At 71.5% G+C, this 97,286-nt stretch carries 82 protein-coding genes, 1 tRNA gene, 2 rRNA genes and 1 pseudogene; 63 read left to right on the top strand and 23 right to left on the bottom strand.

Annotation, left to right across the window (positions count from 1 at the left end; genetic code table 11):
* The first annotated feature begins 79 nt into the window (after positions 1-79).
* Together ACIA3K_RS17850 and rrf are read left to right on the top strand one after the other, a co-directional pair.
* Positions 80-3,191: ribosomal RNA gene (locus ACIA3K_RS17850) — 23S ribosomal RNA — on the top strand.
* Positions 3,192-3,268: 77 nt separating this feature from the next.
* Positions 3,269-3,385, top strand: a 5S ribosomal RNA gene (gene rrf, locus ACIA3K_RS17845).
* A gap of 90 nt (positions 3,386-3,475) precedes the next feature.
* Here rrf and ACIA3K_RS17840 read toward each other — a convergent pair.
* A complete protein-coding gene (locus ACIA3K_RS17840; protein WP_396802267.1) occupies positions 3,476-5,215 on the bottom strand; it encodes a hypothetical protein in 1,740 nt (579 codons plus the stop codon).
* On the opposite strand from ACIA3K_RS17840, the gene ACIA3K_RS17835 reads away from it, so the two are divergent.
* Both ACIA3K_RS17835 and ACIA3K_RS17830 read left to right on the top strand, forming a co-directional pair.
* A complete protein-coding gene (locus ACIA3K_RS17835; protein ID WP_396802265.1) occupies positions 5,204-6,163 on the top strand; it encodes a tetratricopeptide repeat protein in 960 nt (319 codons plus the stop codon). The two genes, ACIA3K_RS17840 and ACIA3K_RS17835, sit on opposite strands and share 12 nt — an antisense overlap.
* On the top strand, positions 6,160-7,185 hold the full coding sequence (locus tag ACIA3K_RS17830; RefSeq protein WP_396802264.1) for an HAD-IIA family hydrolase: 1,026 nt from the start codon (positions 6,160-6,162) through the stop codon (positions 7,183-7,185). Before ACIA3K_RS17835 ends, ACIA3K_RS17830 begins: the two co-directional genes overlap by 4 nt.
* Positions 7,186-7,274: 89 nt before the next feature.
* Here ACIA3K_RS17830 and ACIA3K_RS17825 read toward each other — a convergent pair whose 3' ends face one another.
* The gene (locus tag ACIA3K_RS17825) at positions 7,275-7,613 is read right to left on the bottom strand and encodes an SCP2 sterol-binding domain-containing protein (RefSeq protein WP_355050207.1); all 339 of its coding nucleotides are present in this window, start codon (positions 7,611-7,613) and stop codon (positions 7,275-7,277) included.
* 111 nt (positions 7,614-7,724) lie between these two features.
* Here ACIA3K_RS17825 and ACIA3K_RS17820 point away from each other — a divergent pair, with 111 nt between their 5' ends.
* The 5 genes from ACIA3K_RS17820 (at position 7,725) to ACIA3K_RS17800 (ending at position 14,404) form a co-directional block, all read left to right on the top strand.
* Positions 7,725-8,378 carry a hypothetical protein gene (locus ACIA3K_RS17820; RefSeq protein WP_396802263.1) on the top strand — a complete coding sequence of 218 codons (654 nt, stop codon included), beginning with the start codon at positions 7,725-7,727 and terminating at the stop codon, positions 8,376-8,378.
* Positions 8,375-8,656: a hypothetical protein gene (locus ACIA3K_RS17815; RefSeq protein WP_396802262.1), complete on the top strand. Its 282-nt coding sequence runs from the start codon at positions 8,375-8,377 to the stop codon at positions 8,654-8,656. Before ACIA3K_RS17820 ends, ACIA3K_RS17815 begins: the two co-directional genes overlap by 4 nt.
* Before the next feature lie 42 nt (positions 8,657-8,698).
* Positions 8,699-9,553, top strand: coding sequence for a TlyA family RNA methyltransferase (locus ACIA3K_RS17810; protein WP_396802260.1), 855 nt, complete (start codon positions 8,699-8,701; stop codon positions 9,551-9,553).
* Positions 9,554-9,641: 88 nt separating this feature from the next.
* Positions 9,642-10,526, top strand: coding sequence for an NAD kinase (locus ACIA3K_RS17805; protein WP_396802258.1), 885 nt, complete (start codon positions 9,642-9,644; stop codon positions 10,524-10,526).
* A gap of 158 nt (positions 10,527-10,684) precedes the next feature.
* The gene (locus ACIA3K_RS17800; RefSeq protein WP_396802257.1) at positions 10,685-14,404 is read left to right on the top strand and encodes a S8 family serine peptidase; all 3,720 of its coding nucleotides are present in this window, start codon (positions 10,685-10,687) and stop codon (positions 14,402-14,404) included.
* A gap of 53 nt (positions 14,405-14,457) precedes the next feature.
* On the opposite strand, the gene ACIA3K_RS17795 is transcribed toward ACIA3K_RS17800, so the two are convergent.
* Complete coding sequence (locus ACIA3K_RS17795; RefSeq protein WP_396802255.1) at positions 14,458-15,477, bottom strand: helix-turn-helix domain-containing protein; 1,020 nt, start codon at positions 15,475-15,477, stop codon at positions 14,458-14,460.
* A gap of 102 nt (positions 15,478-15,579) precedes the next feature.
* Here ACIA3K_RS17795 and recN point away from each other — a divergent pair, with 102 nt between their 5' ends.
* The 9 genes from recN to ACIA3K_RS17750 all read left to right on the top strand — a co-directional run bounded on the left by recN (position 15,580) and on the right by ACIA3K_RS17750 (position 28,309).
* Positions 15,580-17,337, top strand: a complete 1,758-nt coding sequence (gene recN, locus ACIA3K_RS17790) for a DNA repair protein RecN (RefSeq protein WP_396802254.1) — start codon at positions 15,580-15,582, stop codon at positions 17,335-17,337.
* A 119-nt stretch (positions 17,338-17,456) separates the two neighbouring features.
* On the top strand, positions 17,457-18,635 hold the full coding sequence (steA, locus tag ACIA3K_RS17785) for a putative cytokinetic ring protein SteA (protein WP_234591007.1): 1,179 nt from the start codon (positions 17,457-17,459) through the stop codon (positions 18,633-18,635).
* A gap of 27 nt (positions 18,636-18,662) precedes the next feature.
* Positions 18,663-19,604, top strand: coding sequence for a copper transporter (locus ACIA3K_RS17780; RefSeq protein ID WP_355050198.1), 942 nt, complete (start codon positions 18,663-18,665; stop codon positions 19,602-19,604).
* Positions 19,605-19,647: 43 nt separating this feature from the next.
* Entirely contained in the window at positions 19,648-20,514 is an 867-nt protein-coding gene (locus tag ACIA3K_RS17775; RefSeq protein ID WP_396802252.1) for a hypothetical protein, read from the top strand.
* A gap of 1 nt (position 20,515) precedes the next feature.
* A complete protein-coding gene (gene murJ / locus ACIA3K_RS17770; protein ID WP_396802250.1) occupies positions 20,516-22,198 on the top strand; it encodes a murein biosynthesis integral membrane protein MurJ in 1,683 nt (560 codons plus the stop codon).
* A 31-nt stretch (positions 22,199-22,229) separates the two neighbouring features.
* On the top strand, positions 22,230-23,378 hold the full coding sequence (locus ACIA3K_RS17765; RefSeq protein WP_396802248.1) for a glycosyltransferase family 4 protein: 1,149 nt from the start codon (positions 22,230-22,232) through the stop codon (positions 23,376-23,378).
* Entirely contained in the window at positions 23,378-25,804 is a 2,427-nt protein-coding gene (locus ACIA3K_RS17760) for a hypothetical protein (RefSeq protein ID WP_396802247.1), read from the top strand. Before ACIA3K_RS17765 ends, ACIA3K_RS17760 begins: the two co-directional genes overlap by 1 nt.
* 163 nt (positions 25,805-25,967) lie before the next feature.
* Positions 25,968-27,713, top strand: a complete 1,746-nt coding sequence (locus ACIA3K_RS17755) for a CTP synthase (protein ID WP_396802246.1) — start codon at positions 25,968-25,970, stop codon at positions 27,711-27,713.
* Positions 27,710-28,309 carry an NUDIX domain-containing protein gene (locus ACIA3K_RS17750; protein ID WP_396802245.1) on the top strand — a complete coding sequence of 200 codons (600 nt, stop codon included), beginning with the start codon at positions 27,710-27,712 and terminating at the stop codon, positions 28,307-28,309. Before ACIA3K_RS17755 ends, ACIA3K_RS17750 begins: the two co-directional genes overlap by 4 nt.
* A gap of 87 nt (positions 28,310-28,396) precedes the next feature.
* On the opposite strand, the gene ACIA3K_RS17745 is transcribed toward ACIA3K_RS17750, so the two are convergent.
* The gene (locus ACIA3K_RS17745; RefSeq protein WP_396802244.1) at positions 28,397-28,654 is read right to left on the bottom strand and encodes a TM2 domain-containing protein; all 258 of its coding nucleotides are present in this window, start codon (positions 28,652-28,654) and stop codon (positions 28,397-28,399) included.
* A 294-nt stretch (positions 28,655-28,948) separates the two neighbouring features.
* Between ACIA3K_RS17745 and ald the strand changes: the two genes are divergently transcribed.
* From ald to ACIA3K_RS17700, 9 genes are all read left to right on the top strand, one after another.
* Positions 28,949-30,064, top strand: a complete 1,116-nt coding sequence (ald, locus tag ACIA3K_RS17740) for an alanine dehydrogenase (protein ID WP_396802243.1) — start codon at positions 28,949-28,951, stop codon at positions 30,062-30,064.
* Between the two features lie 8 nt (positions 30,065-30,072).
* Positions 30,073-31,056 (top strand): site-specific tyrosine recombinase XerD, encoded by a 984-nt coding sequence (locus ACIA3K_RS17735; RefSeq protein ID WP_396802242.1) that lies wholly within the window; start codon positions 30,073-30,075, stop codon positions 31,054-31,056.
* 182 nt (positions 31,057-31,238) lie between these two features.
* A complete protein-coding gene (locus ACIA3K_RS17730) occupies positions 31,239-32,162 on the top strand; it encodes a ParA family protein (protein ID WP_357120878.1) in 924 nt (307 codons plus the stop codon).
* Positions 32,163-32,185: 23 nt separating this feature from the next.
* Positions 32,186-33,148 carry a segregation and condensation protein A gene (locus ACIA3K_RS17725; RefSeq protein ID WP_396802241.1) on the top strand — a complete coding sequence of 321 codons (963 nt, stop codon included), beginning with the start codon at positions 32,186-32,188 and terminating at the stop codon, positions 33,146-33,148.
* On the top strand, positions 33,141-34,007 hold the full coding sequence (gene scpB, locus ACIA3K_RS17720; RefSeq protein WP_396802240.1) for an SMC-Scp complex subunit ScpB: 867 nt from the start codon (positions 33,141-33,143) through the stop codon (positions 34,005-34,007). The genes ACIA3K_RS17725 and scpB overlap by 8 nt, the downstream gene beginning before the upstream one ends.
* A complete protein-coding gene (locus ACIA3K_RS17715; protein ID WP_396802239.1) occupies positions 33,994-34,764 on the top strand; it encodes a pseudouridine synthase in 771 nt (256 codons plus the stop codon). The genes scpB and ACIA3K_RS17715 overlap by 14 nt, the downstream gene beginning before the upstream one ends.
* A 195-nt stretch (positions 34,765-34,959) precedes the next feature.
* The gene (gene cmk, locus ACIA3K_RS17710) at positions 34,960-35,640 is read left to right on the top strand and encodes a (d)CMP kinase (protein ID WP_396802514.1); all 681 of its coding nucleotides are present in this window, start codon (positions 34,960-34,962) and stop codon (positions 35,638-35,640) included.
* Positions 35,637-37,043: a ribosome biogenesis GTPase Der gene (gene der, locus ACIA3K_RS17705; protein WP_396802237.1), complete on the top strand. Its 1,407-nt coding sequence runs from the start codon at positions 35,637-35,639 to the stop codon at positions 37,041-37,043. Before cmk ends, der begins: the two co-directional genes overlap by 4 nt.
* A 172-nt stretch (positions 37,044-37,215) precedes the next feature.
* Positions 37,216-37,289: transfer RNA gene (locus tag ACIA3K_RS17700), tRNA-Pro, on the top strand.
* 113 nt (positions 37,290-37,402) lie between these two features.
* On the opposite strand, the gene ACIA3K_RS17695 is transcribed toward ACIA3K_RS17700, so the two are convergent.
* From ACIA3K_RS17695 to ACIA3K_RS17680, 4 genes are all read right to left on the bottom strand, one after another.
* Positions 37,403-37,795 (bottom strand): tyrosine-type recombinase/integrase, encoded by a 393-nt coding sequence (locus ACIA3K_RS17695; RefSeq protein WP_396802236.1) that lies wholly within the window; start codon positions 37,793-37,795, stop codon positions 37,403-37,405.
* Between the two features lie 20 nt (positions 37,796-37,815).
* The gene (locus ACIA3K_RS17690) at positions 37,816-39,144 is read right to left on the bottom strand and encodes a toll/interleukin-1 receptor domain-containing protein (protein WP_396802234.1); all 1,329 of its coding nucleotides are present in this window, start codon (positions 39,142-39,144) and stop codon (positions 37,816-37,818) included.
* A 564-nt stretch (positions 39,145-39,708) separates the two neighbouring features.
* On the bottom strand, positions 39,709-39,969 hold the full coding sequence (locus tag ACIA3K_RS17685; RefSeq protein ID WP_396802233.1) for a hypothetical protein: 261 nt from the start codon (positions 39,967-39,969) through the stop codon (positions 39,709-39,711).
* Positions 39,970-40,006: 37 nt separating this feature from the next.
* Entirely contained in the window at positions 40,007-42,619 is a 2,613-nt protein-coding gene (locus tag ACIA3K_RS17680; protein WP_396802232.1) for a CHAT domain-containing protein, read from the bottom strand.
* 186 nt (positions 42,620-42,805) lie between these two features.
* Between ACIA3K_RS17680 and ACIA3K_RS17675 the strand changes: the two genes are divergently transcribed.
* Genes ACIA3K_RS17675 through ACIA3K_RS17665 form a run of 3 tightly spaced genes read left to right on the top strand, consistent with a single transcriptional unit; the run spans position 42,806 to position 45,228 of the window.
* The gene (locus tag ACIA3K_RS17675) at positions 42,806-44,119 is read left to right on the top strand and encodes a S8 family peptidase (RefSeq protein ID WP_396802230.1); all 1,314 of its coding nucleotides are present in this window, start codon (positions 42,806-42,808) and stop codon (positions 44,117-44,119) included.
* Positions 44,120-44,147: 28 nt separating this feature from the next.
* Positions 44,148-44,789, top strand: a complete 642-nt coding sequence (locus ACIA3K_RS17670; RefSeq protein WP_396802228.1) for an RNA polymerase sigma factor — start codon at positions 44,148-44,150, stop codon at positions 44,787-44,789.
* Complete coding sequence (locus tag ACIA3K_RS17665; protein WP_396802227.1) at positions 44,764-45,228, top strand: hypothetical protein; 465 nt, start codon at positions 44,764-44,766, stop codon at positions 45,226-45,228. Before ACIA3K_RS17670 ends, ACIA3K_RS17665 begins: the two co-directional genes overlap by 26 nt.
* 132 nt (positions 45,229-45,360) lie before the next feature.
* Here the strand turns inward: ACIA3K_RS17665 and ACIA3K_RS17660 are convergent, their stop codons facing one another.
* The 5 genes from ACIA3K_RS17660 to ACIA3K_RS17640 all read right to left on the bottom strand — a co-directional run bounded on the left by ACIA3K_RS17660 (position 45,361) and on the right by ACIA3K_RS17640 (position 50,133).
* Complete coding sequence (locus tag ACIA3K_RS17660) at positions 45,361-46,389, bottom strand: hypothetical protein (protein ID WP_396802226.1); 1,029 nt, start codon at positions 46,387-46,389, stop codon at positions 45,361-45,363.
* A gap of 383 nt (positions 46,390-46,772) precedes the next feature.
* Positions 46,773-47,573, bottom strand: a complete 801-nt coding sequence (locus ACIA3K_RS17655) for an ABC transporter ATP-binding protein (protein WP_396802224.1) — start codon at positions 47,571-47,573, stop codon at positions 46,773-46,775.
* Positions 47,566-48,381 (bottom strand): ABC transporter permease, encoded by an 816-nt coding sequence (locus ACIA3K_RS17650; RefSeq protein WP_396802222.1) that lies wholly within the window; start codon positions 48,379-48,381, stop codon positions 47,566-47,568. Before ACIA3K_RS17650 ends, ACIA3K_RS17655 begins: the two co-directional genes overlap by 8 nt.
* Positions 48,378-49,148, bottom strand: a complete 771-nt coding sequence (locus ACIA3K_RS17645) for an ABC transporter permease (protein ID WP_396802220.1) — start codon at positions 49,146-49,148, stop codon at positions 48,378-48,380. Before ACIA3K_RS17645 ends, ACIA3K_RS17650 begins: the two co-directional genes overlap by 4 nt.
* A 7-nt stretch (positions 49,149-49,155) precedes the next feature.
* Complete coding sequence (locus ACIA3K_RS17640; RefSeq protein ID WP_396802218.1) at positions 49,156-50,133, bottom strand: ABC transporter substrate-binding protein; 978 nt, start codon at positions 50,131-50,133, stop codon at positions 49,156-49,158.
* A 238-nt stretch (positions 50,134-50,371) separates the two neighbouring features.
* Between ACIA3K_RS17640 and ACIA3K_RS17635 the strand changes: the two genes are divergently transcribed.
* Genes ACIA3K_RS17635 through ACIA3K_RS17625 form a run of 3 tightly spaced genes read left to right on the top strand, consistent with a single transcriptional unit; the run spans position 50,372 to position 52,568 of the window.
* A complete protein-coding gene (locus ACIA3K_RS17635; protein ID WP_396802216.1) occupies positions 50,372-51,610 on the top strand; it encodes a flavin-dependent oxidoreductase in 1,239 nt (412 codons plus the stop codon).
* Positions 51,607-52,074, top strand: coding sequence for a MarR family winged helix-turn-helix transcriptional regulator (locus ACIA3K_RS17630; protein ID WP_396802215.1), 468 nt, complete (start codon positions 51,607-51,609; stop codon positions 52,072-52,074). Before ACIA3K_RS17635 ends, ACIA3K_RS17630 begins: the two co-directional genes overlap by 4 nt.
* Entirely contained in the window at positions 52,071-52,568 is a 498-nt protein-coding gene (locus tag ACIA3K_RS17625; protein ID WP_396802213.1) for a DUF3237 domain-containing protein, read from the top strand. The genes ACIA3K_RS17630 and ACIA3K_RS17625 overlap by 4 nt, the downstream gene beginning before the upstream one ends.
* Positions 52,569-52,716: 148 nt before the next feature.
* Here the strand turns inward: ACIA3K_RS17625 and ACIA3K_RS17620 are convergent, their stop codons facing one another.
* Entirely contained in the window at positions 52,717-53,703 is a 987-nt protein-coding gene (locus ACIA3K_RS17620) for a LacI family DNA-binding transcriptional regulator (RefSeq protein WP_396802212.1), read from the bottom strand.
* A gap of 222 nt (positions 53,704-53,925) precedes the next feature.
* Here ACIA3K_RS17620 and ACIA3K_RS17615 point away from each other — a divergent pair, with 222 nt between their 5' ends.
* The 7 genes from ACIA3K_RS17615 to ACIA3K_RS17585 are packed head-to-tail and all read left to right on the top strand — an operon-like array spanning position 53,926 to position 60,566.
* Positions 53,926-55,248 (top strand): ABC transporter substrate-binding protein, encoded by a 1,323-nt coding sequence (locus ACIA3K_RS17615; protein WP_396802211.1) that lies wholly within the window; start codon positions 53,926-53,928, stop codon positions 55,246-55,248.
* A complete protein-coding gene (locus tag ACIA3K_RS17610; protein WP_396802209.1) occupies positions 55,249-56,226 on the top strand; it encodes a carbohydrate ABC transporter permease in 978 nt (325 codons plus the stop codon).
* Positions 56,223-57,077, top strand: coding sequence for a carbohydrate ABC transporter permease (locus tag ACIA3K_RS17605; RefSeq protein ID WP_396802208.1), 855 nt, complete (start codon positions 56,223-56,225; stop codon positions 57,075-57,077). The genes ACIA3K_RS17610 and ACIA3K_RS17605 overlap by 4 nt, the downstream gene beginning before the upstream one ends.
* On the top strand, positions 57,074-57,907 hold the full coding sequence (locus tag ACIA3K_RS17600) for a sugar phosphate isomerase/epimerase family protein (protein ID WP_396802207.1): 834 nt from the start codon (positions 57,074-57,076) through the stop codon (positions 57,905-57,907). The genes ACIA3K_RS17605 and ACIA3K_RS17600 overlap by 4 nt, the downstream gene beginning before the upstream one ends.
* Positions 57,904-59,082, top strand: coding sequence for a Gfo/Idh/MocA family protein (locus ACIA3K_RS17595; protein ID WP_396802206.1), 1,179 nt, complete (start codon positions 57,904-57,906; stop codon positions 59,080-59,082). The genes ACIA3K_RS17600 and ACIA3K_RS17595 overlap by 4 nt, the downstream gene beginning before the upstream one ends.
* Entirely contained in the window at positions 59,079-59,972 is an 894-nt protein-coding gene (locus tag ACIA3K_RS17590; RefSeq protein ID WP_396802205.1) for a sugar phosphate isomerase/epimerase family protein, read from the top strand. The genes ACIA3K_RS17595 and ACIA3K_RS17590 overlap by 4 nt, the downstream gene beginning before the upstream one ends.
* A gap of 36 nt (positions 59,973-60,008) precedes the next feature.
* Complete coding sequence (locus ACIA3K_RS17585; protein WP_396802203.1) at positions 60,009-60,566, top strand: hypothetical protein; 558 nt, start codon at positions 60,009-60,011, stop codon at positions 60,564-60,566.
* Positions 60,567-60,589: 23 nt separating this feature from the next.
* Here ACIA3K_RS17585 and ACIA3K_RS17580 read toward each other — a convergent pair whose 3' ends face one another.
* The 3 genes from ACIA3K_RS17580 to ACIA3K_RS17570 are packed head-to-tail and all read right to left on the bottom strand — an operon-like array spanning position 60,590 to position 63,650.
* Complete coding sequence (locus ACIA3K_RS17580; protein ID WP_396802201.1) at positions 60,590-61,804, bottom strand: ABC transporter permease; 1,215 nt, start codon at positions 61,802-61,804, stop codon at positions 60,590-60,592.
* Positions 61,801-62,472 carry an ABC transporter ATP-binding protein gene (locus ACIA3K_RS17575; protein ID WP_396802200.1) on the bottom strand — a complete coding sequence of 224 codons (672 nt, stop codon included), beginning with the start codon at positions 62,470-62,472 and terminating at the stop codon, positions 61,801-61,803. The genes ACIA3K_RS17580 and ACIA3K_RS17575 overlap by 4 nt, the downstream gene beginning before the upstream one ends.
* The gene (locus ACIA3K_RS17570; RefSeq protein ID WP_396802199.1) at positions 62,469-63,650 is read right to left on the bottom strand and encodes an efflux RND transporter periplasmic adaptor subunit; all 1,182 of its coding nucleotides are present in this window, start codon (positions 63,648-63,650) and stop codon (positions 62,469-62,471) included. The genes ACIA3K_RS17575 and ACIA3K_RS17570 overlap by 4 nt, the downstream gene beginning before the upstream one ends.
* A gap of 97 nt (positions 63,651-63,747) precedes the next feature.
* On the opposite strand from ACIA3K_RS17570, the gene ACIA3K_RS17565 reads away from it, so the two are divergent.
* From ACIA3K_RS17565 to ACIA3K_RS17555, 3 genes are all read left to right on the top strand, one after another.
* Positions 63,748-64,437 (top strand): response regulator, encoded by a 690-nt coding sequence (locus ACIA3K_RS17565; protein WP_396802198.1) that lies wholly within the window; start codon positions 63,748-63,750, stop codon positions 64,435-64,437.
* Entirely contained in the window at positions 64,437-66,233 is a 1,797-nt protein-coding gene (locus ACIA3K_RS17560; RefSeq protein WP_396802197.1) for an ATP-binding protein, read from the top strand. The genes ACIA3K_RS17565 and ACIA3K_RS17560 overlap by 1 nt, the downstream gene beginning before the upstream one ends.
* 145 nt (positions 66,234-66,378) lie before the next feature.
* Positions 66,379-68,094 (top strand): hypothetical protein, encoded by a 1,716-nt coding sequence (locus tag ACIA3K_RS17555; RefSeq protein ID WP_396802195.1) that lies wholly within the window; start codon positions 66,379-66,381, stop codon positions 68,092-68,094.
* On the opposite strand, the gene ACIA3K_RS17550 is transcribed toward ACIA3K_RS17555, so the two are convergent.
* Entirely contained in the window at positions 68,073-70,043 is a 1,971-nt protein-coding gene (locus ACIA3K_RS17550; protein WP_396802194.1) for a hypothetical protein, read from the bottom strand. The two genes, ACIA3K_RS17555 and ACIA3K_RS17550, sit on opposite strands and share 22 nt — an antisense overlap.
* 214 nt (positions 70,044-70,257) lie before the next feature.
* Here ACIA3K_RS17550 and ACIA3K_RS17545 point away from each other — a divergent pair, with 214 nt between their 5' ends.
* On the top strand, positions 70,258-71,742 hold the full coding sequence (locus tag ACIA3K_RS17545) for a S8 family serine peptidase (protein ID WP_396802193.1): 1,485 nt from the start codon (positions 70,258-70,260) through the stop codon (positions 71,740-71,742).
* A 67-nt stretch (positions 71,743-71,809) separates the two neighbouring features.
* Here ACIA3K_RS17545 and ACIA3K_RS17540 read toward each other — a convergent pair whose 3' ends face one another.
* Positions 71,810-73,384 (bottom strand): ricin-type beta-trefoil lectin domain protein, encoded by a 1,575-nt coding sequence (locus tag ACIA3K_RS17540; RefSeq protein ID WP_396802192.1) that lies wholly within the window; start codon positions 73,382-73,384, stop codon positions 71,810-71,812.
* Positions 73,385-73,616: 232 nt separating this feature from the next.
* Here ACIA3K_RS17540 and ACIA3K_RS17535 point away from each other — a divergent pair, with 232 nt between their 5' ends.
* From ACIA3K_RS17535 to ACIA3K_RS17520, 4 genes are all read left to right on the top strand, one after another.
* A complete protein-coding gene (locus ACIA3K_RS17535; protein WP_396802191.1) occupies positions 73,617-75,251 on the top strand; it encodes a beta-1,3-glucanase family protein in 1,635 nt (544 codons plus the stop codon).
* A gap of 176 nt (positions 75,252-75,427) precedes the next feature.
* Positions 75,428-75,994 (top strand): sigma-70 family RNA polymerase sigma factor, encoded by a 567-nt coding sequence (locus ACIA3K_RS17530; protein ID WP_396802190.1) that lies wholly within the window; start codon positions 75,428-75,430, stop codon positions 75,992-75,994.
* 100 nt (positions 75,995-76,094) lie between these two features.
* Positions 76,095-77,054: a zf-HC2 domain-containing protein gene (locus ACIA3K_RS17525; protein ID WP_396802189.1), complete on the top strand. Its 960-nt coding sequence runs from the start codon at positions 76,095-76,097 to the stop codon at positions 77,052-77,054.
* A gap of 148 nt (positions 77,055-77,202) precedes the next feature.
* Positions 77,203-77,895 carry a hypothetical protein gene (locus tag ACIA3K_RS17520; RefSeq protein ID WP_396802188.1) on the top strand — a complete coding sequence of 231 codons (693 nt, stop codon included), beginning with the start codon at positions 77,203-77,205 and terminating at the stop codon, positions 77,893-77,895.
* 20 nt (positions 77,896-77,915) lie between these two features.
* Here ACIA3K_RS17520 and ACIA3K_RS17515 read toward each other — a convergent pair whose 3' ends face one another.
* On the bottom strand, positions 77,916-78,692 hold the full coding sequence (locus ACIA3K_RS17515; RefSeq protein WP_396802187.1) for a lytic transglycosylase domain-containing protein: 777 nt from the start codon (positions 78,690-78,692) through the stop codon (positions 77,916-77,918).
* Between the two features lie 205 nt (positions 78,693-78,897).
* Here ACIA3K_RS17515 and ACIA3K_RS17510 point away from each other — a divergent pair, with 205 nt between their 5' ends.
* From ACIA3K_RS17510 to ACIA3K_RS17465, 10 genes are all read left to right on the top strand, one after another.
* Positions 78,898-79,431 carry a hypothetical protein gene (locus ACIA3K_RS17510; RefSeq protein WP_396802186.1) on the top strand — a complete coding sequence of 178 codons (534 nt, stop codon included), beginning with the start codon at positions 78,898-78,900 and terminating at the stop codon, positions 79,429-79,431.
* Positions 79,428-79,754: a hypothetical protein gene (locus ACIA3K_RS17505; RefSeq protein ID WP_396802185.1), complete on the top strand. Its 327-nt coding sequence runs from the start codon at positions 79,428-79,430 to the stop codon at positions 79,752-79,754. The genes ACIA3K_RS17510 and ACIA3K_RS17505 overlap by 4 nt, the downstream gene beginning before the upstream one ends.
* Before the next feature lie 80 nt (positions 79,755-79,834).
* Positions 79,835-80,155, top strand: a complete 321-nt coding sequence (locus ACIA3K_RS17500; RefSeq protein WP_396802184.1) for a hypothetical protein — start codon at positions 79,835-79,837, stop codon at positions 80,153-80,155.
* A 32-nt stretch (positions 80,156-80,187) separates the two neighbouring features.
* Positions 80,188-80,898 (top strand): hypothetical protein, encoded by a 711-nt coding sequence (locus tag ACIA3K_RS17495; RefSeq protein WP_396802183.1) that lies wholly within the window; start codon positions 80,188-80,190, stop codon positions 80,896-80,898.
* Positions 80,899-80,910: 12 nt separating this feature from the next.
* Entirely contained in the window at positions 80,911-82,104 is a 1,194-nt protein-coding gene (locus tag ACIA3K_RS17490) for a hypothetical protein (protein WP_396802182.1), read from the top strand.
* 68 nt (positions 82,105-82,172) lie between these two features.
* Positions 82,173-83,669 carry an SCO6880 family protein gene (locus tag ACIA3K_RS17485; RefSeq protein WP_396802180.1) on the top strand — a complete coding sequence of 499 codons (1,497 nt, stop codon included), beginning with the start codon at positions 82,173-82,175 and terminating at the stop codon, positions 83,667-83,669.
* Positions 83,666-85,393 (top strand): ATP/GTP-binding protein, encoded by a 1,728-nt coding sequence (locus ACIA3K_RS17480; protein ID WP_396802178.1) that lies wholly within the window; start codon positions 83,666-83,668, stop codon positions 85,391-85,393. The genes ACIA3K_RS17485 and ACIA3K_RS17480 overlap by 4 nt, the downstream gene beginning before the upstream one ends.
* Positions 85,390-87,198 carry a type IV secretory system conjugative DNA transfer family protein gene (locus tag ACIA3K_RS17475; RefSeq protein WP_396802177.1) on the top strand — a complete coding sequence of 603 codons (1,809 nt, stop codon included), beginning with the start codon at positions 85,390-85,392 and terminating at the stop codon, positions 87,196-87,198. The genes ACIA3K_RS17480 and ACIA3K_RS17475 overlap by 4 nt, the downstream gene beginning before the upstream one ends.
* A gap of 98 nt (positions 87,199-87,296) precedes the next feature.
* Positions 87,297-88,640, top strand: a complete 1,344-nt coding sequence (locus ACIA3K_RS17470) for a hypothetical protein (protein WP_396802176.1) — start codon at positions 87,297-87,299, stop codon at positions 88,638-88,640.
* Positions 88,641-88,682: 42 nt separating this feature from the next.
* Positions 88,683-89,144 carry a DUF4913 domain-containing protein gene (locus tag ACIA3K_RS17465; protein WP_396802174.1) on the top strand — a complete coding sequence of 154 codons (462 nt, stop codon included), beginning with the start codon at positions 88,683-88,685 and terminating at the stop codon, positions 89,142-89,144.
* Between the two features lie 126 nt (positions 89,145-89,270).
* Here the strand turns inward: ACIA3K_RS17465 and ACIA3K_RS17460 are convergent, their stop codons facing one another.
* Complete coding sequence (locus ACIA3K_RS17460) at positions 89,271-89,855, bottom strand: hypothetical protein (protein ID WP_396802173.1); 585 nt, start codon at positions 89,853-89,855, stop codon at positions 89,271-89,273.
* Between the two features lie 164 nt (positions 89,856-90,019).
* Here ACIA3K_RS17460 and ACIA3K_RS17455 point away from each other — a divergent pair, with 164 nt between their 5' ends.
* The 3 genes from ACIA3K_RS17455 (at position 90,020) to ACIA3K_RS17445 (ending at position 91,862) form a co-directional block, all read left to right on the top strand.
* The gene (locus tag ACIA3K_RS17455) at positions 90,020-90,727 is read left to right on the top strand and encodes a hypothetical protein (protein ID WP_396802171.1); all 708 of its coding nucleotides are present in this window, start codon (positions 90,020-90,022) and stop codon (positions 90,725-90,727) included.
* A gap of 119 nt (positions 90,728-90,846) precedes the next feature.
* Entirely contained in the window at positions 90,847-91,365 is a 519-nt protein-coding gene (locus ACIA3K_RS17450) for a SigE family RNA polymerase sigma factor (protein ID WP_396802169.1), read from the top strand.
* Positions 91,365-91,862: a hypothetical protein gene (locus ACIA3K_RS17445; RefSeq protein ID WP_396802167.1), complete on the top strand. Its 498-nt coding sequence runs from the start codon at positions 91,365-91,367 to the stop codon at positions 91,860-91,862. The genes ACIA3K_RS17450 and ACIA3K_RS17445 overlap by 1 nt, the downstream gene beginning before the upstream one ends.
* A gap of 56 nt (positions 91,863-91,918) precedes the next feature.
* Here the strand turns inward: ACIA3K_RS17445 and ACIA3K_RS17440 are convergent.
* Both ACIA3K_RS17440 and ACIA3K_RS17435 read right to left on the bottom strand, forming a co-directional pair.
* A pseudogene (locus ACIA3K_RS17440) lies at positions 91,919-92,088 on the bottom strand (MerR family transcriptional regulator); the annotation flags it as partial.
* Positions 92,089-92,147: 59 nt separating this feature from the next.
* Positions 92,148-93,314 carry a MarP family serine protease gene (locus ACIA3K_RS17435; RefSeq protein ID WP_396802166.1) on the bottom strand — a complete coding sequence of 389 codons (1,167 nt, stop codon included), beginning with the start codon at positions 93,312-93,314 and terminating at the stop codon, positions 92,148-92,150.
* A gap of 239 nt (positions 93,315-93,553) precedes the next feature.
* Between ACIA3K_RS17435 and ACIA3K_RS17430 the strand changes: the two genes are divergently transcribed.
* Both ACIA3K_RS17430 and ACIA3K_RS17425 read left to right on the top strand, forming a co-directional pair.
* Entirely contained in the window at positions 93,554-94,864 is a 1,311-nt protein-coding gene (locus ACIA3K_RS17430) for a condensation domain-containing protein (protein WP_396802165.1), read from the top strand.
* Positions 94,848-97,169 (top strand): amino acid adenylation domain-containing protein, encoded by a 2,322-nt coding sequence (locus ACIA3K_RS17425; protein ID WP_396802163.1) that lies wholly within the window; start codon positions 94,848-94,850, stop codon positions 97,167-97,169. The genes ACIA3K_RS17430 and ACIA3K_RS17425 overlap by 17 nt, the downstream gene beginning before the upstream one ends.
* The last annotated feature ends 117 nt before the right edge of the window (positions 97,170-97,286 follow it).

Genomic DNA, 97,286 nt, shown 5'->3' with positions numbered 1-97,286 from the left:
GTCGGGTTTGGTGTGGGGCTTTTCGGGTTGTGGGTTGGTTGTTTGTTGAGAATTGCACAGTGGACGCGAGCATCTTTGTGGTCAAGTTGTCAAGGGCGAACGGTGAATGCCTTGGCACCAGGAGCCGATGAAGGACGTGGGAGGCCGCGATAGGCCTGGGGGAGCTGTCAACCAAGCTGTGATCCCAGGGTGTCCGAATGGGGAAACCTGGCACCAGTCATGTGGTGTCACCCACACCTGAACACATAGGGTGTGTGGAGGGAACGCGGGGAAGTGAAACATCTCAGTACCCGTAGGAAGAGAAAACAAATTTAGTGATTCCGTGAGTAGTGGCGAGCGAAAGCGGATTGAGGCTAAACCGGCTGCGTGTGATACCTGTCAGGGGTTGCGTGGTCGGGGTTGTGGGACCCTGCTGAGTGTACTGACATGCGCTCAAGGAGTTACAAAGTTGATGGCTAGTCGAACAGTCTGGAATGGCTGACCGTAGACGGTGAGAGTCCGGTAGGTGAAAGCTGTTGACCTTCTGTGGGTGTTCCCGAGTAGCGGCGGACCCCTGAAATCTGCCGTGAATCTGCCAGGACCACCTGGTAAGCCTAAATACTTCCTGGTGACCGATAGCGGACGAGTACCGTGAGGGAATGGTGAAAAGTACCCCGGGAGGGGAGTGAAATAGTACCTGAAACCGTTCGCCTACAATCCGTCGGAGCCTTGCGGGGTGACGGCGTGCCTTTTGAAGAATGAGCCTGCGAGTTAGTGGCATGTGGCGAGGTTAACCCGTGTGGGGGAGCCGTAGCGAAAGCGAGTCTGAATAGGGCGTTTTAGTCGCATGCTCTAGACCCGAAGCGGAGTGATCTAGCCATGGGCAGGCTGAAGCGCGGGTAAGACCGCGTGGAGGGCCGAACCCACCAACGTTGAAAAGTTGGGGGATGACCTGTGGTTAGGGGTGAAAGGCCAATCAAACTCCGTGATAGCTGGTTCTCCCCGAAATGCATTTAGGTGCAGCGTCGCGTGTTTCTTGCCGGAGGTAGAGCACTGGATGGTCTAGGGGGCCCACAAGCTTACCGAAATCAGCCAAACTCCGAATGCCGGTAAGTGAGAGCGCGGCAGTGAGACTGCGGGGGATAAGCTTCGTAGTCGAGAGGGAAACAGCCCAGATCACCAGCTAAGGCCCCTAAGCGTGTGCTAAGTGGAAAAGGATGTGGGGTCGCATAGACAACCAGGAGGTTGGCTTAGAAGCAGCCACCCTTTAAAGAGTGCGTAATAGCTCACTGGTCAAGTGGTTCCGCGCCGACAATGTAGCGGGGCTCAAGCACACCGCCGAAGCTGTGGCATTCACATTTTAACCTCGCTTGGACGTGATTCCTTGTGCAGGTGTGTGGATGGGTAGGGGAGCGTCGTGCCGGGGGTGAAGCAGCGGGGTGACCCAGTTGTGGACGCGGCACGAGTGAGAATGCAGGCATGAGTAGCGAAAGAAGGGTGAGAAACCCTTCCGCCGGATGACCAAGGGTTCCAGGGCCAGGCTAATCCGCCCTGGGTGAGTCGGGACCTAAGGCGAGGCCGAGAGGCGTAGTCGATGGACAACGGGTTGATATTCCCGTACCCGCGAAAGAGCGTCCCTGATGAACCTCGTTGTGCTAACCACCCAAACTGGCTGCGACCTTCGGGTCAAGGTTGGGGAGCGTGGGAACCTGGCGGGTAGTAGTCAAGCGATGGGGTGACGCAGGAAGGTAGCTGAGCCCGGCCGGTGGTTGTGCCGGGGTAAGCGTGTAGGCCGTGTCGTAGGCAAATCCGCGACGCATATGGGCTGAGACGTGATGCCGAGCCGATTCAGGTGAAGTCAGTGATCCTATGCTGCCGAGAAAAGCCTCTAGCGAGTTCTTAGCGGCCCGTACCCCAAACCGACACAGGTGGTCAGGTAGAGAATACCGAGGCGATCGGGCGAACTGTGGTTAAGGAACTCGGCAAATTGCCCCCGTAACTTAGGGAGAAGGGGGGCCGGAGACGTGAAGCCCCGCGCGGGTGGAGCGTTGTATGGCCGCAGAGAGCAGGGGGAAGCGACTGTTTACTAAAAACACAGGTCCATGCGAAGAAGTAATTCGATGTATATGGACTGACGCCTGCCCGGTGCTGGAACGTTAAGGGGACCTGTTAGCTCTTCGGGGCGAAGCGGAGAACTTAAGCGCCAGTAAACGGCGGTGGTAACTATAACCATCCTAAGGTAGCGAAATTCCTTGTCGGGTAAGTTCCGACCTGCACGAATGGCGTAACGACTTCCCCACTGTCTCAACCACAGGCCCGGCGAAATTGCAGTACGAGTAAAGATGCTCGTTACGCGCGGCAGGACGGAAAGACCCCGGGACCTTTACTATAGCTTGACATTGGTACTTGAGTTAGCTTGTGTAGGATAGGTGGGAGCCGGTGAAGTCCATACGCCAGTATGGGTGGAGGCAATCTTGAAATACCACTCTGGTTGATTTGGGTATCTAACTTCGGACCGTTATCCGGTTCAGGGACAGTGTCTGGTGGGTAGTTTAACTGGGGCGGTTGCCTCCTAAAGGGTAACGGAGGCGCCCAAAGGTTCCCTCAGCCTGGTTGGCAATCAGGTGTTGAGTGCAAGTACACAAGGGAGCTTGACTGTGAGACTGACAGGTCGAGCAGGGACGAAAGTCGGGACTAGTGATCCGGCACTTGCGAGTGGAAGCGGTGTCGCTCAACGGATAAAAGGTACCCCGGGGATAACAGGCTGATCTTCCCCAAGAGTCCATATCGACGGGATGGTTTGGCACCTCGATGTCGGCTCGTCGCATCCTGGGGCTGTAGCAGGTCCCAAGGGTTGGGCTGTTCGCCCATTAAAGCGGTACGCGAGCTGGGTTTAGAACGTCGTGAGACAGTTCGGTCCCTATCCGCCGTGCGCGTAGGATACTTGAGAAGGGCTGTCCCTAGTACGAGAGGACCGGGACGGACGAACCTCTGGTGTGCCAGTTGTCCTGCCAAGGGCACGGCTGGTTAGCTACGTTCGGAAGGGATAACCGCTGAAAGCATCTAAGCGGGAAGCCTGCTTCAAGATGAGGTATCCCACCCCACTTTGTGGGGGTAAGGCCCCCAGCTAGACGACTGGGTTGATAGGCCGGAAATGTAAGCCCGGTAACGGGTTCAGTTGACCGGTACTAATAGGCCGAGGACTTGACTACTAAGCTGCTACGCGTCCACTGTGCAACTCTGAACAAACACCCACCCGTGTTGGTGATGGTTGATATGTTCATAGAGTTACGGCGGTCATGGCGGAGGGGAAACGCCCGGTCACATTCCGAACCCGGAAGCTAAGCCCTCCAGCGCCGATGGTACTGCACTCGTGAGGGTGTGGGAGAGTAGGACACCGCCGGACAATCTTTCAGTCGAGGGCCGCCCCATCAGGGTCGGCCCTCGACTGCGTGGCGCCATTGGTGGCGCAATCAGGAAGGATGTACCTGTGAGTTCAGGACCGCAGGGCGGAGACCGTCCCCGTCGTAACGAGGACCGCACCGACGGCCCAGGTGGCCGCGACCGTGGAGCGCGCCGCGACGACCGGCCCCCGTACCGGGGAGACCGTGACAACGCCGGCGGCGCCCGTGGCGGCAACACCGGCGGCCGCGATGGCGGTGCCCGCAGTGGCGAGCGTCGTGAGGGCGGCTTCCGTGGCGGCGACCGTGACGGTGGCTTCCGTGGCGGTGACCGTGGTCGTTCCGGTCCGTCCCGTGAGGGTGGCTTCCGGGGTGGCGACCGCGATGGCGGTTTCCGTGGTGGCGACCGCCGTGAGGGTGGCTTCCGTGGTGGCGACCGCGATGGTGGTTTCCGTGGTGGGGACCGTCGTGAGGGCGGTTTCCGTGGTGGCGACCGTGACGGTGGTTTCCGTGGTGGCGACCGTCGTGAGGGTGGCTACCAGGGTGGTGGTGACCGTGGTCGTTCCGGTCCGCCCCGTGAGGGTGGCTTCCGGGGCGGTGACCGCGATGGTGGTTTCCGTGGTGGGGACCGTCGTGAGGGTGGCTACCAGGGTGGCGGTGACCGTGGTCGTTCCGGTCCGCCCCGTGAGGGTGGCTTCCGGGGCGGCGACCGCGACGGTGGTTTCCGTGGTGGAGAGCGTCGTGAGGGTGGCTTCCGTGGCGGTGACCGCGATGGTGGTTTCCGTGGTGGGGACCGTCGTGAGGGTGGCTACCAGGGCGGTGGTGACCGTGGTCGTTCCGGTCCGTCCCGTGAGGGTGGCTTCCGTGGCGGTGACCGCGAAGGCGGCTTCCGTGGTGGAGACCGCGAAGGCGGCTTCCGTGGTGGAGAGCGTCGCGAGGGTGGCTTCCGGGGCGGTGACCGCGATGGTGGTTTCCGTGGTGGGGACCGTCGTGAGGGCGGCTACCAGGGTGGCGGTGACCGTGGTCGTTCCGGTCCGCCCCGTGAGGGTGGCTTCCGCGGCGGCGACCGCGAAGGCGGCTTCCGTGGTGGAGAGCGTCGCGAGGGTGGCTTCCGTGGCGGCGACCGTGAGGGCGGCTTCCGTAGTGGCGAGCGTCGTGAGGGCGGCTACCAGGGTGGCGGTGACCGTGGTCGTTCCGGTCCGCCCCGTGAGGGTGGCTTCCGCGGCGGCGACCGCGACGGTGGTTTCCGTGGTGGCGACCGTCGCGAGGGTGGCTTCCGAGGCGGCGACCGTGAGGGCGGCTTCCGAGGCGGTGACCGCCGTGAGGGTGGTTCCCGCGACGCGACGCGCTCCGGCGGGCCGCGCGAGGGTGGCTTCCGAGGCGGTGACCGTGAGGGCGGTTTCCGTGGTGGCGACCGTCGTGAGGGTGGCTACCAGGGTGGCGGTGACCGTGGTCGTTCCGGTCCGTCCCGTGAGGGTGGCTTCCGGGGCGGTGAGCGCGGCGCCTCGCGTCCGGGCGAGTCGCGCGAGGGTGGCTTCCGGGGCGGCGACCGCGATGGCGGTTTCCGAGGTGGCGACCGCCGGCAGGGTGGCGCTCCCCGTGAGGGTGGTTACCGCGGTGGCGACCGTGACGGCGGCTTCCGGGCCGACGACCGGCCGCGTCGCGAGGACGACCACCGCCGCGACGAGCGTGGGACGGGCCCGGAGGCGTCCGAGGGTGGGCGCGGCGCGGCCCCGGCACTGCCGGACGACATCGTCGCGACCGACCTCGACAAGGACGTCCGTGCCGAGCTGCTCTCGCTGAACAAGCCGGTCGCCGAGACCGTGGCCCGACACCTGGTCGCCACCGGTCAGCTGATCGACGAGGACCCGGCCGAGGCGTTGGCCCACGCGCTGGCCGCTCGGCGGCTGGCGTCGCGGATCTCCGCTGTCCGCGAGGCGGTCGGCCTGGCCGCGTACCACGCGGGGGAGTGGCAGAGCGCGATCGCCGAGCTGCGGACGTACCACCGGATGACCGGTTTGCAGAGTCACCTCGCCGTGCTCGCCGACTGCGAGCGCGCGCTCGGCCGGCCGGAGCGGGCGATCGACCTGTACCGGGGCGCCGACCAGGAGAAGCTGGACCAGGCCGTCGCGATCGAGCTGCTGATCGTCGCCGCCGGAGCGCGGGGTGATCTCGGCCAGAAGGACGCCGCGGTCGCCATGCTCCAGGTGCCCGACCTGACCAGCGAGACGGCGGCGCCGTGGACGGCGCGACTCCGGTACGCGTACGCCGACGCGTTGCTCGCGGTGGGCCGTCGTGAGGAGGCCCGCGAGTGGTTCTCCCGCGCCGCCGACGTGGACACCGAGGGCGAGACCGACGCCGCGGAGCGGTTGCTCGAACTCGACGGCGTCGTCATCGAGGGCGACGAGGAGGACGAGACCGAGGAGATCGCCGCCGGACCGGGCACTCCGGGTGCCGTACCGGCTGAACCGGACACGGACCTGACCGCCGGTGACGACGACGACGAGGACGACCCCGACGACGACGAGGACTTCGAGGACGAGGACTTCGACGACGACGAGGAGGACGGCGTCACCGGCCGCCTGGCGCAGGACGCCGACCGGGTGGACGCCGAGGACGTCGACGGCGACGACGAGGACGTCGACGCTGACGACGTGCTCGCTCCGGAGAAGGACGACGCCTCCCCGGCCCTGACCACGCCCACCGACGACACTGGCCGTGTCGTGAGCGGCGACGCGACCGCCCCCGTCCGGGGCGACGAGTCGGAGTCGACGCAGCGGTGAGCGCGGACGCCGGGAAGCGGCTGATCGATGGGTACAGCCTGGTCGTCTTCGACCTGGACGGTGTGATCTACCTGATCGACCGGCCGATTCCCGGTGCCGTCGAGGCGGTGGCCCAACTGCACGCCGAGGGGCGGTCGGTGGCGTACGCCACCAACAACGCCTCACGTCGCTCCAGCGACGTCGCCGACCTGCTGACCGGGATGGGTGTGCCGGCGCGGCCGGAGGAGGTCCTCACCTCCGCCGCGGCGGCGGCCGAACTGCTCCGCGACCGGCTGCCGGCCGGCGCTCGGGTGCTGGTGGTCGGCGCGGAGGCGCTGCGCGCCGAGCTACGGGCGGTCGGACTGACCCCGGTCGGTCGCGCCGACGAGAAGCCGGCCGCGGTGGTGCAGGGCTACGGCCCGCAGGTCGGCTGGGCCGAGTTGGCCGAGGCGTCGCTCGCGGTCCGGGCCGGCGCGATCTGGGTCGCCACCAACACCGACCGCACGCTGCCCAGTGCCCGGGGCCCGCTGCCGGGCAACGGGTCACTGGTCGCGGTGCTGCGCACCGCGTTGGAGCGGGATCCGGACCTGGTGGTCGGTAAGCCGGAGTCGGCCCTGTTCGACACCGCCGCCCGGCGCGGCGACGGCGGGAAGGCACTTGTCGTCGGAGACCGGCTGGACACCGACATCGAGGGCGCCCGCCGCGCGGGGCTGGACAGTCTGCTCGTCCTCACCGGTGTCAGCGACGTACCCGAGCTGCTCGCGGCCGAGCCACGACGGCGGCCCACGTACGTCGCGCGGGACCTGGCAGGGCTCTTCGACCCGGCGGCGGCGGTGCGGGTCCCGGGCCCGACGGACGCTGGCGGCTGGTCTGTCACGGACCGCGACGGAACGTTGGAGCTGGCGGGGAACGGCCGGGCGCTGGACGCGCTGGCGGCCCTGTGCGCGGCGGCGTGGGCGGCCCCGACGCCGCCGGCGATCCGCCCGGCGGGCCCGGACGCGGCTGCGGCGCTGAAGAGCTTCGCGCTGCCCACCGACGCGTGAGGCCGACCACCGCGTGCGGCGGCCCGTTCGGTGTGGGACCGGCTGACGGCTGAGGCCAGCCCTCGCCACACCCGGGGGAGCGCGAACCTCTAGAGCAGCTTGCGCAGCTTCATCAGGTCGAACGGGTTGGCCTTGATCGACACCCGGCGGGAGGTGACCGCCTTGGTGACGTCCAGGTCGCCGCGGACCAGGGCGAGCAGGTCGTCGCTGGACGTGCTCAGCGCGATCTTGGCCTTCGGGTCGTCGCCGTCGGCCAGCTCGACCAGCCGGCCACCGCTGATCCGTCCGTGAAAAGCCGTGTCCAGGTCGGTGATGCGGCAGGCCAGCGTGCGTTCGAGGTCGATACGCTCGCGGACCGTCTCGGCGTTGCGGTCCAACCGGGCGGCCAGCTCCTGCAACGCCTGCCGGCACTCGTCCACGCTGGCCACATGTCCCCCTCGCCGATCGCCACGCCGTCCCCGGCACCGTACCGCACGGGACAGTCCGGGGTCCCCGGTAGCGTGACACCTGCAGACCCCGCCCGATGGAAGGACCATGGCATGCAGGACGCGTGGCGCGCCTACCTCGAACTGGCCCTGGGCCTGGCGGAGGCGCCCCGAAAGAAGGCGCAGGACGCGGTGCGTCGTGTGGTCGGCACGGGCGGGGCGACCGCCGCCCAGCTGCAGGCGCTCGGCGAGGAGTTGGTCAGCACCAGCGCCGCCAACCGGGAGGCGTTGACCAAGCTGGTCCGCTTCGAGGTCGACCGGGCCCTCGGCGCGGTCGGTCTGGCGACGGCCGACGAGGTGGCCGAGCTGACCCGACGGGTACGGGATCTGGAGCGGCAACTGCGCGAGGCGCGGGCCAACGAGTCACCAGCGACGACAGCCGGCGGTCCGTCCGCCGCCGAGCCCGCGCCGCAGCCCGATCCGACCCGCGCGGCGCCGCCCGGTGACGGCCTGGTGCCGTCGGACGGCCCCGCCGGAGCGCCCGTCGCCCAGCAGACCACCGCGCCCGTCGAGAAGGCCGCCGCGCCCGTCGCCAAGAAGGCGATCGCGAAGAAGGCCGTCGCGAAGAAGGCCATCGCCCGTAAGCCTCCCGCGACGATCAGCCGGACCGGCGACGATCAGTCCGCCGACCAGGACGACACCCCGACTCCGGCGGACATGCCGGCGAAGAAGGCCGTCCGTAAGCGCCGCCCGGATGGTGGGTCGTGACCGACGGCGCTCGTCCCGGCCCACCCGGGGGTTTCCGGCCCGGCCCGCCGCCGGCCGGCTCGTTCGCGGCCCGCCCGGGCCCGCCGGCCGGCGCCCGCCCGGGCCCGCCGCCCGACCTGGCGACCGGTGCCGACGACGCGGCGAGCCACCCGGCGGTCGAGGCGGCCGTGCGGGCCATGGACAACGCGGCGGCGCTCGCCCCGGCCGACCAGATCGCGCAGTACGAGGCGGCCTACGAGACGCTGCGCGAAACCCTCGCCACCATCGACCAGACCTGACCTGAGCAGGGCGAATCCGCCCGACAGACCGGAGAAACACCCATGGCACGTCGCAACCGGCTGGACGCCGAACTCGTCCGTCGCGGGCTGGCCCGCTCGCGTGAGCAGGCCGCCGCGCTGGTCGAGGCCGGCCGGGTCCACCTGCGCGGAGTGACCGCGCGCAAGGCCGCCGCGATGGTCGACCCCGCCGACCCGCTGCTGGTCACCGGCGAGGACCCGACCGAGGAGTACGTCTCCCGGGGCGGGCACAAGCTCGCCGGGGCCCTCGCCGCGTTCGGCGGGCTGCGCGTCGCCGGGCGGCGCTGCCTGGACGCGGGAGCCTCGACCGGGGGCTTCACCGACGTGCTGCTGCGCGCCGACGCCGCCGAGGTGGTGGCCGTGGACGTCGGCTACGGGCAGCTCGCCTGGTCCCTGCGGACCGACGAGCGCGTCCGGGTCCTGGAACGCACGAACGTCCGTACCCTCGTCGCGGACACGATCGGTGGGCCGGTCGACCTGACGGTGGCCGACCTGTCGTTCATCTCGTTGCGGCTGGTGCTGCCCGCGTTGGCCGGCTGCACCCGGGACGACGGCGACCTGGCCCTGATGGTGAAGCCGCAGTTCGAGGTGGGCAAGGAACGGGTCGGGGCCGGCGGCGTGGTCCGCGACCCGGCGTTGCGCGCCGAGGCGGTGCTCGACGTGGCCGCCGCGGCGGCCCAGCTCGGTCTCGGGCTGGCGGACGTGGCGGCCAGCCCGCTGCCGGGTCCCAGCGGCAACGTCGAGTTCTTCGTATGGTTGCGCCGGGGCGCGCCGGCGGCCGACCCGCAGCGGGTCCGGGCCGTGGTGGACGCCGGGCCGGACGGCACGACGACGGCCGGCGACGTGCCGGGCGTGGCGGCGGAGGAGGTCGCGGGGTGAAGGCTTACAGCGAGCGGCACACGACGGCGCGCGGGCGTGCCGGGGCGTGGCCGTCGGGCCGTGCGGTCGCGGACGGGCGGCCGGTCCGATGAGCCGCACGGCACTGCTGGTGACCCACACCGGTCGTCGGCGCAGCACCGAGCACGCCCGGTCGGTCGCCGCCGACCTCATCGCGGCGGGATTCGAGGTGCGGGTCGTCGCCGACGAGGCGGATGACCTCGACCTGCCCGGCGTCGTTCCGGTCGCGGGTCCGGAGGCCGCCGAGGGCGCCGAGATCGTCTTCGCGCTGGGCGGGGACGGCACCTTCCTGCGCGCGGCCGAGTTGGCCCGTCCGGCGAAGGCGCCACTGCTCGGCATCAACCTCGGCAAGGTGGGCTTCCTCGCCGAGGCGGAGATCAACGATCTCGACCACGCGGTCCGGGACGTCGTCGAGCGCAACTACACCGTGCACGAGCGGCTCACGCTCGACGTCACGGCCGAGTTCGACGGTGGCCCGACCATCGAGTCGTGGGCGCTCAACGAGATCAGCGTCGAGAAGGGCGAACGGGCGCAGATGCTCGAACTCCTCGTCGACGTGGACGGCCGTCCGCTGTCCCGCTACGGCTGCGACGGCGTGGTCTGCGCCACCCCCACCGGCTCCACCGCGTACGCGTTCTCCGGCGGCGGTCCGGTGGTCTGGCCGGAGGTGGAGGCCCTGCTGCTGGTGCCGATCAGCGCGCACGCGTTGTTCAGCCGGCCCCTGGTCACCGCCCCCACCTCGACGTTCGTCATCACCGTCGACCCGTTCACGACCCTCGCCGTGCTCGCCTGCGACGGCCGCCGGGTCTACGACCTGCCGCCCGGTGCCCGGGTGACGGTGCGTCGAGGCACCCTGCCGGTGCGCATCGTGCGGCTGCGTGCCCGTCCGTTCACCGACCGGCTGGTCGCCAAGTTCGGCCTGCCGGTGCACGGCTGGCGGGGCAGCCGCCGGTGACGGTGGCACACACCCTCGGTGTCCGGCGGTTGTCCACCTGACGACATGTCGCCGCTGCGGCGGCGAGAGGCTAGTGACCTGGTTGTGCGCTGCGTCGCAGACTCCCATCGGTCCTCATCCACGGATGTCGGGCCCGAAGGAGTGAAGGAGCGCATCGCATGCACTGGTCCCCTCGCTGGCTCAGCGCCGGCGCGGTCGGCGCGTTGGTGGTCGGCCTCGCCGCGCCGGCATCCGCCGAGCCGTCCGTCCGGCCCACCGGCCCGAGCCGGGGCGCGTCCGCCCCGGTCGTCGCGCCCGTCCGCATCACCCTCATCACCGGCGACCAGGTCGAACTGTCGCCGGCCGCGCCGGGTCGGGTCGCCGCCACCGTACGCCCGGGGCCCGGGCGGGAGCGGATCATCTTCCAGACCCTGGAGGTCGACGGCGGGCTGCGGGTCCTGCCCAGCGACGTCGCGCCCTACATCTCCAGTGGCGTCCTCGACGCCAACCTGTTCGACGTGCAGGAGTTGGCCGCCGACGGCTACGGCGACGCGGCGCAGGGCGCGCTGCCGCTGATCGTGCGCTACCAGCAGCCGTCCGCCGGCCGGGTCCGGCCGCTCGGCGGCGTCACCGACGCCCGGCCCCTGCCGAGCATCAACGGGGCCGCGCTGCGGGTCGGCAAGGCTGACCTGGGTGGCTTGTGGACCACGCTCGCCGGCTCGCCGACGGCCCGGACCACGACCGCCGCGCCCCGGCTGGGCGGCGGCGTCGCCCACGTCTGGTTGGACGGTCGGGTGCGCCCGACGTTGGAGCACAGCGTCCCGCAGATCGGCGCTCCGGCGGCCTGGGCGGCCGGCCGCGACGGCAGTGGCGTGAAGGTGGCGGTGCTCGACACCGGTGTCGACGCCACCCACCCCGACCTGGCCGGCCGGATCGCCGAGGAGCGGGACTTCTCCGGCAGCGGCAGCGCCCGGGACGGTCACGGCCACGGCACCCACGTCGCCGCCACCATCGCGGGCAGCGGTGCGGCGTCGGCCGGGCTGCGCAAGGGTGTCGCCCCGGGCGCGCGGCTGCTGGTCGGCAAGGTGCTCGACGACAGCGGCGCCGGCTACGACTCGGCCATCATCGCCGGCATGGAGTGGGCCGCCCACTCCGGGGCGAAGGTCGTCAGCATGAGCCTCGGCGGCGGCCCGACCGACGGCACCGACCCGATGAGCCAGGCGGTGAACGACCTGACCGCCGAGACGGGCGCGCTGTTCGTGATCGCCGCCGGCAACTCGGGCCAGGCGCGGAGCGTCAACGCGCCCGGCGCGGCCACGGCGGCGCTCACCGTCGGCGCGGTCGACCGCGACGACAACCTGGCGGACTTCTCCAGCCGGGGACCGCGGGTGGGCGACAACGGCATCAAGCCCGAGATCACCGCGCCGGGCGTGGGCATCGTCGCCGCGCGGGCCGCCGGCACCACAATGGGTACGCCGGTAGACGAGGCCTACACGGCGGCGTCCGGGACCTCGATGGCCACGCCGCACGTGGCGGGCGCGGCGGCGATCCTCGCCCAGGACCACCCGGACTGGAACGCCGGCGCGCTCAAGGACGCGCTGGTCAGCACCACGAAGGCGAACCCGGAGCTGACCGTCTTCGAGCAGGGCGGTGGTCGGGTCGACGTGGCGCGGGCGCTCACGCAACGGGTGTACGCGTCGGCCACCGCCGACTTCGGCCGGGTCACCACCGGCGGACCGGTGGCCGAGCGCAGTGTGACGTACACCAATGGCACCTCCGTGGCGCGGACCCTGCGCCTGGCCCTGGAGCTGCGCAACCTGGACACCGGTGCGGCCGAGACCGACGGCGTCGCCGTCGGCGCGGGCGAGGTGACCGTGCCGGCGGGCGGCAGCGTGGCGGTGCCGCTGCGGGCGGACCCGGCGAAGCTGGCCCGGGGCCCGCACGGGGGCGCTCTGGTGGCGACCGGCGCGGACGGCGTCGCCGTGCGTACCCCGGTGGGCCTCAGCGTCAGCGGGCCGCAGCACGACGTCACGATCAAGGTGCTGGGCCGGCAGGGTCAGCCGACCCTCTCGCCCGCCCTGACCCTCTTCGGTGAGCAGCCCGAGTCGGACTACTGGGGCTGGTGGCCGGAGGAGGGCACCCTGCGGGTCGAGGAGGGCACCTATCTGCTGACCGCGCTCATCGAGCACGGCGCTCCCCTGGACGAGCAGTTGACCCAGGCCGTCGAACCCGAGCTGAACGTCGACCGGGACCTGACGGTCGTGCTCGACGCCCGCAGGGGCACGCCGGTACGCGTCGAGACGCCGAAGCCCAGCGAGCAGCGGGCCACCCTCAGCTTCTACGTGCACCGGGTGCTGGGCAACGGACGGCAGATCGACCACGGCGTCATGGCGTACAGCGCCGTCCAGCAGGTCAACGTCACGCCGACGCGTCCCGTGCGCCAGGGTGAGTTCGAGTTCGCCTCCCGCTGGCAGCTCGTCGCGCCCATGGTGGACGCCCGGGTCACCGGTGTGTCCGCGCCGTCGGACATCAACCTGCTGGGCTCGTCCCCGGCGCCGACCGGGCGACGGAAGCTGCCACTGGTCTGGGCGGGCACCGGCACGCCCGGCGAGCTGGCCCGGGTGCGGGGCGCGGCGGTGTTGCTCACCACCGATGAGAACCGCAGCGAGGAGGAGCAGGTGGCCGGCGCGGCGGCGGCCGGCGCGGCGGCGGTGCTGATCGTCCGCCCCGAGGACCAGAGCGCGTGGACGGTCTGGCGTCCCGAGGGGGAGCGGCTCGGTGTCCCGGCGATGGTCGTGGCGTACGACGACGGGCAGCGACTCGTCGCGGCGGCGCGCACTCGTCGCGCGACGCTGGACCTCACGCTGACCGTGGACAGCCCCTACCTGTACGACGTGTGGCAGGTGTCGAAGGGGCGGGTGCCGGAGCGCATCGTGCACACGGTGACCGCGAAGAACACCGCCGAGGTGACCGCGCGCTACGGCGACACGGGCGCGGGTTGGGCCACCGAGGAGCGGTTCGGCTGGCGTCCGTGGCAGGAGTACGCCTGGAACGACGACCAGCGCCTGGTCCACAACGGCACCACCCGGCAGGAGTTCGTCAGCGCCGGTGACAACTGGTGGCAGCACCGGGTGCTGCACAAGCAGATGTTCATGCAGTGGGGGCAGTTGACCGGCGGGCTCACCCAGGAGCCCCGGCGGTACGCCGCCGACGACCGCGAGACCGAGTCCTGGCACGCTCCGGTGGTCCGTCCGGCCGTGCCGGCGACCGGCGTGCCGGTGCCGACCCGCGAGGGCGACGTCCTCGACGTGCGGGTGCCCGAGTTCGTCGACGCCGACGGGCACTACAGCGTGGCGGGCGACAGCGAGGAGTCGGACGACGTCGAGGCCCGTCTCAGCCGGGACGGGCGGCAGATCGCCGACCTGTCCGACGGCTGGGCGCCGGTGCCGACCACGGCGGGTGCGGCCCGTTACCGCCTCGACGTGACGACGCGGCGGGCCTCGGACGGGTGGCGCTACGGCACCCGGACGGACACGGCCTGGCAGTTCACCTCGGCCCGCCCGGCGGGTGGGGCGGCGACGCCGCTGTCGCTGCTGCAGGTGGACTACCGGGTGCCGGCCGACCTGTCCGGCGCCGTGCCCGGCAACCGCCCGCACCAGGTGGGGCTGACCCTGCGCCAGCCCGCCGGAGTGTCCGCTCCGAAGGGCGCCAGCGTGACCGTGCAGGTCTCCTTCGACGAGGGTGTCACCTGGCGGTCCGTACCGACCCACGGGTCGGGTGTCCGCTACACGGCGACGGTGCCGGCCGGACGCGGAACGGTGTCGCTGCGGGTGCACGCCGCCGACCGGGCCGGGAACACCGTCGACCAGACGGTGCTGCGGGCGTACGGGCTGCGCTGATCGCCGAACCGGCCGGGCCCACCGTCGTGTCGATGGTCGGCCCGGCCGCGTCGTCAGAGCCAGCCGCGCCGGGCGACCTGGAACGCCAGCCCGGGACGCGTGTCGACACCGGCGGCGTCCATCAGGTCGGCGAGGCGGCGCTGCACCGTCCGGCGACTCACCCCGAGTTGGGAGGCGATGGACTTGTCCGGTACGCCGGCCACGAACAGCGAGAGCAGCCGGGCCTCGTCGGCGTCGGGCCGGTAGCCGTCGGCCGGACGGGCGTCGCCGGTGTCGCGGCGGTGCTCGGTCGTCGCGCCGGCCAGCGGATCGTCGAGTCGCAGCCGGGTGGCGACCCGCCAGTGACTCTCGAAGAGGGCGAGCAGCGCGTCGAGCAGTTGGCTGCGGCCGATCACCGCGGCGCTCGGCTCGCCGCCGGCCCGGTCGGGCACCAGCGGGCAGATGGCGGTACGCGCGTCCACGATGGCCAGTCGGACCGGCAGGCGGTCCAGCACGCGGGCCTGCTCACCGGCGGCGACCCCCTTGGCCAGGTCGGCCAGCGCGCCCGGTTCCAGCAGCAGGTCCCGCTCGTAGATGGCGCGGTAGCTCACCCCGCGGGCGAGGGCGTCGAACTCCTCGACGTTCTCCGGGCCGGCCATCGCGAGGGGGTTGGCGCGGCAGAACCACAGCACCTCCTCGCGGGCCGAGTTCTGCAGGTCGCGCAGTCGGTCGCGGAGCGTCCGTCCGCCGCGGATCACCTCGACCAGGTGGTCGACGTGGTGGCGGCGCAGGCCGGCGCGGTACTCCTCGGCGAGTTGGGTGACCCGGTGGCGGGCGGCCTCCAGGTCCTCCTGGCGGCGCAGCAGCGTGGCGCCGAGGGCGACGTCCGGCGCGGTCGGACGCAGCGGGCCGTCCGGGTCGTTCTCGGTGGGCTGCACGAGACCCTTGGCCCGTAACGCCTCGATCTGCTCGACGACCTGCGCCCGGGGCCGTCCCAGCCGGCCGGCCAGCTCGTCGACGCGAGCCGTGGTGAGCTGGAGCAGGCAGCGGTACAGCTCCTCCTCGGCGGGGGTCAGGCCGATCACGTCCAACACGGGGCAAGACTGTACGTCGGGGAGGTCACGGCCGCAGCGCGGCCCGGTCGTGGGGCCCGTCGGCTGGTCAACTGTCGGCCCTCGCGTCTACTGTCGGGTGCTGTGCTGGAAGAGCTGCGCATCACCGGACTCGGCGTCATCGAGGACACCACGCTGCCGTTGACCGGCGGCATGAACGTCATCACCGGGGAGACCGGTGCCGGCAAGACGATGGTGGTCACCGGCCTCGGCCTGCTCTTCGGCGGCCGGGCCGACGCCGGGCGGGTGCGTGCCCAGCCGGGCCGGGCCGTGGTCGAGGGGCGGCTGCGCCTCGCCGGTCGCGTCGCCGACGCGGTGCACGCCCGGATCGGCGACGCCGGTGGCGAGCCCGACGAGGACGGCTCGCTGCTGCTGAGTCGTACGGTGACCGTGGAGGGCCGCTCGCGGGCCCACCTGGGTGGCCGCAGCATGCCCGTGTCGATGCTCGGCGAGGTCGGCGAGCAGGCGGTGGCCGTGCACGGTCAGTCCGACCAGCTGCGCCTGCTGCGCCCGGCCGAGCAGCGGGCCGCGCTGGACCGGTTCGCCGGGCCGGCGCACGAGAAGCTGCTCGACGCGCTGCGCGAGGCGTACACCGGTTGGCGGCGGATTGTCGACGACCTGGCCGACCGGCGGCGCAACGCCCGCGAGCGCAGCCAGGAGGCCGACCTGTTGCGGCTCGGCCTCGACGAGATCACCCGCGTCGACCCGCAGCCCGGCGAGGACGACGAGCTCAAGACCGAGGCGCAGCGGCTGGAGCACGCCGAGGGTCTGCGTACGGCCGCTCAGCTGGCCCAGCTGTGCGTGGCGGGTGGCGCGGAGGCGGCCGACGAGACGCCGGACGCGGCGTCGCTGCTCGGCACGGCCCGGCGCACCCTGGAGGCGCAGGCCGGCACCGACCCCGCGCTGGGTGAGCTGGCGGCCCGTCTGGAGGAGGCGGCCACCCTGGTCACCGACGTGTCGGCGGAGCTGTCGGCGTACCTGGCGACGCTGGACGCCGACCCGGCCCGGTTGCAGCACGTCTACGAGCGGCGGGCCGCGTTGCGCGCGTTGACCCGTAAGTACGCCGACGACGTCGACGGGGTTATCGCGTGGGCCGAGCGGGCCCGCACCCGACTGTCCGACCTGGACACGTCCGACGACCTGCTCGACGAACTGGACCGGGAGGGGCAGCGACTGGCCGCGGAGGTGGCCGACCTGGCCGCCCGGGTGTCGGTGTCCCGGCAGGAGGCGGCGGTCCGCTTCGCCGACCAGGTCACCGTCGAGTTGGCCGGTCTGGCGATGCCGCACGCGCGGATCGAGGTGGCGGTGCTGCCCCGACCGGCGGGCCGGGCCGAGCCGTCGTTGACGGTCAACGGCGTCGAGGTGGGTGTCGCGGCCGACGGGGGCGACGAGGTGGAGCTACGGCTGCTGGCCCACCCGGGCGCGCCGTCGTTGCCGTTGCAGCGCGGCGCATCCGGCGGTGAGCTGTCCCGGGTGATGCTCGCCATCGAGGTGGTCTTCGCCGGCTCCGGCGGCCCGCCCACGCTCGTCTTCGACGAGGTCGACGCGGGTGTCGGCGGTCAGGCCGCGGTGGAGATCGGCCGGCGGCTGGCCCGACTGGCCCGCAGTCACCAGGTGTTGGTCGTCACACACCTGCCGCAGGTGGCCGCGTTCGCCGACCGGCATCTCGTGGTCGCGAAGGACACCGGCGGCGCGGTGACGACCAGCGGCGTACGGGTCGTGGAGGACACCGAACGCGCCCGGGAACTGGCCCGGATGCTGGCCGGTTTGCCCGATTCAGATCTGGGTATCGCTCACGCCGAGGAGCTTCTGGCCGTCGCGGCGAAGGAAAGGCGGTTGTGACGCCGCGTATTGTGGGCGCAAGCACACCGGCTCGCGTCGGCGTGTGCTTCCCTGGGTAGGCGGCCCTGCTCAGGCATGTCGCGACAGAAAAGCCTGCCTCACATGCCAGGATGGTCACGATGCGTCTACCCACGTTGCGCCGGAACCGGAATGCCGAACCGGGCAGAGTCCTCGGCACCGCGCGCCTTGATCGCCGGACAAAACGCCTGGTCGGTCGGCTGCGCCCCGGTGACATCGCGGTCATCGACCACGTCGACCTGGACCGGGTGGCGGCCGACTCGTTGGTCGCTGTCGGTGTCGCCGCGGTCCTCAACGCCAAGCCGTCGGTCTCCGGCCGCTATCCCAACCTCGGCCCGGAGGTGTTGATCGCCGCCGGCATCCCGCTGCTGGACGATCTCGGCGAGGGCGTCTTCGAGCGCATCCGCGAGGGTGACCAGGTACGCATCGAGGGCAACACCGTGTTCGCGGGCGAGGAGCCGGTGGCGCACGGCACACTGCAGGACGCCGAGTCGGTGGCCAAGGCGATGTCCGACGCCCGGGAGGGGCTGTCGGTGCAGTTGGAGGCGTTCGCCGCCAACACGATGGACTACCTGCGCCAGGAACGCGACCTGCTGCTCGACGGCGTGGGCGTACCGGACATCCAGACCCAGATCCAGGGCCGACACTGCCTGATCGTGGTGCGCGGCTACGACTACAAGGCCGACCTGGACGTGCTGCGCCCGTACATCCGGGAGTTCAAGCCGGTGTTGATCGGCGTGGACGGCGGCGCGGACGCGCTGGTCGAGGCCGGGTACACCCCTGACATGATCATCGGGGACATGGATTCGGTCACCGACGACGTGCTGCGCTGCGGCGCCGAGGTGATCGTGCACGCCTACCCGGACGGCCGGGCGCCCGGTCTGCCCCGGGTCAACGGACTCGGCGTCCCGGCCATCACGTTCCCGGCCGCCGCGACCAGCGAGGACCTGGCCATGTTGCTGGCCGACGAGAAGGGCGCCTCCCTGCTGGTCGCGGTCGGCACCCACGCCACGCTCGTCGAGTTCCTCGACAAGGGGCGTGGCGGGATGGCCTCGACGTTCCTGACCCGGCTGAAGGTCGGTGGCAAGCTGGTCGACGCCAAGGGCGTGAGCCGGCTCTACCGGCAGAGCATCTCGGGTTCGTCGTTGCTGCTGCTGGTGCTCTCGGCGATCGCGGCGATGGCCTCCGCGGTGGCGGTCTCCACCGTCGGTAAGGCGTACCTGGGTGTGGTCGCCGAGTGGTGGGACAATTTCGTGTTCCAGCTGTACCGGCTCTTCTAGTTCCCGAGCGATCAAGAGGCTGCAAGCGTGATCAATTTCCGCTACCACGTGGTGTCCCTCACCGCGGTCTTCCTGGCTCTGGCGATCGGCCTGGTGGTCGGCACCGCCGCCCTCAACGGCCCGGTCGCCGACTCGCTCAAGCAGCAGGTCACCGGGCTGCGCAAGGACAACCAGCAGTGGCGTCAGCAGGTCGCCAACATGGAGAAGCAGCTCGGTCTGGAGGAGGAGTTCGCCGAGGAGATGTCCCAGGTCGTCCTGCCGGGCACCCTCACCGGACGCCGGGTGGTGGTGCTCAGCCTGCCGAACGGGCGTGACCACACCGAGGGTGTGCTCAAGAAGCTGCAGCAGGCCGGCGCCACCATCACCGGTCGGGTCGACCTGCAGGACAAGTTCATCAACCCGGACAACAACTCCAACCTGCTGGAGTTGGCCGTCACCGCCGCCCGGCCCACCGCGCAGACCACCGGCCTGCCCGGCAACGGGCACGGCGTGGAGACCTCCAGCGCGCTGCTGGCCAGCGTCCTGCTGGACCGCGCCCAGGGCACCGCGCCGGTCAGCGACGCCGACCGGCGGGCGGTGCTCGCCGCGTACAACAACGCCGGCTACCTGACCACCGACAACAACAAGGTCACCGGCCCGGCGGAGGCGGTCGTCGTGGTGAGCGGCCAGCCGTACGTCGACAAGGACTCCGAGAAGCGGGACGAGTCGGTCGTCAAGATCGCCGAACAGTTCGACCGGACCGGGGCGATCGTGGTGGGCGGTAACGGCTCCGCCGGCGGCAACGTGGTCTCCGTGGTCCGTGGCGACCCGGTGCTGTCGCAGACCATCTCGACCGTCGACAACGCCAACACCGTCCAGGGGCAACTGGTCACCAGCCTGGCGTTGGTGCAGCAGCTCACCGAGAAGAAGGCGGGCCAGTACGGCGTCGGCGACAATGCCGCGTCCCTGCTGCCTAGACTGCCCCAGTGAGCGAACGACGTACCGCCGTGTCCGTAATCGACGAGGTGCCGGCATGAGCACACTGGGACGGCTGCTGGTCGCCGCCGCCGGAGCGGCCGCCGCCCGGTACGCGCTGCGCGAGGTGCGGACCGCCCCGGTGGGGCCGGCGCTGGAACGCACCAACTTCCGTGGCCGTACGGTGACCCTCGCCGCCGGTCCGGCGCTCGCGGCCGGCGCGACCGCCGCGGGCGCGTTCGGCGCGACGAGCGCCGCCTCCGGTGGCGCCGCCCTGGTCGCCGGCCTCGGCGCGGGTGGTGTGGGGCTCTACGACGACGTGGTCGGGGCACGACCGGAGCAGAAGGCGGCCAAGGGCTTCGCCGGGCACCTCGCCGCGTTGCGCGAGGGGCGGGTCACCGCCGGGCTCGTCAAGGTGGTCGGGGTGGGCGCGGCCGGGCTGGGCGCCGCCGCGCTGCTCGCCGCCGACCCCCGCGTCGCCGCGCACCCGCGCCGGCAGCGCCACGGCGCGTTCGGCCGGGGTGTCGACGTGCTGCTCGGCGCTGGCGTGATCGCCGGCACCGCCAACCTGCTCAACCTGCTCGACCTGCGACCCGGCCGGGCCATCAAGTCCGGGCTGCTGCTGGGCGCGCCGCTGACCGGCGGCCCGCACGGCGGGATCGCCGCCGGCGCGGCCGGCGCCGCCGCCGGACTGCTCGGCGACGACCTGTCCGAGAACGTCATGGTCGGCGACAGTGGCGCGAACGCGCTCGGCGCGCTGCTCGGTGTGGCGCTCGCCGCCCGCACCGGCCCGCTCGGTCGCGCCGGCCTGCTCGCCGTGCTGGCCGGGCTCACGGCCGCCAGCGAGAAGGTCAGCTTCACGGCGGTGATCCAGCGGACCCCGGGCCTGCGGGAGCTCGACGCACTGGGCCGGCGCACCGACTGACGTGACCAGACCGGCCCCCCTCGCCGGCGCCGGCCGGCTGGCCGGGGCAGCCGCGCTCATCGCCGTCCTCACCGTGCTCAGCCGGCTCGCCGGCTTCGGCCGGACCGCCCTGTTCACCTGGAGCCTCGGGAACACCGACCTCGGCGGCACCTACGTGGTGGCCAACGCGGTGCCGAACTTCATCTTCGAGATCGTCGCCGGTGGCGCGTTGGCGAGCCTCGTCGTACCGCTGCTCGCCGGCGCGGTCGAGGCCGGTGACCGTACGACGGTCGCCCGGACCACCGGCGCGCTGCTGACCTGGACGCTGGCCCTGCTGGTGCCGCTCGCGCTGCTCGTGGCGTTGTTCGCCGGCCCGGTGGTCGAGTCGCTGGGGCACCACCTCACCGACGCCCAGCAGCACAGCGGCGTACGGATGCTGCGGGTCTTCGCGCCGCAGCTACCGCTGTACGGGATCGGCATCGTGCTCACCGGCGTGCTCCAGGCGCACCGCCGTTTCGCCTGGCCGGTGCTCGCCCCGCTGCTGTCCAGCCTCACCGTGATCGTCGTCTATCTGGGATTCACCGCCACCCAGGGCCGCTATGCCACGGTCGCCGGGGTGAGCCCCGGCGGTGAGGTGCTGCTCTCCGCCGGCACGACCCTCGGCGTGGTGGTGCTGTCGCTGTCGCTGCTCATCCCGGTCCGCCGGCTGCGACTGGGGGTACGGCCCGGGTTCGGGTTCCCCGCCGACGCGCGGGCCCGGGTCGGCGCGCTGGCGGTGGCGGGCGCGGTCACCGTCACGACGCAGCAGATCGCCCTGATCGTCAGCCTGAACCAGGTGACGGCGGGCGCGCGCAGCAACCCCGGCGTCTACAACCTGGCGCAGACCGTCTACCTGCTGCCGTGGGCTGTGCTGGCGGTGCCCCTGGCCGTGGCGGCCTACCCGACCCTCGCCGCCGCGCGGTCGGCCGGCGACGAGGACGCCTACCGGGCGACCCTCGCGCCGGCCGTGCGCGGGGTGCTGCTGTTCAGTTGCCTCGGCGCGGCCGCGCTGATCGGGACCGCGGGGCCGATCGGGCACTTCTTCTTTCCCGCGTCCACCGCGCCCACGGCCGCCGCCGCGATCATCGGGTACGCCCCGGGCCTGGTCGGCTACGGCCTGTTCGCGATCCTCACCCGGGCGCTCTACGCGCGGGGGCAGACCCGGGCGGCGACGGTGGCGACCGCCGTCGGCTTCCTCGTGGTGCCGGTCGCGGTGCTGGCGCTCGGCCGGATCCTGCCGTTGACCGACCGGGTGCTCGCCGTGACGTCGGCGAACTCGGTCGGCATGGTGGTGCTGGGCGCGCTGCTGGTCGTCGCGGTGACGCGGGCCGCCGGTGCGCCCGCGCTGGCCGGGTCGGCGCGCGCTGGGTCGGCCGGCCTCCTCGCCGGCGTCCTCGCCGCGTTCGCCGGGCTGGGCCTGAGCCGTTGGCTCGACAGGCTGGACGGCGGCCCCCCGACGGCGGCCGTGGCGCTCGGTCAGGGCATGCTGTCCGGGGTTCTGGTCGGTGTCGTGTTCCTCGTCGTGGTCTGGTTCGTCGACCGGCGGGACGTACAGCCGCTACTGACCGGGGTGGCGCGCCGCCTCCGGCGGGGCCCGGCCGGCACGTCCACGCCGGGCGCGGTGCCCCCGGAGCGGGGCGACGGGAAGGAGACGGCGGTTCGGTGAGCGTTGTCAACACCAACCGGCGGTGGCCGGCATGACGGAGACCAACGGCTGGTCGGGCGCCGTGGCGCTGGTGCTGGCGTCCAGCACCGGTGGGGTCGGCCAGCACGTCCGTTCGGTGGCACGGGGGCTCGTCGCGTCCGGCGCGACGGTGCTGGTCTGCGGGCCGGCGGCGACGCAGGAGCAGTTCGACTTCACCGGCGTCGGCGCGCGTTTCGAACCGGTGGAGATCCCGGCCAGCCCGACCCCGGCCGACGCGCGGGCGGTGCTGGCCCTGCGGCGGGTGCTCGCTACGGCCCGGGTCGACGTGGTGCACGCGCACGGCCTGCGCGCCGGTCTCGTCGCCGTACTGGCCCGGCCGCCCGCCCCGCTCGTGGTGACCTGGCACAACGCGGTCCTCGCGGGCGGGTTGCGCGGCGGGGTGTCCCGGCTCGTCGAGCGGGTGGTCGCCCGGGGGGCCCGGGTGGCGCTCGGGGCGTCCGCCGACCTGGTCGGGCGGGCCGCCGCGCTGGGCGCCGCCGACGCGCGGCTCGCCCCGGTCGCCGCCCCTACGCTGGCCGCGCCGCGTCGGCGTCGCGCCGCCGTCCGCGCCGAGTTCGGCGTGGGACCGGAGCAGCCGCTGATCCTCTCGGTGGGGCGGCTGCACCCGCAGAAGCGCTACGACGTGCTGGTCGACGCGGCGGCCCGCTGGCGGACGCGTACCCCACCGCCGGTCGTGGTGATCGCCGGGAGCGGCCCGGCGTACCTGTCGTTGGCCGCGCGGATCTCGGCGGCCCGCGCTCCGGTGACCCTCTTGGGACACCGCACCGATGTGGCCGACCTGCTCGCCGGCGCCGACCTCGCGGTGGTCACCAGCGACTGGGAGGCGCGGCAGTTGTTCGCCCAGGAGGCGATGCGGGCCGGCGTGCCGTTGGTGACGACGGCGGTGGGCGGTCTGCCGGAGCTGGTCGGTGACGCCGCCGCGCTGGTCCCCTCGGTCGACGTGGACGCGGTCGACGCGGCGGTGCGCGCGCTGCTGGACGACCCGGCGGCCCGGGCCGACCTGGGTCGGCGCGGGGCCGAACGGGCGGCGACGTGGCCCACCGAGGCGGACACGGTCGCCGTGCTGGCGTCCCTCTACGCCGAACTGGCCGCCCGCCCGGCGGCACCCGGCTCCGACGCGCCCCTGACGGGACACCGCTGATGGTGCGTCGACTGGCCCCGGCCCTGTTGACCGTGCTCGTGGTGGCGTTGGGCGTCGCCGCGCTGGCCGTCCGACCGCCGCAGGGCACGCCGCAGCGCACCGCCGACTTCGTGGTGCTCGCCGGTGTCGCGGGGCTGCGCTGGGAGGACGTCGACCAGCAGCGCACGCCGACGCTGTGGCGGATGGCCCAGGAGGGTTCGATCGGCTCGCTGTCGGTGCGGTCCGCGCACCGGCCCACCTGCCCGGTGGACGGCTGGTTGACGCTCGGCGCGGGCAGTTTCGCCGGCTGGAACGGCGCCCGCCCCGACGGCGGCTGCCCGCCGGCCTCGGTGGCCGTGGAGCAGCCGGACGGCATCGGCGCGAACCTGCCCGACCAGGAGAGCGTGGTCCAGTACAACCAGCAGCGGCTGCCGTGGGGCACGATGCCCGGGTCGCTGTCGGAGTCGGTGCGCTGCACGGTCGCCGTGGGGCCGGGCGCCGCCGTGGCCGCCGCGCGACCGTTCGGCCGGGTCGACAGGTACGCCGCGGGGCTGCCGGCCGATCCGCGTCGGCTGCTCGGCTCGTGCGTCCTGAGCATCGTCGACCTCGGCACGATCGAGGGGACCGACCCGGCGGCGCGCGCCGAGGAGGCGCGGGTCGCCGACGCCCAACTGGCCCGGGTCCTGGCCGCCCGCCCGCCGCGGTCGCTGGTGCTGGTCGCCGGCATCTCCGACACCGAGCGGCCGTCGCGGCTGCACGTGGCGATCGCCGACGGGCCGGGTTGGGAGCGGGGCTGGCTCACCTCGGCCAGCACTGGCCGGGACGGTTACCTCCAGCTCGTCGACCTCGCGCCGACGGCGTTGGCCGCGCTGGGCCGGCCGATGCCGGAGCGGCTGTTCCTCGGCCGGCCGGCGGTCAGCACCGGCGGTCGGCCGGCGGACCTGACGGAGGCGATCAACGCCCCGGCGGACGCCGACCGGGAGGCGGCCGCCCAGCGGACCGTCTCCGGCGGGTTCTTCGCCCTGCTCGCCGGGGCGCAGGTGCTGCTGGCCCTGGCCGTGCTGCCGTTGCTGCGCCGCGCGCGGCCACACGCGGGCCCGACCGGCCCGACCCCGATCCCGGCCCGGGTCCTGGCGGTGGTCGAGCTGTTGCTGGTCGCGGCGGCGTTGACCGTCCCGGCCGCGTTGCTGGCCGACGCCGTCCCCTGGTGGCGCGGCGGGCACCCCGGGTGGATCTTCGCCGGGGTCACCGCGCTGCTGGTCGCGGGGGGCACAGCCGCGGTCCGCTTCGCCCCCGGGTACGCGAAGACCCTCGGCCCGGTCGGCGCGGTGGCCGGCCTGACGACCCTGGTCGTCGGCGTGGACGTGCTGACCGGGGCCCGCCTCCAGCTCAACGGCGTGGTCGGCTACTCGGCGTTGCAGGGTGGCCGCTACGCCGGGCTGAGCACGGTCGCGCTGGGGGTGTTCCTCGCCGGCGCGCTGGTGACCGGCGGGTGGCTCGCCCAGCGGGTGCACCGTCGCTGGCGGCCCGCCGTGATGGTCGCCGTGGGTGGCCTCGCCGTGGTGGTGGCCGGCAGCCCCTACCTGGGCGCCGACCCGGTCGGCGCGATCGCGCTCACCGCCGGCCTGAGCGTGGCGGCGGCGATCAGCGCCGGTGGCTGGCTGACCATCAGTCGACTGGCATGGGCCACCATGGCCGCCCTGGCGGTGGGTATCGGCTTCGCCGTGGTGGACCTGCGCCGGCCGCCGGCCGAGCGGGGGAGCCTCGGCCGGTTCCTGTCCGCGGTCGGCGACGGCACCGGCGGTTTCACCGTGCACCGGTCCAGCACGGCGAACTTCGAGACGTTGGTGAACAGCCCGTTGACCGTGCTGGCGCTCGCCGGCGGGCTGCTCGTGTGGTTCGCCCTGCTGCAGCCGTGGGGTGGGCTGATGCGGCTGTTCGGCATCTACCCGGCGGTGCGGGCGGCGTTCGCCGGCACGGCGGTCGCGGCGGTGCTGGGCGGTGTGCTCGACGGCGCGGCACTGGACGTGGCCGGCGCGGCGGCCGCCCTGGTGGTGCCGCTGGCAGCGCTGGCGTCGCTGCGGGTCCTCGGGCACGCCGCCGACCGGACCCGCCCCGCCACGGCCCGCGCGCGGGAGAACGAGGCCGACGACGATCCGGGTTCCGGGGGCGACGGGCCAGCCGGCGGGGGGAACGGCCCGACCGGTGGCGGTGGTCCGCTCGGAGCGGGGCACCCCCGGCCGGTCGGTGGTTCGCCCGCCGCGCCACCCCGTACGGTCGTCCTGGGGCCGGACCTGGGCTCGCCGGCGGCCGACGACGCCGGACGCTCGGAGGCCGACGAAGCCGGCCGGTCGGAGGGTCCGACGGGGGGCGCCGCGGCCACCGCTCCGGCGCAGCGGCGTCCGGCTGACACGCCAGCGCCATCGAGCGAGGTTGCCGCCTCCTGACCGCCGGGTGTCGCCGGGGTGGCCCGTTCCGGCGTCAGCCGGGGTGCGGCCTGCGAGTACCCGTCGCGGAGGTGTTACCGTGGAATCCCGTGGATCGCGTGATCACTTTGCTGATCGAGCACGGCGGTCTGCATGACCGCGACAGACGACACGGGAGCAGGCCTTGGCCCCATCAGCACGGACGACCAGGCACATTTTCGTCACCGGGGGCGTCGCCTCCTCGCTGGGTAAGGGCCTCACCGCCTCCAGCCTCGGCAACCTGCTGACCGCGCGCGGCCTCCGCGTCGTGATGCAGAAGCTCGACCCCTACCTGAACGTCGACCCGGGGACGATGAACCCGTTCCAGCACGGCGAGGTCTTCGTCACCGAGGACGGCGCCGAGACCGACCTCGACGTCGGCCACTACGAGCGTTTCCTCGACCGGGCGCTGTCCGGCAAGGCGAACGTCACCACCGGGCAGATCTACTCCGACGTGATCGCCAAGGAGCGGCGCGGCGAGTACCTGGGCGACACCGTCCAGGTCATCCCGCACATCACCAACGAGATCAAGTCGCGGATCCTGGCGATGGCGGACCCGGACGAGGACGGTGTCCTGCCCGACGTGGTCATCACCGAGGTCGGCGGCACGGTGGGCGACATCGAGTCGCTGCCGTTCCTGGAGGCGATCCGTCAGGTCCGCCACGACCTGGGCCGGGACAACTGCTTCTACCTGCACGTCTCGCTGGTGCCGTACCTGGCGCCGTCGGGCGAGCTGAAGACCAAGCCGACCCAGCACTCCGTGGCCCAGCTGCGCAACATCGGTATCCAGCCGGACGCCATCGTGCTGCGCTGCGACCGGGAGATCCCGGAGAAGCTCAAGGAGAAGCTGTCGCTCTACTGCGACGTCGACCGCGAGGCGGTCGTCGCCGCCCCGGACGCCCCGAGCATCTACGACATCCCGAAGGTGCTGCACCGCGAGGGGCTCGACGCGTACGTGGTGCGCCGGCTCGGGCTCTCGTTCCGGGACGTGGACTGGGCGAGCTGGGACGACCTGCTGGAGCGGGTGCACCGACCCCGGCACACGGTGACCGTCGCCGTGGTCGGCAAGTACGTCGACCTGCCCGACGCGTACCTGTCGGTGAGCGAGGCGATCCGGGCGGCCGGTTTCGGTAACCGGTCCCGGGTGCAGCTCAAGTGGGTGCCCAGCGACGAGTGCGTCACCCCGGCCGGCGCGGCGGCGGCCCTGGCCGGCGTGGATGGCATCCTCATCCCGGGCGGGTTCGGCGTCCGCGGCATCGAGGGCAAGATCGGCACGGCCCGGTACGCCCGGGAGAACGGCATCCCCCTGCTCGGCCTCTGTCTCGGCCTGCAGTGCATGACGATCGACGTGGCCCGGCACCTGGCCGGCCTGGACGGCGCCAACTCGTTGGAGTTCGACGAGCAGGCCGCGCACCCGGTCATCGCCACGATGGCCGACCAGGAGGACATCGTCGCCGGCAAGGGCGACCTGGGCGGCACCATGCGGCTCGGGGCGTACCCGGCGACGTTGACCGAGGGCTCGATCGTCGCCGAGTCGTACGGCAGCACCGAGATCAGCGAGCGGCACCGGCACCGCTACGAGGTCAACAACGCCTACCGGGACGCGCTGACCAAGGCGGGCCTGCACATCTCCGGCACCTCGCCGGACGGCCGGCTGGTCGAGTTCATCGAGCTGGACCGCGACCTGCACCCGTTCTTCGTGGCCACGCAGGCGCACCCGGAGCTCAAGAGCCGCCCGACCCGTCCGCACCCGCTGTTCGCGTCGTTCGTCAAGGCCGCGGTGGCGTACTCGCAGGCCGACCAGTTGCCGGTCGACCTCGAGCCCGCCGCGGAGGCCCCGTCGGCGCGCAAGGCGGCCCGCAACGGCGCCGCGACGAAGGCGTCGGCGTGACCGAGCACCGCTACGAGGTCCGTTCCCGCGAGGAGCGGTACCGCGGGCGGATCTTCGACGTGGTCACCGAGGAGGTGACCATGCCGGGTGGCGGCACCGCGCTGCGTGACCTCGTGCGGCACGTCGGGGCGGTGGCCGTGGTGGCCCTGGACGACGCCGGTCAGGTGGTGCTGATCCGCCAGTATCGGCACCCGGTGGGCCGGCACCTCTGGGAGCTGCCGGCCGGGCTGATGGACGTCTCCGGCGAGGAGTTGCCGGCCGCCGCGCTGCGGGAGCTGGCCGAGGAGGCCGACCTGACCGCCGGGCGCATCGACGTGCTGGTCGACCTGCACAGTTCGCCCGGGTTCACCAACGAGATCGTCCGGGTCTTCCTGGCCCGGGACCTCGCGGACGTGCCGGCCGACGAGCGGCACGAGCGCCACGACGAGGAGGCCGACCTCCAGGTCGTCCGGGTCGACCTCGACGAGGCGGTCGGCATGGTCCTCGCCGGCGAGATCACCAACGCGTCCGCGGTGGCCGGTCTGCTCGCGGCGGCGCGCGGCCGGGACACCGGCTTCGCGGCGCTGCGCCGGGCGGAGGCGCTGCTGCCGCGCTGAGCGCCGCGGTCGGTCCAGCCGATCATCGAGTACGCGCCAAAGGGGCCCCGCCATCGGCGGGGCCCCGTTGTATGTCCAAGCGGAATGTCAGTCCCGCAGCGGGCGACCCTGCGCGTCCGTGCCCCCGTTGACGAGGATGAGGATGCCGTCGATGAGGCCCCAGAGGCCGCCGGCGCCACAGGTCACCAGGCTCACGACGAGCTGGAGCACGGCGATCTTGGTGTGTCCGGTGTAGAACCGACCGGCGCCGAAGGTGCCGAGCAGGATGCCGAGGATGCCCGCGACGACCTTGCTCTTGTCGGAGTAACCCGGGGCGTACCCGGGCTGGTATTCAGGAGTGGTCATGGGCGGACACAATAGTGATCCACTCGCCCGCTGTCCGTACCGGCGCCCGGCAGATGGGACGATAATGGGCGAACACTGTCCTGACGGCTGAGGCGACGCCCCACCGCCGACCCGATTCCGAGCCCCTGACACACCGTCAGGTCACCCCGGCTTCGGATGCCACTGTGCTGGCTCACGGCGGGGCCGGACGCGCCTAGACTGCCGCCGGCGGGACCGGTGGACCGCGGCGGCAATGGGGCCGTCGTGGCGCCGAGCGGTCGGGGGAACTCAACCCCGAAGAGAGGTGTCTGCATCGTGAAGGTCGGAATCCCACGCGAGGTCAAGAACCACGAGTACCGCGTGGCGATCACGCCGGCGGGCGTCAACGAGTTCACCCGCAGCGGCCACCAGGTCTTCGTCGAGTCCGGCGCGGGCGTCGGCTCCAGCATCACCGACGAGGAGTTCGCCGCCGCCGGCGCGAAGATCCTGGCCACCGCCGACGAGGTGTGGGACACCGCCGAGCTGGTGCTCAAGGTCAAGGAGCCGATCGCCGAGGAGTACCACCGGATGCGCGAGGGGCAGGTCCTCTTCACCTACCTGCACCTGGCCGCCTCCAAGGAGTGCACGGACGCGCTGGTCGACCGCAAGGTCACCGGCATCGCGTACGAGACCGTCGAGCTGCCCGACAGGTCGCTGCCGCTGCTCGCGCCGATGTCCGAGGTGGCGGGCCGGCTCGCCCCGCAGGTGGGCGCGTTCTACATGATGCGCACCGGCGGTGGTCGGGGTGTGCTGCCCGGCGGCGTCTCCGGCGTGTACGCGGCGAAGACCGTCGTCATCGGTGCCGGCGTCTCCGGCATGAACGCCGCCGCCATCGCCCTGGGCCTGCAGTCCGAGGTGCTGCTGCTGGACAAGAACGTGGCCCGCCTGCGCCAGGCCGACGCCATCTACCGGGGGCACCTGCAGACCGTCGCCTCCAACGCGTACGAGATCGAGCGGGCCGTCCTCGACGCCGACCTGGTCATCGGCGCGGTGCTGGTGCCCGGCGCGAAGGCCCCGACGCTCATCTCCAACGAGCTGGTCTCCCGGATGAAGCCGGGCAGCGTGCTCGTCGACATCGCCATCGACCAGGGTGGCTGCTTCGAGGACTCGCGCCCCACCACGCACGCCGACCCGGTCTACAAGGTGCACGAGTCGATCTTCTACTGCGTGGCGAACATGCCCGGCGCGGTGCCGAACACCAGCACCTACGCGCTGACGAACGTCACCCTGCCGTACGCCCTCGAACTGGCCAACCAGGGCTGGCGCGACGCCCTGCGCGGCGACCCGGCGCTGGCGCTGGGCCTGAACACCCACGACGGCCAGGTCACCTACGGCCCGGTCGCCGAGGCGCACGGCATGCCGGTGCTCCCGCTGGCCGAGGTGCTGGGCTGACCGATTCCGTGGTCGAACGGGCCGGTGCGGGCGTCGAACCCGCGCCGGCCCTGCGCCGTGCCGTCCGCGGGTACCTCGATCACCTCACCGTCGAGCGCGGCCTGTCCGCGAACACCCTCGCCTCGTACCGCCGGGATCTGGAGCGTTACCTCACGACCCTGGCCGAGGCCGGCGTCGCCGACCTCGCGTCGGTCGCCCCCGGCGTCGTCGAGTCGCACCTGGCCCGACTGCGCGCGGGCGACGACGACCACCCGCCGCTGGCCGTGTCGTCGGCCGCCCGCGCGGCCAGCGCGGTCCGTGGCCTGCACCGATTCGCCGTGCGGGAGGGGCTGGCCGGCGCCGACCCGAGCCGCGACGTCCGCCCGCCCACCCCGCCGCGCCGGCTGCCCCGCGCGCTGGGAGTAGACGAGGTGGTCCGGCTGCTGGAAACCGCCGGGCCGGTCACCGCGACCGGTGACGGCGCGTCGCTCGCGCTGCGCGACCGGGCGCTGCTGGAGTTCCTGTACGGCACCGGCGCGCGCATCTCCGAGGCGGTCGGCGCGGCCGTCGACGACCTGGACGTCGACGAGGGCACCGTGCTGCTGCGCGGCAAGGGCGGCCGGATGCGCCTCGTCCCGATCGGCGGGTACGCCGTCGACGCGGTCCGCGCCTACCTGGTCCGGGCCCGTCCGGCGCTGGCCGCCGCCGGCCGGGGCACCCCGGCGGTGTTCCTCAACGCCCGGGGCGGCGCGCTGTCGCGCCAGGGCGCCTGGATGATCCTGCGGCACGCGGCCGCCCGCGCCGGCCTGCCGGTCGAGGGACCGTCGGCGGTGTCCCCGCACACCCTGCGCCACTCGTACGCGACCCATCTGCTCGACGGTGGCGCCGACGTGCGGGTCGTCCAGGAACTGCTCGGTCACGCCTCGGTGACCACCACCCAGGTCTACACCCTCGTCACCGTCGAACGGCTGCGCGAGGTGTACGCCACCGCCCACCCGCGCGCCCGCGACTGACGGCCACCGCGGGCATCGGCCCCGACACGCCGGGCCGGTGCCGAACGCCCTGCTGGTCGGTGGCGTACAGTCGGCATCGGCGCGGACCTCCTGGGGCGACAGACCGGGGTGCGCAGCGGCGCCGCGAAGGACGTCGGACGGCTCCGACGCCGGGTGGGTCGTCGGGAGGGGGCAACGAGCACATGGCTGGCAACGGTGACCGTGCCGAGACGTGGACGTCGGAGCTCCGCGAGCAGCAGGCCGCGCTCGGCAACGATCTGGGTCCGGCCGACCCGGCCGCCTACACGATGCGCAAGCCCATCCCCGAGCCGATGCCCACCGATCGGCACGGTCCGGCGCGCATCATCGCGATGGCCAACCAGAAGGGTGGCGTCGGCAAGACGACCACCACCATCAACCTGGGCGCGGCCCTCGCGGAGTACGGCCGCAAGGTGCTGCTGGTCGACTTCGACCCGCAGGGCGCGCTCTCGGTGGGCCTGGGGGTCAACCCGCACAACCTCGACCTGTCCGTCTACAACCTGCTCATGCAGGACGACGTGACCGCCGAGGACGTCCTCATCAAGACCGACGTCGCGGGCCTGCACCTGCTGCCGGCCAACATCGACCTCTCCGCCGCCGAGATCCAGCTCGTCAACGAGGTGGCCCGCGAGATGGCCCTGGCCCGGGTCCTGCGCTCGGTCCGCAAGGAGTACGACTACATCCTGATCGACTGCCAGCCGTCCCTCGGCCTGCTGGCGATCAACGCGCTGACCGTCGCGCACGGCGTGCTCATTCCGCTCGAGTGCGAGTTCTTCAGCCTGCGCGGTGTCGCCCTGCTGCTGGACACCATCGACAAGGTGCGCGAGCGGCTCAACTTCGACCTGGAGCTCGAAGGCATCCTCGCCACCATGTACGACAGCCGCACCACCCACTGCCGCCAGGTGCTCCAGCGGGTGGTCGAGGCGTTCGGCGACAAGGTCTACCAGACGGTCATCACCAAGACGGTGAAGTTCCCCGAGTCCACCGTGGCCGGTGCCCCCATCACGACGATGGACCCGGCCTCCTCCGGGGCGCGTAACTACCGTCAGCTGGCCCGCGAGGTGATCGCCGCCCAGTCGGAGCGGTAGCCGGAAGTCCCGGTGCCCGTCTCGTGGACTACGGTCGTGCGGTGACCGCACCACCCCTCGACCCGCCCGACACCGCCGATCCGGCCGTGGTCGACGGTGCGCAGCCCGCCGGGTTCACGGTGCGACTGGCCAACTTCACCGGCCCCTTCGACCTGCTGCTGCAACTCATCGGCAAACACAAGCTCGACGTCACCGAGGTGGCCCTGCACACGGTCACCGACGAGTTCATCGCCTACATCCGCGCCATGGGCGACGGCTGGGACCTGGACGAGGCCAGCGAGTTCCTGCTCATCGCCGCGACCCTGCTCGACCTGAAGGCCGCCCGGCTGCTGCCCGCCGCCGACGTCGAGGACGAGGAGGACCTCGCCCTGCTGGAGGCCCGGGACCTGCTCTTCGCCCGGCTGCTGCAGTACAAGGCGTACAAGGAGGCGGCGGCACACATCGCCGAGCTGGAAGCGGTCGGCGGCCGCCGCTATCCCCGGGCGGTGAGTCTGGAGCCCCGCTACGCCGAGGCGCTGCCCGACCTGGTGCTCGGCATCGGCCCGCAGCGGCTGCTGAAACTGGCCGTCAAGGCGATGACCCCGAAGGTCTCGCCGGAGGTGTCCATCGCCCACGTGCACATGGTGCGGGTCAGTGTGCGCGAGCACGCGGCGATCCTCACCGCCCGGCTCCGCCGGGCCGGCACGGCCACGTTCTCGCTGCTCTGCGCCGACTGCGAGGCCACCCTGGAGGTGGTGGCCCGGTTCCTGGCGCTGCTGGAGCTGTACCGGGAGGGGCTGGTGGCCTTCGTGCAGGAGCAGGCCCTGGAGGAGCTGACCGTGCGCTGGACCGGGCCCACCGACGGCGAGACCGAACTGCACGTCGACGAGTACGCCGGCACACCCGCCGACGCCGACCCGCCTCCCGGGCCGGAGCCGGTGGTGGCGGGGGAGGAGGCCGGCGGACCGGTCGGAACGGAAGCGACGGAGGGTGCGCGGGATGAGTGACGAGGAGCGCCGGGACTCCCTGGCCGACCAGGCCGCCGCCTGGGTTCCCCCGTGGGAACGCCCACGCCCACCGGCCCCCACCACCGCACCTGCCGAGGCCGAGGCTGAGTCCTCCGACGCAGCCGCCGGTGAACCGGCCGAGCCGGTCGAGGCCGACGAGCCGGGCGTGCCCGCTGCGGCGGTTGCGTCCGAGGCCGGCGTGCCCGCTGCGGCTGGGGAGCCTGCTGCGGCGGGTGCGGCTCGGGGCGTACCCCGGCGGGAGCCCGTCGGCCGGCGGCGGCCGGCGGTCGTGCCGGAGCCCGCGCCGGAGCTGGCCGACGCTGAGCTGCGCGGCGCGCTGGAGGCGATCCTCCTGGTGGTGGACGAACCGGTCAGCGAGCTGGTTCTGGCCCAGGTGCTGGAGCAGCCGGCCGAGCGGATCGGGCCGGTGCTCGACGAGATCGCCGCCGGCTACACCGCCGCCGGGAACGGGTTCGAGCTGCGCCGGGCCGCCGGCGGTTGGCGGTTGTACACCCGGCCGGAATACGCTACGTACGTCGAGCGGTTCGTCCTGGACGGGCAGTCCGTGCGGCTGACCCAGGCGGCTCTGGAAACTCTGGCCGTGGTCGCGTACAAGCAGCCGGTGACCCGGTCGCGGATCTCGGCCATCCGGGGTGTCAACTGCGACGGCGTCATCCGTACGCTGGTCACTCGCGGTCTCGTCGAGGAGTGCGGCACCGAATCGGACAGCGGGGCGTTCCTGTACCGGACCACCACGCTGTTCCTGGAGAAGCTCGGGCTGAACACCGTCGACGAATTGCCACCTCTCGCACCCTTCCTGCCCGACGACGTAGAAGAGCTTGCCGATGCGACCCGATAACCGTTCCCCGAAGTCCGACGCCCCCGTCTACGAGGGCGCGGAACGCCTGCAGAAGGTGCTGGCCGCCGCCGGCGTGGGTTCCCGCCGCGCCTGCGAGGACCTGATCTTCCGGCGCCGGGTCACCGTGGACGGGCGGGTCGCCAAGCTCGGCGACAAGGTCGACCCGGCCCAGGCCGTGATCCACGTGGACGGCGAACGCCTCCAGGTCGACGTCCGCCTGGTCTACGTGGCGATGAACAAGCCGCGCGGTGTGGTCACCACCATGGCGGACGACAAGGGGCGCACCGAGCTGGCCGAGTTCATCGGCAGGCGGTTGGACCAGCGGGTCTACCACGTCGGGCGGCTCGACGCGGACAGCGAGGGCCTGCTGCTGCTCACCAACGACGGCAACCTCGCGCACAAGCTCATGCACCCCTCGTACGAGGTGCTGAAGACCTACCTGGCCGAGGTGGTCGGGCCGATCCCGCGCAACCTGAGCAAGCGGCTCCTCGCGGGCGTCGAGCTGGAAGACGGGCCGGTCAAGGTCGACTCGTTCAAGGTGGTGGGCACCCTGGGCAAGAGCGCCCAGGTGGAGCTGAGCCTGCACGAAGGGCGCAAGCACATCGTCCGGCGGTTGATGGACGAGGTCGGGCACCCGGTCACCCGTCTGGTGCGTACCTCCATCGGTCCGATCCGGTTGGGCGACCTGCGCACCGGGCGTCTGCGGCGCCTGACCAACGCGGAGGTCGCCGCCCTGTTCCGCGCGGTGGGTGACTGACCCCCGGGCTTCGGGGTACGGCTGCCGGTAGGCTCCGCAGCGGCCGGGAAGCGGCCGTCGGAGGGTGGCGTGGGTCGCCTCGGGCGGCGGCGCGCGTGGGTGCGCCACGGACCCCGGGCATGATGGATGACGATGGACAACCGCTTGCGGCGCCAGCACCGGGCGATCCGCGAGGTACGGGCTGAGGAGGACACGGTGGAGGAAAACGTACGGGCCGAGCGATGTGTGGTCGCTGTGGACGGGCCGTCCGGTTCGGGTAAGTCCACCGTGTCGCGGCGGCTCGCCGTCGGCATCGGTGCGCGCTACCTGGACACCGGGGCGATGTACCGGGCGATCACGTGGGCCGTGCTGCGCTCCGGCGTGGATCTCACGGACGCCGCGTCGGTGGCCAAGGTCGCCGGCGAGGCCGACCTGCGCATCGGCACCGACCCCCAGGGGTACGGCGTGACCGTCGACGGCGTGAGCGTGGACGCGGAGATCCGTGGGCCCGAGGTGACCCGGGCGGTCTCCGCCGTCGCCGCCGTGCCGGCCGTCCGTGAGCTGCTGGTCGCCCGGCAGCGCGAGATGATCGTCAACGCGGGCCGGATCGTGGTCGAGGGCCGGGACATCGCTTCGGTCGTGGCGCCGGACGCCGAACTGAAGGTCTTCCTGACGGCCTCCGAGGCGGCCCGCGCGGCCCGGCGCAGCGCCGAGGACGCCTCCGATGTGGCGGCCACCGCCGCCGACCTGGCCCGCCGCGACCGGCTCGACTCGACCCGCAAGGTCAACCCGCTGGCCCAGGCCTCGGACGCCGTCGTGCTGGACACCACCGAGCTGGGCATCGACGAGGTCGTGGCCCGGCTGCGTGACCTGCTCACCGAGCGGGGAGTGGCATGAGCGCCGATTCGGCCGGGTGGGTCGAGCTGCGCGAGCCGGACCTCGTCGTCGAGGAGCCGACCGGTCCGCAGCCGGTGGTCGCGGTCGTCGGCCGCCCCAACGTGGGCAAGTCGACCCTCGTCAACCGGATCATCGGCCGCCGGCAGGCGGTCGTCGAGGACATTCCCGGCGTGACCCGGGACCGCGTGCCGTACGACGCGCAGTGGAACGGCCGGTCGTTCACCGTGGTGGACACCGGCGGTTGGGAACCCGACGCGAAGGACCGCGCGGCGGCCATCGCCGCGCAGGCCGAGACGGCGGTGCTCACCGCCGACGTGGTCCTCTTCGTGGTCGACGCGATGGTCGGCTCCACCGACGTGGACGAGGCCGCGGTGAAGATGCTGCGTCGCAGCGCCAAGCCGGTCATCCTGGTGGCCAACAAGGCCGACAACAACTCCATCGAGATGGAGGCCGTGTCGCTGTGGTCGCTCGGCCTCGGCGAGCCGTTCCCGGTGTCCGCGCTGCACGGGCGCGGCTCCGGTGACCTGCTGGACGCCATCCTCGCCGCGCTGCCCGAAGCCCCCGCGATCGTCGAGAACCGGCCGCGCGGGCCGCGCCGGGTGGCGCTGGTCGGCCGGCCGAACGTGGGCAAGTCCAGTCTGCTCAACCGGTTCTCCGGCGAGGACCGGGCCGTCGTCGACTCGGTCGCCGGCACCACAGTGGACCCGGTCGACAGCCTGGTCGAGATCGGCGGCCAGACCTGGCAGCTCGTGGACACCGCGGGTCTGCGCAAGCGGGTCGGCAAGGCCAGCGGCACCGAGTACTACGCCAGCCTGCGCACCGCCGGCGCGATCGAGGCCGCCGAGGTGGCCGTCGTGCTCCTGGACGCCAGCGAGCCGATCAGCGAGCAGGACCAGCGGATCCTCACGATGGTGACCGAGGCCGGCCGGGCGCTGGTCATCGCGTTCAACAAGTGGGACCTGGTCGACGCCGACCGCCGGTACTACCTGGACAAGGAGATCGACCGGGAGCTGCGCCGCATCCCCTGGGCGATCCGGCTGAACCTGTCGGCCATGACCGGCCGCGCGGTCGACAAGCTGGCCCCGGCCCTCAACAAGGCCCTGGCGAGCTGGGAACTGCGCGTACCGACCGCGCACCTCAACCAGTGGCTCACCGCGCTCGTGCAGGCCACCCCGCACCCGGTGCGCGGTGGACGGGCGCCCCGCATCCTGTTCGCCACGCAGGCCGGGGTGGCGCCGCCGCGGTTCGTGCTCTTCACCACGGGCCCGCTCGACGCCGGATACCAGCGGTTCGTCGAGCGCAAGCTCCGCGAGGAGTTCGGGTACGAGGGCAGCCCCATCGAGATCTCCGTACGCCCCCGCAAGAAGCTCGGCCCCGGTGGCCGGGGCAAGGCGCACGGGTAATTCGCTTCTCTTCGAGGGTGGGTCAGGCGTTCTCGCCTGACCCACCCTCCTAGGACGCTCTAGGGGTTGTGGGGTGGTTCGCCGCTCCTGCGGCGCGGGTGGGGCCTGTGCGGACGGGGCAGGAGTGCTGCGCTAAGCTGTACCGGCTGTCGCAGGGGGAACTCTGCGGGGGCGGGACGTGGCGCAGCTTGGTAGCGCACTTGACTGGGGGTCAAGGGGTCGTCGGTTCGAATCCGGCCGTCCCGACAGAGTTTAAGCAGGTCAGAGGCCTTGATTCACTTCGGTGAGTCGAGGCCTTTTGCCGTCTCGTCTCACAATTTCTCACGTACGCCCGTACTGCTGAATTTCGGGCCCTCAAGTCATCCGAACAGGCCTGATTGGAGATGCTCGGCAGCCACCTTGAGGTGACTGCTGTCGGGGTGGACGTAGACCCGCTTGGCCAGCGTGCCGCCGTCGGCGTGGCCGGCCCAGGCGGCGAGGACGACGTCGGGCACGCTCGCGCCGACGAGGTAGGTCAGGCAGGCATGGCGGGCGTCATACGGCCGGACCTTGCGGATCCCGGCCTTGGTCATCAGCTCGTACACCCGGCGGCGGAGCCAGTCGGTGCGCTGCGGCTGGCCGAGTTCGATGACCAGGATGTAACCGGCACCCATGCTGTGTGAGTTCCCGCCCGATTTCCTCGGCGGCGCGGGCGCCACCGCCACGTCACGCAGCGGTGGATCGTAGGAACGCCTTGTCGCCACGCTGCCCACTACAGCCACCGTTGGCAAGCTCATGCCACCTCCCGGGCGATGCCGGCAACGATCTCGGTCGGAGACATCCGCGTGGCGCGACGGTATTCCAGTTGGCTGAACAGGTCCACGCCCGAGTCCGCAAGCAGCACCGGAAACACCCGCATTCGGCCACTGAGAGCGGCATCCATCATCCGTCGCCCTTCTTCCATGCAGTAGGAGCTCGCGACATAGTTCGGCGACAGCAGGGGCACTCCGATCGCGGCCGTCGCCAAGCTGGCCAGCATGTGGTCGAGCCACCGTGCGCCGTGTGGTATCGCGGCCGGCTTCCTGTAGTCGAAGACCTCTTGGAAAGCGCTGCTGAGCTCGGCGCCGATTCGATCGGCGTACTCGTGATCTTCTTTCGCGTAGCTGAGGAACACGAGGTGGTTCAGCTTGGCGGCCGACTGGAAATAGCCCTGGGCGTCGACCCGGTTGTCGATAAGACCTGGCTCACTGAGGATCTGCCCGATCCGTTCCTCAAGGGCGACTTGTAGGCGCTCCGGGTCACTCCAACGGATGAGGTCCTTTGTATAGTGTGGGGCAAGTTCGCCGTAGATCAGTTCTTCTGTTGCGACGTCCGGTGGTCCATCCACCGGCCCAATCCGCAGGACAGGTATCCCATGGCCCCGCAGGAACGCCACTGCGGCCACGGCCGACGGTTGGCTCAGGTCGGCTAGCACCCAGTCGCACCTCTGTAGCTGCGCGATGAAGCCCCCGTCGATGGCGATGGGCGAGGGCAGGACTTCCACCGCATAGTTGAACGCCTCGACGGCGGCCGCGGTAGCGCCTCGCGCCTCGCCCTTTGTCGGTACAAGCAACCCGACTGCGGTGGTGTCGCGCGCTGACCGCTTCTGAGGGTGGTTGGCGACCGATCGGCAGAACGTGGCGAACTCGTCGCGAAGATGCCGTCGTGTCGTCTCCATGCCTTGGCTGAGGATCTCCTGGGCCGAGTAGCGGAGGCTGACGGAGCCCGGCGGCCCATGCAGACTGCTCCCGAACCGGCGGTCGATGAACAGGATCGACGGCTTGCGGTAGCGCATCGCCATGTCGAGCTCGAGCTTGAAGTACCGGGTGGCCCGCACCAGATCTGCGGCCGGCAGACGCTCAAACGGATCGTCGCTCAACGAGTAGATGCCAGCGAAGATCTCGACGTCGCGGATCATGCGTTCTAAGCGGGTCGTGCTCGTTGCCTTTAGCCCCCAGTCGACCTCGAACTGGACATCGGCAACCTGGTCAATCAGGTCGAAGAACTTCAGGTTTATCGCAGGCGACCGGTAGCGGTGGCTGAGGAAGACCTTGACGTTAAGCCGGTCACTGGGTGCGGTCACTCGGTGACAATTGCAAGCACCCTGCGCGGCCGTCAAGAACCAGAGGTACCGACCCGGGTCGGCTTCCTGTACTGGCTGGACCTTTCCCGGCAGCGGTATGGCACGCGGCTGGGTGCGGTGTACGCGGAGCAGGTCCGGCAGCGGGTGCGCGCGATGGTGCTCGACGGTGGGTTCGACTTCACCATGGGCACGGTCGAGCGCCGTTCCGCGGCGTATGGTCCAGCGCGCCTGCGAGTTCGGCGCTGCCGTGCGCGCGATGCCGAAGGCCGACCTCGATCCGCCTGTGTCGCCTGTACTTGTCCCAGGTCTTCGTCGCCAGTAGCCACCAGTGATGAGCGCCTTGCGGTGTCTCTGCAGCTCAGCGGCCACTTCCCGCAAGCAACGACAAGCCTGATTCGGTGATTGTCGGTAACAATGGGTCGTCGCTTCGAATCCGGCCGTCCGATCGGTATTCACCAGCGGATGTAGAAATCATTTGTGATCTTGCGGTAACGCTGGCGGTAACGGAGATCGCTCAATGTGGGTTGTTGCATCCCTCGATCCCGTTACTGCGGAGGTGCAGCCTCATGGCTGTCTACAACTACCGCCTCGCCGACGGCCATCCCCGCTGGCCACCTTGTTGCTGTTCGCGATGGGCAGATTGATGTTGTTCAGGACCAGGGGCGCACCGTTGTCGTACCGGACGTCGATGCGCCGCAGCTCGATCTTGCCGCGCAGCTCGCCCGGCTGGCGGGCCTCCGGTCGGGTCGCCTCGCAGCGGGTGGCGTTACCGAGTTGGCGGCGATTCGGATAGCGATCTCGAGCGCGTCCTGCGTACCAGCCCATAGGCCGGGGCGGACCGATGCGGCGCAGGGGCGCGGCGTCAACCGGCGCCGAGGCAGACGAACGCCGCCGCCGTGGCCCCGGCGGTGCCGTCGCCGGGGCTGACGAAGGCCTGCTGTGCGTCGGCGAGAGCCTGGGCGGGGCGGACGCCGGCCCGCATCCGTCGGTGCAGGTCGAGCATGAGAGCGGTGGTGGGGTCGGCCGGCACCGGCAGCACGGTGGCGATCAGGCACCGTGCGCCCAGGGCGAGCAGCACGGCGGTGAAGCCCATGACCTCGTCGCCGGGACGCACCCCGGTCAGCCCAGAGTCGCAGGCGGAGAGCACCACGCAGCCGGGCGGCCGGGAGACCCGTTCCCACTCGTACGCGAACAGCGGCCCGTCGGCCAGCTCCAGGGTGGAGAACTGGGGGTTGTCGGCGCGGAAGGTGCCGTGGGCGGCGATGTGGACCAGGGCGGCCCCGTCCAGCGCTGCGGTCAACGCGTCGGCGGTGGCGTCCGTACCGGTGAGCAGGGTGGCCCCAGGCAGCACCTGCGCGAGTCGGCGTACCTCGGTCCGGCCGGCCGGCAGGCGCGGCCCGCAGGCCAGGACCGAGGGCCCGGCCGATGGTTGCCGGCCGTCCGCCCTGAGCCAGGCGGTGGCCGACGGGGCAACCGTCACGGGACGTCCGGCACAGGTCGGCAACCCTGACCACGGCAAGGCGTGCAGGGCTCCGACCGGCACGATCACCAGGGGGCGGTCGCCGAGGTGCCGCCGCAACGGATCGAAGAGCTGGCGGTCCAGGGTGGCGGCGGCGTGCCCGGCCCCGGCCCGCGCGGTGGGCGTGTCGCCGGTGGTGACCAGCCGGCGCAGGGCGAACCGGTGCCATCGGACCAGGTGCACCGCCTCGGCGAGCGGGCCGAGGTCGTGCAGGCTTGCGCGGCCGTCGCGGATCAGCACCGCCCGGAGCCGGTCGCCGTGGGCGATCAGTTCGACAAGCACGCGGGAGCCGAGCCGTCCGGCGAGCATGCCCACGCCGGGCGGGGTCACGACGCCGCTTTCGCCGGGCACCCGGCGGGCCAGGTCCTGGATGCGCCGTTCCAGCCGGGCCTGCCGGGTGCGCAGGGCGTGGGCCGGCCGGCCGGCCAGCACGGTGTCCTCCAGCAGGCTACTGACGAGCCGGAGTTCGGTGAGCGCCGCGAACAGGTCCGGGTCGTCGGGGGGCAGCGCCGGCCGCATCCGCAGGGTGTTTGCCCGCCAGCGTTCGGCCCAGGTCAGGGTCCGGGCCGGGGAGCCGGCGCGGACCGCGATGTCAAGGCCCTCGACGGCCAGCTCTTGCCCGTACGTCCCGCTGTGCGCCCGTAACTCCGTAGCACCGAGCGACGTGCGGTGCCGGTCGAGGACGGCCAGCCCTCGGCGCAGGGCCCGGGCCGCACCGGAGTCGTCCCCGGTGAGCCGGCGCGACCGGGCCAAGGCGTACCAACCCTGGGCGCGGCGGGGGGCGGTGCCGCTTCGGCGGGCCTGGGCGGCCACGTCGAGCAGGGCCACGGCCCGGTCGACGCGACCCGAGGCGGCGGCCAGCAGGCCGGCTTCGATGCGGGTGGTCAGCGCCGGGCCCGACCACCCGGTGGCGTCGAGCTGGCCGGCGGTCCGCACCATCGCGGCGAGCAGGGCTGCTGTCCGGCTGCCCCGGCGGAACTCCGCGCGCAGTTCGACGTGCCGGGCGAAGGCGGCCCAGGTGCGGCGGCCCTGACGCCGGAACCTGACCCGGGCCTGGGCGGCAGCCGCGGTCGCGGTGTCCAGGTCGTCGGCGAGCAGTGCGGCCCGGGCCTGGGCGAGCAGCGCCTCGGCGAGGTCCGAGGCCATTCCTCTGCGTTGCAGCTCCCGTACCGCGGCGGCGGCGACCTCGACCGCCTCGTCGAGCAGCGGCACCGACAGTAGCAACTCGAACCGGTCCAGCAGCAGCGCCGGACGGGGGACGGCGAGCCGCCGGTACTCCTCGTCGACGTCGGCGAAGCAGCGTAGCGCCACGGCGATCTCGCCCCGTTGCCCGGCGGCGATGCCACCGTTCCAGCGGGCGTCTGCCGCTGCGAGGTCGAGTCCGAACCGGCGGAAGACCGCCGCCGCCCGGGAGAGGTCGTCGTCGGTGCTGCCGGGGGAGCCCCGGTGCGCGTTGAGTAACCCACGATTGTTGCGGGCGCGGGCCTCCAGTATTGGATCGCCTTCGCGTTGGGCTATGTCGATGGCGATGCCGTAGTCGCGCACCGCCTCGGCATAGCGGCCGCGGTAGTGCAGCACCACCCCCCGCTGCATCCGGGCCCGGCCGGCGTCGGCGCCGGTGAGCTGGGGCAGCGCGGCGGTCACGGCCCGCAGCGCGGCAGCGGTACGACCGGCATTGGCCAGCACGTACCCGAGGCTCATCCGGGCCAGCGCCTGGGTGCGGGGTGTGCCGGCGGCCCGGACCGCCCGGCGTAGGTGGCGCAGTGCGCCGGTCAGGTCGTTGAGCTCACGCAGGGCCAGGCCGATGGCCCGCTCGGCGGTGGAGCGCTCGTCGTCGTCGACGGTCTGACCGGCGAGCACCTGGTGGGCGATCCTGATCGCCTCGGGTGGGTGTCGCTGGACGGCGTCGAGTGCCGCCTGGGCCGCCGAGGCACCGGAACCGGTGCTGTCGGGCATGCACTAGAGAGTCCACGACGGACAGCCGCGAGTCAACGTCGGAAATCCGTCGCGGGAATGTCTGCAATGGATGTACTGCTTGGTTGCGTAATTGACAAGTGCCGATTGTTCGGAATAATTGACGGTCCGGGAATTCGCTGCGCTCACCATCAGTGGGCGCGCTTCTCTCACGAGCATGGAGGTTCCGTGCCGCCGTCCCACCACCCCACCGTGCCAGGCCCGGCCGGCCGGCTGTCCCGACGGCGGGTCCTGGCGCTGTCCGCGCTGGCCGTGGCGGCACCGTTCGGCGTCGTACCACGCCCCGCCCCGGCGGTCGCTGGCGATGCGGACGCCAACGCCTACCAGAAGGCGTTCGAAGCGGCGCTGGCAGCCGACCAGAACGTGCGCCGGTATACCGCTCCGGGGCGGGAGATCCTCTATCGGCCCCGGCAACTGCTCGCCGCCGACGCCGACGTCAAACGGGTCGCCACCTGGTTGCGCACCCACGATTATCCGGTGACCGTCGCAGCCGGCTTTGCCGGTGTCACCCGGCTGCTGTTCGATCGGGAGACCGACATTCCCGGCGTTGTGGGCAAACTGCGCGACCCCCGGCAGTGGCCCGGCCAACCGGTGCCGGCGGTGCAGCCGCACCATGTGCTGCTCGGCCTGGGCAACATCATGGGAAACCCGGGCACGCCACCCCGCCCGGCCGCGGCGCTGCCGCCGCCCGACCCGACCCGGCTCGGCGAGGGCGCAGACGTCACAGTCGGCATCTGCGACACCGGGATCTGGCGGCAGGCCGGCACCTGTCATCCACAGTGGCTCGGCGGCGCTTATCTGCCACAGCTCGACGACGAGGACCCGCTCTACTTCCACACCGACGTGCTCGCCCCGCAGGGCGGGCACGGCACCTTCGTCGCCGGGGTGGTCCGGCAGGCCGCGCCGGGGGTACGCGTCGACCCGGAGCAGGCCCTGGACCCGACCGGGGTGGGGGACGAGGCGACGGTGGTGGCCGCCCTGAGCCGGCTCGCACCGCAGGTTTCCGTCTTCAACCTCTCGCTGGGCGGATACACCCTGGACGATCAGCCGTCGATTCCACTGGCCAACGCGCTGGCGGCGCTGCCGACGACGAGCGCCGTGGTCGCGGCGGCCGGCAACGCCGGCACCAGCCGTCCGCTCTGGCCTGCCGCCCTGGACCGGGTGCTGGCGGTCGCGGCGGTCAGTCAGACGAGCGGCGGTCCGGTGCCGGCGGTCGACAGCTGCTACGGGCCCTGGGTGGACGCCTGCGCACTGGGCGAGCGCCACAGCACCTACGTCGAGGGGCAGCTGCCGCTACCCGGGCGGCCGGTGCGGCAGTTCCACGGGTTCGCCATCTGGGCGGGTACCTCGTTCGCCACCGCACACGTCTCCGGGCGGCTCGCCGCCCTGATGACCGCCGCGGGTCTCAGCGCGGACGCGGCGCGCACGACCCTGCTCGCCGCCCCCCGTTGGCATCCCGACTACGGGGTACTCGTCGGATGAGCCGCGTCGACGGCCGGGCGGTGACCCGGTGATCGGTGCCAGCGCGACCAGCCTGCTGTCCGCCGCCGCCGGCGGGGACGAGTTGGCCTGGGCCGAACTGGTACGCCGGTACACCCCGATCGTGTACTCGGTCATCCGGGCGTACGGCCTGAGTCGGGCGGATGCGGCCGATGTCAACCAGACCGTCTGGCTTCGACTGGTGGAGCAACTGGGCCGGGTACGCGAACCCGAGGCGTTGCCGGCCTGGCTGGCCACCACGGCCCGGCGCGAGTGCTACCGGTTGTCCCGTCTCAGCCGCCGGGCCCAGCCCGTCGACCCGTACGACCAGTCGCTGGAGACCTACCACGGGTTCTCCGGGGAGCTGGCGGCGATGGCTCCCGCCCCGGACGACGAGTTGCTGCGCGCGGAGCAGAGGCAGGCGTTGCGCGCGGGTTTCGTCCAGCTCCCGTCGCGCTGCCAGGCGTTGTTGGCGCTGTTGACGGCCGACCCGCCGGTGAGCTACCGGGAGGTCGCCGAGCGGTTGGGGGTTCCCGTGGGCAGCATCGGCCCCACCCAGGCCCGTTGCCTGCGTAGGCTGCGGGCATGTCCGGCGATCGTCGAGTTTCTTGGCCCGTCCGTCATCGGCACGAACGGGGGTGAGCCGGATGGAGCCGTGGCCGCCGGTCGATGACGATGCGTTGACAACGGAGCTGGGTGCGGCGTTGTGGGACACCGGGCCGGTCTCGGAGGCATACCTGAGTGCGGCGTTAACGGCGTTCACCTGGCGTACCGCGGACGCGGAACTGGCTGTCGCCGAGCTGACGTTCGACTCGGCGGTCGACGCCGAGCTGGTGGGAATGACCCGGTCTGCCGCGTCCGCGCGGACCCTCTCGTTCCGCAGTGGATCGGTGGTGGTGGAGATCGAGGTGAGCGACGCCGGGATCGTCGGGCAGGTCTTTCCGTCCGGTGGCGGACGGGTGAGTGCCCGTACGGCAGCCGGCACGTACGACGAGGCGCCTGTGGACGCGGTGGGTTTCTTCTCGTTGGGCGTCCCACCGGCGGGCCCTGTCCAGTTGTGCGCGCGCACCGTCGGGTGCGCGGTGTCCACCGCCTGGGTCTGTCTGCGTTGACCTCCCGGCCGCTGTTGGGGCGGCGGGGCAGCCGGCGATGCTCGGCCGGTGTCCGACCTCGACCGGGACCACGACGAGGGTGGGGTGCGGACCGGACGGCCCGCACCCCACCCTGATCGGTGACGATCCGCGCTACCCCCGCTGCTCGCCCCCCAGCAGGTACTGCACCCCACCGAGGTCGGCGCCCTCAGTGCCGTCGGCGTCCGGCCCGAACTGGGTCACGTTGAATGCGGTCTCCTTGGTCAGGACGGTGTCGGTCGAGAAGGCCAGGGAGAACTCGAGGCGCTCACCGGGCTTCAACACCAGGCCGTTGATGCTGGCCTTCGCCGGTTCCACGATCTCCACCTCGGTCTTGCCGACCTGGCGGACTCCCGTACCGACCTTGCCGGTGGCCTCCCAGCGCTCGAACAGGGTCGGGCCGAGGTCGACGACGACCCGGGCACCCCGAGCCTGCTCCGCCGGCTGGGTGAAGACCAGGTCGTTCCGGGTCTCCGCGGTGGTGACGTTGCCGATGGCGAACGGCCGGACGACTCGCGGCCCGCCTGGCGTGAGCCGGACCGAATCGACGTTGCGCCAGGCGATGTTGTTGTTGTGCAGGGTGTTGACGCTGTTGCTGGGGCCCTCGAAGGTCATCGGATCGGTGGGCGACACCCAGCGCGCCAACAGGCAGAAGTGGCCCGGTCCGGGCACCCCGGTCCACGGGATCGTCACCGTGGTGACGCCCGGGTAGACGGTCACGCTGGCCGCGCCGATCTGGGTCCAGTGCGTCGGCCAGGTGGCGCCGCCGCCCGGGGTGGTGCGGTAGATGCGCAGCACTCCGCTGCCGATGCCCGAGCCGTACGGGCCGGGGTTGCGCAACTTCACGAACAGGTAGTTGGTGACGCCGACGATCGGGTTCTGACTGACGGCACACTCGACGGCGGTCGGGCAGACCTTGATGTCGGGGCTGGCCCACAGCGGGCTGTACGAGTGTGGCTGGATGCCGGTGTCGGCGGCGACGTCCTTGATGTAGACGTCGGTACGGGCCGCCGAGGCGGCCTTGCCCTGCGGTGCCTCGCCGGGTGCCGCGGTGGCGGCGGTGACCGCCAGCAGAGCGGCCAGCGCCGCGCCCGTGAGTACGGCCAGCGTCGAGCGGCGGAGGTGCTTTCCTACCTTGCCCATGACAGGTTTTCTCCCATCGGCGGGGGACGCCGAACCCGGCGTGTTTCGATGCCGTGTCGGCGCGATGACGTAGTTGAAGAGTCGTCAATGCGCCGGGAAATACCGCCGCGGGTCCTGGCGTCAGATGACGCCAGGACCGGCAAAAACGACGGGCGTCGATGAGGCTGAAGAGCAGCCTTCCCGGTGCCGCTGCGGCGATCGTGACGCCGGCGTGCGGTGGCGGGGTCTGCTGCTGGTCGTCATCGGCGGCACCGGCTGGCAGATCGCGGCCAGCACCTACCGGGCGCGCCGCGTCGGCTTCGAGAGCGAAATGGTCGCACTGGCCCCGGGCGGCCCGGTCGCGTGCCGGCGGCTACGGGCGTTGCCGGGGTCGGCGAGGCGCGTCACGATGCCGGGGTCGGCGCGCGCTTGGCCCGCTGGATCTGCGCGTAGACGTGGGTCCGCAGCTCGGTGAACCGGGGCAGCGCCCGGGTGGTGAGCTGATCGCGCTCTGGCGGGAGGTCGATCACGAGGTCTTCCTGCACCCGGGTCGGCGAGTGGGACAGGACGAGCACGCGCTGGCCCAGATACACGGACTCGTCGATGTCGTGCGTCACGAAGACAGTGGAGATGCCGCGGTTCAGGTGCAGTTCGCGTACGAGGTCCTCCAGGTCCGCGCGGGCCTGCGCGTCCACCGCCGCGAACGGCTCATCCATGATCAGCACTTCGGGCCGGTACGCGATGGCGCGCGCGATGGCCACCCGTTGCTGCATCCCACCGGAGAGCTGCCACGGATGGCTGCGGGCCGACTGCGGCAGTCCGACCACGTCGAGGGCGTCGGCGACCCTGCGGTCGCGTTCGGCGCGGGAGAGCTTCTGGTGTCGAAGGGGAAGCTCCACATTGCCCCGGACCGTCAGCCAGGGATAGAGGCTGCGGCCGTACTCCTGGAACACCACCGCCATCGCCGGGCTCGGGCCCGTCACCGGAGACCCCTCCATCTCGACGAGGCCGCTGGTGGGCCGGAGCAGTCCGGCGAGGCATTTCAAAAGGGTGGTCTTTCCGCAGCCCGACGGGCCGACGACGCACAGCAGTTCGCCGGGCATCATGGTGAAACTGAGATCCCCGATCGCCTCGACCTCGCCCCGGCCGGAGGCGTAGACCTTCCGCAGGTGCTCGACCCGCAGCAGGGGACGTGCGTCAGGCACGGTTGACCTCCCTCATTCCGTGGTACCAGCGCAGGATGCGGCGTTCGACGACGCCGAAGGCCACGGCGAGGAGTACGCCGATGAGACCGAGCAGGAGGATGCCGCTCCACATCTCGGCAATGAGGTAGTTCCGCTGGAAGTAGGCGATCCGGTAGCCGAGGCCGGCCGAGGACGCGAACATCTCCGAGATGACCATGAGGATCAGGGCCACCGAGAGGGCCTGGCGTACGCCGGTCATGATGCGCGGACTCGCCGCCGGGAGGATCAGCAGCCACACCCGGTCCCACCGGGAGATCCGGTACGAGTCGGCGGTCTCCAGCAGCACGCTGTCGGTCGCTCGGACGCCCTCGATCGTGTTCAGCAGGATCGGCCAGATCGCGCCGGAGGAGATGACGACGACCTTCATGGTGTCGGTGATGCCGAGCAGGAGCATCGCGACCGGAATCAGCACCGGTGGCGGGATCGCGCGAAAGAACTCCAGCACGGGTTCGAGGATCTCGCGGAGCGGGCGGAACCGGCCGATGAGGACGCCGGCGGCGACGCCGAGCATGATCGACGCGATCAGGCCGGCCAGCAGCCGGTACACGCTCGGCAGCACGTCGTCGACGAACGCCGGGCCGATCCAGGTCTGCCGGAACGCGTCGAAGAGCGGGCGGGGGCCGACGAGGAACCGGTTGGCCGACCGGGTGGACCAGACGGCCCAGAGCCCCACGGCCAGGATGGGAAGCCCGACCGCGTACAGGACGTCCTCGGCGACCCGGACGCCGAGGCCGCGAGGGGCGGTCCGGCCCGTACCGAGGGCGGTCATCGGGTTGCCTCGTCCGCGAGCACCGACTGGTGCCAGGCCAACGAGCGGCGTTCGGCGAAGCGGAACACGACGTTCACCACCACACCGAGGAGCCCGGTGACCACGACGAGGCCGTACAGGCCGACGGCGTCCCCGGCGGAGCGTGACTGCTCGATCATGCGTCCGAGGCCGGGGTTACCGATCACCATCTCCGCGGTGACGGCCAGGATGAGCGCGACCGCCGCGGCGAGGCGCAGGCCGGTCATCAGGTACGGCAGAGCGGTCGGAAGGACGAGATACCGCAGCCGCTCGTAGCGGGTGAGGCCGAAGCTCCGCGCGGTGTCCCGGGCGACCGTGTCGACGTCGGCGACGCCGTAGATCACCTGCACGAACACCTGCCAGAACGCCGCGTAGACGATGATGACGAGCGCCGCGCGCATCTGCAGGCCGAACATCAGCACGGCGAGGGGGATCAGCGCGACCGACGGCACCGGCCGCAGGAACTCGACGCTCGTGTGCGTGGCGCGACGCAGGAACGGCACCATCCCGACCACGGTCCCCAGCGCGACCGCCGCGAGCGTCGCCACCGTCAGGCCGATCGCCCAGGACGTCATGGTGAGCCGGAGCCGCCGCCAGAACGCCAGGTCGCGGGCCTCCTGGAGGAGCCACCCGAACACGTCGGTGGCGTACGGCAGGTCGTGCGGGTCGGCCAGTCCCAGTGTCGGGATCAGTTGCCAGACGACGAGGAACCCCAGCAGGCCGACGGCGCCCAGCAGGATCTTGCGCATCGGCTGGCTACTGCTGCTGCTGGATGAGGCGGTCGAAGTCGGGTCGCCGGTCGAGGACGCGGTACTTCTGGGCCAGCGTCGCCAGTTGCTCCAGGCCGGCCCGGTCGAGCTCCCACCCGAATGCCGGGAGCCGTACCGAGTCCGCCACCGGCTCCGGCAGTTCGAGGTTGTCCTTGATGGCCTGGCGGAGGTCCTTCTCGTTCGCCGGATCCTTGGCCCAGGTGAGCGTCTTCTTCATCGCCGCCGAGAAGTCCGTGATCAGCTCGGCGTCGGAGTTCTTCAGCTTGCTCGACGTGATCGTGGTCAGGGTGGTGAGCCCGGGCACGGTGGCCTGGTACGGGGCGACCACGAGAACGTCACCGCGCTTGCGCATCTGGGTGATGAACGGCTCGGTCACCCAGGCGGCGTCGATGTTGCCGGCGGCGAGCTGGGCCGGTGCGTCCGGAAAGGCCACCTCGACGAACTTGATTTTGGTGGGGTCGCCGCCGTCCTTCTCGACCGCCGCCATGATCGTGACATCGCCGGCGGCGCCCAGGCTGTTCACCGACACCTTGCGTCCGGCGAGCTGGGCCGGCCGGGTGATACCGGACTTCGCGGACGCCAGCACGGCGTTGATGTCGTCGCCGTCGGCGTAGGACGACGCGTAGTTCCCGATGATCACCACGCCGAGGTTCTGCAGGTCGGCGCGGAACGGGCCGAACGGCTGGCCGATGGCGAAGTCGATGTCGCCGTTGATCAGGGCCGGGATGGCCTGGGCGCCGCCCTGTGCGGGCACCACCTCCACGTCGAGCCCCTGCTCCCGGAAGATGCCCGCCTTGATGCCGCCCCACAGCGCGGCGGTCTCGCTGATCGGCAGCGCCGCCACGCGGACCTTGCGCAGGTCGCCGCTCGCCCCGGGGGACGGATCGGTGGCATCGGAATCCGTGCAGCCGGTCAGGGCGATCACGACGCCGGCGAGAACAGCGAGGGCGGTGACCTTCTTCATGGACGGACCCTTCCGTGCGCAGCGCTTGTGCAGCCTCAGAGGTGGGGTCGACGGAGTGCTGAAAGCATCCGACCGCGTCGATCAGCGTCATGCAGAAGCGATTGATTGTCAAGAATTCCCAAAGGGCGAATCGCATAGCGGTGCGAGTGGTCCGATGGCGATGGGAACACGTCTTGACGGCCGACGATTTTGTGACCAAACTGTGCGGTTGGTGGCGTGGGGCGGAGAGGGCGACGACGTGGCAATCGTGATCGTGGGCGCTGGTATCGGGGGCCTCACCACCGCGCTCAGCCTGCACCGGGCCGGCTTCCGTGAGATCACCGTCTACGAGCGCGCCGCCGCGCTGCGCCCACTCGGCGTCGGGATCAATCTACTTCCGCACGCCGTCCGTGAGCTGACCGAATTGGGTCTCGGGGAACGCATGGAAAGGCTGGGCGCCGCACCCGGCACGCTTGCCTACTACAACCGCTACGGTCAGCAGATCTGGAGCGAGCCGCGCGGACTGGACGCCGGATATCGCTGGCCGCAGCTTTCCGTGCACCGCGGCCGGTTCCAGATGGAACTGCTCGCCGTGGTGCGGGAACGGTTGGGCGCCGACGCGGTGCGCACCGGGCACCGGCTCGTCGGCGTCCGCGACGGCGTCGCGCACTTCGAGACGGCGGCGGGGGAGGTGAGCGCCGCTGGCGACCTGATCGTCGGCGCGGACGGCATCCACTCCGCGCTGCGCCGCCACCATCGGCCCGGCGAGGGGGCGCCCCTGTGGAACGGGCTGACACTGTGGCGGGGGACGGCACGGGCACCCGGATTCCTCGACGGGCGAACCATGATCATGGCCGGGGACGCGGAACAGAAGTTCGTGGCGTACCCGATCGGCGCCGGTCTCATCAACGTCGTCGCCGAGCGGCGCGGGCCCGGTTTCGCCGGGCCCAACGCGGACTGGAACCGGACGGTCGACCCCGCGCCGGTCGTCGCGCTCTTCGCGGACTGGCGTTTCGCGTGGCTCAACGTGCCGGAACTGCTGGCCGCCGCCGACGAGATCCTCGAATACCCCATGGTGGACCGCGATCCGATCGACACGTGGACCCACGGCAACACCACGCTGCTCGGCGACGCGGCCCACCCGATGTATCCGAACGGCTCCAACGGGGCGTCGCAGGCGATCCTGGACGCACGTACCCTCGCCTTCCACCTCGCCACCGCGCCGACGGTCCGGGCGGCGCTCGACGCCTACGAGGCGGACCGGCGGCCGGCGACCACCGCGCTCGTGCTGAGCAACCGGCGGCAGGGCCCGGAACAGGTGATGGTGCTCGCCCACGAGCGCGCGCCGGCCGGGTTCACGCACATCCACGACGTCATCGGACCGGAGGAGCTCACCGCTATCGCCACCGGCTACAAGAGGGCGGCCGGTTTCCTCCCCGCCGACCTCAACGAACGGGCCTCCCTGACGCCGTCGGCCTTCCCGGGCGTCCTGCCGTGACCGGCCCGGAGCCGACCGAACTGGACGCGGCGCGACTGGCGTCGGTGATCTCACCGCTGCGCCGCACGCTGCTCGCCGCCGCCCGGGCCGCCGAGCACCTGCCGGAGATCCCGGACGCGCAGATCGAGATCGTGCGGGCCCTGCCCCGGGGCACCGTGGCCGGCCCCGGTGAGCTGGCCGAGCGGCTGCGCCTGAGCCGATCCACGGTCAGCAATCTGCTCACCGCGATGGAGGGCAACGGTCTCGTCGAGCGTCGCCCCCGTCCCGGCAACCACCGCCACGTCGACGTCCTCGCCACCGCGAAGGCCCTCGACCTGTTCGACCGCTTCGACCTCGCGAGCGGAGACCTGGTCGCCCGCGCCGCGGCGACCCTGCCGGCGGCGGACCGCGCGGCCCTCGCCGCCGCGGTGCCCGCGCTGGAACGCCTCCGCGACGCCCTCGCGCACGACAAGGACATTCCATGAGTACGCGCCGAGCCGCCGGCCGGGACGCCGTGACCGCCCCGCCGGTTCCCGGGCTGGAGGCCGCGTTCGAGGTGGAGGTGCGCCTCGGCGCGCTGGAGGACCACGGGATGACCCGGGCCGGCCACCGTCGCGTGGTGCCTGTCGTCGGCGGCCGGGTGACCGGTCTCTTCGAGGCCGACATCCTGCCCGGCGGCGCCGACTGGCAGGTGGTCCGCCCCGACGGCGCGATCGAGATCGACACGCGCTACTCGGCGCGCACCGCCGACGGCGGTCACGTCTACCTGCGTACGTTCGGCGTCCGCAGCGGCCGCCCGGAGGTCCTTGAGGCGTTGCTGCGCGGCGACGCCGTCGAGGCGTCCGAGTACTACTTCCGCCTGGGCGTACGACTGGAGACGTCGGTGCCCGCGCTGGCCGTCCTGGAGCAGTCCGTCTTCGTGGCGTCGGCGATCCGCGAGGCCGACCGGGTGCGCTACACCGCCTACCGCGTCACGTAGCTGTTCCCGCGCTGGCGAGAAGTTCCGGCTGCTCGTTCCGGCTGCTCGTGGGCGGCCGATGGGCCACGTGGCGTCCCCTACGCTGGTGCCCTTTCTGCAAAGGGTGTGAGCGGTGCCGGCCGTCCGGGAGAGACGGCGTGGCACGTGGTCACCGGCGCGGGGCCGGCCCGCTGGACTGCCGGATGGTCAGGTGCGTGGGCAGCAGCACGGTCTGACGGGTCGCCGGTTCCCCCAGGTGCTCGAGGTGGTCCAGCAGCATGGACACCGCCACCCGGCCGGCCTGTTCGATCGGCGCGGTGAGGGTGGTCAGCGGAGGGCTGCAGAAGTCGGCGCCGAAGATGTCGTCGCAGCCCACCACGCTGATTTCGCCGGGAACGTCGACGCCGCGTTCGGCCAGCCGCCGCAGGATGCCGATCGCCAGCAGGTCGTTGAAGGTGACCCCGGCGGTGGCGCCGGTGTTCAGCAGCGCGTCCGCGGCGACCGACCCGGAGCTGCGGGACACGCCGAACGGTCCGACGCGGGCCGCGGTGAGGCCGTGTCGGGCCATCGCGGTCCGCATTGCCCGCCACCGGGCCTGGTCGGCCCAGGAGGACGGCGGTCCGGCGACGTACGCGATCGCCCGGTGATCCAGCGAGACCAGGTGCTCGACGGCCTGCATCACCCCGTCCGGGCTGTCGATGACGACGCTGCGGACCCGGGGGACGTTGCGGTTGACGGTGACGACCGGCAGTTCGGCGGCAATGTCGGAGAGGGTCTGCTCCCGAAGGCGGGAGGCGGCGAGGATCACCCCGTCGATCGACCGGCGCACCTTGTGCAGCAGGTGGTTCTCCAGCTCGGCCGAGTCCTCGGTGTCGATCAGCAGCAGGGCGTGGCCGGCGGCGCGCAGTTGTTGCTGCGCGCCGCGGATCAGTCCGAAGAAGAACGGATTCGTCGCGTCCGAGACGAGCAGGGCGACCGTCTCGGTACGCCCCGACGACAGCGCCCGCGCCTGGGTGTTGGGTACGTAGTTCAGTTCGCGGGCAGCGGCCTGGATGCGTTCCCGGGTGACCCGGTTGACCCGGTCGGGCCGGCTCAGCGCCCGGGACACGGTCGAGGCGGCAACGCCGGTGAGGGCAGCGATGTCATTGATGGTCACGCGGCCCTCCCGGCGTACCGCCGCACGGGGAGAGGACGCGCCTGCGGGGTTCATGCACATCAGCAGAGCATCGATGGCAATTAATGGCAACCGATTGCCATCCGGTTTCCGTGGTTGTTACTTTCGCTCGCACGGATCATCGAACCGGGCAAATTCCCGGGCGTCTGGCTATGTGTTTTCCACGCCATTGCTCTCCGGACAGCCACCACCCAAGGAGCAGAGATGAACGCTATCCGCGCACTTCTCGCGGCGGCCCTGGCCGTCACGGTCGCCGTACCCGTCACCGCCTGCGATCCCGGTAGCTCCGCCGAGGATGGCGGGACGCTCAACGTGCTCATCGGGGCGAACTCGATCTATCCCGAGGAGCAGAAGCAGTGGTTCGCCGACGTCTCGGCCAAGTTCGAGCAGCAGGCCGGGGCGAAGGTCACGTTCGAGACCTTCGCCAGCCCCACCGACGAACTCACCAAGATCCAGACATCGATGCTCTCCGGGCAGGGGCCAGACGTCTATGCCCTCGGCACCACCTTCACCCCGACGGCATACTCCACCGGCGCCTTCGTCGACCTCACGGCCGAACAGTGGACGAAGGTCGGCGGCCGGGACCGGTTCCTGCCGGCCACCCTCGGCATCTCCGGCCCGGACGCCGCGCACGAGGTTGGCATCCCCTTCACCAGTCGCCCGTTCGTCATGGCGTACAACAAGGAACTGCTGGCCGCGGCGGGCATCGACAAGCCGGCCAGCACCTGGGACGGCCTGCGGCAGCAGGCCAGACAGCTGACCGGGGCCGGCAGGTACGGCTTGGCCGTGGCCTACGGCGACGGCTTCGACCCGTGGAAGTTCATCTGGGCGATGAGCATCCAGGCCGGCAACCCGCTGGTCGCCGACGGCAAGGCGCGGCTGACCGATCCGGTCACGGTCAAGGCCTACCAGACGTACCTCGGCTGGCTCGCCACCGACAAGGTCGTCGACCCGGCGGCGACCGGCTGGAAGAACGCGCAGGCCATCGCCGCGTTCGGCGCCGGCAAGGCCGCCTTCCTGCCGATGGTCTCGGCGACCTCGAAGGTCACGCTCGACAAGTCCGCGGTCGCCGGCAAGTACGGCTACGCGATCATGCCGACCGTTCCGCCGGGCGCCAGCAGCCTGGCGTCCGGCGGGGTCGGCGCCACCAGCATCCTCTCCGGTGACAACCTGGTGATCGCCAAGTACAGCAAGAACCAGGACCTGGCGCTGCGTCTGGTCAACATGCTGACCACCGCCGAGTCGCAGGAGATCTACTACCGGACCTTCGGCGAGTTGCCGACGAACGCGGAGCTGGCGAACCGGCTGGTCGCCGACCCGGCGCTCGCGGCCATCGTGGACTCCGCGTCGAAATCGCACAGCACCCCGTTCCACGGCGGGTGGAGCAAGGTGCAGCTCGCGCTGGTCAACGTGGTCGTCCAGTCGGTGCCGAACCTCGCCGCCGGCAAGGTCGACGACACGGCCCTCAACGCCCTGCTCACCCGGGCACAGTCCGAGGCGCAGGCCGCGCTGGACAAGGCGAAGTAGATGACCGTCACCGACCCAGCGACGGCGGACGCTCCGGGCACCGGCGATGCGCGCCGGGCCGGGGTGGCCCGTCCGTCTCCGCCGCGCCGCCGTCGCGGCGCGACCGCCGGCGGTGCCGCGGTGTGGCTGCTCGCGCCCGGCGGCCTGCTCACCCTGACCGTCATCGTCGTGCCGTTCGTCGTCGCGCTGGTGATGTCGCTGCTCGACCTCGACCAGTACACCTTCCGGCAGTGGCTGTCGGCACCCTTCGTCGGTGCCGGCAACTACGTGGAGGCGGTGAGCCGCACCAGCCTGCCGCACGCCATCTGGGTCAGCGGGTCCGCGGCGGTGATCGCGACGCTGCTCGCGTTGCCGCTGGGGGTAGCCGCCGCGCTGACCACCCACCTGCCGTTCCGCGGACGGTCGCTGATCCGGTCCCTCTACCTCATCCCGTACGTGCTGCCCGCCTTCGTCGTCGGCACCATCTGGCGGATCATCCTGCAACCCGACGGCGTCGCCAACCAGGGCCTGGCGACCCTGGGCATCGCCGGCGGCCTGTGGCTGAACGGGCCGAAGAGCTACCTTGCCCTGATCGTCGTGCAGGCCTGGTCGGGCTGGCCGCTGGTCTACCTGCTCGCACTGGCCGGCTTGCAGGGCATCGACGACAGCCTGCACGAGGCTGCCGCGCTCGACGGCGCGCAGTGGTGGGCGAAGCTGCGCCACATCATCCTCCCGCTGCTGCGCCCCCCGGTCGCGCTCGCCGCGATCATCTCGCTGCTGCACATGGTGAACAGCTTCACCCTGCCGTTCGTGCTGTTCGGCGTCCCGAGCCCGCACGACGTGGAGGTGCTGCCGGTGCTGACGTACGTGGAGAGCTTCCAGAACCTGCGGTTCGGGCTGAGCGCGGCGATGGCCGTCATCTCGCTGGTGCTGATCCTGGTCCCGCTGCTGGTCTATCTACGCACCGTCAAACTCGACGCGCCGGAGGCTGCCGCATGAACTCCGTGCATCGCCTGCTGCCCCGACCACTGCAGATCGGCCTGACGGTGATCCTGCTGACCATCGTCGGCGCGCCGGTCGGCTACGTCTTTCTCGCCTCGGTCAACACCGACCTGGCCGTGGCCGCCGGCAACTTCTGGCCGGAGCGGGTCAGCGTCGACAACTACGTCCGGATCTGGTCGACCGTTCCGCTCGGCCGAGGGCTCGCGAACAGCCTGCTCGTCGCCGGCACGGTGGCGGTGACCTGCGCGGCGGTCGCGGTCTTCTCGGCGTACGTCCTGGTCCGGCACCGGTTCCGGGGCCGGCGTACCGTGCTGCGCGCGCTGCTGGGCATGCAGTCGATCCCCGGCACGCTGCTGCTCCTGCCGGTCTTCGTGCTCTTCGCGACGATCGGCAGCAGCCTCGGCGTGCCGACGATCGGCACCCGTTGGTCGCTGGTCGTCACCTACCTCACGTTCGGGCTGCCGTTCTCCACCTGGATCATGGTGACCTACCTGCGTGAGCTGCCCGGCGAGCTGATCGAGGCCGCCCGCGTGGACGGTGCCGGGACCTGGCAGATCCTGCTGCGTGTCGTCATCCCGCTGAGCTGGCCGGGCCTGGTCGTCGCGGCGATCTTCGCGTTCCTGCTCGGCTGGAACGACGTGCTGTTCGCCTCGGTCATGACCGACGTGGACACCCGCACCGCGGCGGTCGTGCTGCAGGTCTTCGGCGCGTCGCAGGAGGGCGGGGCGATCCCGCCGTACGGGCAGATGATGGCCGCGGCTCTCGTCTGCGCGGCCCCGGTGGTCGCCCTCTACCTCGCCTTCCAGCGGTACATCGTCAGTGGGTTGACCGCGGGAGGCGTGAAGTGACGGCGTGGACGCTGTCCGGCTTCGGCGACGAGATCGATCCCGACCCGGCCGTGCAGCTCGCGGTGCTCAGTGCCCTCGGCGCCCGGCACATCGAGGTACGCAGCGCGTGGGGCACCAACGTGGTGGAGCTCGACGACGCCCAACTGGACGCCCTGGCGGAGGCGGTCGACGCACGCGGCATGGCGGCTTCGGCGGTCGCGTCGCCCGTCGGGAAAGTCGACGTGACCACCGAGGACGGCGGTGAGCTCCATCGGCTGCGCGCAGCCGTGGCGGCCGCGCACCGGCTGGGCAGCCGGTACGTCCGGATCTTCTCGTTCTACCGCCCGGCCGGGGTCGCCCCGGCCGAGATCCGCGCGGCGGTGCTGGCGCGGATGCGGGCCTTCGCGGCCCTCGCCGAGGACTCCGGCGTCGTGCTGCTGCACGAGAACGAGAAGGACATCTACGGCGATGTGCCGCAGCGGATCGCCGATCTTGTCGAGTCGGTGGACTCACCCGCGCTGCGCGTGGCCTGGGACAACGCGAACTTCGTGCAGGTCGGGGTGCGGCCCTACGACGACGGGTACGCGCTGCTGCGCCCGCACCTGGAGTACCTGCAGGTCAAGGACGCGATCATGGCCACCGCCGAGGTCGTGCCCGCCGGCCACGGCGACGGCCAGCTGCTGCGGACGCTCACCGCGCTGCGCGACGACGGCTATGCCGGCTTCGCCTCCCTCGAACCGCACCTCACCAGCCAGCACGGCCTCGGCGGATTCTCCGGCCCCGCCGAGTTCGGCCGGGCGGCGCGCGCGTTCGTGAACCTCACCGCCTCGATAGGAGTGCATCTTCGATGACTGTCCTCAATGTTGTGATCACGGGCAGCGGGGTCATCGCCCGTACCCACGCCGGGGCGATCCTTCGGCACCCCGGACTGCGTCTCACCGCGCTCGCCGACCCGGACCCGCAGGCCAACGACCGGCTCGCCGGGTGGATCGGCGAGCAGGGCGGCCCGCCGCCGGCCCGGTACGCCTCGCTGGGCGAGGCCCTCGCCGCCGAGCCGGCCGACCTGGTGGTGGTCTGCACGCCGAGCGGTACGCACGCCGACCTCGCCGAGGAGGCCCTCGCGGCCGGCGTACACGTGCTCGTCGAGAAGCCCCTCGACGCGTCCCTGCCGGCGGCCCGCCGCATCGCCCGGGTCGCCACGGACGCCGAGGGGGCCGGTCAGGTCTGCGCGGTGGTCTGCCAGCACCGGTTCGACCCGGCCAGCGTCGCGGTCGCCGCCCGGGTACGCGCCGGCGACCTGGGGCGGCTCACGTCGGCGGTGGCCAGCGTGCCGTGGTGGCGGGGCCAGCGGTACTACGACTCGGCGGGCTGGCGCGGCACCTGGGAACAGGACGGCGGCGGCGCCACCATCAACCAGGGCGTGCACACCGTGGACCTGCTGCTGTGGCTGTTCGGCCGGCCCGAGGAGGTGTTCGCCTACACGGGCGTCCTCGCCCACGAGCGGGTCGAGGTGGAGGACGTCGCCGTGGCGGCGATCCGGTTCGCCGACGGTGCGCTCGCCGTGCTGCACGCCACCACCGCGGCGTACCCGGGCCTCGGCGTGCGGTTGCAGGTGCACGGCTCGCAGGGGTCCGCGGTGATCCACGACGACCAGCTGGAATACCTGCACACCGCCGACGGCCCGGACCCCTCCGCATACGCCGTCGGGCCCGACCGGTCCGGCGACGCCGTGCCACCGTCGCAGCTGCGGGGCGCGACCAAGCCCGACGACGCCTTCGTGACCGGGCACCTGCGGCAGTACGACGACACGGTCGAGGCGATCCTCGGTGGCCGGCGACCGGGGGTCACGGCGGTCGAGGCATTGCTCGACGTCGCCGTGGTCAAGGCGATCTACCTCTCGGCGCACCTGCGTCGGCCGGTGTCGGTTCCGGCGGTGGTGGCCGGGGACTTCGACGGCGTGCTCGCCGCCGTCGAGGGCTCCGCGGCCACGGTGCCGTCCGCCCTGGGGGCGGGGGTGGCGCGATGAGGTGGTCGGTGTTCACGGCGTCCACGCCGGACTGGACGCCGGAGGAGACGGTCGGGCAGCTGGCCGCGCAGGGCTGGGACGGTGTCGAGTGGCGGGTCACCGACCAGGAACCGGCCCGACCGCCCGGGTTCTGGGCCGGTAACCGGGCGACCGTCCCGCTGACCGGGCTGGAGGGTGAGCTGACCCGGATCGCCACGATCACCCGGGAAGCGGGGCTGGCGCTGTCCGGGCTCGGGGCGTACGTCCCGGCCGCCGACCACGGCAACGTCGAACGGGTGTTGGCCGCGGCCGCCGCGCTGGGCGCGGAACGGGTCCGGGTGACCATGCCGCACCTGGGCAGCGGCGACTATCGGGAGCTGATGGCCAGCACCCGCCGGGACCTGGCGTGGATCGCCGGGCGGGCGGCGGAGCACGGGGTGACCGCGCTGGTCGAGCTGCATCATGGCACCATCGTCGCCTCGGCGTCGGCGGCGATGCGGCTGCTCGACGGCCTGCCGCCGGAGCATGCCGGGGTCATCCACGACATCGGCAACCTGATCATCGAGGGATTCGAGGATCCGCTGGCCGGCTTCCAGCTGCTCGGCCCGTACCTGGCGCACGTGCACGTGAAGAACGTCGCGTGGCGGGTGAGCGGCACCCGGGACGACGGGGGACCGCGCTGGTCGGCGGAGTGGGCGCCGTTGCGGGAGGGGCAGGCTGACCTGGCGGCCTATCTCGGCGCGCTGCGCCGGGTCGGCTACGACGGGTGGGTGACGGTCGAGGACTTCTCCACCGCCGTGCCGCTGGCTCAACGAACCCGGGACAACCTGGCCTACCTTCGGGAATTGGACCGTCGGGTACGCGCCCCCGCGCATCTGCCGGCCTCACAGCTTTCTGACAACTCTCCGTGATCCTTGCTGCGTCCCCGCGTTCAGCAAGGAGAGACAGTGACGGTGAGATCTGCACAGCTCGGCGCGATGGCGGTTGTCGTGGTCTTCGGCCTCGGCGGCTGCTCCGACGGAAGGACCGAGACGCAACCGCCGCAGGTGGCGACCCGCGTCGAGCCCTCGACCTCCACGGCCGCGTCCCCGTCGGCGGCCGCCAGGGAACGTCCCCGGCAGCGACTCGATGACACCGAGGCCGATTATCAGGCGCTCCTTCAGCCCTACAAGAAGTGCATGGAGGCCCAGGGCATCACCGACGAGAAGAGTATGTCGGGATGGGCCGGCGGTGACGATGTCCCAACGAAGCAACGCACGGCGCAGGAGGCATGCAAGGACCACTGGCCGTTGCCGCCGTGGGAACTGGACCCGGCGAACCCGCAGGCCAAGGACTTCACCCGCGAGGTGGTGAAGTGCCTGAAGGGTAAGGGCGTCAAGGACGTCGAGGCCGCGCCCGACGGTGTCGGGGTGGTGGCCGGCGGCGCTCACAGTGACGCCGGATCCATTGCGATGACCGGTGAGCTGCTGGACGACTGTCAGCGTGAGGTCGCCGCCCGCGGGTAGGGATGGTGCGGTCGGGGCGCTGGTCACACGGTGGCCAGCGCCCCGGTCGGTGTCATCCGGGCCGCGCGTATCGACGGGTACACACCGGCGAGGATGCCGACCAGGACCGCGCCGGCGAGACCGGCCAGCGTCGATGCGAGCGGGATGACCACCGGCCACCCGTGGTGTGCGGCGTAACCGGTCGCGACGAGTACGCCCAGGGCGGTGCCCGCGACACCACCGAGGGTGGCGAGCGCCACCGACTCGGTGAGGAACTGACCGCGGATCTGGCCCCGGGTGGCACCGAGTGCTCGGCGCAGGCCGATCTCCGGGCGCCGTTCCAGCACCGAGATGACCATCGTGTTGGCCACGCCGATCCCACCGACCAGCAGCGACATCGCGGCCAGGCCGAGGAACAGCGCCGAGAAGGTGTTCTCGGTGGCGCGCTTCGCCGCGAGCGCGTCGGACGGGCGGCTGACCTGTACCTGCCCGGGCTGAGCGGGGTCGATCGTCTGGGGCAGGACGGCGCGTACCGCTTCGACCGACTCCTCCCTGGACTGGATGTAGAGGACCGTGGGGTGGCCGTCGAAGTTCAGGTACTGTCCGGCGGCTGGCCAGCCGACCAGCACGGACCGGTCGATGTCCGGGAGCAGCGGGGTGGTGGCGAGGATCCCGACGACGGTGAACCAGGTACGACCGATCATCACCTGAGGACCCGGCCCGGTCTCCGGCACGTCGCCGACTCCGAGCCGGGCGGCTGCCATCGAGCCGAGCACGACGGTCGGGAACCGCTCCGTGGCCGGGGTCAGCCAGTGCCCGATGTGGACCCGGGCGTTGATGGCGGGCAGCAGATCGAGGCGGGCGGCGAGGACGCTCAGCCCGGAGCCGTCCTGGGGATCGGTGCGGTCGGAACGGCGTACCAACGTGTGGGTGTTGGCGACCGCGCTGACCCTGGTGACCGGGCCGATCCGGGCGACCATTCCCACCGACTCCTTGGGCAGCAGCACCGGTGGGTCCTGATTCGGGGTGCCCATGGCCTGTAGCGTGTTCGTGCCCAGGGCGGAGAGTTCCCGCATGAGGGCCGCCTGGCTGGACGCGGGGATGCCGGTGACGACGATCATCGTGGCGATGCCGATGGAGATGCCCAGCGCCGACAGGGCCGCCCGCACCGTGCGGGTACGGAGCCCGAGTAGGCCCAGTTCGAGCAGGTCCAGGGGCGTCAGGCGGACCGCCTTCGGGGGCGTCGTGTCCTTGCTCATGAGGCGGTGTCACTGACGAGGCGGCCGTCGCGGATCTCGATCTTGCGAGGTAGTCCGTCGGCGGTGTCCCGGTCGTGGGTGATGATCGCGATGGTGGTGCCCTCCTCGTGCAAACGGTGCAGCAGGTCCAGCACGGCATGACCGTTGTGGCTGTCCAGGGCGCCCGTCGGCTCGTCTGCGAGGACCAGCGCCGGTTCGTTGACCAGGGCACGGGCGATGGCCACCCGCTGACGTTCGCCGCCGGACAGTTGGTGGGGCAGGTGGTTGACCCGGTGTGCCAGGCCCACCCGGGCGAGTGCCTGCTGGGCGAGCGGGCGTCGGCGGCGGCGCGGTACGCCGGCGTAGAGCAGGCCCGTGGCCACGTTCTCCGTGGCGCTGAGCCCGTCGGCGAGGTGGAACCGCTGGAAGACGAAACCCAGCATGCGGGCCCGGAGCGCGGACAACCGCCGATCGGACAGGCGCGACACGTCCAGACCGGCGATCTCCACCGTGCCGCTGGTCGGCCGGTCGAGCGTGCCCATGATGTTCAGCAGCGTCGACTTGCCGGACCCGGACGGCCCGACGATGGCCAGCAGCTCCCCGGCCGCGATCCGCAGACAGACGTCGTCGAGTGCGGTCACCGGGCCGGGGTAGACCATGCTGGCGTGCCGTACGGCGAGCACCGTCATGAGGTGGTCACCACCGCCGTGCCCTCGGTGAGCCCGTCGCCGGTGATCTCGACCAGACCCGTGGCGAACATGCCCGTCTCGACCACGACCAGCCCGCCGCCGGCGACCTGGACGGCGTACCCTCCCTCGCTGAGCGCGACAAGCGCGCCGACCGGCACGGCCAGCACCCCCTGGCGGGTCTCGCCGACGAAGCCGACCTGCACGTCCGCGGAGTCCAGGTCTCCGATCGTCGTCGGGTCGTCGACGGTGACCGTGACCGTGAGCTTCGGCGGTGTCCCCTCCTGGGCGCCCTCCGCGACCTGCAGCGCGGTGCTGACGGCGGAGACCTTGCCGGCGGTGACGCCCTGCGGGAGGGCGACGGTGACCACGTCGCCCTTGTCGATCGTGGCCGCCCGGGCCGCGTCGACCGGTACGGTGATCACCTTCGCGGTCGGAGTGACCGACATCAGCGGCGCCTGGGCGGGGTCACCGAGCTGTGCGGCGAGCGAGTCGACCCGGACCGCGCCGGGCAGGACCAGCACGTCCCCCACGTCGATGCGGCCGGTGACCGGCAGTCGGATGTCCTGCTGCCAGCGCCGGATCGCGTTGATCAACGTCCTGGTCAGTACGTCCTCACCCGCGCCGACGACGACCCGTCTGGTCGGTGGCCGTCCGGTGGCCGAGGCGCTCGACGGGGAGGGCGGAGACTCCGGGTCCGACGTGGTGGCCGGCGGAGGGGCCGGATCGGGGGCGACCACCGTAGCGCCGGTTGGCGGTTGTGTGCCGGTCTCGTAGCCCAGCGCCGAGAGGTTGGCGAGGACCGTGTGGACGTCCCGGCCGACGGTGTTGACCTCGCCGAGTGTCCGGAACAGGGGCGTCGCGCCGTAGAGCAACGGCACCGCCCGGTCGTTCACGCGGTAGAGCTGCCCGCCGCGCCTGATCGTCGATCCCGGCGTCGGCAACCACGTCACGATTCCGCCCTGGGCGCCCTTGAGCGGATGGGCGGCGCCGTAACCGAGGCTGCCGGGGAACGTTTCGGTGCTGGACAGGTCGGTTCTGACGATCGGCGTGGTCCCCACGGCGACCGGTTGGTCGGGCGCCGATGTCGTAGCCGGCCGTCCCACCCACGCGACCACTGCGCCGGTCGACCCGACGAGGGCGACGAGGCCGACCAGCAAGGCCCGTACTGTCTTCGACATGGCGGCGATGATGGCCGCGCACTGTGAGGAACCTGTTAGCCTCCGGCCACGATTCGGGCGGCGAGATCGGTGCCACCACCGTCCTATAGTCGGCGGCATGTGCGCGTACGTGCTGGTCGCGGAGGACGACGAACGCCAGGCCGAGGTGCTGCGCCGGTATCTGCAGGCCGACGGGCACCACACGGTGGTGGTGCACGACGGCCGGTCGGCGCTGCACCAGTTCCGTGCCCGGCCACCGGAACTGGTGGTGCTCGACGTCATGATGCCTCGCCTCGACGGTCTCGACGTGTGTCGCATCCTGCGCGGCGAATCCGAGGTGCCGATGCTGATGCTCACGGCCCGATCCACGGAGGACGACCTGATCCTCGGGCTCGAACTCGGCGCCGACGACTACCTGACCAAGCCGTACAGTCCGCGCGAGCTGACGGCTCGGGTCCGGACCCTGCTGCGTCGCGCCCAGCGTGCGCCGAACCCCGCTGGCGTACTCAGGGTGGGTCGCCTCGGGATCGATCCGCAGCGCCACGAGGTGACCGCCGGCGGGGTGCGCATCGAGTGCACGCCGGGCGAGTTCGCCATCCTCGCCGCCATGTCCGAACAACCCGACCGGGTCTTCACCCGCAACCAGCTCCTCGAACACACCAGCGGCCTGGACCGTGACTCCACGGAGCGGACCATCGACGTGCATGTGATGAACCTGCGCCGCAAGATCGAGGCCGATCCGCGCCGTCCGGCGCAGCTGTTGACCGTGTACGGGGTCGGTTACAAGCTGACCAGCGGCCCGAGCTGATGGGCGGCCACGGCGTACCACTGCGCCGCAGCCTGATCGTCCGACTGCTGGCCACCTCGGTCCTGGTGGCGGTCAGCGCCACCGTGACCACCGCATGGCTCGTGGTGCAGTCGACCACCCGGGCGGTCCGGCAGGAACAGGGCCGTTCCCTGGCCGAGGACACCAGCGTCTACGACCTGCTGCTCGGCTACGCGGCGACCCACACCGACTGGTCCGGGGTGGGCCCGATCGTCGACGAGCGTTCTCGCGAACTCGGCCGCCGGATCAGCCTGACCACCGAGGACCGGCAGGTTCTCGCCGACTCCGGTGACGGCCCGTCGCTGGAGTCGGCGCGACCCTCGGCGGTCGTGGACCCGTTGCGCCTCGATCTGAAACTGGCCGGTGGCACGCAGCACATCGATTCCCGCGTCGTCGGGCCGTACCGGCTGACCGACGCGGAACGACGGGACCTGCGGGCCGCCGCGGACGAACAGGTCTCCTGCCTCAGAAGCCAGGGGGTGGCCGCGGAGATCGTCGAGACGGCGACGGGCCGGCCGACGGTCCGCTGGCCCGACGGCGACCCGCAGCGGGTCCCACTTTCCTGCAACGGGGGGAAACTCGACGAGCGCACCGGGACCGAGGAGGCGGCGCTTTCCGCACTGGAGAGCATGACCCTGGCCTGCCTGGGCGTCGACCCGCTGCGGGCGAAGCTGGCCATCTGGCCGGACTTCACCACGTCGTTCGGTGAGGACGGTAAGCCCGGCAGCGTCACCCGCGCCCGGCAGCTCAACGCCTGCGTCCTCAAGTCGCGGCAGACCCAGCTCCAACCGTACGTCGCCCCGCCGGTGCTGCTGTTCGTGACCGATCCCGGCGGCGGTACGACACAGCCGACGTTCAACCTGTCCCGGCCCAACGTCATCCGCATCGCCGCGGTCACCGGCGCCGTCCTGGTGCTGGCGATCCTGGTCACGATCCTGGTCGGGGCCCGTCTGGTCCGCCCACTGCGCACGCTCACCGAAGAGGCCCGCCGACCGGTGCGGGACCAGGCCCGGATGCCGGTCGCCACCAACGACGAGATCGGTTACCTCGCCGCCGCGCTGAACGACCTGTCACAACGTCGCGAGCGCACCGAACAGCAACGCCGGGCGATGGTCAGCGACGTCGCACACGAGCTGCGGACTCCGCTGACCAACCTGCGCAGCTGGCTGGAGGCCGCGCAGGACGGCCTGGCCCCCGTCGACCCGCAACTTCTCGCCCTGCTCCTCGACGAGACCGCACACCTGCAGCACATCATCGACGATCTGCGCGATCTGGCGTCCGCGGACGCGGACACCCTGCGCCTGCACCTCGAACCGGTGTACGTGAACGACGCCCTCGCGCAGGTCGCCGACGCGCACGGAGGATCCGCCGAAACCGCCGGTGTACGACTGCTCGTCGACACGCCGGGCGACCCGGAGGTGATCGCCGATCCGGTACGGCTGCGCCAACTCGTCGGCAACCTGGTGTCAAACGCCGTCCGCCACACTCCGGCCGGTGGAACCGTCACCATCGCCTCCCGAGTCGTCGGGGGCCAGCTCACCGTCGAGGTGGCCGACACCGGCACCGGCATCGCGTCCGACGACCTACCGAAGGTGTTCGACCGGTTCTGGCGTGCGGACAACTCGCGCACCAGAAGCACCGGCGGCAGTGGACTGGGCCTGGCGATCGCCCGCAAGCTCGCCGAGGCGCACGCCGGGACGATCTCGGTCGAGAGCACCGTCGGGATCGGATCCACCTTCACCGTTCGGCTACCGGTCACGCAGTCTCTGCCAGTGTGATCGCCTGCCGGATACCCGGCGTCGGCGTCGGCGTCGCTCCTGGCTGCGCCGAATCCGCTACCCGGTTGAACCTCCCGGACCCCGCTCCGTAGAAAGGGGCCGAGACGGGAAGGATGGCGATGGTGCGAAGGCGTGGAGGTCAGCGGTGTTGATGCGGCGAACGCTGGCGTTGGTGTTGCTGACTGTCGGGTTCGTGCTGTTCGCCCCGGTGGGGCCGGCGGCCGCGGTGCCCGACGAGACAGGCAGGTACTACGTGGTCGGACCGGGGGTCGACGGCCAGCGGGAGTACCTCTACGACATCGCCCTGCGCACCCTCGGCAACGGCAACAGGTTCCGGGAGATCACCCAACTCAACATCGGCAGAAGACAACCCGACGGCGGCACTTTCACCGACGGCGTCGAGGTGCAGCCGGGTTGGCTGCTCGTGCTGCCGCGCGACGCCAACGGCTCCGGGGTGCGGCGCGGGCCCCTGCCGCCGGTCGGCGGCAACTCCCCACCGCCCAGTAAGAGCGCCGCCGCGCCCAAGCCGCGTGCCACCGTGTCCAGCCCGAGTGCCACGGCGCCCCGGCCCAGCGCCGCCGCGTCGCGCGCCGTCGCCCAGTCACCGACTGCGGTCCCGACGAAGGCGGCCACGGCGGCAGCCCGGCGTCCTCCGGAATCCGGTGCGTCCGACAATGATCAGATCGTGTCGATCCTGATCAGGGGAGGCGCTGGCCTGGTCGCGGCGGGGTTCGCCGTTGTCGCTGTGCTGATGCTGGGCCGGGGCAGATACGTGTTACGCGCCGTCGCCCTCGACGACACCGGCCCTTGGCCACCGGAGCGGCACCACACGCCGACTCCCGCCGAGATCGTCGCGGATGTCGAAACCGAAGCGCCCGCGACCGGGCCCCCGCCGCCACCGCCCGGTCCGCAGCCACGTCGCCCCCCGCCGCCGCCAGGGCCGTCGGAGCGTCGCCGACCCCGGTCGGCTCCGCCATCGAACCCCCTGCCGCCGACGCACTCCGTGCCGAACCCGGCACCGGATCCGGTCCTCGCGCCAGCCAAGGACCCGGTGCCGGACCCAGCCAAGGACCCGATGCCGGAGCCGGCAGCGGACCCGGTGAAGGACCCAGTGCCCGAGCCGGCAGCGGACCCGGTGAAGGACGCGGTGCCGGACCCGGCAGCGGACCCGGTGAAGGACCCGGTGCCCGAGCCGGCCAAAGACCCGGCGGCCGACCCGGTGAAGGACCCGGCGACGGCGACGGGGACCGCGTCGGGCCCCTCGTCCTCGGCGCCGTTGCCGTCCGATTCGACGGAGTCGAGGCCGCCGGTACCGGTCGCGGGCGAGGTGCCCTACCTGCGGACCGACCTGCTCAGCGCGGTAGGCCCGGTGCACGTACGACTGGTCGGGATGGCGGGCCGGCGGGCAACTCCGGCCTACGCCTGGCTGGCCGAGACCGAGCCGACGCCCCCGGCGACCATCCCGCTGGTGCTGGGCAGCCGGGGCCCGTGGCAGCTCCACGTCGACCTCGGTCAGGCCCCCGACGTCCTCACTGTCGTCGGTGCCCTCGACGCCTGTCAGCGGCTGGCCGCGGCGCTCGCCCTGCGACTCCACGCCGACGGGGTCGGAGTCGCCGTGGTCGGTGACGCGCTCGGTGCTGTGGACCTGGACGGCTACCGGACGCTGGCCGTCCTGCCAGATCCGTCGGTCGCGGGCGAGACGCTGCCGGACCCGTGCGTGATCTTCACTGCTGGCCTGCCGCCAGGCGCGGCGGACGGCATCCGGGCGCTCGCCGCCGTGACCGGCGGATGCTGCGTACCCGTCGTGGTCGGTCCGGTTCCGGGCAGCCGGTGGTCGATTCAGGTGGGGACCGGAGGCTGAATCTGAGCGAGTACGGCGGGAAGCGGTCCGGGCTCCGTCCCCGGCACCCGCTGCCAGGCGCTCCCGTGTGCGAGGTAGGCGCGGCGGACCTGGACACGCTCGTACGAGCGGCTGCCCAGGATCAGCTCGACCCCGGCGGCCCGCAGCCGCTCCGCCTGGTTGAGTACCCGGTCGAGGCGGGCGATCATCTCGGCCGTCGACGTGACGTCGATCGTGCGTCCACGGGGCACCTGGACCTCCAGCATGAGCCGGCCGGGTCGGGCCGGTGGCGCCTTGCGGTAGAGCCGCAGCCAGCCGTGCGGCAGGCTGCCGCCCGACGCCGGCACGAGGGCGTACGCGCGGCGGGTGCCCGTCTTAGGCCAGCGCCGAACGTCGTTGGGCAGGCCGGCGACCGTCCGGGCCCGGGACGAACAGTGGATGCGCAGCGGGCCGTCCCCGCACTCGGCAGTCGGGACGAGTCGACCGAACTGGTAGGTGCGGAAGCCTCCGCGCGGGGACACCCGGTCCAGTCGCGCGGCCGGCAGCAGATAGGCGTCGTTCACTCCCCGCAGATGTTGCAGACGCGCGGGGATGTGCGAGCGGAGCGTCGCCATCGGGATGGCGCCCCCGGGGGCGACGCGAACCCGGATCAGGTGGCTGCCGTCGGGAACCGGACCGGGGTCGAGAAGGGCGATCAGGAACAGCTCCGCACTCGGTATCCCCTCGGCCACCGCGCGAACGGGTTCCATCGGGCAGACGACGAAGGCCTCGAACTCCTCGGCGTTGACCTGCTGCCCGGGTGGCAGCCACGGCGGGCCGTACCCCGGCGCTCGGCGACCTTCGGTGATCAGCCCGGGGCGGGGGAGGGCCGTGGCCGGCACCGTGAGCGGGCCTGGCAGATCGAGGTGTGGTCGTGCGACGAGGGGCTCCGCGAGCGGTGGAGACACAACGATGCGAGGGCGGGCCGACACCGACACGAGAAGCCCGTCCGGCGTCGCCCGCAGTGCCAGCGGACCTGCGGCGTACTCCGGCCGGTGCGCCTGCCATTCGGCGGGGCTCCCGGCGGAGTCGAGGGCGCGCAGGTCGCGGCCGCCGTCCACCAACTCGGCGCTGCCGCCCGGGGGTGGAGTCCAGACCGTGGCGCCGGTTCGTTCGGCGAACTCCTGGGCCTGCTCGGCGAGGCTGCGCTGCTCCTGTGGATCGGAGGGCCAGGTGAACCAGAGCCGCAGGTCGCAGCCGTACAGCGGGAGGTCGCCGAGGAGAGCGGCGAGTTGCTCACCGCCGTGTACCCGCTGCGTCCCGCTGTAGTCGCCGACGAGGAAGCCCGCCGTGCGCGCCGTGACGGCGATGGTCACCAGACCGTCCGAGATGGAGATCAGTCGGTGCGCGACGGCGCGTCGGTGCACGAAGTCGGCGCGGGTGGCGAGGGCGAGCCCGGCCGGCAGCGGCAGGCCGACCACACCGGTGCGGGGACGGACCACGCCCCGGTCCACCGCGAACCAGCCGGGCAGGGGGGTGGCGAGGTCCGGCGGTTGGATCACCATCCAGTCCATCGGGCGGCGGGTGATCCGATCCAGTGGGACCGCGTGCAACGGTCCGACGTCCGCGTCCCGCCGACGCCGGTGCCGGATCTCGGCACCGTCGGGGCTGACCAGCACGTCATGCCCGAGCAGTCCGGCGACCTCGCTGAACAGGTCGCCGTTGCGGGCGCCGTCGCCGGTCAGGATCCGTACGTCGTCGGCGGGTTCACCGGACCGCCGGACCAGGTCGGCGATGCCCCGCGCGGTCAGGGTGACACTGGGTTCCGCCGGGACCACCAGTCCGCCCCGGGGGCCGGGCTCCAGCCAGAGGTCGAACAGACCAGGGATCCTCAGGTGCCGACGTGGGTCGAAGCGGCTGGTCGCCGGCAGCTCGTGGATGCCCGCGTCGGTCGCCGTCGTCACCGGGTTCACGGGCTCACCACCGTCCATTCGCTGCACCTTCGTACCCGAGGGTGGACGGCCGCCGGCCGGCGAGCCTCCGCACATCGCGGCCTCGGTACCCTCGGTCCGCCCACACCAGATCTGCCCACACCACGACGTCGATGCAACTCAGGTTCAGATTGATTTGAACCAACCGGGCGCGGATCCGCAATAGATGGTGACAGCCGGGGCGGTCGGCCGCGGCAACTGAAGGAGGACGCCAGTGCTGGCGAAGCGCTCAATCCTGGCACGCCTGGTCACGGTCGTGGCCATGGCCTGCTGCGTGGTCGCCTCGGCGGCGGGGACGTCGGCGGGCCGGGCACCGACGCCGGACCCGCAGGCGTACGTCAAGTACTACGTGGTGGCGGCGGAGCACCAGGGCCAGCCGGAGAACCTCACCGAGATCGCGAACCGTTTCCTCGGCGGTGGCGATCGGTCCGCGGAGATCTACAACCTGAACGCGGGGCGTGTCCAGGCGGACGGGGCAGGCCTGACCGATCCGGCCAAGCTCCACCCCGGCTGGCACCTGGTGCTGCCGTGGGACGCGGCGGGGGAGGGCGTCCGGTACGGTCAGCTTGCGCCCGGCCCCAAGCCGACCCGATCCGCCCCGAAGCCCACCTCGACCGGGTCCGCCTCCCCGAAGCCCAGCCCCAGCACGTCGCCGGGTGGGCCACCGGCGGGCAGCGGCACACCGTCCAGCTGCGCCGCCACCACCGGGTCGAGCCGCCGATCCAACTGGGCTCAACTGCGGCTGGCCGCCGACGGCGCCTGGGACCTGAGCCGGGGCAACGGTGTCATGGTCGCGGTGGTGGACTCGGGTGTGGACGGTAAGCTGCCCCAGCTCAAGGGTCGGGTCGCGGTCGGCGCGGACGTCACCGTCGGCAACGGGCGGGGGGACACCGACTGCCTCGGCACCGGCACCGCGATGGCCGGCATCATCGCTGCCAGCGCCAGCGCCGACGACACCCCGGTCGGCATCGCGCCGGACGCCACGATCCTGCCCATCCGGATGGTGGGACCGGCCGCTACCGGACGGGCCATGGACGCGTCGAACGCCATCGAGGTGGCGGTCAGCGCGGGCGCTTCGGTCGTCGCGTTGGGTTCCCACGTCGACCTGGGCGATCCCACGGTGGCGGCCTCGATCTCGACCGCGATGAACCACGACGTGGTCGTGGTGGTGGGGGCGCCGACGAAGCCCGTCACGGTCCCGGCGGGCGGGGAACGGTCGGCGGCCGGCGCCCTGCTCCTGGTCGGCGGTGTCGGCGCCGACGGGCAGTTCGCCGAGGAGTACCAGCAGGGGACGGTGGAGGTCGTCGCGCCGGGGATCGACGTGGCGACTTTCGGGATCAGTGGCGCCGGCGTGCTGAGCAACACGGGAACCCAGCTCGCGGTGTCATTCGTGGCCGGCCAGGCGGCGCTCGTCCGGGCCGCGTATCCGGACCTGACCGCCGTGCAGGTCGAGGAGCGCATCCGGAGCACGGCCGACACGATGGAGAAGGGCAAGACGGACGCCCGCTACGGCGCTGGGATGATCAACCCGGCCGCGTCGGTCGCCCGGCAGCTCGACGAGGAGCGACAGGTCTCGGGTGCTCAGAGTGGAGACGGCGGAGGTGGTACCGCGCTCGCCGTCCTTCTCGGCCTCGGGCTGGTCGCTGCCGGTGGCCTCGTCTTCGCGCTCCGCTTCCGCCGTCGCGCGAACGGCGGGTAGCGGACGGCCGCTCTCGCGACGAGGGCGCGACGCGGGTACGCGAATCGTTCGCGTACCCGCGTCCGCGCTACCGCCAGGCCCAGATCTGCTCGCGGTTCTCCACGAAGGTCCAGACGAGCAGCGGCTTGTTCGGCACGTTCACGTTCGCGTCCAGTGCCTTGCGGATGTGCATGTTGAGGACGCCACCCTTCTCGTTCATCCGCCACACCTGACTTGGGCTCCCGTCGCAGGTGGAGGCGAAAACGGCCGTGCCGTCCCGGTCGGAGCCCTCGGCCAGGTCCATGCAGAGGCCGGCCGCGCGGAACGTGCCGTCGGCGAGGACCACCCACCACTGGGTCGGGTCGTCGTCGTCACACGTCTGCAGCGTCATCCGCGTCCCCCCGACGGTCCCGCCGGTGCTGGCGCAGAGCTTGGTCATCGGGTGGTAGAGCTGCTTGGCGCCGACGGGGCGCACAGGCGGCGTGGCTGGTGCCGGCGGGGCGGGCGGGTCGCCGGCCTTCGGCGTCGGCGTACCCGGGCCGGCTGGCGTCGGCGCAACCGGCGACGGCGGCGCGGGCGGGGGCGGGGGCGGGGGCTTGCTGGCGCCGACCGTCAGTCGTCCGTCGAGCGCGTAGAAGTCGGTGAGCGACTTCACCGACTTCAGGAACGCCTTCGTGTCGGCGTCGAGGCTGCCGCCACTCTGCCGCACCACGGTCGGGCCACTGCGATAGGCGGCGAGGGCGAGCAGATAGGGATCGCCCTCCAGGAGGGACAGCTCTCCGGTCAGGGCGCACATGGCGGTGCCGACGGCCGGGATCGCGACGGCGGGATCCCAGGCGGAGGCGTTGCTCGGGCCGTACGCCTGCCACACCTCGGGGAGGAACTGGGCGATTCCCCGCTGGCCGGCGGCCCCGAGCAGGTTCGGGTCGAATCCGGAGAGCGCCATCAGTTGTGCCGCGACGGCCGGGGGAGTCACCCCCGGACAGACCGAACCCGCCCTGACGATCAGGTCGACGTACCCGGCCGGCACGCCCTTGGTGTCGGTCGCCGGCGCGGTTGGCGCGTTGCCGCCGGGTCCGCCGAACTGGGACCGCTTCCCGTAGTACGCGGCGTAACCGCTGACCTCGTCGACGTAGTCGACCGCGTCCGGGGGCACCCCACCGGACGCCGTCACCGACTCCAGGCTGCTGTGGAAGGCGGCCACCGACAGTCGCCACGAGTCACCGGTGACGTTCGCGAGCCGGAGCTTGCCGCTGTAATCGCACACCTGGTGGGCCAGCGCCACGATGTTCGCGGCGCTGTCCGAGCGTTCCGCGTTCGGCCACGGCTTCCAGAGCTTCCAGTCCTCGTTGTCGAGCCCGGCGATGCCGGTGCCTCCGGAGGCGGTGTCCGTCGCTCTCGGTGCCAGGTCCGACTCGGCCATGAGCTGACCGGCGAGCCGGGCCGGCGTGAGCATGGGGCAGGAGCGGGCCGCGGCCGCGATGACCGCCAACTGGTCGTTGGAGATCGCTTCGCCGATCAACTGGTCACGGGCCGAGGCGACGCCCCAGCTGATCGCGGCGACGGCGGCGAAGACGACGGCCAGGCCAGCGGCGGCGACCGCCACGAGTCGGCGCGGCGTCCGGCTGAACCAGGGCCGGATGGTGCGGGGATCGGTTGTCACGGGCCATCCCTTTCGGCGTGGCGGCATCACTGTCGTGACGGATCAGCTGCCGCAAAGTTCACCGCACGACCACGAATCCATCAAATTTTGTCTCGCCGGTCATTGAACCGGCGGGGGGTCCGCACCGTGGACGCGGCTGTCTCCGACGGTTCGGCGCCGCGATGCGCCGTGCCGCCCGGTATGCAGATCAATGGAGGTGGGTCGTTTGCTGACCAGGCGAAAGATGCTCGGAATGGGGCTCGGGGCTGCGGTGGTCGGGGTGCCGCTGGTGGCGACACCGCTGTTGGCGCGGGCCAGGGCCCAGGGCGGACTGCCGTTGACCGTGGTGAACAGTACCGGTCGATACCCGAACGCCTCGATCCACATGTACATCACCGGCTACCACCCGGAGACCAGGGAGATGGGCTACGTCCGGAGCCCGGGTTCGTTCACTCCCGCCTCGTTCGCCGACAACGGCGCGGACGGCTTCCTGGATATCGCCATCCCCCTCGCCGGTTCCGGGGCGACCTCGTTCGTCCTACCGATGCTCGACGGCGGCCGGATCTACTTCTCCATCAACGGGCGACTGCGGTTCAAGGTCGTCGACGGCGGTGGGCGGCCCATGTTGCAGGAGCCGGCCGGAGCGGTGGAGAGTGATCCGAACTTCGGGGTGTTGTGGGACTTCTGGGAGTTCACCTACAACCCGAACGGTATGCACTGCAACACCACCATGGTGGACATGTTCAGCATCCCGATCTCGACCCGTCTGGTCGGGGCGGGCGAGCACACCGCCGGCAAGCTCACCGACGGTGGCCGGGACGCGATCTTCGCCGAGGTGGCACGGCAGCCCGGGTACGAGCACCTGATCATCGGCGACGGTCTGCGCGTCATCGCGCCGGGGCACGGCATCATCGCGGGCCGCTTCTCGCCCACCTACTTCGACGCCTACATCGCCCAGATCTGGGATCGGTACCGCAGCGCCGACCTGCGGGTCTCCAACGAGTTCGGTGCCTTCACCGGTCGGGTGCGCGAGGACGGCAGGCTGCACTTCGACGGTGGGATCGCCCCCTTCGACCGTCCGACCACGATGGACGTGCTGATGTGCAACGGCACGTTCAGCCGGCCCAACGACGCCAGCGGGAAGGTGGCGGCGGCCCTTGCCGCCGGGTTCAACCGGTCGGTGCTGGATCGGCCGTACCAACCCGTCGACGACCGCGCGGCCTTCTACCAGCACCCGATCACCAACCACTACTCGCGTGTCCTGCACAACCACTCCGCGAACGGCCGGGTCTACGGCTTTCCGTACGACGACATCGTCGGGGACGCCTCCTACATCCAGGACTCGACGCCACGGGAGGTGACGGTCACCCTCACGCCGTTCGCCGGGGGCGAGGCGTCGTACCCGATCGCGCAGCCGCCACCCGCCGTGCCGGTGGCGGTGGCGACGGGTGCGGCGGCGACGGCGGCCGCGGTCGGCCCGGCCCGCGTCGCCGATCAGGAGATCGCCGCCGCCGGCTTCGACCGTGAGTTCGGCGTACGGCGGGAGCCGTGTGGCGAGGGCGGTGAGAACATCTGCGCCATCGCCAACGGTGACTGGGTCGCCTACCAGGGGGTCGAGTTCGGCGACCAGCCGATGACCCAGTTCGTCGTCCGGGTCGCCTCGGGGGCGGGGCTGGGCCTCTCCGGGCTGGTCCAGGTGCGCCTGGACAGCGAGACGAGCCCGCCGGTCGGGACGATCGCGGTGGCCAACACCGGTGGATGGCAGCGGTGGTTGACCATCCCGGGGAACATGGCACCGGTGACCGGCCGGCACGACGTGTACCTCACCTTCGCCAGCGGGCAGCCCCAGGAGTATCTGAACGTCCGCTGGTTGCGCTTCGCTCGATGACCGCAGGGACCGCCACTATGGACCGTCGTCCTCATCCGTGCGTCGTCGATCGTCCCGTGGTCGAAACATATCGAACGGCCGGTACGGCTATCCTCCCCGGAGAGCGCCTGGCCGACGGCGGGCGCGGCGGTGGTGCGGTCGTGCGGGTCCACCCCGTGCGTCAGGGGAGGCGGTCGGTGTCGGCGGTGCACAACGAAGCGCTCGGTCCGCGGTCCGCGGACGCCGGCAGCGGTTCCGGGGACGCCGAAGCCCTCATGCGGCAGATCTTCGACGAGCATCAGGGCCCGCTGCTGCGGTTCCTCACCCGGCTCGTCCTCGGTCAGCGGGAGTTGGCCGAGGATCTGGTGCAGGAGACGTTCCTGCGTACCTGGCGGAACCTGGACAAGCTCGCCGCCGACCCGGAGCGGATCGCCCCGTGGTTGTACACGGTCGCCCGGCACGTGGCCATCGACGCCATCCGATCGCGGCAGGCGCGTCCGCAGGAGATCAACCTGCCGGATCTGAACCGCGTCTCCTCGCCCGAGGACGCGATGGATCGTGTCGTGAGCGCCCACACGGTGCAGGTGGCGATGAAGCAGATCAGTCCGGAACACCGGCAGGTGCTGATCGAGATGTACTACAAGGGCGCGTCCATCGCCGAGGCGGCGGAGCGACTCGGGATACCCGAGGGTACGGTAAAATCTCGTACGTACTATGCGGTTCGCGCGCTGCACGCGGCGATCGGCTCGACGGAGTCGTCGTGATCCCGGCCGGGCCGTCCCGACTTCAGCCCGTTGACCAGCACGCAGGCCGTCCCGAGGTCACACCTCGGGGCGCGGTGTCGACGCGTTGAGGAGAAGCGGGATGGGCGCAGGCGGTGAGCACGCCACGGAGGAGCAGTCCAGGCTGGCTCTCTACCTGCTCGGCGCCCTCGACGAGGCCGAGCGTGTGTCGTTCGAGGAGCATCTCGCCGGCTGTTGGGACTGCCTGAACGAGGCGACCACGATCGGGGCCTCGACGAGCGGTCTGGCCGGTCTGGCGGACGTCGACTGGGATCTTCCACCGCAGGCCGACCCGATGTCGACCACCGATCCGACGACGACCGTCGCCCCGGTGGATGCCACTGATCCGGGGGTTGCCGCTGATCCGGTGGTTCCTGCGGAGCCGGTGGCGACAGCCGATCCGGTGGCGACTCCCGATCCCGAAGCGACTCCCGATCCGGCGGTGGCTGCTGTGCCGGCGGCCGCGGGCTCGGCCGGCGGCAGCGTACCGCCGGATTCGGTTGACCGACCGGGTCGCGGCCGGAGCGGGTCGGTGCGGCCGGGCGGTGCGCGGCCCGGTGGGGATGGTGCGGTCGGTGCCCGCCCGGATCGTGGCCCGAGCACCGAGCGCCGGGGCGCACGTCGTCCCTGGCGGGTCTGGGCCGGCACGGCCGCCGTGGTTCTCGGGCTCGTCCTGGCCGGCGGGGCCATCACGGTGAACGTGCTGGGCGGGCCCGACGAGCCGGTGCTCACCGCCACGGGTGAGGCGCCCGGCTACGGCGCGAGCCTCTCCGTCTCGATCACCGCCGACGACCGCGGCCGCTCCACCATCCGGATCACCGCTACCGGCCTGCGGCCGGGCATCCGCTACCGCCTCTACGCGGTGACGCGCGACGGGGCCACCCACACGGTACGGGACTGGATGGCGTCCAGCGGTCCGCAGGAGGTGACCGGCGAGACGTCGTTGCCGGTCGACGAATTGGCCTTCATCACCGTCGGGACCAGCGATGGTGCCGGGATCGTCACCGCCCCGATCAACCGGGACGCCGGCTCTCCTCGCTGATCGAGGTGAACCCTCGCCAGGTGTGAATCGTAGAGCCTCGGACAGCAGACCCCGAGGCTCGCCTGGAGGTACCGCCATGCCCGAGATCACCAGCCCCGAAGACCGACCGATGTCCACCGAGCAGCGGCCGGATCCGCCGGGCGCCCCGGTGGACATCGAGGCGGAGGCCGTGACGCTCATGATCCTCGGCAATGAGCTGAGCAAGCTTCTGGACGCTCGGAGGAACGACGCTCAGCCCCCGTCCCAGGACGAGATCACCGCGATCGAGTTCGTCATGGATCGACTGAACCGCCTCGCGCGGCGGATGCCGGAGCAGCCTGCTGCGGACGGCTCGTCCCGCGCGCCGGTGACGCCGCGACCTCCCGCACACGCGGGAAGCATTCAATGGCAGGACGAGTTCCTCAACCTCCTCGTTCGGACCGCCAAGAGGGTGCGGCGCTGGCTGACCGACCTCGACGGCCCGGAGCGACCCGACGAGGTACCCGTGCCGGACGCTCGACGTCCGCTCGACCTGCGGGAGGTACGGGACCTGGCCAGCGTCGACCCCCGTAGCGATCTCCACCGCCGTTCGAGCGCTCGGCTGGGAGAGCTGCTCGACCAGAGCCCAGCCCTGCGGCGGCTCTGGTCGCAAGGCGGTCTGCCCGTCGTGTCGGAGCACCTCCCGCCGCAGGTGATCAACCGGCCGAACTTCGAGGTGGCAGCCTTCGCGTCCATCGAGTCGGTGTGGGCCAATCAGAACAATGCCGGATCGCATCGCGTCGTTCCGCGGAACACGCCGTACCTGCCGCCGCACCAACGGACGCAAGCTACCGCGAGGCAGGCGCGGGCGGCGCGGGTCTGACGGGGCCCCTTCGCGGTGACTCAGGTCGGACTGGCGGACGGGAAGGACGGCGGTGGGCCGCCGAGGCCCTGGTACTGGCCGAATCGGGCCCGAACCTTGGCCAGGTAACCCTGTGCCTCCGCCGTGGCGGGCATGCCGCCGGCCTCGCGTACGGCAGCCATGCCCTGGTCGTACGCGACGAGCGCCAGGTCGAGCGCGCTGCCGATCGCGGCACCGCTGTCGATCAGCTCCTGCGCCTCGTCGGCCAGGGCGCAGAGGTACCGGCCCTGCGCCATGATCGAGTCTTTCGGGTCGAGGGCGGACGTCTTGTCGTTCTTGTCGGTGTCCGTGCCGTAGCGGGTGAAGACGGCGGGTGGTAGTTGGGAGATACCCCGCTCTCCGTCCGGGCCGACCTTGGCGCCGTCCCAGTCCGACTCCACCTCGATCTGCGCCGCGATCACGATCGGGCTGATCGAGGTGCAGACGGCGCCCGCGTCCTCGATCGTGTCCGCCAGGAGCACCGGCACCTGGGTGCGATCCAGGGTGCCCTTGCCGTCGCCCTCGAAGGCGGCTATCGATTCGTCGGCCCGGTCCCAGGCGTCGCTGCTGTCGCTGCTGCCCGGGTTGGTGAACAGGAGGATCAGCACGATCAGCGGGAAGAGCAGGACGCCGAGCCCGCCGATGATGAGCACCGCCCCGGCGACGACGACGGTGGCGATCGGGCTCATCAGACAGGTGGTGGCCGTCGTGATTGCCGCGCCGACCAGGACCGCGTAACTCTTCTGCTCACCACTGTCCTTCTTGCTCGAACCGCTCATGTCGACTCCCTCACGATCGTCTGCAGGAAAAGTGGAATTGGCCTTGAACCGGAGGCAGGGGCTCCCCGTAGAGGCGTCCGTCATCAGGTCGGGGTCGCCGGTCCAACGGGACGAAGCGGCGGGTGGTTCAACGGCGGCGGCCGAAAGCCGAACCGATGACCTGGACCTCAAGAACGGTGCGGACAGCAGGAGGGTGGTGATTCGGATGGGTGCCGCAGCAGCGGTCGACAGGGCGCGGCCGGGACCGGCCGGTCATCCGACGGCCGGCGGAGGCGTCGGGGGCAGCCCACGGCGGGCTCTCTCCGAAGAGGGGCTCGGGTGGATAGCCGCGCACGGCGGTGCCGGGACCACCACGCTCACGCGCCTGTTGGGCGGGATCGACCTGGGCTGCCGCTGGCCGGACGCCGCGCTGGGGGAGCCGGCGGCGGTGCTGCTGGTGGCGCGTACCAACGCGGGGGGCCTCGGCGCCGCCGGGCGGGCGCTCAACGCGTTGCGTGAGGGCCGTCATCCGGCCGGCATGCGGCTGGTCGGGGTGGTGCTGGTGGCGGACGCGCCCGGCCGGCTCCCGCTTCCGCTCGCGCGTCGGATCAGGGTGCTGCGGTCGATCGCCCCGGTGCACCAGGTGCCGTGGTTGCCCACCTTGCGGCTGGGGATCCATCCCCGGCAGGTGCCGAAGGAACTGCTCGGCCTGGCCGACGCCGTCGGTGCGGGCCGCGAGCGGCCCGGGAGCACGCGGTGATCCCCGTGGCCGGAGCGCTCCAGGGTGTGCCGGCGTCGGACCGGCAACCCCTTCCGTCGCTCGCGCCGCTGCCGCAGTACGACCCACTCGGCGGCGGAGGCGGAGGGTTGGAGCCCTTGCTCAACCTGCTCGCGTGGAGCGTCACCGCCACCAGCGTGGCCGGATTCATCATCGTCGGCATCAGGATGGCGATCCAGTTCAACCGGGGTGTACCCGGCGAGGAAAGCGAACACTTCCGCGGTCTGACCATCGTCCTCACCGCCTGCGCCCTCGGCACCAGCGCCGGGCCGCTGGTGGACTGGTTCGGCGACCTCGGGCTGTGAGCAGGCCTCCCCTCTGTCGTAACAGCTCGGATCTTCCCTGCGGTCACCTCGGTGACCCACCCCTCAAGGAGATGCACCCCATGAACCTGACGGACCTTCCGTACGCCCTTGCCGCCTCGGTCACCGTCCGCGTGCCGGAACTCCCCGGGCCGGTCCGGGGGGTCTTCGACCCCAAGCCCGGGGCGCCGGATCCATTGAAGAACCTCGTGGACAAGCTGCTCGGTCTGCTCGCCTGGGCGGGGACCGCCGCCGGTACCGCCGGCGTGCTGATCACCGGCGTCATGATGGCCGTCTCGATGAAGCGGGGCGAGAGTTCGGAGCACATGTCCCGGCTCGGCATGGTGCTCGGCGGCTGCATTCTGGTCTCCGCCGCCGGCCCGCTCGCGGACTTCTTCCTCTGACAGTCGACCGGCCAGCAGGGGAGCGGCGCATCATGTTCGGCAACAACAGACAGCGCTCCGGCGAGGATCCGCCGTTCTGGCGACAGCAGGGTTGGATCCTCTCGGCCGCGTTCATCGTGGGCTCCGCCCTGCTCGCCGTGGCCATCGCCGTGACCGGTCGGGGCGGGGGACCGGCAGACCCCACCACCCTGGGCGGGGCGACCACGCCACCGGCCCCGTGCGCCCCGACGACGACGGCGTCCCCGACGTCGACCCTTCCTCCCGACGATCTGACCTGGCAGGTGTTGGAGAGCGGGAAGCGGATACCGGTCTCCGCGAGCAGCGGCCCGAGGGACGCGGGCGGGCAGCTCCTGCGATGTTTCGCGCACTCTCCGCTGGGCGCGGTGCTGGCCGCGCACGTGGTGCCGACCCAGCTCGGCGAGCAGGGTTGGCGGGGCACCGTGGATCACCAGGTGATGGCGGGCGCCGGCCGGGACGTCCTGGCCGGACGGCTCGGCTTCGCCACACCCGGCACCGGCCAGGAGCACGGCAGCTACGTCGGCTACCGGGTGGTGACGTACTCACCGGAGGCCGCTCAGGTGCGACTGCTCGTCAAGACCACGGCCGGACAGTACGTCGCGACCGATGTGGACGTGCGGTGGGACGACGGCGACTGGAAGGTCCAGCCGACCCGGGTCGGTGAGGTGCGTACCGCGTCGGAGACCGTCGTGGCGAACGCCGGCTTCATCATGTGGACGAAGTGAGCGAGGGCCGACATGGACTGCGCTCCCGGAGACGCGCTCGACAGCGGCGGTACGGGCTTCTTCGACTTCCTCGGCGATCCGATCGGGACGCTCATGCGGATCGTGGCGAACATCATCCTGGCCGCCGCGATCAAGATCTTCGGCGAGTTGAGCGAGTCGGTGCCGACCCTCGGTCCCGGCTTCAGCGAGACCAGTGCCGGCGTCCCGGGGCAGATCAGTGACCAGATCGAGTGGGTCGTCACCTACCTGGCGATCGGCTCGGTGCTCTTCGCGGCGGCCAAGATGGCACTCGACCGGCGGGGTGAGGCCGGCCGGACCGCGATCCAGGGCTTCCTGCGGGTCATCCTGGTCGCGGGCGCCGGAACGTTCGTCGCCGCCAACGTCGTGAGGCTCTCCGACGACTACGCCGACCACCTCTATTCGAGCGCGGCGCTGAATCTCGTCAAGAGCGTCCCGTGCATCGACCTGGGAACCACCATGGAGGCGTTTCTCCTGCTGTTTCTCGCCTTCCTGCTGCTGCTCTCGGCGATCGTGCACGTCCTCATGCTCTACATCCGGCTGGGTGTGGTGACCATGCTGCTCGGAACGTTGCCGATGGCGGCCGCCGCGTCCATGACGAACTGGGGTACCGGGTGGTGGCGTAAGCACATCGGCTGGCTGATCGCCTGGCTCATCTACAAACCGGCCGTCGGCCTGATCATGTTCTCCGGCTCCGCGATGATCGCCGAGGGTAACCGGACGAGCCTGGTGCACATGCGGATCGCCGGTGTCGGTGTGCTGCTGCTGTCCGCGATCGCGATGCCCGCCCTGCTCAAGCTCATCGTCCCGGCGACGGCGGCGCTCGGCACGAGCGACCCGTCCGGCGCCGCCGCCTCGTCCGTGGTCGGCGGGATCGCGTCCGGCGCGAAGAAGGTCGCCGGCTCCGCGATGGCCTACGACGGGGGCGGCGCTCCGTCCGGCGCACGCGGCTCGGGGCCCGGCCAGGGCGGAGCCGGTGGACGAGGTCCCTCCGGTAGCCAGGGGGCCGGCGGAGCACATGGGCCGAAGGGTGACCAGAGCTCGGGCCGGGGTGCCAGCGCGGTCCGGGCGGCGGGCGTCGTCACCGGCGCGGCCACCGACGCGGCGGTCCGCGCCGGCCGGCACGGCAGGGCCATCGTGACGGGCGCCGTGGACGGTGCCGACGGTAACGCGGGACACAACAACTGAGGTCTCCGGCCACGGTACCGGCACGGGCCGACCGGGGACGGACCCCCCTGTGAACGAGAGGAATCACGGTGACGTCGGTGGAAGCGGCGGTAGAACCCACGTACGGCAACTGGCGGCGACCACGCCGGGCCGGCCTCGGCCCGCTCGGTCTGGTGGGCACCGTCGGAGTCTTCGGCGGCCTGGTCGTGGTGCTGTTCGCGTCGATGATCTCGCTCGGCGCGGCGGTGGTGGTCGGCATCCCGTTCGTGGCGCTGGTGGCGCCCCTGGCGGTCCGCACCCAGGACGGGCGCAACGTCTATCAACTCCTGTCCCTGCGCATCGGTTGGTCACAGCGCAGGTCTCGCGGCGAACACCTCTACGTCTCGGGCCCGCTGTCCGCCCGGCCGGGCGGTCGGTTCCGTCCGCCCGGCCTGCTCACCCGGGTGAGCGCGCTGGAGGGCCGCGACGCCTACGACCGCGCCTTCGGTGTCCTGCACCACAAGGGACGCAACCTCTACACCATCGTGCTGCGGTGCGAGCCCGACGGCGGTTCCCTGGTCGACCCGGACCAGGTCGACACCTGGGTGGCGCTCTGGGGCGAGTGGTTGGCTCGGCTCGCCCACGAGCCGGCGCTGCGCGGCGCCTCGGTCGTCGTCGAGACCGCCCCCGATCCGGGCACCCGGTTGGCGAACGAGATCCTGCCCCGCCTGGCCCCGGACGCGCCGGCCGCCGCCCGTGCGGTCATGCAGGAGGTGGTCGACGACTACCCGTCCGCCTCGTCGGAGATGAACTCCTACATCACGCTCACCTACGGTGCGCCCGGCGGGCCGCGCCGCGATCCCGAGGACGTCGTCGCCGACCTGGCCATCCGGGTGCCGAGTCTGCTGACCGGGCTGGTCAGCGCGGGCGGTGGCGTGGCCGAGCCGTTGAGCGCCGAGCAGATCGCCGAGATGGTCCGGGTCGCGTACGACCCGGCCTGCGCGGCCGACGTGCTCAACGTTCGGGCCGAGCACGGCCACACCGGTCTGGAGTGGGAGGACGCGGGTCCGGTCGCGGCGGTGGAGTCGGTCGACGCGTACCACCATGACTCTGGCGTCTCGCGGACCTGGCTGCTGACGCTCGCTCCCCGGGGCACGGTGCGGGCCAGCGTGCTGCGCACGATGCTGGACGCCTCCGACGCGACCCGGCGCAAACGTGTCGCCCTGCTGTACCGACCGCTCGACCCGGCGACCTCGGCGCGGATCGTCGAGTCGGACCGGCGTACGGCGCAGTTCATGGCGACGTCGAAGCGCGGCATGGTGCAGGCCCGCGCCAGCGCCGAGGTACGCGCGGCCGAGCAGGCCGCCGCCGAGGAGGCGACCGGTGCGGGGCTGGTGGAGTTCTCGCTGATGCTCACCATCACCGTCGACACCCCCGACCAGCTCGACGACGCCTCGGTGGTCGTGCGCAACATGACCGGCTCCAGCCGGATCGCGATGCGCCCCGCCAACCGCATGCAGGCCGCCGCGTTCAGTTGCACGCTCCCGGTCGGGATCCTGCCCTGGGAGCAGACCCTGCTGCCGCACGAACTCCAGGAGGCGATGTGACCGACATCCGAGCCCGCTCCGGCGGGAGCGTCCTGCGGGCGGGTGATCTCGGTGCCGGCTGGCCGGCCGGCAACTCGGGCGGGCGGACCGCACTGACCGGAGTCACCGGCGACCCGACCGCAAGTGTCCCGGTGACCCGGAGTCAGAAGCCCAGGAAGCGTCCGGCCGTGCCGGAGTCGACGCGCGGTTGGGCGGGCCGGGGCGGTGGCCGGGTCGGCTATCTCGACTCGCCGACCATGTGGCGGGCGACGACCGTGCAGGCGTGCGGCCTCTGGCCGTTCTCCGCCGGCTCCGGTGCGCCGATGTCCGGCGTGCCGATCGGGCAGCACCTCTTCACCGGCGCCACGGTCTGCGGCGATCCGCTCTCCTGGTTCACCCGCGCCCGCTACATCTCGAATCCGTCGCTGTTCATGCTGGGCATGCCGGGCTTGGGTAAGTCCACGCTGATCAACCGGATGGCCGTCGGGTTGGCCGCCACCGGCGTGGTCCCGCTGGTGCTCGGCGACCTCAAGCCGGACTACGCCGACACGGTTCGCGCGCTCGGTGGCCAGGTGATCCCCATCGGGCGCGGAGTCGGCGGCATCAACGTGCTGGATCCGGGGGCGATGGGCATCGCCGCCGAGCGGATCGGCGGTCAGGCGGGCAAGGCGCTCGCCGCCGAGACCCACGGGCGGGTGCTGAACATGGTGGCGGCGCTGCTGACCATCGTGCGGGGGCGCGCGTTGGACGACCACGAGCAGGCGGTGCTCTCCGCCTGCCTGCGTCACCTGCGGGAACGGACGCCGAGTCACCGGGCGGCCCTGCTGCCCGACCTGCTGCGAGTGTTGGAGGAGGGGCCGGACCGGGTCCGTGCGGTGACCCTTGACCGGGGTCAGGAGACCCGGTACCGGGATGCGGTGGACCCGCTACACCGGTCGTTGCTGGGCATCCTCGACGGCGCGCTGGGGGACACCTTCGGCGCGGAGACCTCCACCCGCATCGACCCGGACGCCCCGGCGGTGTGCATCGACATCTCCCGGATCGGGGAGGCGGACACCCAGCTCACCGCGGCGGCGATGCTCGCGGCCTGGTCCGACGGACTGGGTACGGTGGCCGCCTCGCACGCCCTGGCCGACGCGGGTCTGGCGCCGCGCCGCTGGTTCTTCACCATCCTCGACGAGCTGTGGCGTCCGCTGCGGGCGGCGTCGGGGATCGTCGACCGGATCGATGCCCTGACGAGGCTCAACCGGTCGCTGGGCCTGGGCGACGCGAAGATCACCCACACCCTGAAGGATGCCGAGGCGCTGGGCACCGACGCGGACCGGGCGAAGGCACGCGGCTTCGTGGAACGCGCCGGGATCGTCGCCTGCGCCGGCCTGCCGATGGCCGAGATGCAGGAGCTGGGCCGGGTGGTGGGCATGTCCCGGCGGGAAATCGAGCTGGTCTCGTCGTGGTCGTCCCCGCCCGGCTGGGCGAGCAGCGGCACGAACGAGGAGCCGCCCGGTCGTGGCCGTTTCCTGATCAAGGTGGGCGGACGACCGGGCATCCCGATCCGGGTCACGATCACCGACACCGAGCGGCGGCTGCACGACACGAACCTGCGCTGGGTGCAGAACGGGTACGCGCAGGAGCAGGCCGCCGAGCGGGCAGCCGCCCGGATGGTGGCCTTCGAGGCGGAGGCCGAGCTGGGCAATCTGGCGACCCGGCCCGAGCTGGTGTCCGACGGCGGGCGGTGGGCGTCGTGAGCGGTTCGCGCGGTGGCCGTCCGCAGGGCGCCGACCTGTTCTTCTGGGTCTTCACCGCGGTGGTGTTCGCGAACGTGGTGATCTTCGTGGTGGCCTGGCTCGGCGGCACTCTCGGCGCCGTGGTGACCCTGCACGGCTGGCACCCGCCACCGCTGACGCTGGACTCGTACGTGCTGTTGGTGTCCGGGCGGACCGGGGTGCTCTGGCCGGGGGTCGCGCCGTTCGCGGTCTACGGGGGCATGGTGGTGCTGGCCGTGCTGGTCGTCCTGCTCGCCGTGCTGGCCGCCCGCAAGGTCGTGGAGGTGCGCGGGCGTGGCAAGGGCCTCGCCGGCGCGCACGAGTTGGCGTCGTTGGCCCCGGCGGGGCTCGCGGCCCGCGCCCGCGAGCTGCGCCCCTCACTGACGGGACTGCGGGACCTGCCGCCGGACGAGCGGGGGAACCTCCTCGGCGACCTGATGCCGCACGGACCCGAGCTGCGGTCCTCCTACGAGGATGTCGAGTTGGACCTGATGGCGCCGCGTGCCGGGAAGTCGACCGGGATCGCGATCCCCCGCGTGCTCCGGGCCCGCGGCGCGGTGCTGCTCACCTCGAACAAATCCGATGTGTACGCGGTGACCCGGGCCGAGCGGGAAGAGATCGGCACGGTCTGGACCTTCGATCCGCAGAGCATCGCGCACGCGCCCCGCGAGATGTGGTGGGACATGCTCGCCGACTGTGTGACGATCGAGGGCGCGCGGCGGTTGGCCGGGCACTTCGTGGCCTCGGTCAACGACGACACGACCAAGAAGGACTTCTGGATCTCGGCCGCGCAGAACACCCTCACGGCGTTGTTCCTCGCCGCCGCCCGGGGCGGGGCCACCATCTCGGACCTGCTGGGCTGGCTGGCCGACCCGGCCGACCGTACGCCGATCGACCTGTTGCGCGACGCCGGGATGAGCGCGATGGCCGAGCAGTTGCAGGGAACGGTACGCGGCGCGGTGGAGACCCGGGACGGCATCTACGAGACGGCCCGCCAGTGTGTGGCCTGCCTGCTCGATCCGGAGATCCTCGCCTGGGTGTCCCGTGACCCGGATCTGCCGCAGTTCCTCCCGGACCGGCACGTGCTCGGTCGAGACACGCTCTACCTGCTCTCGAAGGACGGCGGCGGCTCGGCGGCCGGAGTGATCGCCGGCATCGCCGACGCCGTGCTGCGGGCCGGGGTGGTCGCCGCCGAGCGGATGGGCGGGCGGCTGGACCCGCCGATGACGGCGGTGCTCGACGAGGCGGCGAACGTCTGCCGCATCTCCGACCTGCCCGACCTCTACTCCCACCTGGGCTCCCGGGGGATCAACGTGGTGACGCTGCTGCAGAGTTACCGGCAGGGCTCGCGGGTCTGGGGTGACGCGGGAATGGACGCCCTGTGGGGCGCTGCCACGATCAAGCTGCTCGGTGCGGGCCTGGACGACGCCGACTTCGTGGAGAAGATCTCCAAGTTGGTGGGACTGCACGACGTGAGTACGGTCAGCGTCTCGCGCAGCCGCGACGGCACCTCGCGCTCCACGTCGTACCGGCAGGAGAACGTGCTTCCGGCGGACAAGATCCGCGCGCTGCCGAAGGGGACCGCGTTGCTGCTGGCCACCGGCATCCGCCCGGCGGTCATCCGGCTGCGTCCCTGGTACAAGGAGCCCGACGCCGCCCGCATCTCCGCCGCCGCCAAGCGGGAGGTCGCCGCCATCACCGAGCGGGCCGCCCGGAAGGCGTTCGGTGGTCGTCCGCCGGCCCCCGAACCGATCCAGGTGCCGCCCGCCCCGGCACCGTACCGGTGACTTTTCAGCGTCAGAAAATCTTCAGATGCTCATGAACCGTGGCCGGGTGCGCCGCGTAGATCGGGTACCCATTTTCAGACCTGGCAGGAGGAGTAGAGATGGCGGATCGTTACAACGAATGGGACTACCTCGAACGGGATGGCAATTATCCCGGCGCCTACGACCGGCAGAACTCGCAGCCGTACGCGGGGCCGAGCAGTTCTGCCGGACGTGACCAGTCGCAGTCGGCCTACGGGCCGGGTGACGGCGGGTACGCCGACCAGACCGCAGAGAACTACAACGATAATTCCTACAGCGGCACGCAGTACTACGCGCAGTACGCCGCCGCGCCGCCGCCGCATCCCGAACGCTACCCAGAACCCCGGACCCAGTTGCTGTATTCGCCGACGGACGGGCGGACGGTCCACGATTTCTATACGCGTATCGACAACGACTATCGGCTCATGGGGGACGGGAACTCCCCAGCTTCGCCGGTGGATGAGCGGCCGGGGCTCGATGTCGACCGAAAGCACAGCAGCTACTACAGCGGGCTCGACGCCGGCTTTCATGCCGCCCTCGAAGGAAAGCCGGTCAGTATCGTGTCGACTGACGATGGCAAATTGGGCGTGGTCGTTGCCCCGGAGCCGGGGTCGAGCCTGGACGTGGGCGTCGCTTCGCCGTCTGGGTCCTATTATCCTTCGGTGGGGGGCGCGAATTCCAATGCCAGCGTCTACGGGTTGGCGCCCTCTGATCATTCGATGCGGGGCGCGGATTCCGATGCCAGCGTCTTCGAGTTGGCGCCCTCTGATCATTATGAGCTGACGGCCAGCCCGGACCGCCGCAGCCAGGATCAGACCAGTGTCGTGCGGATCGACGCGGCGGGCAAGAGACATTGGGCGACCTGGGAGCAGGCGGCCATCTTCTGCGCTGCCGTGGGAACCACCGGGGAGGCGCTGGCGAGGGCATTCGTCGCCCCCGCGGGCGTTGTCGGCGCTGTCGCCGTCGCGAACGCCTCGGAGGTCGTGAACGGGCTGTGGAAAGTCAAAGGTGAATTCGCGAAGTTGCAGAGGGGAGAGAAACCGAACTGGGACGAGGCGCTCAACGGCATCTCGAAGACCATCGCGTACGGGGCGATCGCCGGCATCCCCGCTCAGGTGTACCGCTCATACCAACCGGACGCTGGGGACCCCGGTCAGGTGGTGTTCGACCGGAACGCGATGCGGATGGCGGCTCTTCCCGCGGGTGTCAGCGCGGCCGGGTTCGTCGCGGCCCTGGTGTTCGACAAGCGGGCGCGGGCCCAGATGGAGAAAGAGGCTCGTACCAATCAGCATCACGGTGCCGCCGGCCTGCAATCCAGGGGGACGGAGGGCCGCGAGCGGGGGCAGGAAGAAGATGCCCCGAGTCACCACCGGCGCAAGGGCAAGGGCAAGGACAAGGTCAGGGCCGCCGCGCCCGGATCCTGATGGTCGGCCCGGCTGTTGTCGCAGGATGTGAGGGCGGTATCCGTGGCGGGTGAGAATCAGCAGGCCGAGTCGGCCCGGGATGACGGTGCCGGCGCAGAGCCGCAGCGGGAGGCGCCTGCTGCCGAGGTGAAGAGCGAGCCGTTCTTCATTCTCTACCACAGCGGCCCCGAATACGTGGAAGAGCTGCGCCGGTTGTCGATGTGGGTGGAGCGGCTCCTGATCCCGGTGTACGGGGAGGAGGTGACGTCCGGGGCGCCGTGGTGCCCGCGCTGGATCGAGCACACCGAGGCCATCGCCTATTTCCACGGGCTCTGGCTGGCCTGGCAGGACAAGACCGGCCCGAAGGCCAGTCTGACCGGCCCCTCCGAATGGCACCGGGACCACCTCGGTCCGACCATGACCGCGCTCCGCAACCCTTCGGGTCCCTTCGCGGGGTGCAAACCCGGGGCGCACCGGGCCAAGGAGCGCCCACCCATCGAACGTGAAGGCTCCGAGCGGTGGTGAGCTGACACCGGAATACGCTGGCCCGCCGGGGATCGGACGGCGGGCCGGCGCACCGGTGGGTTCTGGTTACCGTGAACGCCGCGACTCGGCCGGCCTGCGGTCGGACCGGCCACAGCCGGAGCATCATCAGTCCGCGCGGGATCCGGAGTTGGCGGCGAGCCACTCACGCGGCAGGCGGATGGTGTGGAACCACTCGCGCGGCACCTGATCGAAGTACGGCGCTCTGAGCACCGGCGATCCTCCGCCGAAGTGGTCGGCGGCTGCGGCGGCTCGCCGGACGCTGAACCACCAGCCGTCGATCGCCCGGGAGGTGACGATACTGCTGCCCCGGACGATGCCTACGTGACGGTCCGGATTCGGTCTGGAGCTGGTCGTCCAGACGCAGCCCTTGAAGTGCACGATGGAGTCGATGTTGGACCACGACTCGCGCATCGCCGGCCGGCCGTACTTGTCCGGGCCCAGGTAGACGCCCTGCTCGTCGATGGCGATGAGCAGCTCCCGCCGTACCGCGCTGCCCACGCGACGACGGAACAGGGCGAGGATGGTGGCCTCGAACCCCAGGCCGATGATGAAGAACATGTAGCGAGTCGACAGATCCTGAAGGCCGATCGTCATGGCCGTGACGGGCAACAGGCTGCACAGCACCACAATGCCCGTGGTTCGGAGCCGGCTCTGTCGAACCTCGTACGTCGAAGGACTGTCCGCTCTCATGGCCCACAAGATAGCGGCGACCCCCAACGTCATCGATCACGGTGAGCCACCCGAGTGCCGCCGAAAATCTCTGAAGAAAATTCCGGGGCGGCGGCAACCTGAGAGCCACGGATCGCATGTACCCGGTTGTAAGCGACGATCGCCACGACCTCTAGGGGCTCGGAATGTCTGCACGTCACCTCCTGTTGCTGCCCGTCGTCACCGTCCTTATCGGACTGTCTGCCTGTGACTCCGGTGGGTCAGCGGGTTCCGGCCCGACCACGTCCGCTCCGACGCCGGCGGCCACGGTCACGGTCACGGGCGCCCCCACCGCGTCGCCGGTGACCACCCCGGCGGCCGGTCCTGCCGACTGCCCGTCGGTGGCGGCCCTGGCGAAGCTGGTCGAGCTGCCGAAGGGCTGGTCTCTGGCGACGGTGAAGTGCGTCAAGGACTGGGCGGCGGCAGATCCGCAGGGCCCCACCGCCGGTGACGGGGTCTACCTGTTCCACTACGTGGCCGACACCGGCTGGAAGTACTACGACCAGGGCAGTGGATGGGACTGCAAGGACCTCGGCCTCAGCGAGCCGGCGCCGTTCTGCATCTCGGACCCTGCGACGACGGCGAAGCCGGCGGGCGGTACGGCCCCGAGTGCCAAGTGCCCTTCGGCGAAGACTCTTCAGACTCTTGTCGAGCTGCCCAAGGGCGTGTCCTTCGGCAGCGTGCAGTGCGTCAAGGATTGGGCGGGAGCCGATCCGCAGGGGTCGAAGGCTGGTGACGGGGTCTACCTGTTCCACTACGTGGCCGCCACGGGTTGGAAGTACTACGGCGAGGGCAGCGGGTACGACTGCGCGGATCTCGGCCTCAAGGAGCCGGCGCCGTTCTGCATCTCCTGATCGGGTTGACCGCGATCGCTTGCCCGTGGGGCACACCGGCTATGGTGTGCGCCACGGGCAATCGGCCGCATCGCCGCCGCTGCCGACGGACCTAGGGGTACGCGGGAACGAGCGGGGGCATGGCGGAGTCCATCGACGACCTTTTCTGTGAGTTCGTTCGGACCCGCTCGCCGGCGTTGCTACGGACGGCGTTCCTGCTGACCGGTGACCGGCACCTCGCCGAGGACCTGGTGCAGGATGCCCTGGCCCGCACTCACCGAGGTCGGCGGCGGCTCAATGATCCCGGACACTTCGAGGCATACACCCGCACAGCCATGTACCACCAGCATGTGAGCTGGTGGCGGCGCCGCAAGGTCGCCGAGTCCCTGCCCGGAGAACTGGCCGACGTGGTGCAGCCCGGCAGTGACCATGCTCGCCGTACCGATCTCAAAATTGCCCTGCACCAGGCTCTCGCCCAGCTCACCCAGCGGCAACGGGCCGTGCTGGTGGCACGATTCTTCGAGGACCGCAGCGAAGCCGAGACCGCAGAATTGCTGCAGTGCTCGGTCGGCACGGTCAAGAGTCAGACCAGCAAGGCGCTGGCCCGCATGCGGGAGATCGCACCCGAGTTGCTCTCGGCCGTGATGGAGGAGGCCTGATGACCGACGATCTCGGGCCGCTGCGTCAGGCCATGTCCGATCTGAGTGAGTACGGCGGCGAAGCCGACATGTACGAGCGGGCCCTGCGCAGGTCGCGTCAGTCGCAACGACGGGCGGCGCTCGCCACCGGGGCCGCGGCCGTGGCGGTGGTCGTCGCCATCGGCGGAACGGTCGCCGTCGCCACCCGCGACCGGGCCGATCCACCGCTGCCACCCGCAGCTTCCGGCACCGGTGACGGTGCCCAGACTGTCGACTGTCCGTCGACCCAGGTCCTCGGCGACCTGGTCGAACTGCCGGCGGGGTGGACTTTCTCGTCCAGGCCGGTGGAGTGCGCGCAGACGTGGGCGGCGGTGGACGTGGAGCGTCCGGGCGCTGGCGGCCTCATCTACCTGTTCCACTACACCCCGGGCACGGGCTGGCGATTCCAGGACCAGGGCAACGGATGGGACTGCACGGAGCTCGGCCTGACCGAGCCGGCATCGTTCTGCACCTCCTGACCGCCGACCCGCGCCTAGGCATCAAGGGGCCGGTGCGGCGGAGGCGCGCAGCCGGAGACCTCCCTTAGCGTCCGGACCAGTTCCAGCCGGGCGATGGCCGTCAGGTCGTACCGGCGGTGGCCGGCCGGGGTGCTGGCGACCGGCGTGCGTAGTACCGGACGGCGCTGACGCTCAGGCCGGTCCGCCGGGCGACATCCCCGATGGTGTACAGCTCACTCATCTCCATGACGCTTGAGATACAAGGTGCGGGTCACGGTCGATCACGGTCGGGAGCCGATGCGACGGTCAGGCGCACTCGCCGGTGGCCGTCTGTCGGTTGCGCTCGGCACCTGCCAACGCGACCGGGTGGGCCTCTTCGGCCGTCACCGCGAAGCCGGTGTCCGGGTCGTTGGGAGCCGCCGCGAAGATGACGCCGAGCACCAGGCCATTGGCGGAGAGCAGCGGTCCGCCGGAGTTGCCGCCGCGGACCAGCGCCCGGACCGTATAGGTCTCCTTCACGGTCCTGCCGGACTGGTAGATGTCGTGGCTTGCGATCCGGTCGACGTCGCGGATCCGTGCCGGCTGTGCGTTGTACGGGCCGTCGAGCGGAAACCCGAGCACGATCGCGTCGGAGCCGCTGCTCGCGTTGCCGGCGGCGAACCGCAGCGACGGTCCGGGTAGCCCCGGTACGAGCAGCACGGCCAGATCGCGTCCTGGGTCGAACACCACGACCTTGCTGTCGTACCGCTTGCCGCCCAGCTCCACGGCGACCGAGCGGGCGCCGGCCACGACGTGCGCGTTGGTCATCACCCGGTCGTCGGTGTAGACGAAGCCGGAGCCCTTGGTCTGGCGTGCGCAGGCGGGCGCGGAGCCGACGACCTTGACCACCGACTGTCGGCTGTTGACCGCCACCTGCGACCCGGCCAGTGCCGGGTCGGGTGGGTCGACCTGCCGGGCCCGGGTGGACGGAGCATCCCCGAGGCGCGGGAAGCTGCCGTTGTCCTGCAGCGCGGTGGACAACTGGTGTGCCGGTTCGGGCACGACCTGGTCGACCGCGGTGAGTAGTGCGCTGTCGCGCACCGATGCGGCGAGCCAGGGCACCGAGGACGACCTGAGTGGCACGGCGATCAGCCATGCCAGCAGGAGCACGGCGAACAGCGAGACGATCGCCCCACCGACGTCGTCGACCCGTCTGCCCCGATCGCTGGTGATCGTCCTACGCAGGCGCGAGCCGAGCCATCCCGCGAGCGTCGTCCCGACCAGGGCCAGTCCGAGGATCACCACGAGTGAGACCAGCACACGGGTGCCGGCGTCCTCGAGTTGCCCGGCCAGCATCGAGCCGAGCGGGATCCCCAGAAGCAGACCCAGAAGGAAGCCGGACAGCGACGTGATGCCGAGGACGAAGCCCTGGCGGTATCCGCTCAGCACGAACACCAGCATGAGCAGAAGCAGGACGACATCCACAACGGACACAAGCCGATCGTACGACCACTGTGCCCGGTGGACGACCTGCTCGGAGGGCGCGCTGAGGGCGGCATGGCGAGCCGGGCGGGCGAGGCGCCGGGGGTCGTGAGGTCGAGAGCACGTATCCGAATCGGATGGGTTCCCTTGATCTTTTGGGTGCCGGAGCGGATGACTCGGCAGACGCCGCTCGCTAGGATGCTCATCGTGATCAATGCGCCGGGGGCAACACCGCGAAGCGACCGCTGGCGATGATCGACGACGGCGCTCCGCTCGCCTTCGGTCAGGAGGCGCTGTGGCTGCATCAGCAGCTCAGACCGTCCAGCAGCGCGTACAACGTGCCGGTGGCGTACCGGCTCACCGGACCACTTCGGATCGACCTGCTGCGCACCGCGCTCGAAGTGATCGTCGGCCGGCAGGATGCGTTGCGGACCGTCTTCCCGGAGGACGAGTCAGAAGAGCCCTTCCAGCAGGTGCTCCCGGTCGACGAGTTGTTTCTGTCGCACCACGACTTCACGGGGGCCGACGCCCAGGAGGTGCGGAAGGCGGTCGACGACCTCGCGCGAAAGCCGTTCGATCTGCTGGTGGACAGGCCGCTGCGGGTGGCGGTGTTTCGTCTCGGTGACGACGACCACGTGGTCGTGTTCGTCATGCACCACATCGTGAGCGACGGGTGGTCCCTGCGCATCCTGTTGGACGAGCTGTCCATGGCCTATCAGGCGCTGTGGCGCGGCGCGGATCCGCTGGCGGTCCTGCCGACGCTGCCGGTGCGGTACACCGACTACGCCTGGTGGCAGCGTGAGTGGCCGCCTCCGGCCGAGCTGGACGCCCGGCTGGCGTACTGGGAGAGTGCGCTCGCCGGCGCGCCGGTTCTGGACCTGGCGAACGGGCGGCCGCGCTCGCCCCGCCCGTCCTTCGCCGCGGACCGGCTGATCGTCCCGGTCCCCGCCGCCGTGGCCGACGACGCACGGCTCCGGGCCGCGGCGGCGGGCACCTCGCTGTTCGCACTGTTCGCCGCTGCCTTCGCGATGGTGCTGCGGCGGCGCACGGGTGAGTCGGACGTCGCGTTCGGAACCATGCTCGTCGGTCGGGTGGAACCCGAGTTCGAGCCGCTCATCGGATACTTCGTCAATCTCGTCGTGTTGCGCTGTGCCGTGAGCGACGACGCCGAAGTCGAGGCCGTGGCCCGTTCCCTCGGCCCCACCATGCTCGCCGCGATCGACCACGAGGTGCCGTTCTCGTCCCTGGTGAAACGGCTCGCCCCGCGCCGCACCAGCGGCCGGAACCCGATCGTCCAGATCGCCATGCAGCTGCGGACCGGCGGTAGTGCGCCCGCCACGCTGGACCTGCCCGGTGTCAGCCCGGTGGAACTCGACGTCTACCAGGGCGAGCACACATTCGACCTCATTTGTACGTTCCTTGACACGACGACCGGACTGGCGATCAGCCTCGAGTACCCCACCGAGGTCTTCGACCACTGTTGGGCGAGCGAATTCGCCGACGACCTGATCGAGCTGCTGAACCGACCGGAAGGGGACACCACCGATGGTGGACCGCGCTGATCCTGTCTATCCCGCAATCTGGACGGCCGGGCCGGGCAGGTCGGCGACCGTTCCGGTCGAGCCGGCGCGCACGGCACCGGGCGACTTCGTGGCCGCGGTGGGGACACTGCTGGCCCGCTACGGCACGATGCCCACGGAACTTCGGGTCCGGGACGCGGGGGCCGCGTCGTGGCGATCGGTGCCGGTCGCCAGCACCGCCGAGACGATGGGCGGATGCAGGTCCGACGTACGGGTCGACGACGTACGGGGCCCGGCCGTGGAAGTGGCCGCGGACGACGCCGTGACGTTCCGCTTCGAGCCCGCCGACGACGCCTGGACCACGACGGTACGAACAGCCGAGGCACCCGACGACGAGGAGGCGCCGGCCCGGATCGCCGGCCATGTGAACGCGTTCCTGGCGGCACCGGACGCCGCGCTCGTCAACGACATCGATCATCGTACCGATGCGGAGCGCGACCTGGTCGAGGCGGTGAACCGGACGGCCCAACCCGTCGTCGCGCCGTTCCTGCTGCATCGCCGCATCGAGCAGGTGGTGGACGCGATGCCGGACGAACTCGCCCTGGTGCAGGGGGACCTCACGCTGACCTACGCCGAGCTCGACGGCCGGGCCAACGCGTTGGCCGAGCGGATCACCGCAGCCGGCGTCGGCCCGGGTGACCGGGTGGGCGTGGCCGCGGCCCGCGGTGCGACGCTGGCGGTGGGGATCTACGCGGCGCTGAAGGCCGGCGCGGCCTTCGTGCCGCTGGACCCACTGTTGCCCCCGGCGCGCCAGCAGGCACTGCGCCGCCTCGGTCGCGTGGCCCTCGTCGTCGCGGAGGCGGGTCAGGACGTGACGGCGGACGGTTCGGCGCCCGTGCTGACCCTGGACCCGGTCGAGCGCATGCCGAGCGCGTCGCGGCCGGCGCCGGTGCCGGTGGACGGTGCCGACCTGGCGTACGCGATCTTCACCTCGGGCACCACGGGCGAACCCAACGCGGCGCTGCTCGACCACGCCGGCCGGGTGAACTCTCTCGACGACCTCAATCAGCGGATCGGCCTCGGCCCCGGCGACCGCGTGCTCGCGGTCTCGTCGCCGAGCTTCGACATGTCGATCCAGGACACCGTCGGCACGCTCATGACCGGCGCCGCCATCGTGTTTCCCGAGCGCGGGCGGGAGAACGATGTCGGGCACTGGGCGGATCTCGCCGAGCGGCAGCGCGCGACGGTGCTCCAGTGCGTCCCGACCGCGCTGACGCTGTTCCTGACCGCGTGGGGAACCGGTCGCCAGGGTGCGTTGCGGATCTTCCTCGTCGGCGGAGACTGGTTGCCGCTGACCCAGCCGGACGCGGCGCGGCGGGCGTTTCCCGGGGCGCGCTTCATCAGCATGGGCGGCGCCACGGAGGTGTCGGTCTACAGCACGACCTACGAGGTCGGAACGGTCGACCCGGCCTGGCGATCCATCCCGTACGGCCGGCCCATGGTCAACCAGACCGCCTACGTCCTCGACTCCGCGGGCCGCCCGGCCGCCGTCGACCAGGTGGGGGAGCTGTATTTCGGCGGCATCGGGGTGGGTTGGGGCTATCAGGACCGACCGTCGCTGACGGCCGCCAAGTTTCTCCCGGACCCGTTCCGGGCGGAACCGGATGCGCGGATGTACCGCACCGGCGACCTCGCGCGGCTGCGTGCCGACGGCGAGCTGGAGCTCATCGGACGGGTCGACCAGCAGGTCAAGATCGGCGGACTCCGGGTCGAGCCGGGTGAGATCGAGGCGCGGCTGCGCGAGCACGCCGGCGTACGCGAGGCGGTCGTGGTGCCGTTGCGCGACGACGTGGGCCGTGCCCGGTCGCTGGCGGCGTTCCTGGTGCCGGTGGAGCCGGACGTCGAGCCCGAGGCGCTGATCCGGGACGCCCGTCGCCACCTGAGTTCCTGCCTGCCCGCGGCGATGGTGCCCGCACGCATGGAGGTGCGAGCGGAGCTGCCGGTCAACGCGAACGGCAAGGTCGCCCGCCGGCAGTTGGCGGAGTCCGCGGCCCGGCAAGGGCCGGCCCCACAGGTGGATGACGAGCTGCTCGCCGTCGTGGGCAACGCCTGGCGCGAGGTGCTGGGCCTCCCGGCCCTGCCGGCGACCGACGACTCGTTCGTCGCGCTGGGAGGCAGCTCGCTGGCTGCCATGCAGGTGGTCAGCCGGCTGAATCGTCAGCTGGTCGCGGACATCAAGGTGGCCGACCTGTTGGCCGCGGACACCGTGGCGCGGGTCGCGAACGTGGTGGCCGCCCACCAGGGCCGAGCCGCCCGCCCGCCCGTGAAGCGGCGCGCGACGGGCTAGGGGTTGTTTCATAAGAACTGGTCGGCCTGCGGCGGGCCCGGACGACGACCGGCGGCGTTGCGGTTTCGTCCGGATACAACACCGGTATCCGGACGAAACCGCGCCTTGCCGGATCGC

This window comes from Micromonospora sp. NPDC051543, assembly GCF_044454415.1.
Lineage (GTDB): Bacteria > Actinomycetota > Actinomycetes > Mycobacteriales > Micromonosporaceae > Micromonospora.
This window is presented reverse-complemented; position numbering and strand designations above follow the sequence as displayed.

What these genes read in the sequence shown, in the direction of transcription:
- ACIA3K_RS17820 (WP_396802263.1), top strand. Translation starts at nt 7,725, where the DNA reads ATGCAGGACGCGTGGCGCGCCTACCTCGAACTGGCCCTGGGCCTGGCG.
- ACIA3K_RS17810 (WP_396802260.1), top strand. Translation starts at nt 8,699, where the DNA reads ATGGCACGTCGCAACCGGCTGGACGCCGAACTCGTCCGTCGCGGGCTG.
- ACIA3K_RS17805 (WP_396802258.1), top strand. Translation starts at nt 9,642, where the DNA reads ATGAGCCGCACGGCACTGCTGGTGACCCACACCGGTCGTCGGCGCAGC.
- ACIA3K_RS17800 (WP_396802257.1), top strand. Translation starts at nt 10,685, where the DNA reads ATGCACTGGTCCCCTCGCTGGCTCAGCGCCGGCGCGGTCGGCGCGTTG.
- steA (WP_234591007.1), top strand. Translation starts at nt 17,457, where the DNA reads ATGCGTCTACCCACGTTGCGCCGGAACCGGAATGCCGAACCGGGCAGA.
- ACIA3K_RS17775 (WP_396802252.1), top strand. Translation starts at nt 19,648, where the DNA reads ATGAGCACACTGGGACGGCTGCTGGTCGCCGCCGCCGGAGCGGCCGCC.
- ACIA3K_RS17765 (WP_396802248.1), top strand. Translation starts at nt 22,230, where the DNA reads ATGACGGAGACCAACGGCTGGTCGGGCGCCGTGGCGCTGGTGCTGGCG.
- ACIA3K_RS17760 (WP_396802247.1), top strand. Translation starts at nt 23,378, where the DNA reads ATGGTGCGTCGACTGGCCCCGGCCCTGTTGACCGTGCTCGTGGTGGCG.
- ACIA3K_RS17745 (WP_396802244.1), bottom strand. Translation starts at nt 28,654, where the DNA reads ATGACCACTCCTGAATACCAGCCCGGGTACGCCCCGGGTTACTCCGAC.
- ACIA3K_RS17730 (WP_357120878.1), top strand. Translation starts at nt 31,239, where the DNA reads ATGGCTGGCAACGGTGACCGTGCCGAGACGTGGACGTCGGAGCTCCGC.
- scpB (WP_396802240.1), top strand. Translation starts at nt 33,141, where the DNA reads ATGAGTGACGAGGAGCGCCGGGACTCCCTGGCCGACCAGGCCGCCGCC.
- ACIA3K_RS17715 (WP_396802239.1), top strand. Translation starts at nt 33,994, where the DNA reads ATGCGACCCGATAACCGTTCCCCGAAGTCCGACGCCCCCGTCTACGAG.
- der (WP_396802237.1), top strand. Translation starts at nt 35,637, where the DNA reads ATGAGCGCCGATTCGGCCGGGTGGGTCGAGCTGCGCGAGCCGGACCTC.
- ACIA3K_RS17685 (WP_396802233.1), bottom strand. Translation starts at nt 39,969, where the DNA reads ATGGGCTGGTACGCAGGACGCGCTCGAGATCGCTATCCGAATCGCCGC.
- ACIA3K_RS17680 (WP_396802232.1), bottom strand. Translation starts at nt 42,619, where the DNA reads ATGCCCGACAGCACCGGTTCCGGTGCCTCGGCGGCCCAGGCGGCACTC.
- ACIA3K_RS17665 (WP_396802227.1), top strand. Translation starts at nt 44,764, where the DNA reads ATGGAGCCGTGGCCGCCGGTCGATGACGATGCGTTGACAACGGAGCTG.
- ACIA3K_RS17660 (WP_396802226.1), bottom strand. Translation starts at nt 46,389, where the DNA reads ATGGGCAAGGTAGGAAAGCACCTCCGCCGCTCGACGCTGGCCGTACTC.
- ACIA3K_RS17650 (WP_396802222.1), bottom strand. Translation starts at nt 48,381, where the DNA reads ATGACCGCCCTCGGTACGGGCCGGACCGCCCCTCGCGGCCTCGGCGTC.
- ACIA3K_RS17645 (WP_396802220.1), bottom strand. Translation starts at nt 49,148, where the DNA reads ATGCGCAAGATCCTGCTGGGCGCCGTCGGCCTGCTGGGGTTCCTCGTC.
- ACIA3K_RS17640 (WP_396802218.1), bottom strand. Translation starts at nt 50,133, where the DNA reads ATGAAGAAGGTCACCGCCCTCGCTGTTCTCGCCGGCGTCGTGATCGCC.
- ACIA3K_RS17625 (WP_396802213.1), top strand. Translation starts at nt 52,071, where the DNA reads ATGAGTACGCGCCGAGCCGCCGGCCGGGACGCCGTGACCGCCCCGCCG.
- ACIA3K_RS17615 (WP_396802211.1), top strand. Translation starts at nt 53,926, where the DNA reads ATGAACGCTATCCGCGCACTTCTCGCGGCGGCCCTGGCCGTCACGGTC.
- ACIA3K_RS17610 (WP_396802209.1), top strand. Translation starts at nt 55,249, where the DNA reads ATGACCGTCACCGACCCAGCGACGGCGGACGCTCCGGGCACCGGCGAT.
- ACIA3K_RS17605 (WP_396802208.1), top strand. Translation starts at nt 56,223, where the DNA reads ATGAACTCCGTGCATCGCCTGCTGCCCCGACCACTGCAGATCGGCCTG.
- ACIA3K_RS17595 (WP_396802206.1), top strand. Translation starts at nt 57,904, where the DNA reads ATGACTGTCCTCAATGTTGTGATCACGGGCAGCGGGGTCATCGCCCGT.
- ACIA3K_RS17590 (WP_396802205.1), top strand. Translation starts at nt 59,079, where the DNA reads ATGAGGTGGTCGGTGTTCACGGCGTCCACGCCGGACTGGACGCCGGAG.
- ACIA3K_RS17580 (WP_396802201.1), bottom strand. Translation starts at nt 61,804, where the DNA reads ATGAGCAAGGACACGACGCCCCCGAAGGCGGTCCGCCTGACGCCCCTG.
- ACIA3K_RS17575 (WP_396802200.1), bottom strand. Translation starts at nt 62,472, where the DNA reads ATGACGGTGCTCGCCGTACGGCACGCCAGCATGGTCTACCCCGGCCCG.
- ACIA3K_RS17570 (WP_396802199.1), bottom strand. Translation starts at nt 63,650, where the DNA reads ATGTCGAAGACAGTACGGGCCTTGCTGGTCGGCCTCGTCGCCCTCGTC.
- ACIA3K_RS17565 (WP_396802198.1), top strand. Translation starts at nt 63,748, where the DNA reads ATGTGCGCGTACGTGCTGGTCGCGGAGGACGACGAACGCCAGGCCGAG.
- ACIA3K_RS17560 (WP_396802197.1), top strand. Translation starts at nt 64,437, where the DNA reads ATGGGCGGCCACGGCGTACCACTGCGCCGCAGCCTGATCGTCCGACTG.
- ACIA3K_RS17550 (WP_396802194.1), bottom strand. Translation starts at nt 70,043, where the DNA reads ATGGACGGTGGTGAGCCCGTGAACCCGGTGACGACGGCGACCGACGCG.
- ACIA3K_RS17535 (WP_396802191.1), top strand. Translation starts at nt 73,617, where the DNA reads ATGGGGCTCGGGGCTGCGGTGGTCGGGGTGCCGCTGGTGGCGACACCG.
- ACIA3K_RS17525 (WP_396802189.1), top strand. Translation starts at nt 76,095, where the DNA reads ATGGGCGCAGGCGGTGAGCACGCCACGGAGGAGCAGTCCAGGCTGGCT.
- ACIA3K_RS17515 (WP_396802187.1), bottom strand. Translation starts at nt 78,692, where the DNA reads ATGAGCGGTTCGAGCAAGAAGGACAGTGGTGAGCAGAAGAGTTACGCG.
- ACIA3K_RS17510 (WP_396802186.1), top strand. Translation starts at nt 78,898, where the DNA reads ATGGGTGCCGCAGCAGCGGTCGACAGGGCGCGGCCGGGACCGGCCGGT.
- ACIA3K_RS17500 (WP_396802184.1), top strand. Translation starts at nt 79,835, where the DNA reads ATGAACCTGACGGACCTTCCGTACGCCCTTGCCGCCTCGGTCACCGTC.
- ACIA3K_RS17495 (WP_396802183.1), top strand. Translation starts at nt 80,188, where the DNA reads ATGTTCGGCAACAACAGACAGCGCTCCGGCGAGGATCCGCCGTTCTGG.
- ACIA3K_RS17490 (WP_396802182.1), top strand. Translation starts at nt 80,911, where the DNA reads ATGGACTGCGCTCCCGGAGACGCGCTCGACAGCGGCGGTACGGGCTTC.
- ACIA3K_RS17470 (WP_396802176.1), top strand. Translation starts at nt 87,297, where the DNA reads ATGGCGGATCGTTACAACGAATGGGACTACCTCGAACGGGATGGCAAT.
- ACIA3K_RS17460 (WP_396802173.1), bottom strand. Translation starts at nt 89,855, where the DNA reads ATGAGAGCGGACAGTCCTTCGACGTACGAGGTTCGACAGAGCCGGCTC.
- ACIA3K_RS17455 (WP_396802171.1), top strand. Translation starts at nt 90,020, where the DNA reads ATGTCTGCACGTCACCTCCTGTTGCTGCCCGTCGTCACCGTCCTTATC.
- ACIA3K_RS17450 (WP_396802169.1), top strand. Translation starts at nt 90,847, where the DNA reads ATGGCGGAGTCCATCGACGACCTTTTCTGTGAGTTCGTTCGGACCCGC.
- ACIA3K_RS17445 (WP_396802167.1), top strand. Translation starts at nt 91,365, where the DNA reads ATGACCGACGATCTCGGGCCGCTGCGTCAGGCCATGTCCGATCTGAGT.
- ACIA3K_RS17430 (WP_396802165.1), top strand. Translation starts at nt 93,554, where the DNA reads ATGATCGACGACGGCGCTCCGCTCGCCTTCGGTCAGGAGGCGCTGTGG.
- ACIA3K_RS17425 (WP_396802163.1), top strand. Translation starts at nt 94,848, where the DNA reads ATGGTGGACCGCGCTGATCCTGTCTATCCCGCAATCTGGACGGCCGGG.